Annotated in this window: 100 protein-coding genes, 1 tRNA gene and 1 riboswitch (2 of these 102 running past the window's edge); of the genes, 46 read left to right on the top strand and 55 right to left on the bottom strand. The window is 66.7% G+C overall.

The window, feature by feature from the left end:
- A protein-coding gene (gene gcvT / locus RIL96_RS01800; RefSeq protein WP_310547279.1) for a glycine cleavage system aminomethyltransferase GcvT crosses the window boundary here: on the top strand, window positions 1-732 show its 3' portion. It extends 393 nt beyond the left edge of the window; the window shows 732 of its 1,125 coding nt (coding positions 394-1,125); its start codon lies beyond the left edge, outside the window; it ends in the stop codon at window positions 730-732.
- Window positions 733-738: 6 nt separating this feature from the next.
- Complete coding sequence (locus RIL96_RS01795; RefSeq protein ID WP_310547278.1) at window positions 739-2,142, top strand: L-serine ammonia-lyase; 1,404 nt, start codon at window positions 739-741, stop codon at window positions 2,140-2,142.
- Window positions 2,143-2,244: 102 nt separating this feature from the next.
- On the opposite strand, the gene RIL96_RS01790 is transcribed toward RIL96_RS01795, so the two are convergent.
- Window positions 2,245-3,477 (bottom strand): acyl-CoA dehydrogenase family protein, encoded by a 1,233-nt coding sequence (locus RIL96_RS01790; RefSeq protein WP_310547438.1) that lies wholly within the window; start codon window positions 3,475-3,477, stop codon window positions 2,245-2,247.
- 255 nt (window positions 3,478-3,732) lie between these two features.
- Between RIL96_RS01790 and RIL96_RS01785 the strand changes: the two genes are divergently transcribed.
- The 4 genes from RIL96_RS01785 to RIL96_RS01770 are packed head-to-tail and all read left to right on the top strand — an operon-like array spanning window position 3,733 to window position 7,677.
- Window positions 3,733-4,803 (top strand): iron-siderophore ABC transporter substrate-binding protein, encoded by a 1,071-nt coding sequence (locus tag RIL96_RS01785; protein ID WP_310547277.1) that lies wholly within the window; start codon window positions 3,733-3,735, stop codon window positions 4,801-4,803.
- On the top strand, window positions 4,800-5,786 hold the full coding sequence (locus RIL96_RS01780) for a FecCD family ABC transporter permease (RefSeq protein WP_310547276.1): 987 nt from the start codon (window positions 4,800-4,802) through the stop codon (window positions 5,784-5,786). The genes RIL96_RS01785 and RIL96_RS01780 overlap by 4 nt, the downstream gene beginning before the upstream one ends.
- A 5-nt stretch (window positions 5,787-5,791) precedes the next feature.
- Window positions 5,792-6,844, top strand: coding sequence for a FecCD family ABC transporter permease (locus RIL96_RS01775; RefSeq protein WP_310547275.1), 1,053 nt, complete (start codon window positions 5,792-5,794; stop codon window positions 6,842-6,844).
- Window positions 6,841-7,677, top strand: coding sequence for an ABC transporter ATP-binding protein (locus RIL96_RS01770; RefSeq protein ID WP_310547274.1), 837 nt, complete (start codon window positions 6,841-6,843; stop codon window positions 7,675-7,677). The genes RIL96_RS01775 and RIL96_RS01770 overlap by 4 nt, the downstream gene beginning before the upstream one ends.
- Window positions 7,678-7,682: 5 nt before the next feature.
- On the opposite strand, the gene thiD is transcribed toward RIL96_RS01770, so the two are convergent.
- From thiD to RIL96_RS01715, 11 genes are all read right to left on the bottom strand, one after another.
- Window positions 7,683-8,510, bottom strand: a complete 828-nt coding sequence (gene thiD, locus RIL96_RS01765) for a bifunctional hydroxymethylpyrimidine kinase/phosphomethylpyrimidine kinase (protein WP_310547273.1) — start codon at window positions 8,508-8,510, stop codon at window positions 7,683-7,685.
- A 30-nt stretch (window positions 8,511-8,540) separates the two neighbouring features.
- Complete coding sequence (locus RIL96_RS01760; protein WP_310547272.1) at window positions 8,541-9,113, bottom strand: hypothetical protein; 573 nt, start codon at window positions 9,111-9,113, stop codon at window positions 8,541-8,543.
- A gap of 71 nt (window positions 9,114-9,184) precedes the next feature.
- Window positions 9,185-9,724 (bottom strand): NUDIX hydrolase family protein, encoded by a 540-nt coding sequence (locus RIL96_RS01755; protein WP_310547271.1) that lies wholly within the window; start codon window positions 9,722-9,724, stop codon window positions 9,185-9,187.
- 11 nt (window positions 9,725-9,735) lie between these two features.
- Window positions 9,736-11,388 carry a TspO-related membrane protein gene (locus tag RIL96_RS01750; RefSeq protein WP_310547270.1) on the bottom strand — a complete coding sequence of 551 codons (1,653 nt, stop codon included), beginning with the start codon at window positions 11,386-11,388 and terminating at the stop codon, window positions 9,736-9,738.
- Entirely contained in the window at window positions 11,385-12,023 is a 639-nt protein-coding gene (locus RIL96_RS01745) for a DedA family protein (protein ID WP_310547269.1), read from the bottom strand. Before RIL96_RS01745 ends, RIL96_RS01750 begins: the two co-directional genes overlap by 4 nt.
- Window positions 12,020-13,096, bottom strand: coding sequence for a pseudouridine synthase (locus RIL96_RS01740; protein WP_310547268.1), 1,077 nt, complete (start codon window positions 13,094-13,096; stop codon window positions 12,020-12,022). The genes RIL96_RS01745 and RIL96_RS01740 overlap by 4 nt, the downstream gene beginning before the upstream one ends.
- Window positions 13,097-13,106: 10 nt before the next feature.
- Window positions 13,107-13,586 (bottom strand): VOC family protein, encoded by a 480-nt coding sequence (locus RIL96_RS01735; protein ID WP_310547267.1) that lies wholly within the window; start codon window positions 13,584-13,586, stop codon window positions 13,107-13,109.
- Between the two features lie 131 nt (window positions 13,587-13,717).
- Window positions 13,718-13,909: a hypothetical protein gene (locus tag RIL96_RS01730; protein ID WP_310547266.1), complete on the bottom strand. Its 192-nt coding sequence runs from the start codon at window positions 13,907-13,909 to the stop codon at window positions 13,718-13,720.
- A gap of 98 nt (window positions 13,910-14,007) precedes the next feature.
- Window positions 14,008-14,172, bottom strand: a complete 165-nt coding sequence (locus RIL96_RS01725) for a hypothetical protein (RefSeq protein ID WP_310547265.1) — start codon at window positions 14,170-14,172, stop codon at window positions 14,008-14,010.
- A 148-nt stretch (window positions 14,173-14,320) separates the two neighbouring features.
- Complete coding sequence (locus RIL96_RS01720) at window positions 14,321-19,051, bottom strand: Lhr family ATP-dependent helicase (protein ID WP_310547264.1); 4,731 nt, start codon at window positions 19,049-19,051, stop codon at window positions 14,321-14,323.
- 9 nt (window positions 19,052-19,060) lie between these two features.
- The gene (locus RIL96_RS01715; protein ID WP_310547263.1) at window positions 19,061-20,020 is read right to left on the bottom strand and encodes an MFS transporter; all 960 of its coding nucleotides are present in this window, start codon (window positions 20,018-20,020) and stop codon (window positions 19,061-19,063) included.
- 322 nt (window positions 20,021-20,342) lie between these two features.
- Here RIL96_RS01715 and RIL96_RS01710 point away from each other — a divergent pair, with 322 nt between their 5' ends.
- Complete coding sequence (locus RIL96_RS01710; RefSeq protein WP_310547262.1) at window positions 20,343-20,912, top strand: TetR/AcrR family transcriptional regulator; 570 nt, start codon at window positions 20,343-20,345, stop codon at window positions 20,910-20,912.
- A gap of 641 nt (window positions 20,913-21,553) precedes the next feature.
- On the opposite strand, the gene RIL96_RS01705 is transcribed toward RIL96_RS01710, so the two are convergent.
- Genes RIL96_RS01705 through RIL96_RS01695 form a run of 3 tightly spaced genes read right to left on the bottom strand, consistent with a single transcriptional unit; the run spans window position 21,554 to window position 23,379 of the window.
- Window positions 21,554-22,240 carry an NADPH-dependent F420 reductase gene (locus tag RIL96_RS01705; RefSeq protein ID WP_310547261.1) on the bottom strand — a complete coding sequence of 229 codons (687 nt, stop codon included), beginning with the start codon at window positions 22,238-22,240 and terminating at the stop codon, window positions 21,554-21,556.
- 1 nt (window position 22,241) lies between these two features.
- On the bottom strand, window positions 22,242-22,700 hold the full coding sequence (locus RIL96_RS01700; RefSeq protein ID WP_310547260.1) for a 23S rRNA (pseudouridine(1915)-N(3))-methyltransferase RlmH: 459 nt from the start codon (window positions 22,698-22,700) through the stop codon (window positions 22,242-22,244).
- Window positions 22,701-22,722: 22 nt separating this feature from the next.
- The gene (locus RIL96_RS01695; protein ID WP_310547259.1) at window positions 22,723-23,379 is read right to left on the bottom strand and encodes a GntR family transcriptional regulator; all 657 of its coding nucleotides are present in this window, start codon (window positions 23,377-23,379) and stop codon (window positions 22,723-22,725) included.
- A gap of 119 nt (window positions 23,380-23,498) precedes the next feature.
- Here RIL96_RS01695 and RIL96_RS01690 point away from each other — a divergent pair, with 119 nt between their 5' ends.
- Both RIL96_RS01690 and RIL96_RS01685 read left to right on the top strand, forming a co-directional pair.
- Complete coding sequence (locus RIL96_RS01690; RefSeq protein WP_310547258.1) at window positions 23,499-24,518, top strand: 1-aminocyclopropane-1-carboxylate deaminase; 1,020 nt, start codon at window positions 23,499-23,501, stop codon at window positions 24,516-24,518.
- A gap of 40 nt (window positions 24,519-24,558) precedes the next feature.
- Entirely contained in the window at window positions 24,559-26,970 is a 2,412-nt protein-coding gene (locus RIL96_RS01685) for a thiamine pyrophosphate-binding protein (RefSeq protein ID WP_310547257.1), read from the top strand.
- A 53-nt stretch (window positions 26,971-27,023) separates the two neighbouring features.
- Here the strand turns inward: RIL96_RS01685 and RIL96_RS01680 are convergent, their stop codons facing one another.
- Window positions 27,024-28,514, bottom strand: coding sequence for a helix-turn-helix domain-containing protein (locus RIL96_RS01680; RefSeq protein ID WP_310547256.1), 1,491 nt, complete (start codon window positions 28,512-28,514; stop codon window positions 27,024-27,026).
- A gap of 293 nt (window positions 28,515-28,807) precedes the next feature.
- Between RIL96_RS01680 and aceA the strand changes: the two genes are divergently transcribed.
- Window positions 28,808-30,106 (top strand): isocitrate lyase, encoded by a 1,299-nt coding sequence (gene aceA / locus RIL96_RS01675; RefSeq protein WP_310547255.1) that lies wholly within the window; start codon window positions 28,808-28,810, stop codon window positions 30,104-30,106.
- Window positions 30,107-30,229: 123 nt separating this feature from the next.
- Window positions 30,230-31,966 carry a malate synthase A gene (gene aceB / locus RIL96_RS01670; protein ID WP_310547254.1) on the top strand — a complete coding sequence of 579 codons (1,737 nt, stop codon included), beginning with the start codon at window positions 30,230-30,232 and terminating at the stop codon, window positions 31,964-31,966.
- Between the two features lie 86 nt (window positions 31,967-32,052).
- Here aceB and RIL96_RS01665 read toward each other — a convergent pair whose 3' ends face one another.
- A complete protein-coding gene (locus RIL96_RS01665; protein WP_310547253.1) occupies window positions 32,053-32,862 on the bottom strand; it encodes a DNA-formamidopyrimidine glycosylase family protein in 810 nt (269 codons plus the stop codon).
- A gap of 197 nt (window positions 32,863-33,059) precedes the next feature.
- Here RIL96_RS01665 and RIL96_RS01660 point away from each other — a divergent pair, with 197 nt between their 5' ends.
- Both RIL96_RS01660 and RIL96_RS01655 read left to right on the top strand, forming a co-directional pair.
- Window positions 33,060-33,917: a transporter substrate-binding domain-containing protein gene (locus tag RIL96_RS01660; RefSeq protein ID WP_310547252.1), complete on the top strand. Its 858-nt coding sequence runs from the start codon at window positions 33,060-33,062 to the stop codon at window positions 33,915-33,917.
- A 96-nt stretch (window positions 33,918-34,013) separates the two neighbouring features.
- Window positions 34,014-34,937 (top strand): carbon-nitrogen hydrolase family protein, encoded by a 924-nt coding sequence (locus RIL96_RS01655; protein ID WP_310547251.1) that lies wholly within the window; start codon window positions 34,014-34,016, stop codon window positions 34,935-34,937.
- Window positions 34,938-35,239: 302 nt separating this feature from the next.
- On the opposite strand, the gene RIL96_RS01650 is transcribed toward RIL96_RS01655, so the two are convergent.
- A tRNA-Ser gene (locus RIL96_RS01650) sits at window positions 35,240-35,328 on the bottom strand.
- A gap of 124 nt (window positions 35,329-35,452) precedes the next feature.
- Between RIL96_RS01650 and RIL96_RS01645 the strand changes: the two genes are divergently transcribed.
- On the top strand, window positions 35,453-37,441 hold the full coding sequence (locus RIL96_RS01645; RefSeq protein WP_310547250.1) for an FAD/NAD(P)-binding protein: 1,989 nt from the start codon (window positions 35,453-35,455) through the stop codon (window positions 37,439-37,441).
- Between the two features lie 52 nt (window positions 37,442-37,493).
- Here RIL96_RS01645 and RIL96_RS01640 read toward each other — a convergent pair whose 3' ends face one another.
- The 4 genes from RIL96_RS01640 to RIL96_RS01625 form a co-directional block, all read right to left on the bottom strand.
- Complete coding sequence (locus RIL96_RS01640; RefSeq protein WP_310547249.1) at window positions 37,494-39,464, bottom strand: acyltransferase family protein; 1,971 nt, start codon at window positions 39,462-39,464, stop codon at window positions 37,494-37,496.
- Window positions 39,465-39,676: 212 nt separating this feature from the next.
- Entirely contained in the window at window positions 39,677-40,294 is a 618-nt protein-coding gene (locus RIL96_RS01635) for a LysE family translocator (protein WP_310547248.1), read from the bottom strand.
- A gap of 46 nt (window positions 40,295-40,340) precedes the next feature.
- Window positions 40,341-41,159: a helix-turn-helix domain-containing protein gene (locus RIL96_RS01630; protein ID WP_310547247.1), complete on the bottom strand. Its 819-nt coding sequence runs from the start codon at window positions 41,157-41,159 to the stop codon at window positions 40,341-40,343.
- Window positions 41,156-42,586 (bottom strand): FAD-binding oxidoreductase, encoded by a 1,431-nt coding sequence (locus tag RIL96_RS01625; RefSeq protein WP_310547246.1) that lies wholly within the window; start codon window positions 42,584-42,586, stop codon window positions 41,156-41,158. The genes RIL96_RS01630 and RIL96_RS01625 overlap by 4 nt, the downstream gene beginning before the upstream one ends.
- 170 nt (window positions 42,587-42,756) lie before the next feature.
- Between RIL96_RS01625 and RIL96_RS01620 the strand changes: the two genes are divergently transcribed.
- The 4 genes from RIL96_RS01620 to RIL96_RS01605 all read left to right on the top strand — a co-directional run bounded on the left by RIL96_RS01620 (window position 42,757) and on the right by RIL96_RS01605 (window position 47,233).
- Entirely contained in the window at window positions 42,757-44,115 is a 1,359-nt protein-coding gene (locus RIL96_RS01620) for an MFS transporter (RefSeq protein ID WP_374761817.1), read from the top strand.
- A 104-nt stretch (window positions 44,116-44,219) separates the two neighbouring features.
- On the top strand, window positions 44,220-45,275 hold the full coding sequence (locus RIL96_RS01615) for an ABC transporter substrate-binding protein (RefSeq protein ID WP_310547245.1): 1,056 nt from the start codon (window positions 44,220-44,222) through the stop codon (window positions 45,273-45,275).
- Between the two features lie 120 nt (window positions 45,276-45,395).
- Window positions 45,396-46,439 carry an ABC transporter permease gene (locus RIL96_RS01610; protein WP_310547244.1) on the top strand — a complete coding sequence of 348 codons (1,044 nt, stop codon included), beginning with the start codon at window positions 45,396-45,398 and terminating at the stop codon, window positions 46,437-46,439.
- Window positions 46,440-46,441: 2 nt separating this feature from the next.
- Window positions 46,442-47,233: an ABC transporter ATP-binding protein gene (locus RIL96_RS01605; RefSeq protein WP_310547243.1), complete on the top strand. Its 792-nt coding sequence runs from the start codon at window positions 46,442-46,444 to the stop codon at window positions 47,231-47,233.
- Window positions 47,234-47,351: 118 nt separating this feature from the next.
- On the opposite strand, the gene RIL96_RS01600 is transcribed toward RIL96_RS01605, so the two are convergent.
- Window positions 47,352-48,722, bottom strand: a complete 1,371-nt coding sequence (locus tag RIL96_RS01600; protein WP_310547242.1) for a short-chain fatty acid transporter — start codon at window positions 48,720-48,722, stop codon at window positions 47,352-47,354.
- Window positions 48,723-48,920: 198 nt separating this feature from the next.
- Between RIL96_RS01600 and RIL96_RS01595 the strand changes: the two genes are divergently transcribed.
- The 3 genes from RIL96_RS01595 to RIL96_RS01585 are packed head-to-tail and all read left to right on the top strand — an operon-like array spanning window position 48,921 to window position 51,797.
- On the top strand, window positions 48,921-50,129 hold the full coding sequence (locus tag RIL96_RS01595) for a thiolase family protein (RefSeq protein ID WP_310547241.1): 1,209 nt from the start codon (window positions 48,921-48,923) through the stop codon (window positions 50,127-50,129).
- A 19-nt stretch (window positions 50,130-50,148) separates the two neighbouring features.
- Entirely contained in the window at window positions 50,149-50,946 is a 798-nt protein-coding gene (locus RIL96_RS01590; RefSeq protein WP_310547436.1) for an enoyl-CoA hydratase/isomerase family protein, read from the top strand.
- A complete protein-coding gene (locus tag RIL96_RS01585; protein WP_310547240.1) occupies window positions 50,943-51,797 on the top strand; it encodes a 3-hydroxyacyl-CoA dehydrogenase family protein in 855 nt (284 codons plus the stop codon). The genes RIL96_RS01590 and RIL96_RS01585 overlap by 4 nt, the downstream gene beginning before the upstream one ends.
- Before the next feature lie 100 nt (window positions 51,798-51,897).
- Here the strand turns inward: RIL96_RS01585 and RIL96_RS01580 are convergent, their stop codons facing one another.
- The 3 genes from RIL96_RS01580 to pdhA are packed head-to-tail and all read right to left on the bottom strand — an operon-like array spanning window position 51,898 to window position 55,553.
- Entirely contained in the window at window positions 51,898-53,301 is a 1,404-nt protein-coding gene (locus tag RIL96_RS01580) for a dihydrolipoamide acetyltransferase family protein (protein WP_310547239.1), read from the bottom strand.
- Window position 53,302: 1 nt separating this feature from the next.
- Window positions 53,303-54,376 (bottom strand): alpha-ketoacid dehydrogenase subunit beta, encoded by a 1,074-nt coding sequence (locus RIL96_RS01575; protein WP_374761816.1) that lies wholly within the window; start codon window positions 54,374-54,376, stop codon window positions 53,303-53,305.
- Window positions 54,348-55,553 (bottom strand): pyruvate dehydrogenase (acetyl-transferring) E1 component subunit alpha, encoded by a 1,206-nt coding sequence (pdhA, locus tag RIL96_RS01570; RefSeq protein WP_374761815.1) that lies wholly within the window; start codon window positions 55,551-55,553, stop codon window positions 54,348-54,350. The genes RIL96_RS01575 and pdhA overlap by 29 nt, the downstream gene beginning before the upstream one ends.
- Before the next feature lie 186 nt (window positions 55,554-55,739).
- Between pdhA and RIL96_RS01565 the strand changes: the two genes are divergently transcribed.
- Window positions 55,740-56,234 (top strand): Lrp/AsnC family transcriptional regulator, encoded by a 495-nt coding sequence (locus RIL96_RS01565; protein ID WP_310547237.1) that lies wholly within the window; start codon window positions 55,740-55,742, stop codon window positions 56,232-56,234.
- A gap of 50 nt (window positions 56,235-56,284) precedes the next feature.
- Window positions 56,285-56,761, top strand: coding sequence for a GNAT family N-acetyltransferase (locus RIL96_RS01560; protein WP_310547236.1), 477 nt, complete (start codon window positions 56,285-56,287; stop codon window positions 56,759-56,761).
- 289 nt (window positions 56,762-57,050) lie between these two features.
- On the opposite strand, the gene RIL96_RS01555 is transcribed toward RIL96_RS01560, so the two are convergent.
- Complete coding sequence (locus RIL96_RS01555) at window positions 57,051-57,653, bottom strand: TetR/AcrR family transcriptional regulator (protein WP_310547235.1); 603 nt, start codon at window positions 57,651-57,653, stop codon at window positions 57,051-57,053.
- A gap of 131 nt (window positions 57,654-57,784) precedes the next feature.
- Here RIL96_RS01555 and RIL96_RS01550 point away from each other — a divergent pair, with 131 nt between their 5' ends.
- The 6 genes from RIL96_RS01550 to RIL96_RS01525 all read left to right on the top strand — a co-directional run bounded on the left by RIL96_RS01550 (window position 57,785) and on the right by RIL96_RS01525 (window position 67,466).
- On the top strand, window positions 57,785-58,888 hold the full coding sequence (locus tag RIL96_RS01550; RefSeq protein ID WP_310547234.1) for a hypothetical protein: 1,104 nt from the start codon (window positions 57,785-57,787) through the stop codon (window positions 58,886-58,888).
- Window positions 58,889-58,900: 12 nt separating this feature from the next.
- Window positions 58,901-60,109, top strand: a complete 1,209-nt coding sequence (locus tag RIL96_RS01545) for an FAD-dependent oxidoreductase (protein ID WP_310547233.1) — start codon at window positions 58,901-58,903, stop codon at window positions 60,107-60,109.
- A gap of 705 nt (window positions 60,110-60,814) precedes the next feature.
- Window positions 60,815-63,634: a DEAD/DEAH box helicase gene (locus RIL96_RS01540; RefSeq protein WP_310547232.1), complete on the top strand. Its 2,820-nt coding sequence runs from the start codon at window positions 60,815-60,817 to the stop codon at window positions 63,632-63,634.
- 169 nt (window positions 63,635-63,803) lie between these two features.
- A complete protein-coding gene (gene paaZ, locus RIL96_RS01535) occupies window positions 63,804-65,909 on the top strand; it encodes a phenylacetic acid degradation bifunctional protein PaaZ (RefSeq protein WP_310547231.1) in 2,106 nt (701 codons plus the stop codon).
- 40 nt (window positions 65,910-65,949) lie between these two features.
- Window positions 65,950-66,750, top strand: a complete 801-nt coding sequence (locus RIL96_RS01530) for an SDR family oxidoreductase (RefSeq protein WP_310547230.1) — start codon at window positions 65,950-65,952, stop codon at window positions 66,748-66,750.
- The gene (locus tag RIL96_RS01525) at window positions 66,747-67,466 is read left to right on the top strand and encodes a class I SAM-dependent methyltransferase (RefSeq protein ID WP_310547434.1); all 720 of its coding nucleotides are present in this window, start codon (window positions 66,747-66,749) and stop codon (window positions 67,464-67,466) included. The genes RIL96_RS01530 and RIL96_RS01525 overlap by 4 nt, the downstream gene beginning before the upstream one ends.
- Window positions 67,467-67,492: 26 nt before the next feature.
- On the opposite strand, the gene RIL96_RS01520 is transcribed toward RIL96_RS01525, so the two are convergent.
- From RIL96_RS01520 to RIL96_RS01460, 13 genes are all read right to left on the bottom strand, one after another.
- Window positions 67,493-68,713 carry a DUF2510 domain-containing protein gene (locus RIL96_RS01520; RefSeq protein ID WP_310547229.1) on the bottom strand — a complete coding sequence of 407 codons (1,221 nt, stop codon included), beginning with the start codon at window positions 68,711-68,713 and terminating at the stop codon, window positions 67,493-67,495.
- A 174-nt stretch (window positions 68,714-68,887) separates the two neighbouring features.
- Window positions 68,888-69,643 (bottom strand): enoyl-CoA hydratase/isomerase family protein, encoded by a 756-nt coding sequence (locus RIL96_RS01515; protein ID WP_374761830.1) that lies wholly within the window; start codon window positions 69,641-69,643, stop codon window positions 68,888-68,890.
- A 112-nt stretch (window positions 69,644-69,755) separates the two neighbouring features.
- Window positions 69,756-70,934: a 1,2-phenylacetyl-CoA epoxidase subunit PaaE gene (paaE, locus tag RIL96_RS01510; protein ID WP_310547227.1), complete on the bottom strand. Its 1,179-nt coding sequence runs from the start codon at window positions 70,932-70,934 to the stop codon at window positions 69,756-69,758.
- Complete coding sequence (gene paaD / locus RIL96_RS01505) at window positions 70,934-71,437, bottom strand: 1,2-phenylacetyl-CoA epoxidase subunit PaaD (RefSeq protein ID WP_310547226.1); 504 nt, start codon at window positions 71,435-71,437, stop codon at window positions 70,934-70,936. Before paaD ends, paaE begins: the two co-directional genes overlap by 1 nt.
- A gap of 25 nt (window positions 71,438-71,462) precedes the next feature.
- On the bottom strand, window positions 71,463-72,302 hold the full coding sequence (gene paaC, locus RIL96_RS01500; protein WP_310547225.1) for a 1,2-phenylacetyl-CoA epoxidase subunit PaaC: 840 nt from the start codon (window positions 72,300-72,302) through the stop codon (window positions 71,463-71,465).
- Window positions 72,299-72,601: a 1,2-phenylacetyl-CoA epoxidase subunit PaaB gene (gene paaB, locus RIL96_RS01495; RefSeq protein WP_310547224.1), complete on the bottom strand. Its 303-nt coding sequence runs from the start codon at window positions 72,599-72,601 to the stop codon at window positions 72,299-72,301. The genes paaC and paaB overlap by 4 nt, the downstream gene beginning before the upstream one ends.
- Window positions 72,602-72,700: 99 nt before the next feature.
- Window positions 72,701-73,687 (bottom strand): 1,2-phenylacetyl-CoA epoxidase subunit PaaA, encoded by a 987-nt coding sequence (gene paaA / locus RIL96_RS01490; protein WP_310547223.1) that lies wholly within the window; start codon window positions 73,685-73,687, stop codon window positions 72,701-72,703.
- A gap of 95 nt (window positions 73,688-73,782) precedes the next feature.
- Entirely contained in the window at window positions 73,783-74,385 is a 603-nt protein-coding gene (locus RIL96_RS01485) for a TetR/AcrR family transcriptional regulator (RefSeq protein ID WP_310547222.1), read from the bottom strand.
- Window positions 74,386-74,415: 30 nt separating this feature from the next.
- Window positions 74,416-75,738 carry a phenylacetate--CoA ligase family protein gene (locus RIL96_RS01480; protein WP_310547221.1) on the bottom strand — a complete coding sequence of 441 codons (1,323 nt, stop codon included), beginning with the start codon at window positions 75,736-75,738 and terminating at the stop codon, window positions 74,416-74,418.
- 17 nt (window positions 75,739-75,755) lie between these two features.
- Complete coding sequence (gene paaI, locus RIL96_RS01475; RefSeq protein WP_310547220.1) at window positions 75,756-76,235, bottom strand: hydroxyphenylacetyl-CoA thioesterase PaaI; 480 nt, start codon at window positions 76,233-76,235, stop codon at window positions 75,756-75,758.
- Window positions 76,236-76,414: 179 nt separating this feature from the next.
- Window positions 76,415-77,872, bottom strand: coding sequence for an MFS transporter (locus RIL96_RS01470; RefSeq protein ID WP_310547219.1), 1,458 nt, complete (start codon window positions 77,870-77,872; stop codon window positions 76,415-76,417).
- 218 nt (window positions 77,873-78,090) lie between these two features.
- Complete coding sequence (locus RIL96_RS01465; RefSeq protein ID WP_310547218.1) at window positions 78,091-79,002, bottom strand: NAD-dependent epimerase/dehydratase family protein; 912 nt, start codon at window positions 79,000-79,002, stop codon at window positions 78,091-78,093.
- A 111-nt stretch (window positions 79,003-79,113) separates the two neighbouring features.
- Window positions 79,114-80,319 carry an acyl-CoA dehydrogenase family protein gene (locus tag RIL96_RS01460; protein WP_310547217.1) on the bottom strand — a complete coding sequence of 402 codons (1,206 nt, stop codon included), beginning with the start codon at window positions 80,317-80,319 and terminating at the stop codon, window positions 79,114-79,116.
- A 223-nt stretch (window positions 80,320-80,542) separates the two neighbouring features.
- Here RIL96_RS01460 and RIL96_RS01455 point away from each other — a divergent pair, with 223 nt between their 5' ends.
- Both RIL96_RS01455 and RIL96_RS01450 read left to right on the top strand, forming a co-directional pair.
- Window positions 80,543-82,303: an AMP-binding protein gene (locus RIL96_RS01455; RefSeq protein WP_310547216.1), complete on the top strand. Its 1,761-nt coding sequence runs from the start codon at window positions 80,543-80,545 to the stop codon at window positions 82,301-82,303.
- Between the two features lie 42 nt (window positions 82,304-82,345).
- The gene (locus RIL96_RS01450; RefSeq protein ID WP_310547215.1) at window positions 82,346-82,861 is read left to right on the top strand and encodes a MarR family winged helix-turn-helix transcriptional regulator; all 516 of its coding nucleotides are present in this window, start codon (window positions 82,346-82,348) and stop codon (window positions 82,859-82,861) included.
- Window positions 82,862-82,958: 97 nt separating this feature from the next.
- Here RIL96_RS01450 and mmsB read toward each other — a convergent pair whose 3' ends face one another.
- On the bottom strand, window positions 82,959-83,906 hold the full coding sequence (gene mmsB, locus RIL96_RS01445; RefSeq protein WP_310547214.1) for a 3-hydroxyisobutyrate dehydrogenase: 948 nt from the start codon (window positions 83,904-83,906) through the stop codon (window positions 82,959-82,961).
- A 28-nt stretch (window positions 83,907-83,934) separates the two neighbouring features.
- Window positions 83,935-85,431 carry a CoA-acylating methylmalonate-semialdehyde dehydrogenase gene (locus RIL96_RS01440; RefSeq protein ID WP_310547213.1) on the bottom strand — a complete coding sequence of 499 codons (1,497 nt, stop codon included), beginning with the start codon at window positions 85,429-85,431 and terminating at the stop codon, window positions 83,935-83,937.
- A 106-nt stretch (window positions 85,432-85,537) separates the two neighbouring features.
- Between RIL96_RS01440 and RIL96_RS01435 the strand changes: the two genes are divergently transcribed.
- The 3 genes from RIL96_RS01435 to metX all read left to right on the top strand — a co-directional run bounded on the left by RIL96_RS01435 (window position 85,538) and on the right by metX (window position 89,650).
- Window positions 85,538-86,722 carry an acetyl-CoA C-acetyltransferase gene (locus tag RIL96_RS01435; RefSeq protein WP_310547212.1) on the top strand — a complete coding sequence of 395 codons (1,185 nt, stop codon included), beginning with the start codon at window positions 85,538-85,540 and terminating at the stop codon, window positions 86,720-86,722.
- Between the two features lie 143 nt (window positions 86,723-86,865).
- Window positions 86,866-86,998, top strand: a riboswitch (SAM riboswitch).
- Between the two features lie 124 nt (window positions 86,999-87,122).
- A complete protein-coding gene (locus tag RIL96_RS01430) occupies window positions 87,123-88,457 on the top strand; it encodes an O-acetylhomoserine aminocarboxypropyltransferase/cysteine synthase family protein (RefSeq protein WP_310547211.1) in 1,335 nt (444 codons plus the stop codon).
- Between the two features lie 62 nt (window positions 88,458-88,519).
- A complete protein-coding gene (gene metX, locus RIL96_RS01425) occupies window positions 88,520-89,650 on the top strand; it encodes a homoserine O-acetyltransferase MetX (protein WP_310547210.1) in 1,131 nt (376 codons plus the stop codon).
- A 47-nt stretch (window positions 89,651-89,697) separates the two neighbouring features.
- Here metX and RIL96_RS01420 read toward each other — a convergent pair whose 3' ends face one another.
- The 5 genes from RIL96_RS01420 to RIL96_RS01400 all read right to left on the bottom strand — a co-directional run bounded on the left by RIL96_RS01420 (window position 89,698) and on the right by RIL96_RS01400 (window position 94,919).
- Complete coding sequence (locus RIL96_RS01420; RefSeq protein ID WP_310547209.1) at window positions 89,698-90,462, bottom strand: hypothetical protein; 765 nt, start codon at window positions 90,460-90,462, stop codon at window positions 89,698-89,700.
- Between the two features lie 112 nt (window positions 90,463-90,574).
- A complete protein-coding gene (locus RIL96_RS01415) occupies window positions 90,575-91,327 on the bottom strand; it encodes a hypothetical protein (RefSeq protein ID WP_310547208.1) in 753 nt (250 codons plus the stop codon).
- Entirely contained in the window at window positions 91,327-93,027 is a 1,701-nt protein-coding gene (locus RIL96_RS01410; RefSeq protein ID WP_310547207.1) for a hypothetical protein, read from the bottom strand. Before RIL96_RS01410 ends, RIL96_RS01415 begins: the two co-directional genes overlap by 1 nt.
- A 215-nt stretch (window positions 93,028-93,242) precedes the next feature.
- Window positions 93,243-94,007, bottom strand: coding sequence for a cytochrome b5-like heme/steroid binding domain-containing protein (locus RIL96_RS01405; protein WP_310547206.1), 765 nt, complete (start codon window positions 94,005-94,007; stop codon window positions 93,243-93,245).
- 48 nt (window positions 94,008-94,055) lie between these two features.
- Complete coding sequence (locus tag RIL96_RS01400) at window positions 94,056-94,919, bottom strand: SGNH/GDSL hydrolase family protein (RefSeq protein WP_310547205.1); 864 nt, start codon at window positions 94,917-94,919, stop codon at window positions 94,056-94,058.
- Window positions 94,920-95,004: 85 nt separating this feature from the next.
- On the opposite strand from RIL96_RS01400, the gene RIL96_RS01395 reads away from it, so the two are divergent.
- Window positions 95,005-95,721: an alpha/beta hydrolase gene (locus RIL96_RS01395; protein ID WP_310547204.1), complete on the top strand. Its 717-nt coding sequence runs from the start codon at window positions 95,005-95,007 to the stop codon at window positions 95,719-95,721.
- 13 nt (window positions 95,722-95,734) lie between these two features.
- Here RIL96_RS01395 and RIL96_RS01390 read toward each other — a convergent pair whose 3' ends face one another.
- Window positions 95,735-95,980, bottom strand: a complete 246-nt coding sequence (locus tag RIL96_RS01390) for an RNA-binding S4 domain-containing protein (protein ID WP_310547203.1) — start codon at window positions 95,978-95,980, stop codon at window positions 95,735-95,737.
- Window positions 95,981-96,048: 68 nt separating this feature from the next.
- Between RIL96_RS01390 and RIL96_RS01385 the strand changes: the two genes are divergently transcribed.
- From RIL96_RS01385 to RIL96_RS01355, 7 genes are all read left to right on the top strand, one after another.
- The gene (locus RIL96_RS01385; RefSeq protein WP_310547202.1) at window positions 96,049-97,044 is read left to right on the top strand and encodes a DMT family transporter; all 996 of its coding nucleotides are present in this window, start codon (window positions 96,049-96,051) and stop codon (window positions 97,042-97,044) included.
- A 121-nt stretch (window positions 97,045-97,165) separates the two neighbouring features.
- Window positions 97,166-98,545, top strand: a complete 1,380-nt coding sequence (locus tag RIL96_RS01380; protein ID WP_310547201.1) for a glycine--tRNA ligase — start codon at window positions 97,166-97,168, stop codon at window positions 98,543-98,545.
- Window positions 98,546-98,663: 118 nt separating this feature from the next.
- Entirely contained in the window at window positions 98,664-99,626 is a 963-nt protein-coding gene (locus RIL96_RS01375; protein ID WP_310547200.1) for a GNAT family N-acetyltransferase, read from the top strand.
- Window positions 99,627-99,684: 58 nt separating this feature from the next.
- Entirely contained in the window at window positions 99,685-100,830 is a 1,146-nt protein-coding gene (gene dusB, locus RIL96_RS01370; protein WP_310547433.1) for a tRNA dihydrouridine synthase DusB, read from the top strand.
- 112 nt (window positions 100,831-100,942) lie between these two features.
- Complete coding sequence (locus RIL96_RS01365; RefSeq protein WP_374761829.1) at window positions 100,943-102,265, top strand: deoxyguanosinetriphosphate triphosphohydrolase; 1,323 nt, start codon at window positions 100,943-100,945, stop codon at window positions 102,263-102,265.
- A 207-nt stretch (window positions 102,266-102,472) separates the two neighbouring features.
- Window positions 102,473-102,712 carry a type II toxin-antitoxin system Phd/YefM family antitoxin gene (locus RIL96_RS01360; RefSeq protein ID WP_310547199.1) on the top strand — a complete coding sequence of 80 codons (240 nt, stop codon included), beginning with the start codon at window positions 102,473-102,475 and terminating at the stop codon, window positions 102,710-102,712.
- Window positions 102,713-102,715: 3 nt separating this feature from the next.
- On the top strand, window positions 102,716-103,102 hold the full coding sequence (locus RIL96_RS01355; RefSeq protein WP_310547198.1) for a type II toxin-antitoxin system VapC family toxin: 387 nt from the start codon (window positions 102,716-102,718) through the stop codon (window positions 103,100-103,102).
- 25 nt (window positions 103,103-103,127) lie between these two features.
- On the opposite strand, the gene RIL96_RS01350 is transcribed toward RIL96_RS01355, so the two are convergent.
- Window positions 103,128-103,634 (bottom strand): aminoacyl-tRNA deacylase, encoded by a 507-nt coding sequence (locus RIL96_RS01350; protein ID WP_310547197.1) that lies wholly within the window; start codon window positions 103,632-103,634, stop codon window positions 103,128-103,130.
- Window positions 103,635-103,731: 97 nt separating this feature from the next.
- On the opposite strand from RIL96_RS01350, the gene dnaG reads away from it, so the two are divergent.
- Window positions 103,732-105,606 carry a DNA primase gene (dnaG, locus tag RIL96_RS01345; RefSeq protein ID WP_310547196.1) on the top strand — a complete coding sequence of 625 codons (1,875 nt, stop codon included), beginning with the start codon at window positions 103,732-103,734 and terminating at the stop codon, window positions 105,604-105,606.
- A gap of 69 nt (window positions 105,607-105,675) precedes the next feature.
- Here dnaG and RIL96_RS01340 read toward each other — a convergent pair whose 3' ends face one another.
- A complete protein-coding gene (locus RIL96_RS01340; RefSeq protein ID WP_310547195.1) occupies window positions 105,676-106,338 on the bottom strand; it encodes a GNAT family N-acetyltransferase in 663 nt (220 codons plus the stop codon).
- 114 nt (window positions 106,339-106,452) lie between these two features.
- On the opposite strand from RIL96_RS01340, the gene RIL96_RS01335 reads away from it, so the two are divergent.
- Genes RIL96_RS01335 through RIL96_RS01325 form a run of 3 tightly spaced genes read left to right on the top strand, consistent with a single transcriptional unit; the run spans window position 106,453 to window position 110,492 of the window.
- The gene (locus RIL96_RS01335; protein WP_310547194.1) at window positions 106,453-108,636 is read left to right on the top strand and encodes a prolyl oligopeptidase family serine peptidase; all 2,184 of its coding nucleotides are present in this window, start codon (window positions 106,453-106,455) and stop codon (window positions 108,634-108,636) included.
- A gap of 15 nt (window positions 108,637-108,651) precedes the next feature.
- Entirely contained in the window at window positions 108,652-109,626 is a 975-nt protein-coding gene (locus RIL96_RS01330; protein WP_310547193.1) for an ATP-binding cassette domain-containing protein, read from the top strand.
- Entirely contained in the window at window positions 109,623-110,492 is an 870-nt protein-coding gene (locus RIL96_RS01325) for an ABC transporter permease (RefSeq protein WP_310547192.1), read from the top strand. Before RIL96_RS01330 ends, RIL96_RS01325 begins: the two co-directional genes overlap by 4 nt.
- A gap of 394 nt (window positions 110,493-110,886) precedes the next feature.
- Here the strand turns inward: RIL96_RS01325 and RIL96_RS01320 are convergent, their stop codons facing one another.
- The 5 genes from RIL96_RS01320 to RIL96_RS01300 form a co-directional block, all read right to left on the bottom strand.
- On the bottom strand, window positions 110,887-111,207 hold the full coding sequence (locus RIL96_RS01320) for a hypothetical protein (RefSeq protein ID WP_310547191.1): 321 nt from the start codon (window positions 111,205-111,207) through the stop codon (window positions 110,887-110,889).
- On the bottom strand, window positions 111,204-111,533 hold the full coding sequence (locus tag RIL96_RS01315; protein WP_310547190.1) for a hypothetical protein: 330 nt from the start codon (window positions 111,531-111,533) through the stop codon (window positions 111,204-111,206). The genes RIL96_RS01320 and RIL96_RS01315 overlap by 4 nt, the downstream gene beginning before the upstream one ends.
- Complete coding sequence (locus tag RIL96_RS01310) at window positions 111,533-112,384, bottom strand: phage major capsid protein (RefSeq protein WP_310547189.1); 852 nt, start codon at window positions 112,382-112,384, stop codon at window positions 111,533-111,535. Before RIL96_RS01310 ends, RIL96_RS01315 begins: the two co-directional genes overlap by 1 nt.
- A gap of 131 nt (window positions 112,385-112,515) precedes the next feature.
- On the bottom strand, window positions 112,516-112,698 hold the full coding sequence (locus RIL96_RS01305; RefSeq protein ID WP_310547188.1) for a hypothetical protein: 183 nt from the start codon (window positions 112,696-112,698) through the stop codon (window positions 112,516-112,518).
- Window positions 112,695-113,030, bottom strand: the 3' portion of a protein-coding gene (locus RIL96_RS01300; protein WP_310547187.1) for a hypothetical protein. Its footprint extends 204 nt past the window's final position; the window shows 336 of its 540 coding nt (coding positions 205-540); its start codon lies beyond the right edge, outside the window; it ends in the stop codon at window positions 112,695-112,697. The genes RIL96_RS01305 and RIL96_RS01300 overlap by 4 nt, the downstream gene beginning before the upstream one ends.

Below are 113,030 nucleotides of genomic sequence, written 5' to 3'. Positions count from 1 at the left end.
GCCGGTTTCGACGTCGAGATCTGGGACGAGACCGAGGGCATCGCGCTCATCGCCGTGCAGGGACCGAACTCCCAGGCGATCATCTCCTCTCTGGTGCGCCAGGATGAGGTCACCATCGTGGAGAACACTCCCTACTACGCCGCGGACACTGTCACCATCGGCGGTGACCAGGTGCTGCTGGCCCGCACCGGATACACCGGGGAGGACGGTTTCGAGCTCTACCTCCCGGAGGACCGGGCCGGAGCCCTATGGAGGGCGCTGCTGGCCGGCGGCGAGGACCACGGGCTGACCCCCTGCGGGCTGGCCTGCCGCGACTCGCTGCGCCTGGAGGCCGGTATGCCGCTCTACGGCAACGAGCTCACCGAAAACACCACCCCGTTCGAAGCCGGCATCCCCATCGTCGCGCTGTCCAAGGAGGAGGACTTCGTGGGCCGGGCAGCGCTCGAACAGGCCAAGGCCGAGGGGCTGGGCAAGACGTCCGGGCGCCGACTGGTCGGGCTGAAGGGTCTGGGCCGACGTGCCGGACGCGCCGGGTATCCGGTGGTGCACGAGGGCGCCAACGTCGGGGTGGTGACCTCCGGGCAGCCGAGCCCGACTCTGGGATACCCCATTGCGATGGCCTCTGTGGATGTGGCCTACACCGAGCCGGGCACGGTCCTGGACATCGACGTCCGCGGCAAGCCGCAGCCGGTGGAAGTCGTCAAACTGCCCTTCTACCGCAGGGAGACGTGATCCCTCATGGCGATCAGCATCTTCGACCTCTTCAGCGTGGGCATCGGGCCCTCCTCCTCCCACACTGTGGGTCCGATGCGCGCGGCTCGGCGGTTCGTCGCCGAGCGGCTCGCCGAGGTCGAGTTCGACGGCCTGCGCGTGGACCTCTACGGCTCGCTCTCGGCCACCGGGCAGGGCCACGGGACCTTCGAGGCAGTGCTGCTGGGGCTCGAAGGCTGGGACCCGGAGACGGTGAAGCCCGAGGACGTCGACGGGCGCACTGAGGCGATGCGTCAGAGCGGGATCGTGCAGGTCGGTGCCCAGCTGGGCCGCCACACAGACGTCGCGCTGCGGGTGGAGGATTTCGTGCAGCGGCCGCTGACATTCCTACCCCAGCACTCCAACGGGATGACGCTGACCGCGCGGCACGGGGAGCAGGAGGTCGCCTCGGAGACCTACTTCTCAGTGGGCGGCGGCTTCGTCGTCACCGAGGCAGAGGCTGAGGCGGAGTCGCTGGGTGCGGTGGTGGAGACCACCGCTGATGCAGTGCCCTACCCGTTCACGACTTCGGAGGAGCTGTTCAAGCACTGCCAGCGCACGGGGCTGCCGGTCTCGGAGATCATGCTCGCCAATGAGCTGACCAACCGGACCGAGGAGCAGGTGCGGACCGGTGTGCAGCACATCTGGGACGTGATGGAGGAGTGCAAGAACTCCGCGCTCACCAGGACCGGTCAGCTGCCCGGCGGGCTGAAGGTCAACCGCCGGGCGCCGGGCTGGCACGAGCGGCTGTGGGAGCAGGATCCCGAGCGCAGCCACGCCTATTGGCAGGAGTGGGTGAACCTGGTGGCCCTGGCCGTCAACGAGGAGAACGCCTCCGGGGGACGAGTGGTGACTGCCCCGACCAATGGTGCCGCAGGGATCATCCCCGCCGTCGGGTTCTATGCCACCCACTACGGGCCGGGGGCGACGTTCTGCAGCCCGGAGGACAAGGAGCGCAACGTCTTCCGCTACCTGATGACGGCGGCCGCCGTCGGTGTGCTCTATAAGGAGCAGGCCTCGATCTCCGGAGCCGAGGTCGGCTGCCAGGGTGAGGTCGGTTCAGCCGCCTCGATGGCGGCCGGGGGACTGTGTGAGGTGCTCGGCGGGACACCGCAGCAGGTGGAGAACGCCGCGGAGATCGCCATGGAGCACAACCTAGGCCTGACCTGCGATCCGATCGCCGGGCTGGTGCAGGTGCCGTGCATCGAGCGCAACGCCATCGCTGCGACGAAGGCGATCAACGCTGCACGTATGGCGCTGATGGGTGACGGCGAGCACCGGGTCTCGCTGGATGAGGTCATCGTGACCATGCGGGAGACGGGGAAGGATATGTCCTCGAAGTATAAGGAGACCGCCCAGGGTGGGCTGGCGGTGAACGTCGTGGAGTGCTGACTCACCTTTCTTGAACGTGATCGAGTCCCCGATTCCCGACGCATCTCGGGCCGTTTTCGGCCCGACACGCTGCGGGAATCGGGGACTCGATGCAGGTGAGGATCAGGCGAAGGCGGAGAACCCGGTGAGGTCGCGGCCGACGATGAGACTCTGCACCGATTCGGTGCCCTCATAGGTGTGGATCGCCTCGATGTCGGCCATATGGCGGATGACCTTATTCTCCAGCAGAATGCCGTTGCCACCGAGCATGTCCCGGCCCACCTGGGCGATCGCGCGGGCCTTGCGCGTGTTGTGGTACTTCGTCAACGAGGCCTGCGGACCGGTGAGGCGGCCCTCGGCGTCGAGCTCAGTGGCGCGACGGGCGTGCAGCTGCATCGAGGTCAGCTCAGAGACCATCCATGTCAGCCGCTCCTGCACCTGCTGGAACTGGCCCAGCCGCTTGGAGAACTGCTCGCGCTGACGGGCGTAGTTCAGCGCAGTCTCAGTGATCGCCGCCGCGTGGCCCACGGCAGACCAGGCCACTCCCAGCCGGGTGGCGAAGAGCACCTCTGAGGCCGAGGCGAAGGAGACGGAGCCGGGCAACACCGCCGAGGCCGGGACCTCGACGTCGTCGTAGGAGATCAGGGCCTGATCGATGGCGCGCAGCGAGGCCTTGCCCCGGATCACCTCGGCCGAGTAGCCCTTCGTGGCCTGATCGATCATGAAGCAGCGCACCTTGCCGTCGAACTCGCCTCCGGAGACGCGCGCCCAGGTGAAGGTCAGCCCGCCCGAGGCGCCGTTGCCGATCCACTTCTTCGCCCCGTTGATGACGTAGTGGCCGTGGTCCTCGTCGCCGATCAGAGTGGCTGTGGTCTCCAAGGAGACAGAGTCCGAGCCGTGGGTCGGCTCGGTCAGGGCGAAGGCGCCGAAGGTGCGCCCGGTGGCCAGATCCGCGAGATGCTCAGCCTTCTGCTCCTCGGAGCCGAAATAGGCCAAGGTCCGCATGGCCAGGCCGCCCTGAACGCCGAGCATCGTGCCGACGGAGCCGTCGAGGCGGGAGAGCTCCATGTTCACCATCGCCGCCGCCAGCGGGGAGAGAGTGGTGACCGCCTCATCCACCCCGTCGACGTCGACGCCGTCGGTGAGCAGCCCGCGGCGCCCGAGCTCGCCGATCAGGTCGGTCGGGTACTCGCCGCGCTCCCAGTGCCCGGCCATCCGATCATCGAGACCGGAGGTGAACTCCCGGGTCTTCTTCCGCCACTCCAGTGCGTCCGCGGGGAGATCTGCCAGGACGTCGTAGTAGTCGAGGTCCAGCGGGGTGGTGATGTCGTAGACGGGGTCGATGTCCTCGAGCATGGTTCCTCCATTCAGACGGGGCGGCGTGCGGGCGCGACGGATGGCCGTGATACCGGTCATATTACTCACCAGTCACCTGGGAGGGAAGCCGGGCGGTGCGATGGACTGACGACTGCGGCGCCAGGAGTACAGAATTACTTCCCGTCATAGTGACGCAATAAAGCAAGGTTGACCTAATATGTTCCGAGTGGGCGATGTTCTGGACGCAGGCGCCAGGACCGTCCGACGTCGACCGCCTGCTTCGGAAGGGACTCCATGGACCACCAGCACAGTTTCCAGCCCCGTCGCTGCCTCGCCGCGCTCTCCGGGACCGCCGCCTTCGTCCTGGCGCTCAGTGCCTGCGGAGGCGGAGGCGGAGGCGACTCTGATCCGGAGAGCGGTGAGGGCTCCGAATTCGAGGCCGTCGAGATCGAGCACGCCCTGGGCACTGCCAGCATCGAGGACCAGCCGGAGAGGATCGTCACCCTCGGCCAGGGTTCGGCCGAAACCGCCATCGCCTTGGGGCACACTCCGGTCGGTGTCGAGGAATACGCCTGGGGCGCTGACGAGACCGGATACCTGCCCTGGATCCACGAGGCCGTGGAGGAGACCGACGACGAGCTGCCCGAACAGTTCACCGGCGGCACCGAGCTCGATGTCGAGGCGATCCTCGAGCTCGAGCCGGACCTCATCCTGGCTCCCTGGTCCGGCATCACCCAGGAACAGTACGACACCCTCGCCGATATCGCTCCCACTGTGGCCTACCCCGAGCAGCCGTGGACCATCACCTGGGAGGAACAGATCGAGACGGTCGCCACCGCCCTCGGTGAAGCCGACCAGGCCCCCGAGCTCATCGAGGAGATCGAGCAGGAGTTCGCCGACGCCCGCCGCGAAGAGTGGTCTGAGTACTCCTTCTCCTTCATCTACAACGACGGCCCCGGCACTCTCGGAGTGTTCTTCCCCGACGAGCAGCGGGTCGCCATGGTCCGGGAACTCGGACTCACCGTTGATCCCGTGGTCGAGGAGATGGACGAGTACGAGGTCGAGGGAACCGACTCTGCGATGATCGGCCTGGAGAACGCCGACATGCTTGAGGACTCCGACATCATCTTCACCTTCTACGCTGATGAGGACAACCGTGAGGAGATCGAGGCCCAGGAGCTCTACGCCTCCATCCCCGCGGTGGAGGCCGGCGCCGTCGTCGCCCCCACGGACCAGTCTCTGGTCACCGGCTCCTCCATCATCAACCCGCTCACCGTGCCTTGGGTGGTGGAACGCTACGAGCCGATGATCGAGGAAGCCATCGCCCAGGCGGAGGGTGAGGACTCCGCCGACGACTCCGAGTGAGACCCTGGGCCGTCCCTCTGCTCAGCCTGCTCCTGCTGGCCGCGGCGGCCGCGGCATCGATCGCCTTCGGTGCGCGGGAGAACGAGCTGGCCGCCGTGGTCGAGGTGCTGCGCGGCGGCGGAGATGCCCATCTGCAGGAGGTCATTGCGGCACGCTGGCCGCGCACTGTACTCGGAGCGACGGTCGGTGCCGCGCTCGCGGTCTCCGGAGTCATCATCCAGGGGCTCACCCGCAACCCGCTGGGTGAGCCGGGCCTGCTCGGGGTAACTGCCGGAGCCTCCGCCGCCGTGGTCACCGCGACCGCGTTCCTCGGCATCTCTGCAGGGGTGGGCACGGCCACTGTATGGATCGCGCTGCCCGGAGCACTGCTCGTCGTCGTGGTGGTCTATGTGCTGGGCCGCCCGTCGGGAAGTCCATCGGTGGTGCCGCTGGTGCTCGCCGGAGCGGTGGCCTCGGCGGTGCTCGGCGCCTACATCCAGGCGATGGTCCTCACCCGGCCCGAGGTCTTCGACTCCTACCGGCACTGGGTCGTCGGCTCTCTGGCCGGGGCGAGGTTCGAGACCCTGTGGGCGGTGCTGCCGGCCGTGCTGCTCGGCCTGCTCTTGGCGGGTGTTTTGGCGCCGGGACTGAACACTCTGGCCCTCGGTGACGACGTCGCCCTCTCGCTGGGCGCGCCGGTGACCGCGATCCGTGCCGGAGGCATCCTGGCGGCGACGTTGCTTGCCGCCGCGGCCACAGCAGCTGTGGGGCCGATCGTCTTTGTCGGGCTGGCGGTGCCGCATCTGGTCCGTGCCATGGTCGGCGGCGACCATCGGCACCAGATCCCGACGGCGGTGCTGCTCGGTGCGGCCCTGCTGCTGGGCTCGGATGTGGTCGCGCGAGTCATCGCCCGCCCGGAGGAGCTCATGGTCGGAGTGGTCACCGCGTTCATCGGGGCGCCGTTCCTGCTGGTCGCCGTGCGACGTGGGAGGGCGGGAGCATGAGGCAGATGACAGTCCGCAGAGGCCACGACGGCGAGAGGATGCTCACCCTCGGCAGCCGCCTCGCCGTGCCCTGGACTGAACGCACGGCGGTACTTGCCGCAGGGGCCGTCGTCCTCATCCTCGTCCTGGCGGTGCTCACCCTGGCGTGGGGCCCGCTGGGTGTCGGAGCCTCCGAAGCGGCCGCGCTGATCACCGGGGAGGCTGAGGCCAGCACGCTCTTCGTCCTGGAACGCCTGCGCGGGCCGCGAGTGCTGGTGGCGGTCGGCGTGGGCCTCGCCTTCGGCATCTCCGGGGCGCTGTTCCAGACGGTGACGCGGAACCCGCTGGGCAGCCCCGACGTCATCGGCCTCGGAGCCGGGGCAGGTGCCGGTGTGGCGACGGCGACCCTGTTCTGGCCCGGCCTGGTGCCCGCGCCGCTGGGTGCACTGGCAGGGGCCGCAGCAGCGGTCGGACTGGTGTGGTTCTCCACCGGGCTGGGGTTCGCCTCCCCGGCGCGGGTCATCATCACCGGGATCGGCGTGGCCGCGATGGCGACGGCGCTGACCCAGTACGTCGTAGCCGTGGCGCTGCGGGATTCGGCCTCGCAACTGGCCGCCTACCTCGTCGGCTCCCTGGGCACACGCAGCATGGAGCACGTCGCCGTGATCTTCGCAGCACTAGCGGTGCTGGTACCGGCCGCGGCTGCGCTGAGCCACAGACTCACGCCGATGGATATGGGGGACCAGCTGGCCGACTCGCTGGGCGTCTCAGCAGTGGGCACCCGCACGCGTGCGATCCTGCTCGGCGTGGTCCTGGCCGCAGCTGCGGTCTCCGTGGCGGGCCCCATCGCCTTCGTTGCGCTCTCAGCTCCGCACATCGCACGCCGGGCGGCCCGCACGCCGGGACCGCATCTGGTGCTCTCGGCGCTGGTCGGAGCGGTGATCATGCTCGCGGCGGATTTCCTCGTCCAGCATGTGCCGCTGTTCGAGGGGCTTCCGGTGGGTGTCATCACCGCCGGTGTCGGAGGGGTGTATCTGGGTTATCTGTTGGTCAGCACATGGAGGAGGGCCTCGGGATGAGGAGCGGAGCGCACACAGGGCAGAACGGCGCGGCCAATGGAGGGGCGGGGCCGGGGCCGTCGTCGTTGAGGGCCTCTGGGATCACGGTGGGATACGGGGCGGCACCGGTGCTGGAAGGTCTGGACTTCGAGGTGCCCGCCGGACGCTTCACCGCCGTCGTCGGCCCCAACGGCTGCGGAAAATCCACTCTGGTCAGGACCTTGGCGCGGACGCTGCGCCCGGGCTCGGGACAGGTGCGCCTGGACGGGGTGCCGCTGGCCCGGCACCGCTCGAAGGAGATCGCACGCCGGGTCGCACTGCTGCCTCAGGACCCGGTGGTGCCTGACGGCGTGAGTGTCCGCGGGCTGGTCGCCCGGGGGCGGCACCCCTACCACTCGGTGCTGCGTCAGCGGGTGCCCGGAGACGAGGAGATGATCGCCGCGGCGATGGAGGCCACCGGTGTGGCCGAACTGGCGGCGGAGCCGGTCGCAGGGCTCTCCGGAGGGCAGCGACAACGGGCCTGGATCGCGATGATCCTGGCCCAGGACACCGAGTTCGTGCTGCTCGACGAACCGACCTCTTTCCTTGACCTGGCCCACCAGATCGAGGTGCTGAAGATCTGCGGCAGAATGCGGGAGCAGGGCCGCAGCGTCGTCGCTGTGCTCCATGACCTCAACCAGGCGGCACGTTATGCCGACACGCTGGTGGTCATGCACCGGGGGCGGATCGTCGCCGCCGGGCCGCCGCAGGAGGTGCTGACCACGGTGCTGGTCGAGCAGGTGTTCGGGCTGCGCAGCCAGATCGTCCCGGACCCGCAGGCAGGCACGCCGATGGTGGTCCCGCTGGCCCGGTGAGCGGATCAGCTGCGGCGCAGACCGCCCTGCCACAGCGCGTCGAAGGGAGTGCCGCCCTCCACACGCTGGCGGATGCCAGCGGTCACGAACTCCTTGGCGCGCCGGGCAGCCTCCAGAGGGGCAGCACCCTTGCTGAGCTCGGCGGCCACCGCAGCGGCCAGCGAACAGCCGGCACCGGAGACGGCATGGTCCCCGATCTTCGGCGCCGAGAGGATCTCCGTGGACTCTGAGTCCACGAAGACGTCCACGGCGTCGTCGCCCTCCAGCCGCACACCACCCTTGGCGAGCACGGCAGCGCCGGAATGCCGGTGGATCTCCTCGGCCGCGGCCTGCAGATCCTCCACCGAGCGCACGGACATGCCGGAGAGCTGCTCGGTCTCGAAATGGTTCGGCGTGACGAACGTGGCCAGCGGCAGCAGCTGAGCTTTCAGCGCATTATCAGTGTTCAGCGCGTGGCCGGGCTCCTGGCCCTTGCAGATCAGCACGGGGTCCAGCACCACCTGGCGGGTCTGGCGGAGCCTCAACGCGGAGGCCACAGTCTCGATCGTCTCGGGGGAGCCCATCATCCCCAGCTTGATCGTGTCGAGCTGCTGCGCAGAGTAGTCAGCGAAGATCGCCTCGATCTGATCCGCGATGACCTGCTGTTCGACGGGCACGAACCGGTGGTTCCAGTCGTCCTTCGGGTCGAAGGAGACGATGCAGGTCAGCGCCACGATGCCGAAGGTGCCCAGTTCCTGGAACGTCTTCAGATCTGCCTGGGCTCCGGCGCCGCCGGTGGCCTCAGAACCGGCGATGGTCAGCGTCATCGCCGGGGATGCTGTCGTCTCGTTCATAGCGTCTCCTTCTGTGTCATGGAGCCTGTGTCATGGAGTCTGTGTCATGGAGTTCACAGAGTCCTCTGCGGCCTCGGTGCCCTCGGTGCCTGCCGTGTCCTCAGCATCCTCCGGGTATTCCTGCGTCTGCTCAGCATTCGGATCCTCGATCCGCACCAGCGGCTGGGCCACCCAGCGCCCCAGCCCGAGCAGCACTCCGGCAGGGAACCCGATCAGCGGGATGAGCATCGGCATGAGCCCGCCCACACCGGCGATGAGCACCACCGGTCCGTAGAGCAGCCCGACGAGCACATAACCCAGCACATGGATCACCGGGGAGAGGTGGTGGCGGTAGAGCCAGGTGACCAGCAGAGTGCCGGGAATGCCGATGACGACGGCGGCCCCGCCGATCAGCGGGATCAGCGGAGTGAGGAAACCGTCGGAATCGAGCCCGGGGACGAAGCTCAGCGCCAGCAGCACAGCCCCGGTCATCGCCGTGGGCACCAACCAGGAGACCGCCCAGGCGGTGAGTCCCATCCGGATGCGCGGCCTCGGCGCGGCCTCAGCTCGGCTGCGGTGCGGCCGGACGCGGCGGGCGGACTTCTCGGGAGCGGGTGTGGTCATCGGGCTTCTTTCGAGGACGCGTACGGTGCAGATGTGCCCGTCAGGCAGAGAACCATTCTATCCAGCAGTACTCAGCCGACGTGGCCAAGATGCGCCAGCGCCTGGCGGACGAGCTTGTCCCGCCCACCGACGAACTCCTCCTGGATATGGGGGCTCAGCGCCTGATCCGGCGTCATCCAGGACAGCTCCAGGGCATCCTGCCGTGGCTCGCATTCACCGGTCACCGGCACGACGAAGGCCAACGAGACCGCATGCTGACGGTCATCCACCAGGCCGGTCTCCGAAGGGTACGGGAAGTACTCGGCCACTGTGAACGGCACCGGTGAGGCCGGAAGCTGAGGCAGCGCCAGCGAACCGAGGTCCTTCTCGATATGACGCAGCAGCGCCGCGCGGATGGTCTCCCGGTAGAGCACCCGCCCGGAGACCACACTGCGGCTGAACTGGCCGGCGTCGTCGGCGGTGTAGAGCAGACCGATCTCGGTGACGTAGCCCAAAGCATCCAGGCGCACCGGCACGGCTTCGACGTAGACCATCGGCAGCCGCCGACGCGCCTCGTAGAGGTCTGCCTCATTGAGCCACCCCGGGTTGGGATCGGGGGTACGGACGCTCATGCGCTCCTCCTTCAGATGATGTCGTCGACGGGGCGGCCCATCGCCGCGCGCCGTTCGGCATAGTTGATGCGATGCCTGCGGGACTGGGTCGCCAGGATGATGATGAAGGCGCCCATCGCCGCGACGATCGCCACCGTCACCGACTGCAGATCCGAGAGCAGACGGGGGAACACCAGCCAGAACATCCCCCATCCCAGGCCCAGGGCGATGGTGATGCGGCCGCGCTCGGTCATCGAGTACAGGGCACCTAGCCAGATACACACGGCCAGCCCCGCCAGCGCCCAGACAGTGTCCGGCACCCCGGGGATATGGATGTTGTGCGCGGTCAGCCAGGCTGAGAGCGACCCCATGGCGTGGACCATCGCGAAGCCGGTGAACAGCCCCACCGGGCCATCGGTGAGCCGCCGCTCTGCCGAGTTCCGTGCGGTGCGCAGCGTGAACTGGCGGATGCAGTCGATGAGCGCCAGTGCAGCGGCCAATGCGGCGAGAGCGGCGAGGGTCAGGTTGTCTGCGCGGACGGCGAGGACCCAAACGAGCATCAGGATGGAGGCCAGAGCGACCAGCCAGCCCGTCCGACGCTGCCGGGGAGTCGAGATCTGCGAGGTGGACCACTGGTGGACAGCGTGGCCCAGCAGGGTCACCACCACTAACGGCCAGAACCAGTAGAACCAGTGCGAGGGGGTCAGCAGCGCCTGCTGGCCCGAGTACCAACCGTCGACGAGGTCGGTGAACCCGTCACCGATGAACATCGCGGAATCCCACATCACCAGCACCGAAGCCGCCGCCGCGACGACGCCCAGGGTCACCACCGCTTGACGCACCATATCGGTGGCACGCGGCCGGGGCTCCGGGTCCCGGGAGGGCAGGTTGTACGGGGGGATATAGGTGTAGGCGCCGTCGTCGTCGACACCGCTGTCCGCGCGCTCCTGGGCTTCACGCCGCTCCTGCTCGGCCACCGCCTCGATGGCGGCGGCCTTCTCCAGGATCACCGCACGACGCCGCTCCTCGCTGGCGGAACGCCCGGAGCTCTCGGTCTCCTCGGCCACCGCCTCGTCGGGCTGGGCGGAGGGAGGTTTGGGCAGGCTGATCCGGCTGTTGCGCGTGGTCGTCGCCGAGATCACCGGGATGGACTGGGTGGCCTCCGGGTCATTGAGGCCGGGGATGATCGACTCCCGGCGGGTCGGGTCGGTGTCGGCGCGGGTGGCCTCCTCGACGACGTCATCGGCCCAGAACCCGCGGGGACCGGTGCTCGCGTCGGTGTCCCAGGCAGCGTCCTGACTGGGATAGTCCTCGTCCTCGGCCGGCGAGTAGAGGCCATCGCCGCCATTGACGGAGTCCGGGCCGTACTGCTCGTCGGCGTCGTCCTCGGCGCCGCGGTAGCCCTCCACATGCGGGACCTGGACCTCATCGGGGTCCGGGCGGCGGAAGGCCTGGCGCAGTCGTGTGCTGGCGGCGCTGAGGCGCTCGCCGAGCCCGTCGAAGAAGTCCTCGTCTGCGGCGTCGTCCTGGCTCTGAGGCTCCAGGCTGGGCGTGGCGTGGCTGCGGCGGACCTGCTCGTCAGGGACCACCGTCATCCGCGGCTCATCCTGCGGTGACTCATCCTGCGGCGGCTCGGCCGGGGAGTCAGCCGTGAGGTCAGCAGCCTCGGAGGACCGGTCGGTCATGATGCGATTCCCCCTCCGGCAGCTCGGCTCTGCTCACGATGCTGAGACCCGATCAGCCGGCGACGACCCAGCACGGCGGCGATCAGGAACCCCACTATCGTACCTGCCACAAGGCCGATGAGTGTGCTAGTCCACGGGGAGAGGCCGGTGGCGGCGCCGGTGCCCCACCCCAGCCCGATCAACCAGCCCGACCACACTGCCGCCCCGAAGACGGTCTGCGTGCTCAGCCCGACCCATCCCATATGGGTCATTCCGGCCGCCGCCATCGAAGCGGTGCGTCCGCCGGGGATCCACCGGATGAGGAACAGCCCCCACCAGGTGGTGCGCGGGCCGATCCGCACCGTGATGCGCAGCATACGCCGATGCAGCCCGCGACCCCACCGCCACCGGTGCATCACGCGCAGCACCGGACGCCGGAACATCAGGTAGACCATGATGTCGCCGATCAGGCAGCCGAGGAACGTCACGGCGCAGACCAGCCAGAGGTCGATGGAGCCGTGGGCGGCCAGGCTTCCGGACCCGATGACCAGAATCTCAGAGGGGGTGATGGGGATCGGACCGGTGATGAGCACCGCGAGGAACTGGATGCTCAGGAACCACGGGCCCCAGTCGGCGAACAGCTCCTGAGCCGTCATGCGGGGTCTCCCGAGACGGGTGCCTCGGACAGCGCGCGCCGGGAGGTGAAGGATCGCTGCTGGCCGGTGAGCGGGTCGGTGAAGCTCAGGTGGCGGGCCAGCAGCTGCAGCGGCGCGTCGAAGTCGTCCGGGGCATCGTCCAGCAGGTCCGGGTAGAAGCGGTCATGGAGGATTCCCAGCCCCAGCAGGGCCATATGGATGCGCAGCTGGTGGGTCTTGCCCGTGTGCGGGGTCAACCGGAACAGTCCGACGTCGTGAGGTGCGCGGCTGCCGGAGGGTGCTGCTCCCTGGGCCAAGAGCTCGATCCGGGAGGAGGAGTTCGCTCCGGGGACCGGCTCGGTACGACGTCGGCCGCGGCGCCGACCGCGCCGGTCCTGGGGGCGGCGGCCGGAATCGGCGACGTCGTAGTCGACCCGTTCGGAGACGACGACCCCCTTGGTCTTGGAGATTCGGCTGCGCACCGTCAGCGGAAACCGCGCGGCACGCTCGGCCGAAGTGAGGGGATCGGAGCCGTGTCCGGTGGTGAAATCTGTGGTGAAGGCAGAGACGCATTCGTAGGTCTTATGCACCTGCCGATCCTCGAAGCACAGCTGATAGGTCCCGCGCGTCTCGGGACGCTTGGAGAACAGGACCACCCCGGCGGTGCCGCGGTCCAGCCGGTGGATCGGGATGAGGTCCGGCAGCTCGAGCCGACGTCGCAACCGCACCAGCAGGGACTGCTGCACATAGCGCCCGGCCGGCGTGGTGGGCAGGAAATGCGGCTTGTCCGCCACCACCAGGTGCTCGTCTTCGAACAGCACCTCTTCAGTGACCGGCAGTGGGGTCTCATCGGTCACGGACCGGTAGTACCAGAGGAAGTCCACGGCACCGAGCGGGGTCTCAGTGGTCAGCGGCGTGGCCTCGGCATCGACGACCTCACCGTCTTCGAACCGCTGGGTGATGCCCCCGTGGTCGATGTGCCCGAAGGTCTCCAGTACGTACTCGTGGACGGTGCGCCAGGGGCCGTCCGTGGGCACGCGCAGCCGTGTCGGATTGACCCCGTCGCGCACGGGAAGCGGCGGACGGGCAGACATGGGGGAGAGATCAGCCCCAGACCGGTGGACGGGCCTGAGCGGATTCCTCCTGCCCGGAGGACAGCGGAAGGTTCACCTGCCAGGAGACGCCGAAGGGGTCCTGGATCCAGGCGAACCGGCGGGAGAAGCCGTAGTCGTCGGGCTCCATGAGGAAGGAGCTTCCTGCGGCGGTGAAGGCCTCGACGATGTCCTCGAATTCGGGTGAGGTGTCCACGACCACGGCGAAGGAGATCGCCGGGGTGAAGCCGAAGTCATGGCGGATCAGGCTGTCCTGGATCATCATCGCCTGGCCGCCGATCCGCAGCTGCGCGGTGGCCACCAGCCTGTCACCGGCCCGGCCGGGGGTGACCGGCTCGCCGCCCTCTGCGACGGCGCCTTCGGCGTGGTGCTCGAGCTCGAGGAGCTCGGCGTCGGGGAAGGCGCGCAGGTAGAGGTCGACGGCCTCCTGGGCTCGACCCTGGAACATCAGGAACGGAAGCGAGAGCGTCATGGAATCCAGCCTAGTTGGTGTGGGGTATGCAGCGGGGTACGCATGGGTCTTCTGAGGCGGCGAGGTGGTGCCGCGGTGGTGGCCTCTTATCGATGGTGATGCCTCACGTGCTGTTCATACCGCTGGTGCGCCTAGCCTCGGCGAGTGCCGCGCCAACTCCCATACGCCAACCCGACGCCTGCACCCAGCGGAATCCCGAACGCGAGGGCCACACTGATGTGCGGCTCGAGGAGGAAGAACAGCAGGAGCCCGACGACCACGCCCATGGCCACCCCGACGGCGATCCAGGTGTACTCGATCTCGTTCTGAGTGTCTTTGCTCATCGTCATCCTGTTCTGCAGCAGGGCCCCAGCTGACATGGGGGAGCGGCTGAGATCAGCGTATCGCCCGCGTGCGCTGCGGTCATCAGGGAGGTCTCGTCTCAGCAGCCGTCGCTGGTGTGGAAAGCGCGGATGCTCTCCAGTGTCCCGGCCAGACTGTCAGTGGGGCAGTTCGAGGTGATGAGATGTAGGTAGAGGAAGACTGCGACCAGGACCAACGCGGCGGCGGCTGTCCAGCCGAGTGAGGATCGTGCCTGCTGAGCCATGGAGAGGAGTCTACTTCGTCCTCCCCACCCCATCAGTTCACTACCGCAGCCAGCTCACCACCGACACCTTCATCCGTTCCGCGCAGTCCGATGTCGAGGCGGTGGCCCACTGAGACTGACGGCTGCCTGTTATTCCGGGCCCTCAGCGTCATCCTGAGAAGCGGAGTCCTGAGGGGGAGGTGTGGAAACCGGCTGCGCGCAGGGCATCGCCAAAGGGATGCTTCAGGGCGGAGATCCCGCTGATCTTCTCCACCGCGAGCCTGCCGGTATGGGCCTGCCGCAAGGTGTCCACCAGCGGCTGGGCCACCTCGGTGAGCACCTCCTCGTCCTCGGTGTAGACCAGCATGGTCCTGCCACCGCGTTCCATATAGACGATGAGCTCTCCGCCGCGCAGCACCACCACGGCTCCGGCCTTGCGCCCGGGACGGTGGCTGACGCCCTCGAGCTCCGGCCAGTCCAGTGCTGCGCCGTAGGCGTTCGCCGGGTCAGTCGCGGCCAATACGACGACGTCGGCACCGCGGCCATCCTCCAACGCCTCGGAGACCTGCCGGATCCGGTCGATGGTGGCGGAGAGCGCGAACTGGGCGGCACCGAGACGCTCCACCACATACCCGCGGCGCACCCGTCCGGCCTGCTCTGCGGCTGAGAGCACCCGGTAGACCGCTGCGAAACCTCCCGCCTGCTGCTCAGCGGCGACGGAGCCTCGGGTCAGCACCCCGTACCGGTCCAGCAGAATCTCCGCACGGGCGTAGCTACGCGCAGCCTGGGCAGCCGAGGGTTCCTGCGGATCCGGTGGGGGATCGGGTGTGATCCTCGCCCAGCGAGCCCCCGGCGCGGCCTGCTCCCCGCGGCGCTCCTGCACGGCCCGGCGCAGCGCCGTTCTGCGTGCTGCATGGCGGCTGCGGGCAGGACGGCTCCGCGTGCGGTGCGCGGTGGCACCACCGGCGAGCCGATGACGCACGGGAGCGAACGAATCAGGGTGGACCTGCCCTGCCCAGAACAGCTCCCACAGGGAGTCCTCCACCTCGCTGCGGGAGGCCTCGAGCCGGGCCTGCAGGGCCTCGGCGAACCACGCGCCGCCACCGTCGAGCACCTCACACAGCGCCTGTTGGCGGGCATCCGGGACGAAGCGCTCAGCCTGCGGGTCCTGCGCCGGAAGCAGCCCGGCTTCAGCATCCTCGCGCGGATGGAAAGACACCCACCCATCATGGCCGGAGAGCGCTCCGCGCCCGGCGACCACGACCTCCCCGGAGGTGATCAGCTCATCCAGCAGTGCCGGGCGATAGTCCCTCACCCGGGCAGGAAGGATCAGGCTCTCCCAGGCACTGGCCGGGGCGGCGACACCGGAGAGCTGAGTCAGCGCCTCCACCAGGCCTTCCCGGCCGTCAGTGTGGGTGTGCGGGGACGCCGACTGCCACACCGGCAGGAAGGCCGCGAAGGCGGCAGGGGAGACCGGTTCCACATCGGCACGCAGGGCGGCCAGCGAGCGACGACGGATCCGCCGCAGCATCTCGACCTCACACCACTCCTCGACCTGCGCACCCGAGGCGCTCCGCTGCTCAGCACGCTCCGGACGGAACAGGCCCGCGACCACCCGGGACTCGCCGGCCAACCGGTGCAACACCTCCTCGACGACGGCGGTGCTCAGCCCCAGCGCCTCCGCCGCCTCAGCGGTCAGGAACGGACCGTGGGTGCGGGCATAGCGGGAGAGCAGATCCCCCAGCGGGTCCTCCACGGGCTCGAGGAACACCTGGGGGATCCCCGGAGGCATCGGGGTGCCCAGACCATCACGCAACCGGGCGGCGTCCTCGATCGCCGCGTACCGGGTGTCCGCACCGGCCCCGATCCGGAAGGCCCGCTGCGCGGTGACCAGAGCCTCAGCGTGCCGCTGGGCCTGCCACGCGGACAGGACGGAGTCCTCAGATTTTGGGGCTGGGCCGCTGGGCTCAGGACGCTCGTCCTCGCGGCGCTCGGCCTCCTCCTCGGGACGCAGCCTGCGCGCCAGCTCCGCCGCCGAGAGCGGTCCCAGCAGCCGGAGCAGATCAGCCACCGACTCAGGACCGTTGACCTCGTCACCGCGCAACCGCCGAGCCGGCAGCAGACGTTGAGCATACGCTTCGGCCTCAGCGATGATCTCGGCGTCGAGCACATCGCGCAGCTCCACCCGCCCCAGCAGCTCACCGAGCATCTGTGGATCCACGGACAGGGCGGCCGCCCTCCGCTCAGCCAGCGGAGAGTCGCCCTCATACAGGTACTGGGCGATATAGCCGAAGAGCACCGATTGGGCGAAGGGGGAGGGGGTGTGGGTGGTGGACTCCACCATCCGGACCTCGCGGCCGGCGATCCGGCGCATCAGGTCCAGCAGGGCGGGCATGTCATAGACGTCCTGGAGGACCTCGCGCATCGCCTCCATGATCATCGGGAAGTCCGGGTACCCGGCGGCGACCTCGAGCAGCTGAGAGGACCGCTGCCGCTGCTGCCACAGTGGTGTGCGCTGTCCCGGATGCGTCCGCGGCAGCAGCAGCGCCCGCGCCGCGGCCTCCCGGAACCGTCCCGCGAACAGCGGTGAGGAGCTCACCTGGGCGGTGACCAGCTCTTCCAGCTCATCGGCCTCGAAGCGGAACAGCTCTGCTCCCGGGGGCTCCTCATCCATCATCGGCACGCGCAGGACGATGCCGTCATCGGAAGCCATCGCTGAACCGTCCAGCCCGTAGCGTTCGTGGAGGCGTTCGCCGACCGCCAGCGCCCAGGGCGAGTGGACCTGCAGTCCATAGGGGGAATGGAGGATGATGCGCCAGTCACCGAGTTCATCACGGGTGCGCTCGACGACGAGTGTCGTATCCGAGGGCAGCGCGCCCACGGCCTCGGACTGCTCGCGGAGATATCGACGCAGATTCTCCCGGGCCCACTGGTCCAACCCGATCCCGTCCAGACGGCTGCTCTGAGGAGACTCGCCTTCGGCCAGTACCTGCCGCTGGAACTCGCCGAGCGCGCGTCCCAGTTCAGCCGGACGCCCCAACCCGTCACCCCGCCAGAACGGCATGGCTGCGGGCTGGTCGAAGGCCGGGGTGACCAGGACACGGTCGAAGGTGATCTCCTCGATCCGCCAGCTGGTGGCTCCGAGGGCGAACACATCACCGACCCGCGACTCGTAGACCATCTCCTCATCCAGCTCGCCCACACGGCGCCCACCGGTGCGCGCCGAACCGGACTCCTCACCGCCGGCGAGGTAGACCCCGAACAGCCCGCGGTCAGGGATCGTGCCGCCCGAGGTGACCGCCAGGCGCTGCGCGCCCGGACGCCCGGTCAGTGTCCCTGCCTCGCGGTCCCAGACGATGCGCGGACGCAGCTCGGCGAAGCGGTCGGAGGGGTAACGGCCGGCGAGCAGGTCCAACACGGCCTCGAAGGCCGAGCGCGGCAGGGAGGAGAAGGGGGCGCTGCGCCGGACCGTCTCGAACCAATCCTCGACGTCGAGAGGTTCCAGCGCCGCGGCGGCCACTGTCTGCTGCGCCAGGACATCCAGCGGATTACGGGGCACGTGCAGCGCCTCGATCCGACCGTCCAGCATCCGCTCCACGACGACGGCGGTGGAGACCAGATCGCCGCGATGTTTGGGGAAGAACCACCCGACGGAGACCTCACCGACCTGGTGGCCCGCCCGGCCCACACGCTGCAGACCGGCCGAGACGGCAGGGGGCGATTCGACCTGGACGACGAGGTCCACCGCACCCATGTCGATACCCAGCTCCAACGACGAGGTGGCGACCACACAGCGCAGCCGTCCGGCCTTGAGATCCTCCTCGATGACCTCGCGCTGCTCCTTCGACACCGAGCCGTGGTGGGAACGGGCCAGCAGGGCGGAGGCCTCGTCGTCCTGACTGACGGCCTGGCCGTCGTCTTGACCGCCACCGGTGACTGCTTGCCGTTCCGCCCAGATCTCGTTGAGCCGCCCGGTGAGCCGTTCGGCCAGTCGGCGGGAGTTCACGAAGACGATGGTCGAGCGCCGCTGGGCGACCAGGTCCACGATCCGATGCTCGACATGCGGCCAGATCGAGGGCTGCATCGGGGCGGCGTCGTCGGTTCCACCTTCGTCGAGACCTTCGGGACGTCCCAGATCCGGCACCGGTACCGAGACGGTGATATCCCACTGCTTCTGCGCCGGCGGCGCGACGACCTCAGCCGGAGCGCGCCCGCTAAGGAAGCGGGCGACCTCGTCGCGCGGCTCCACCGTGGCGGAGAGGCCGATCCTCTGGGCGGGGGCCTCCAAGAGCGCATCGAGACGTTCCAGGGACAGCGCCAGATGGGCGCCGCGTTTGGTGCCTGCCAGGGCGTGGACCTCGTCGACGATCACAGTGGAGATCCCGGTCAGTGTGCTGCGCGCCTGGGAGGTCAGCATCAGATACAGCGATTCCGGGGTGGTGATCAGCACGTTCGGCGGGTTGCGCACCAGATCCCGGCGCGCCTTGGCCGTGGTGTCCCCGGAACGGACCCCGACGCTGATCTCGCTCGGCTCCTGCCCCAGGCGCCGAGCAGTATGGCCGATCCCGACCAGCGGGCTGCGCAGGTTGCGCTCGATGTCCACGCCGAGCGCCTTCAGCGGAGAGATGTAGAGGACGGCGGTGCCTTCAGCGGGGGCGGCGAATAGTCGGTCCAGCGACCACAGGAACGCTGAGAGCGTCTTCCCGGAACCCGTCGGCGCTACGACCAGGGCATTCTTCCTCTCGGAGACCGCCCGCCATGCACCGGCCTGAGCCGCCGTCGGGGCGCCGAATGCCGCACGGAACCACTCACGTGTGGGCTCGGTGAAGAGCTCCAGGACGTCGTCGGCAGCCTCAGGCTCGACGTGTGCCCCGGTGGGGTGATCCTGCGCATCGGTCATGGGACAACTCTAGGCATCCACCTCTGACACGGTGCCTCGTGCTCCGCGGACGAGGCTTCCGATCAGTGCGATGACGGCGCTGACGAGGAAGGCTTCGGACATCGAGCTGAGGTCTGCGACCGCACCGAGGATCGGGGTGGCCGTTGCCTGTCCCAGCGCGATGGCCAGGAACGCGATGCCGACACCGGTCGATGGTCGGTCGATGTACAGCCGTGTGCCCCACACCAGCAGTAAGCCCGTGAGCCCGACGTAAAGGGCTCCGAAGACGGCTGAGGCACTCACCGCCACCAGAGGGTTCTGCGGCCAGAGGGCCCACACTGCCGTAGTGGCTGAGAAGACGAGCATCAGCGAGGACCACGCGGTGAGCAGCGACAGGCGACGGATCAGGTCACCGCTGACGGCACCGAAGAGACCGCTTGCACCCAGAAAGATCCAGGCCACGGTCGTCAGTGTGCGGCCGTGTCCACCCTCGTCTTGGAGGAAGTCCTGTCCGAAGGTCCATCCGGCCGCGCTCGCCGCGCCCATCAGCACGGCCGCTGCGATGAGGGCGAGTGACCCCCTGGGGACGAGCTCCGACGGCCTGGGACGCCTCCGGTGGCCGGACTCCGGGGCGTCGTGGCCGGAGCGGGCCGGAATGGTGTGCCACACCCAGAAGGCGACGGCGGCCGACGTCAGGGCGAAGGCGAACCATCCCATCCGCCAGTGGTCCTGGGTCAGCAGGGCGACCGGGCCGGAGACCATGACCCCGATGCCGGTACCGGCATTGACCACCGTCTGGGCGCGATCGCGTCGCAGAGGGTTGATGTGCAGCGCCACGACGTGGGCCAGCGGGGGAGACGCCACCCCGGTGCTGGAACCGGCGACGGCGACGCCGAGCCCCAGAGCCGCTGCTGAGGGTGCGGTTGCGATCAGCGTGCAGCCGAGCATGGCCAGGGCTCCTGCTGCGACGGCGACGGCGCGGGCCCCCAACCGTGGAGTCAGCGCTGCGGAGGCTACGATCCCCCCCCCCCCCGCAGTAGGCCGCGTAGCTGGACGCCGCGATGACTCCGGCGGTGCCGGCGCTCAGGGCGAACTCCTCCCGCATGCCGGGAAGGAATAGTTCGTAGGCGAAGCGCGCCAGGCCGTAACAGACCGCGATCAGGCAGGCGCCGGAGACCGTGAGGTGCAGTGCTCCCCGAGTGGGCAGAGTTCCCGCTTGACGCATGCTGACCTCCCGCCGAAAAGTTTACCGATCGGTGAACCGCCTCAACGCTAGCTATACTGATCGGTGAAGTCAACGATGGAGAGAGCCATGCTTCGGACGCAGACCACGAGGCCCACCCCGGGTGCCGTCAAGACTCTTGATGCCGCCGAGCGGCTCTTCAGCGTCCGTGGGATCCACGCCGTGGGTGTGGAGGTGATCGCGACCGAGGCCGGCGTGACCAAGCGGACGCTCTATGACCGGTTCGGGTCAAAAGATGCGCTGGTCGAGGCGTATCTGCGGCGCCGGCATGAGCAGTGGTGGGCGCAGCTGCAGCAGAGGCTCGCATGTGCCGCGGCCCCAGCCGTCCTTGCAGTCTTCGACGCCTACCTCGCCGCGTCAGACCACCCCGGGCACGGGTGCCCCTTTCTCAACGCCGCCGGTGAGCTCCCGGACGGACATCCCGGCCTGCAGGTGGTGATGGACCACAAACGACAGGTCCGTGAGGAGGTCGGTCGACTGGTCGAGGTTGACCTCGCGGACGCGGCGCCCGCCGAACTCGGTGAACACCTCTTCCTGCTCCTCGAGGGCGGCATCGCACACCGGGGGATCGACACCGGCGTCGACCACCTCCGCGCCGCCCGGGCGCTAGCGGAGCAGCTGATGGCTGCGGCCCAGTGAGCGGCCGCCGGTGTTGTCATGTCCGAGAGGTCTGTGTGATCTGGATCTGGAGTGTGAGGCCGTCCTGCCCTTAATCTCGAAGTCATGCCCCCGAGTGCAGCTCCGAACGTTCTCCGCTCGGTGGACTGTTCAGAAAACAACACCGTCCGAGGCGTCGGATGTCGCAGCGGTGAATTGACTCTGGGGTAGGGTCCCGGCATGGACGAGATGGTTTGGATCTTTTGGGTCGTTGGACTCGCCTTCATCGTGGGAGGCGTCCTCATGTACCGACACCGCCGTTTCCTCGGCAGTGGGATGCGAAAGTTCACCCCCGTCCTGCGGGGTGGGCCGGAGGGGCCCCTCGCTGACGGTTCACTCTTGATCATTCCAGCAGTGTTCGCCCCGCCGATGGGTGTTTTCTTTCTCTTCTACGCTGCTTCTGAGACTTTTGGCTGGGGCTAGTTCTGATCGCCACATGAGGTGGAGCCTTGCGAGCGTCGAGGATCGTTCGTGGGAGCCGCGCGTGACCTCTACCGACTGACGCGTGACCTCTACCGACTGACGCGTGACCTCTACCGACTGAACAGGCAGCCGCAGGAACCCGACGAGTCGGATATGATCTCGACGGTCTCTCTCAGTTCCGCAGAGGTTCGGTGGTCGGTTCACCTGAGCCGTCGCAGCAGATCCTCGCGCCGCAGCCGCCGGTCGAAAAGAGGGCCGTCGGGCTCCATGATCCGGGATGCGCCGAGCGGGCCCATCGACACCGGATCGAAGCCCATCCGGTCCAGCATCGCCATCACCATCCCGCGGTCAGCATCGACGTCACCGGCGGCTCCCGCGGCCCGCCGCTGATCCCGCGGCAGCTCAGGGCGGATATCGTCGAAATCCGCGTGGGCGATGTGGTTCAGGGCTTTGACGGTACGCGCTCCGGGGAACCGCGCGGCGATCGCCGTCGAGGTCGGCTGATCGGTGTCCACAGCCCGCTGGAGCCAGTCGGGCAGGATCTCGTGGTGCCAGGCGTTCGTGGCATCGACCATCACGCAGCCGTCGGCCCAATCGGCCTCCACCTCGTCGAGGTCCTCCTGCGGCACCGCGAGGATCACCACAGCCCGTTCCTGCTCACGCGCACGGGCCGCGACATCGTCAGCGTCTACTGCCTGAGCCCCGGGGGCGTAGATCCTCAGGTGATGGCGCAGCGCCTTCGGCGGCCGGGTGCCGGCGATATCCACTTCGTAGCCGGCTCTGAGCAGTGCACGCGCGAAGGCCGTCCCAGCCCGCCCTGCCCCGAGGATCCCGACGACGCCGGGGCAGTTGGGTGAGTCGGGGGAGTCGACTGCGAGATCAGACATCTCAGACATGGTGGTACGGCCTCCCGGCGGAGATCTCCTGGGCGCGGTAGACCTGCTCGGCGAGGATCATGCGCACCAGCTGATGCGGAAACACCAGTTTCGAGAGCGACCACACCAGATCGGCCCGACCACGCAGCCGCTCATCGACCCCGTAGGCTCCGCCGATGACCACCGCCACAGTGGCGCCGAGGTCGAAACGCCCCTGCAGATGCCGGGTCAGCTCCGGGGAGCTGAGGTTCCTTCCGCGTTCATCGAGCAGGATGACATGCTCCTGTGCCCTGATCATGTCCAGTATCCGCGCAGACTCCTCAGCCCGTGCAGCCTCCTGGTCCCGCGAGGAGTGGGGGAGCAGCTTCCACTCCAGGTCATAGGGTTTGCGCAGCCGATCGGTGTACCGCTCGATGCCGTCGACGGCCCACTTCTCGTGTTTCTTCCCCACCGCCAGGACCCGGATGCTCATACTCCGAGCCTAGTCGCCGCAGTCATTCTGACGCGGCCGGCAGCTCCAGCCCGCCGAAGTTCTCCCGGGTCAGCGCCGCGGCGCGCTCGCCGTCGCCGGCTCTCAGGGCCGCCAGGATCTGTTCATGCTGTTCAGGCGAACGCGCACCGGCCCAGGTGCCGAAGTGGAAGTACTCTCCGCGCCGCAGGTACGGTGTCACCGTCTCCAGCTGGGTGGCGATCAGCGGATTCCCGCTCGCGGTCACCGGCACACTGTGAAAAGCATCGTCAGCGGTGATCGCCGCCATCGGATCCCCGGCGTTCAGGGCGTCCTGGAGTTGTGTGTTCGCCCACGCCATCTGATCCAGCTGCTCGTCCGTCAGGGCGACGACCGCCCGCCGGGCCGCCAGAGCATAGAGTTCCGCGGCGATCTCCCGGCAGTGGGTGAAGGTCTCCGGGTCGATCGGGGCGACCTTGGTGGTCCGCCCCGGATCCGCCTCCACCAGCCCGGCCTGAGCCAGCCGCAGCAGGGCCTCACGCACCGGGGTCCGGGAGACGCCGAGCCATTCGCCCAGCTCGCCATCACGCAGCTGTTCGCCCGGTGCGAGGTCCCCGACGACGACGGCGTCGCGGATCGAGTCGTAGACCTCATCGCGGAGCAGGCGCCGCGCGTGGATTCCACGCACCGGAGGGAACGGCATCTCGGAGGACTCCTGGGCTGAAGGGGTATCGCATCGGTGTGACCTATGCCATGATAAGTCATACGTCATGCAATATATTGCATACGGAATCGTCGTCCGCTCCCCACTGGAGGTGCCCCATGGCCACCCGCGATCTGCCCCGCTACCCCCTGACGTTCGGCCCCAGCCCCATCCACGAGCTGCCGCGTCTCGCCGCGCACCTGGGCGGCCCGCGCATCTTCGCCAAGCGCGAGGACGTCAACTCCGGGCTCGCCTTCGGCGGGAACAAGACCCGCAAGATGGATTACATCGTCCCAGACATCCTCGAATCCGGCGCAGACACGCTGGTCTCCATCGGCGGCTACCAGTCCAACCACACCCGCCAGGTCGCCGCCGTGGCCGCGCACCTCGGGCTGAAGGCTCGGCTGGTGCAGGAGCGCTGGGTGGACTGGGACGACCCGGTGAACGACAAGGTCGGCAACATCGAACTCTCCCGCATTATGGGTGCCGACGTCCGGCTCGACGACGCCGGCTTCGACATCGGCATCCGCGACTCCTGGCAGCAGGCCCTGGCCGAGGTCGAAGAAGCCGGAGGCAAGCCGTACCCGATCCCCGCCGGCGCCTCCGAGCACCGGCTGGGCGGCGTCGGATTCGCCAACTGGGCTCACGAGGTCGTCGCCCAGGAGGCCGAGACCGGGGAGTTCTTCGACACGATCATCGTCTGCGTGGTCACCGGCTCCACCCAGGCCGGGATGATCGCCGGCTTCGCCGAGATCGAAGACGCCGGGGGCCGGACGCGGCGCGTCATCGGCATCGACGCCTCCGCCACCCTGGAGAAGACGGTGGACCAGGTCACCCGCATCGCCAACACCACTGCCGAGCAGATCGGACTCGGGCGCCAGATCCGCGACGACGAGGTCATCATCCGCTCGGGCTGGGAGGGCCCCGCCTACGGCATCCCGGATGACTCCACGATCGAGGCCATCCGCACCACCGGTGAGCTCGAGGGAGTCATCCTCGACCCCGTGTACGAAGGCAAGTCCATGGCCGGACTGTACGGGCTGATCCGCAACGGTGAGCTGACCGAGGAGAACACTGTGCTGTACGCGCACCTGGGCGGCCAGCTCGCCCTGAACGCCTACAGCTCAATCTTCGAGTGAGCCCGCACGCACCCGCTGAAGACCCTCTGAGGAGCCTGAGATGACGCGAGACGTCGAGGAGCACGCCCAGTTCGAGACCTCCGCCCAGGTGGACCCGCCCAGCGCCAATGAGCGCCCGCTGCGGGCCACCGCCGACGCCGAAGTGCTCGACGAGGTCGCCCAGCGGGTGCTGTGGCTGGCCACCAGCATCATCGATGCCGCCAACCGCGGCCGTGAGAATCCCGACGGCATCAAGGTCGGCGGACACCAGTCCTCCTCAGCTTCGATGGTCGGGATCATGACGGCCCTCTATCTGACGGAGCTGACCGGCCGGGACCGGGTCTCGGTGAAGCCGCACGCCTCGCCGGTGCTGCACGCGCTGAACTACCTGCTCGGTGATCTCGAGGAGAAGTGGCTGACCACGCTGCGCGCTCGCGGTGGGCTGCAGCCCTACCCCTCGCGGACGAAGGACCCGGATACGGTGGACTTCTCCACCGGCTCCGTCGGGATCGGGGCCACCGCACCGCTGTGGGCCGCGCTGTCCCACCGGCATCTGGCAGACCGCTTCCCGGCGACCACCCCGGAGGCCGGGCGATTCATCTCCTTACTCGGTGATGCCGAGCTCGACGAGGGCGCGGTCTGGGAGGCGATCATCGATCCGGAGGTCCGCGGCCTGGGCAACGTGCTCTGGGTGGTGGACCTGAACCGCCAGTCGCTGGACCGGGTCATCCCGGATGTTCAGATCCGCCGGCTGCAGGGCATGTTCGGTGCCGCTGATTGGCAGGTGCTCACCGTCAAATGGGGGCGCCGTCTGCGGGAGCTCTTCGCCCGTGACGGCGGCGAGCTCCTCGAGCGGCGCATGGACCAGATGCCCAATGGGGAGTACCAGCGTCTGCTGCGCTCTCACCCGGGTGAAGTGCGTGAGCGCATCCTCGCAGGCGTCGGCGAGGACGCCGAGGCTCTGGCCCAGCTGCTGGCTCCGCTCAGCGACGCGGACCTCGCCGAAGCCGTCCGGGACTTGGGAGGTCATGATCTGGGCCGACTCACCGAGACCTTCGGTGAGGTGTCGAAGGACCGTCCCACGGTGATCTTCGCCTATACGATCAAAGGCCGCGGACTGGCCACAGAGGGGCATCCGGGCAACCACGCGGCCCAGCTGACCGAGGACCAGATGCAGGATCTTGCTGAGGCGTCGGGGATGACGCTGGATGACCCGTGGCATCGGTTCGCTCCTGACTCTGCGGCCGGTCAGCTGGTGGCCGCCGCCGCGCAGCGGCTGCACCGTGAACCGGTCACCGATCAGCCCGTCCCGCAGGTTCCCGCGGAACTGGGCTGGTCTCCGAAGGCGGTGACCTCCACACAGACCCAGCTGGGGCGGCTGCTCTCCGATATGGTCCGGGCCGCCCCACAGGTGGCCGCTCACGTGGCCACGGTCAGCCCGGATGTGGCGACGTCGACGAACCTCGGCGGGTGGATCAACAAATCCGGTGTGTGGTCCATCGCCGGGCGCCACGACTGGTTCGCCGATGACCGTGAACGCATGCTCCGCTGGCAGGAGGGCCGCCGCGGCCGTCACATCGAGCTGGGCATCGCTGAGGTTAACCTGGTCAGCCTGGCCGGTGAGCTCGGCTCACTCGGCCAACGCTGGGGACGTCCGCTGATCCCGATCGGCGTGCTCTACGATCCCTTCATCAACCGGGCGCTGGAGCCGTGGACGTTCAGCCTCTACGCGGGTGGACGGTCCATCATCGTCGGTACCCCTTCAGGGGTGACGCTGGCGCCGGAGGGTGGTGCGCACCAGTCCTTCAACACCCCGTCGGCGACTCTGGAGGTGCCCGGGCTGACCAGTTGGGAGCCGGCTTTCGCCCAGGATCTGGAATGGACGATGCTCGAGGCGATGCGGCGGCTTCACCTGCCTGAGTCCGACGGCGGCGAGGCGGCCTACTTCCGACTCTCCACCCGGCCGATCGAGCAGTCGCTGGCCGGTGTGCCGGATGACCCGCTGCTGCGCGAGCGCCGACGTCGGCAGGTCGTCGCCGGTGGGTACCGGATGAGTGAGCAGCCCGCGGCACAGGATGAGGTGACCCTCGTGGGTGCCGGTGCGATCATGCCCGAAGTCCTGCGTGCCGCCGAGCGCCTGCGTGAGATGGGCGTTAGCGCCGGTGTGGTGTGTCTGACCAGCCCGAGCCGGGTGTTCCGCTCGCTGCAGGACCGTGGACGGGTCGCGGAGTCGCGGCGTTCGGCCATCGTCGATGAACTGTTCCCCGCCCAGGCCCCGGCTCCGCTGGTCACCGTGCTCGACGGGCATCCGCATACTCTGGCGTTCCTCGCCGGGGCCCGCGGAGACCGCACCCGGAACCTCGGTGTCACCGAGTTCGGGCAGGCCTCGTCGATGACCCAGGCCCACCGGATCCACGGCATCGACGTCGAATCCGTGGTGTCCGCGGCCCTTGATCTCACCGGTCGCGGCTGAGGTGCGGGGCTGAAACAGGGCGCCGGTAGAGGTAGGCAGAGCGTCAGGTTTGCTCAGTCCCGCTCGGCCTGACGCTGCAGGAACTCGAAGACCTCCACCTCATTGACCCCGGGGAAGGCGCCCGAGGGCATCGCCGCCAGCAGGTGGGCATTGGCGCGTGCTGCGGGCCAGGCGTTGCCGCCCCAGGCGGACTCCAGCTCGGGGGAGGGCAGCCGGCAGCAGGTGGGGTCCGGGCAGCGGGAGACCGAGCGTGAGGTGGTGTCCTTGCCGCGGAACCAGCGGGCGTCGTCGAAGGGCACCCCGATCGAGAGCGAATACAGCCCTGAGGAATGTCCCTCCACCACGGCCGTGCACCAGAACGTGCCGGAGGGGGTGTCGGTGTACTGGTTGAACGCCCGGAAATGGTCGCTGATGCCGAAGACTTCCCGGGAGGTCCAGTACCGGCAGACCTGCTGGCCCTCGATCGCGCCGATGTGGTCGGACGGGAACGTCACCTCGTCGTTCTCGTAGGCCTTGTGGATGATCCCGGACTCGTGGACCTTCTGGAAGTGGCAGTGGATCCCCAGATGCTCGGTGGCCAGATTCGTGAACCGGTGGGCCGCTGACTCATAGGAGACCCCGAAGATGTCGCGGAGATCTTCGATGGCCAGGTCCCGGCGGTCCTTGGCGGCGCGCAGAAACCGCACCGTCTCCTTCTGCGGCATCAGCAGGGCGGCAGCGAAGTAGTTGGTGTAGACCCGCTGGCGGAGGAAGTCGGAGTAGTCCTCCGGTTCACCTTGGTTCAGCACATAGGCGCCGATGGCCTGCAGCAGCACCGAACGGGGTTCGTGTCCCGGCGTCCCGGCGCGGGAGAGGTAGAAGCGCCGGTTCTTCAGGTCCGTCACAGAGCGAGTCGAATGCGGCAGCCCGGAGACCAGGTGCACGGTGAATCCCAGATGCTCGGCGATATCAGCCACGGCGTGGTGGCTCAGCGGACCGTCGGAATGGCCGACGGCGGCCAGCAGCTGCTGGGCCTGCTGCTCCAGCTCCGGATAGTGGTTGCCCCGGGCCTTCATCTCCTCGCGCAGCTCCACATTGGCCCGCCGTGCCTCTTCCGGCGTGGCGGCCTGCTCCTCCATCCGCCGCCGCAGCTCCTGCTGGAGCCCGTCGATCACCTCGAGCACATCCGTCGGGGTCCGCGGGGTGATCTTCACGCTCGGCAGGCCCAGGGAGGCGTAGTGCGGGGTGCGCTGGGCCTTCTCCACGGCGATCTCCAGGGCGGCGCGGCGGGTCGGTGCCTCTGAGGAAAGCAGGGCATCGACGCTGGTGCGCAGGGCGGTGGCCAACTCGGCCAGCAGGGACAGCTTCGGCTCGCGTCGGCCGTTCTCCACCAAGGAGAGGTGCGAACCGGTGGTCCCGACCTTCTCGGCCAGGGCGTCCAACGTCAGGTGCCGTTCAGCGCGCAGGTGACGCAGGCGCCGCCCGAGGACGACGGCGTCCCACTGCTCGGCGGTGTCATCAGCGCTGCGGTGGTTCGTCCCTGGTGCGGCGGAAGGGTGTGCCATGGCAGGACTATGGCACGGTCTCTACGTGGATGTCCACGCGGAACTGTCAAGAAGCGAGCTTTATTCACCCATCACGAGGATTTATCGAGGTTCTAGTGGCAAGGAACGCAAAAAATGCACCTCTGATGTCCCTGTCATCTCCCGCGGAACTTTTCTTCGTTCACCCCTCGTGGCACCGGTGGCGGACCGAGAGAGTAGTCATCACAAGCCCCACAGCGGGGCAGCTGAGACGACGATCCAGCTCAATGAGAAGACGTCACAGATGATGACGACGATGACGAAGGAGTCAGATCATGGGACAGCAGCAGACACCCGCTTCCGCCGAGCAGATCCGCCACGACTGGGACACCAGCCCCCGGTGGCAGGGCGTCGAGCGCACCTACACCGCCGAAGAAGTGGTCAAGCTGCGCGGACGAGTGCAGGAGGAGCACACGCTGGCCCGCCGCGGCTCCGAGAAGCTGTGGGAGCAGCTGACCTCCGAGCACAGCAGCGGCCAGTACACCAACGCCCTCGGCGCGCTGACCGGTAACCAGGCGGTGCAGCAGGTCAAGGCCGGGCTGCGCGCCATCTACCTCTCCGGCTGGCAGGTCGCCGCTGACGCGAACCTCTCCGGCCACACCTACCCGGACCAGTCCCTGTACCCGGCCAACTCAGTGCCGCAGGTGGTCCGCCGGATCAACAACGCCCTGCTGCGGGCCGATCAGATCGAATGCGCCGAAGGCGTGCAGTCCGTGGAGGACTGGCTGGTGCCGATCGTCGCCGACGCCGAAGCCGGATTCGGCGGCCCGCTGAACGCCTACGAGCTGATGAAGTCGATGATCACCTCCGGTGCCGCCGGTGTGCACTGGGAGGACCAGCTGGCCTCTGAGAAGAAGTGCGGCCACCTCGGCGGCAAGGTGCTCATCCCCACCGGACAGCATGTGCGCACCCTCAACGCCGCCCGCCTGGCCGCCGACGTCGCCGATGTTCCCTCGGTGATCGTCGCCCGCACCGACGCTGAGGCCGCGACGCTGATCACCTCCGACGTCGATGAACGGGACCGTGAGTTCCTCACCGGCGAACGCACCGCAGAGGGCTTCTACAAGGTGCGCAACGGCATCGGGCCCTGCATCGCCCGCGCCAAGGCCTACGCCCCCTACTCGGACCTGATCTGGATGGAGACCGGCACCCCGGACCTCGAGCTCGCCCGGCGCTTCGCCGAAGCGGTCAAGGCCGAATACCCGGACCAGATGCTGGCCTACAACTGCTCGCCGTCGTTCAACTGGAAGAAGAACCTCGACGACGAGACCATCGCGAAGTTCCAGCGGGAGCTCGGGGCGATGGGCTACACCTTCCAGTTCATCACCCTGGCCGGCTTCCACGCCCTGAACCACTCCATGTTCGACCTGGCACGCGGCTACAAGGAACGCCAGATGTCGGCCTACGTGGAGCTGCAGGAGCGGGAGTTCGCCGACGAGGCCAACGGCTACACCGCCACCAAGCACCAGCGTGAGGTCGGCACCGGCTACTTCGACGCGATCTCCACCGCGCTGAACCCCGACGGGTCCACGCTCGCGCTGGCCGGATCCACCGAAGCCGGACAGTTCCACTGATCATCGTGGCGGGTCCGCCCCACAAGGAGCGGGCCCGCCGCCCACCCCCTTGAACCACCTGAATCTTCCGGTCCGGCGGTGAGCCGCCGGGCCGGAAGCACAGCCTCTGAGTAGGAGCACATCATGTATTCAGCCGACACCGAAGTCACCGTCAACGGCATCACGCTGCGCGGACACCAGGTCCGCGGCCAGCGTAAGGTGCTCACCATCGAGGCACTGGAGTTCCTCGCCCACCTGCACCGCACCTTCGAGCCGCGCCGTCGTGAGCTGCTCGCCGACCGGGAAGAGGTCAAAGCGCGCATCTCCGAAGGGTGGACCCCGGACTTTCCGGAGGAGACCCGGGCGATCCGTGAGGACGACACCTGGAAGGTCGCACCGCTGGCGCCGGGCCTGAACTACCGGCAGGTGGAGATCACCGGTCCGGTGGACCGCAAGATGACCGTCAACGCGCTGAACTCCGGGGCGTTGGGGTGGATGGCCGACTTCGAGGACTCCTCGACCCCCGCCTGGGAGAACGTGGTCTGCGGGCAGATCAACATGCGTGACGCGATCCGTCGCCAGATCGACTTCCGGACCGAGGCCGGTAAGCGCTACCGCCTGGACCCGGAGCCTGAGGAGCGGATCCCCACCATCAACGTCCGGCCCCGCGGGCTGCACCTGATGGAAGATCATCTGCTCATCGACGGTGAGCCGATCGCCGGGGCGCTGATGGACTTCGGGCTCTACTTCTTCCACAACGCCCAGGAGCTCATCGCCCGCGGACGCGGTCCCTACTTCTACCTGCCCAAACTGGAGCACTACCGGGAGGCCCGGTGGTGGAACGAGGTGTTCTGCGCCGCGCAGGACTACCTCGGCCTGGAGCGGGGCACCATCCGGGCGACCGTGCTGATCGAGACGATCACCGCGGCGTTCCAGATGGAGGAGATCCTCTACGAGCTGCGCGAGCACGCCGCCGGTCTCAACGCCGGGCGTTGGGACTACATCTTCTCGATCATCAAGATGTTCCGCGACCGCGGTGCGCAGTACGTGCTGCCCGACCGAGTGCAGGTCACGATGACCGCGCCGATGATGCGGGCCTACACGGAGCAGCTGGTCCGGGCCTGCCACCGGCGTGGAGCCTCGGCGATCGGTGGAATGGCGGCTCAGATCCCGAACCGTCGGGACCCGCAGGCCAATACCGCGGCACTGGAGAAGGTCCACGCCGATAAGCTGCGCGAGGCCACTGACGGCTTCGACGGCTCCTGGGTCGCCCACCCGGATCTGGTGCCGATCGCCCGGGAGGCCTTCGACGAGGTCCTCGGCGGGTGTCCGCATCAGATCCGCACACGGACCCGCCAGGACGTCGTCCCTGATGCGGAAGGTCTGCTCAACGTCGGTGCGACGGAGGGTGAGATCACCGAGGCCGGCATCCGGACCAACATCGACGTCGGTATCCGGTATATGGATTCCTGGCTGCGCGGTTCGGGTGCCGCGGCGATCCACGGGCTCATGGAGGATGCGGCCACGGCGGAGATCTCACGCTCGCAGATCTGGCAGTGGATCGATGCCGGAGCCCAGGCGCGGATGAGCGACGACGGCACGATGCGCCGGGTGACGCGCCGCTGGGTGGAGGAGCTCGTCGACGACGTCTTCTCTCAGCTGCCCCGCAGCGCCGGTGACCGGTTCGATGAGGCCCGTGAGCTCTTCGTCGCCTCAGCCCTGGCCAAGGAGTTCCCGGCGTTCTTGACCGTCCCGGCCTATGAGCAGTGCCTTTCGGCGGTCTCGCAGGCGCCTTCCCAGCAGGAGGCTCCGGAGCAGGTCGGTGGTCGTCGGCCTCAGGGTTCCTCGGCAGGGTCCCGGGGCGGTGAGATGGCCGCCTGAGGTACCCGGTTCGTCATCGAGTCCCCGATTTCCGGGGCGTGTCGAGGCCACAATGGCCTCAGAAGCATCGGAAATCGGGGACTCGATCATGTCTGGGGTTGGCAGTGCGGGCAGAAGAAGATGATGCGGTCGGTGCGGCCCCGGCGTCGGTCCTGCTCTTCGCCGAGTTCTGCGCGATGGATGCGCCCGCGGCAGCGCAGGCATAGCTGGCCGTCCCGGCCGTAGACCCAGCTGCGCACCGCCGCCGTCGCGCTGCCGGTGGTGACCCTCCGTGAGCGGAGCCGGTTGACCTGCAGGAGCCGGTGCGCGGTGTCCACGATGCCCGGCAGATCCACCACCTCTGCGACTGGGGTAGCCGGGTGGACTCCGTGGAGGAAGCAGATCTCATTGCGATAGACATTGCCGATCCCCGCGAGATACCGCTGATCCAGAACGGCAAGCCCGATGGGGCGTTCCGGCCGTGATCGCAGGCGACGCACCGCTTCTTGAGGATCCCAGTCCGCACCGAGGAGATCGGGTCCGAGATGACTTTGTTGCTGTGACAGCTCCATCGCGGGGAAGACGACGAGTTCCCCCAGCGCAAAGCCCACGGCCTGATGCTCGGCAGTGGAGAGGATGCAGCGTGCCGTGTGACCCGGGCGCCGCCATCGTGGTGTGCCATCAGCCAGAGGGTAGAGGTGCCAGACCCCGTCCATCTTCAGGTGGGAGCGGATGATCATCCCGCCGGTATGGATGAGCAGGTATTTCCCGTGGGCGGTGACATCGTCGATCCTGTGTCCGGTCAGGTCCACCGTGGCGTAGTCCGGGACGCGCAGATCGCAGCTTTTCAGCCTGTGCCCTGTCAGCGCGCGATGAAGCTGAGCAGCCTGACGGAAGACGGTATCGCCTTCGGGCATAGAGGCTCCTGCGCGGTATCCGGTGGCTCATGGCGGGCGGGTATGCGTGGTCATCATGTCACCGCAGGCTGCACCGAATCCAGAGAGGTCTCATGGCCGGAGGATTGACAGCACTGCGATCGATGACGAAACTGACATTCATTTGGGTGTGGTGTATCCCACATCCTGACTTATCCGCCATCGAGAAGGGGCGCCACATGATCCGCCGCCACGTCACTGTGCTCACCGGAACTGCGCTCGCCGGGCTGTTGGTCAGTGGCTGCGGAGGGGCAGGTTCCCATGACAGCGAGAGCGCGGAGGGTGGTGCCGAGGGCGCAGAAACCGGTGGTGACTCGCGCCTGGATGCGGTCCTGGAGGAGGGTGTGCTCGATGTCTGCACCACAGGCGACTACCCGCCCTTCACCGAATACGACGAAGAGGCCGATGAGTACGAGGGGATCGACATCGACATGGTGCGCGGCCTAGCGGAGGAGATGGGTGTGGAGATCGAATGGGTCCGCACCAGCTGGGACGACCTCATGGATGACTACCTCGCCGACTGCGACATCGCCGTCGGCGGGATCTCCATCAACGCTGACCGGGCGCAGCAGGTGTTCTTCAGCAGGCCGCTGATGGCCGACGGGAAGACCCCGATCACCCGGTGCGAGAATGTCGACGACTATCGCACGATCGACCAGATCAACGATCCCGAGGTCACCTCGATCATGCCCAGCGGCGGGACCAACCAGATCTTCGCCGAGGAGCACTACCCGGAGGGGAACCTGGTCACCCACGACAACCTGACCATCTTCGATGAGCTGGCCGAGGGCAACGCCGACGTCATGACCACGGACAGATCAGAGGTGCTCTGGGTGGCCAACGAGTACGAGGAACTCTGCGCGGTCAACCCGGACGAACCCTTCGACTACTTTGAGAAGGCGTACATGCTGCCCCGCGGTGACACGGTGTTCGCACACTACGTCGACCAGTGGTTGACCATGTCACTGCATGATGGGACCTATCACGAGGCGACGTCCGAGTGGTTCGGCGATGATGTCGAGATCGAGGTGCCCTGAGCGCAGAAGAGCTCCAGGCGCCGAGCACTTCCCTGAAAGCGGCTCATCGAGTGTGATGGGGTGAGCCCCATGTTCCGCCCAGAGAAAGAAGCTGTCATGAGTACAGTCGCCGTCGTCCAGACCTACCCCGTCATCGGTGATACTCCCGCCACTGTGGTCAAGGCGGAGAAGCTCATCCGTGAGGCCGGGGCCCACGGGGCCGAGGTCGCCGTGTTCCCGGAAGCCTTCATCGGCGGCTACCCCAAGGGGAGCAGGTTCGACACTGTGGTCGGCACGCGGACCCCGCTGGGGCGCGAGGAATACCGTGAATACGCTAACGGGGCGATCACCCTCGGCGGTCCCGAACTGGAGACGCTGGCGGCAGCCGCGGCAGAAGCTGGGGTTTTCGTGGTGCTCGGGATCATCGAACGATTCGGCGACACGTTGTACTGCACGGCGGTGCTCATCGACCCGCAGGCGGGCGTTGTCGGCAATCACCGGAAGCTCATGCCCACCGCCAGTGAGCGGCTGATCTGGGGCTTCGGCGACGGCTCCACGCTCGATACTGCCGAATCCTCCGCCGGTCGGGTCGGCACGGCGATCTGCTGGGAGAACTACATGCCGATGCTGCGCCAGGCGATGTACGCCCAGGGTGTCGACCTGTACTGCACGCCGACAGTTGACGACCGCGCCGTATGGCAGTCCACGATGACGCATATCGCGTTGGAGGGGCGTACCTTCGTCCTCTCAGCCTGCCAGGCGCTGCCGAAGTCGGCCTACCCGGAGGGCACTGAGTTCCCGCCGCAGGTCGGCAACGCGGAGTGGGTGATCCGCGGTGGCAGCGTCATCATCGACCCGCTGGGTACAGTGCTGGCGGGGCCGGTCTACGAGGAGGAGACGATCCTCTACGCCGAAGTCTCGCAGGAGGCGCGTACCCGTGGGCATTTCGACCTTGACGTCACTGGTCACTACGGACGGCCCGATGTCTTTGAGCTTCATGTCAACACCCGGCCGCAGGCGGGGACTGTGTTCGACGGGTGAGGGGAGTTTGAGGGGCGCGGGAGTGCTGCAGGGGCCCTGCGCCCCTGTGCTTCGATGGTCCGGGGAATCGAGGTTGCTTTTGCAGTCACGGATCAGGGGATTTCCGGGCTCAGCGGGGCCGGCCGTGACTGAAAAGGGAACGTGGATTTCTCATACCCGGGTCACGGCTGGTGCCGTGCAGCGCTGAGACGCCCAGCTCATACACGCGCCCATTGCCATAGCCTCTGATCCACATGGGGGAGCTCATGACAACAAGAGACCCCCGCCAACCTGTTTTCCCAGGTCAGACGGGGGTCTGAATGCGGAGGCGGGGGGATTTGAACCCCCGGTCCGGTGTTAGCCGGACCCTTCATTAGCAGTGAAGTCCATTCGGCCGCTCTGGCACGCCTCCCCGCATCATCGGGTCTACACCCAGCAGATGCGACTCATAAGCCTAGCGCGAGGTCGTCGTCCAGATCAAAGTCCACCCCTGGGGCCATCGGTCCTGTCCTCGCCCTTTCAGTAGGCTGAGCCGTATGCAGAGTCCTCAGGAGCATGTGATCGCCGTCGTCGGCGCCGGACCCCGCGGCACCTCATTCCTGGAGCGTCTGCTGTCCCACCTCGAACGCATCACCGCGGATGCGGCCCGTACCCGCCCGCTTCGCCTCATCATCATCGACCCCGCCCCTCACGGGCCCGGTCGGGTGTGGGACCCGGAACAGTCGCCGCTGTTCCTGATGAACACCCCTGCCTCCTTCCCGACGGCGGCACCCACTGCGGCGACCTGTGCCCAGCTTCCTGCCTCCTCGGCCGCCATGAGTTATGCCGAGTGGCGCCGTTCCGCTCCGGGCCGCCGCAGCGCCGCTGACGCCGAGACCGCCCCCGGGCAGAATCTCGGGGGAGAGGGGGATGATAACGACTACCCGGCCCGCGCTGACTACGGCCGTTACCTCGCGGCGCTGCACCAGGGCGTCGTCGAGGAGCTGGATGCGTTGGAGGGTGTCACAGTGGATTCCCGGCGCGCTTCGGCCACCGGTCTGCGGCCGCGCCGCGGTACCTATGAGATCACCCTGGACGACGGCACCTGGCTTTCGGCCCATGCCGCCGTGCTCAGCCTGGGTCATGTCCCCGCCCGGCTCAACGAGTCTGCTGCGCGCATCGCCGTGGTCGCCGAAGAACTGGGCCTGCATTATGTCCCGCCAAGCGTGCCCACTGATGTCGATCTCGACGTGATCCCCGCCGGAGAGCCTGTGCTGATCCGCGGGATGGGGCTGAACTTCTTCGATCTGATGATCGGGTTTACCGCCGGACGCGGGGGAGTCTTCACCCATGACCCCGGGGCACCGGCAGGCCGACGGATGACGTACACCCCCTCCGGCCGGGAGCCGCATCTGATCGCTGGTGCCCGCCGCGGCACCCCGTACCGGGCGAAGTCGGTGGCGCGAGGGTTCGTGCCCGACGGCGTCGAGTTGGTGCACTTCACCGATGAGGCGGTCGCCGACGTCGTCGCCCGGCATGAGACGGTGGAGTTCGCCGCGCATCTGTGGCCGCTGCTGCAGCGCGACGTCCTGCGCACCTACTACCGCACTCTCGCGCGGGTCTCGCCGGAGCTGTTCCAGACTGATGCGGAGGATTTCCTCGTCGAGTTCGATGCTCTGCTGCGCACCTCTCGCGGCGGGGAGCAGGTCCTCAACGCTCAGGGGCGGCGGATGCTCAGCCACCACGCCCCCGATGCGTTATGGTTCGATGTCCGTGCGATGGCTCGGCCCTTCGCGGACACGATCTTCGATTCTTCCGCCCAGTATCAGCAGCAGCTGCAGGCCTATCTTGAGGACGACGCCCATTCCTCCGTGGCGGGTGCGGCCAGCCCGGTGAAGATGGCCGTGGGCGCGTTGCACGCCGGTCGGCTGAAGCTGAAATCCCTGATCAGCGAGCATGTGATCTCGGATGCGAGCTTGGTCAGCGACGTCGAGGGGTGGTTCGAGGCGCTCGTCGAGGGCCTGGCCAGCGGGCCGCCGGTCCAGCGGATCGAGGAGCTCGCGGCGCTGAGCAGAGCCGGCGTCGTCGAGTTCCTCGGACCTGACCCGAACTTTGAGATCGCACGGGAATCCGGGACATTCACCGCTGAATCCCCCTGGGTGGACGCTGATCCGGTGCATGCGCGCTGGTTGCTGGAAGCGATGATGCCGGCGAACCGGGTCCAGCTCTCGGACTCGCCATTGGTGGCCGGGCTGCTCAGTGACGGCTACGCGCGGCCGCGCGAGATCCTGGACGCGGTGGGCGCGCCTCGGGCGGGGAAGGGGTTCGACGTCACTGAGCAGCCGTACCGGCTCATCGATGCCCGCGGTGAGGTCTTGGACGGTGTCTACGTGTTGGGGCTCCAGCTCTCCTCCGTGCAGTGGGGTACGGCGATCGCCGCCGAATCCGGGGGAGCCGTGGAGGACACGGCCCGCACTCTGGCTGATGCAGACGCCGCCGCCTCCCGCATCCTCACCCAGGCACGTTTGTCCGAACTCAGTGCGTAATCCGGAGGCTATTGGGACAGGATCTCTGAAGGAATTCGGATAAGCGTGCGTATCAGGGGGAGAGGGCGGTGCGGAGAGTTTCGACGTAGAGCTCCGCGCCGGTCGGCCCCGGGTGGATGCCGTCGCCGGCCAGGAGCTCGGGCTGTTGGCTGATCGCCGCATCCCAGTCCACTAGGTGGACATTCTCGTGATCTGCAGCCGTCTCGGCCAGCAGCGCGTTATTCCCAGAGACCCAGTTCACCGACGGCCCGTGCGCATTGACCAGGTACACCTCGCGCTGCTCACCGGCCACGGAGATCAGCTGTTCCAGCTCCTCCTCGGTGACCGGTCCATTGGTCGCCAAGGACACGACGACGACGTCGCGCAGCGACCCCTCCTGCTCGAGCTGTGTGGCGATATCCACCCCGTCACCGATGAACCGTGAGGTCGCCGCGTGGATATCGATGCCTGCCAACTCCTCCAACAGGGCGGGTGAGGCCGCCACGCCGACGGAATCGCCGATGTAGGTGATCGCCTCGCCGGAGATGTCGCCGTCGTCTGTCGGGGTCGCCTCGTCATCGGGTGCGGGGCCGTCTGAGTCATCAGAGGAGTCCTCCTCAGCATCCTCCGGTTCTCGGGAGGCGTCGGCCTCCCCGGTATCCTCAGCCTCCGGCTCCCCAGACGACTCCGGAGTCGGCTCCGCGTCGGCCTCTTCCAGGGCCTCCTCACCTGCAGAAACGTAGTCCTCCGCGGCCGTCTGCTGCGGGGCCACCGCCACGGCGCTGCCGGTGGCCAAAGCACCGAGCAGCACCGCCGCGCTCGCGGCCCGGGCGTAATGCGCCTGCGAGGTCCCGGCGCGTCCGAGCAGACGCCGCCACAGCATCTCCGTGCAGGCCCCGAACCCGTACCGACGGATCGGCTCCTCGACGTATCGGTGGGACAGTGCCGCCGCCACCACGGAGAGCACCAGCACCAGTCCGGCACGCAGCAGCGGATTCATCAGCGGCGCGGCGTGGACGAAGAGCACGTACACCGGCCAATGCCACAGGTAGATCCCGTAGGAGCGCCGTCCGATCCACACCACCGGTGAGAGTTCCAGCAGGCGCACGAACGGACTGCGCGAACCGCGACGGGCATCATCGATCACCGCGATGAGCGCCACGAGGGTCAGCAGGCTCGCCGCCGCCAGACCCCAGGGGTGAAGCCACAGCGGATGCTCACCTGCCGCAGAGAGCGCCAAGGCCACCAGTGCCGCCGCAGCCAGTGGTCCCATGACGTGGCGGCTGAATCGGCGGGCGCTACGCCGCTGCAGCGCATTGCCGTGTTGTGGACCTTGCAGCACCCAGGGCCTTGCCAGAGCCAGTGCCGCCCCGGCCATCAGGCCGAAGGCGTGCGTATCCGTGCCGTAGTACACCCGTGAGGCGGAGGAACCGGTCAGGATCAGCACCAGCATGGCGATCACCGACGCCGCGGCCAGGCCCAGGGTGACCCAGCGGGTGCGGCGGACGCCGGGCAGCAGGGTCAGCATCACTGCGACCATCACCGGCCACAGCAGGTAGAACTGCTCTTCCACCGCCAGCGACCACAGGTGCGTGAACAGCTCCGGACTGCTCTGGGTGAAGTACTCGTTGCCCGCGGCGATGTTCGTCCAGTTCGAGGTGAAGCTCAGCGCGCCGAAGACCTGCCGGTCCATCCCGGCCAGTGCGTCTCCACCGACGGCCAGCGCCGCCGGCACGGTGACCAGCACCAGCAGCAGGATCGCCGGCAGAAGCCGTCGGATCCGGCGCACCCAGAATCGGGGCAGACTCAGGTATCCGTTGTTCTGGCCCTCCTTCAGCAGCAGGGAGGTGATGAGGAAGCCGGAGATGACGAAGAACACGTCCACACCGATCATCCCGGTGGGCATCCATGCGGGCAGCAGGTGATAGATCAGGACCAATGCGACGGCCAGGGCGCGCAGTCCGTCGAGTCCGGGAAGCACGTATCCGCGTGTGATGTGCGTCGGCCTGCCGCCGAACCGCTCCGTACGCCCCGTCTGCTGCACCGGCGGTCTCACTTCCCCTGGTCTGCTTGCCGTCCCCGGTGGATCAGTGTATAGAGCCGTACGCCCCGGAATCGTCCAGATCGACCGGTGTCCCCAGACTGTGATCATCCTGTTGCCTGGCAGTGTGCGAGCACGCGCCGGAGAACTGGAACCGGGTCCTCAGCGACGTTGTGCCTCCGGTGCCGCACGGGCCACTCTCCGGATAGGTGCTGCTACCCGAGATGGTCCATGACCAGGGAGCCGATCATGCCGCCGCCGAAGAGGACCAGGAAGGCGCCCGCGATCCCGGTGAGCCACGGCAGCAGGCGCCCCATGCGCGTCAGCGCACGGCGGGAACCCAGGACGACGGCGACGAACACATCCCAGACCAGCACGATCGAGAACATCCACGCCCCATAGAGCGCGAGCGTCACTGGGGCGGCGGTTCCGACCGCGGCGGCCAGACTGATGTAGAACAGCGCGTTCTTGGGGTTCAGCAGGCCTGAGGCGATGCCCAGGCTGAAGTTCCTCCACCAGGTCCTCCGCCGGGTGCCCGGTACGTGGCCGAGGTCGATGCGTGCTCGTGATCTCAGGAAGGCGAGGCCGACGAAGATCAGGAACCCGCCGCCGGCGAGCTGGATCGCATCCAGCAGCAGCGGGTGCGAGATGAGCGAGATCCCGCAGAACGCAGCGGTGATGAAGATCCCGTTCGCGGTGGCGATGCCCAGGCAGGCGCCGGTGGCGTTGCGCCATCCGCTGGTCATCGCCGTGCGGGCGATGAGGAAGAAGTCGACCCCGGGGATCAGCAGGGCCAGGAAGTGCGCGGCGGCGACGGCGAGGAACTGCTCCATCTCTCCCCTCGGTGCATGACGATCAACCTGTCAAGCATCGAAGGGCCTATGCGCTGCGGTCTTGTACGTTCTTGCAGCTAGCGCGGTAGGAGCCGGGTGAGGTGGCGACGTGGGCGCTGAAGACGCGGTGGAAATGGCTCTGATCGGTGAAGCCCAGTGCGTACGCGCTCTCAGCGATCGGCTGTCCCTGCCGCAGCATCTCCCGCGCTCTGAGCACCCGAGCATTCTGCCGCCAGGCCAACGGCGGGAGTCCGGTGGCACGTCGCATCGCCCGGACGAGCTGGTAGGTGGTCATCCCGACGGCGGCAGCCAACTCGCCCAGGCGCGGGTTTGATTCGTCGGTGCGTAAGCGGTGCATCACCGGTGCGAGACGAGCGAGCAGCTCAGGGTCGGCCTCACCGCTGATGGCGTGTGCCGGGGCGGCAGCCCCGAGCGAGGCGAATAACTCGGTGAACCGGGCCTCCAGGCGTTCACGGGGCTCATCGGCGCAGATCGCGTCGTTGACCGCGTTGACCTGGGTGTACAGCTCCGGGCTCCGCAGCACCCGGATGGTCTCGAACAGGCGGCTTGAGCCGCGTCCTGGTGCCAGCGACTCCGCCCAGGCCTGATCCATGTGGATCATCTGGTACCGCCATAGGCCCCGATCAGGGTTGCAGGCGTGCACCTGGTCGGCAGGGATGACGATGACGTCGCCCGGTGCCAGGCGTACCCCACCCTCGAGCGGGCCGGTCACCACCGAGGTTCCCGCGTCGATCGCACCGATGGAGAAGGAGTCGTGGGCATGGGGCCGGTAGCAGACGTTCTCCCGGCATGACCGTCGTGCTTCCAGATGCGGAAGTGTTGAGCTTCGCCGGAACTCCGTCACAGGATTCCCCGGTGGGGGTTCAGCAGGTGCTGCGGGTCGAATGCCTCTTTGATGCGGCGCTGCAGTGCGATGAGTCCGCTGCTCTGCTCCCAGTCCATCCAGCGCAGCTTGTATCCTCCGACCCCATGCTCACCTGAGATCGTCCCGCCCAGCTCCAGGGCCACCCGCACGGAATCATCCAGGGCGGCATCCAGGCGTGCCGTGACCTCTTGCAGTTCCTCGTCTCCGGAGGTCCGCACTGAGAACGTGGGGTGGAGGTTCCCGTCACCGGCATGGGCGACTACCTTCAGCTCCACGCGGTGGGCCCTGGCCACCTGGTGCATCTTCTCGATGCAGGTCACCAGCTGCGACCGGGGGACCGCGATGTCCTCGCCCACGCGGATCTCATCGACCAGTCCGTCACCGCGGGCGTGGCGGCGCAGCTCCACCAGTTCATCGGCTTCCGCGGAGCCGGGTTCCGTGACTTCAGCTCCCAGGTCGCGCAGGGCTTCACGGACCAGCTCGGCCTCGACCTCAGCACCGTGTCCGTCGGTCTGGACCAGCAGCAGCGCCTCGCCGCGTCGGGCGAGATCTGAGCCGTGGGCCTCGTCCAGGGCGCGCATCGTGGCGGCGTCGAGCAGTTCGGTGATGGCCGGCTGCACTCCCACCCGGGACATCTCGACGACGCCGGAGGCCGCCGTCGAGAGCTGCGGGAAGAACGCGCCGATGGTCTCGACCTTCTGACTGCGGTGGCGCAGCCGGACCGTGGCACCGACGACGATGCCCAGCGTGCCCTCCGAGCCGACCATCAGGGAGGTCAGGTCATATCCGACGACGTGCTTGAATGTGGCGGAGCGGGTGTGCAGCAGTGAGCCGTCGGCCAGGACCACGTCTAAGGACAGCACTGAATCGCGGGTGACCCCGTATTTGGCGCACCGCAGACCCCCGGCGTTGGTGGCGATGTTCCCGCCGATTGTGCTGATCCGCCAGCTGGCCGGGTCCGGAGCGTACATCAGGTGATGTTCGGCCGCGGCGGCGTCGAGATCGGCGACGATCACCCCGGGCTCCACAGTGGCCGTGGAGTCTTCCGCGCTGACTCGCAGGATCCGATTCATCTGCGTGGTCTCCAGCACCAGGCAGCCAGCGACGGCGTTGGCTCCACCGGCCAGTCCGGTGCCCGCCCCGCGGGTGACCACAGCTCGGCCGTGTGCGGCGGCGATGCGCACGGCGTGCTGGACCTGCTCCACGGACTGCGGACGCACGACGACGGCTGGTTGTTCCGGGGTGAGGTGCTCACTCGGTCCGAGATCCACAGAGCGGCTTCGTAGGTCTTCCGGGTCTGTGCTCAGTGCCGATGCGGGAAGGGCCTCACGCAGCTGCTGGAGGAAGGCGGCCTCGGATTCGGCGCTGGGTTGGGCGCTGGAATGGGCCTCGGAAGGGGTGTGCATGCCTTGATCGTAGGCCCCGATGCGGTGCGGAGAGCAAGTGGACCGAGATGAACGCTCACTATTTACCAACCAATCGGTCAGGAATGGTGCTAGAGTGCCCGTATCAGTGATTCGCGTCACATCACCGATGGCATCTGCCACTCGCATTCACATTTCGGAAGGGGGCCCTGTTGAGTCAGCAGGCCTATGTCAGCAGCGAAGGTCACGAGATGACCCGCGAGGAGAAGAAGGTCCTCGCCGGCACGCTGGTCGGTACCACGATCGAATGGTACGACTTCTTCATCTACGCCCAGGCTGCGGGGTTCGTCCTCGCGGTGCTCTACTTCGAGCCGCTGGGCGCTGAGAACCCCGCGCTCGCCCAGATCGTCGCCTGGTCCTCAGTCGGCATCTCCTTCCTCTTCCGGCCGCTGGGCGCCATCATCTCCGGCTATCTGGGGGACAAATTCGGCCGCAAACTGGTCCTCTTCGTCACCCTGACCGGCATGGGTCTGGCCACTGTGCTGATCGGTATGCTGCCCACCTACGCCGCCTGGGGTGCGGCCGCACCGATCCTGCTGATCGTGCTGCGCATCCTGCAGGGGCTCTCCGCCGGTGGTGAATGGGGCGGTGCCGCGCTGCTCTCGGTGGAGCATGCGCCGCGGCATAAGCGCGGTCTCTTCGGCGCCTACCCGCAGATCGGCGTGCCGCTGGGCATGCTGCTGGCCACCGGGTTCATGTTCGGCCTCAACGCGGTGACCACTGAGGAGCAGTTCCTCGCCTGGGGCTGGCGCGTGCCGTTCCTGTTCTCCTTCGTGCTGATCATCGTCGGTGTGCTCATCCGCCTGAAAGTGGACGAGTCCCCGGTCTTCGAGGAGATGAAGGAGCGCAAGAAGGAGTCCTCGGCGCCGCTGTCCGAACTGGTCACCACCCACAAGAAGTACACCTTCCTGGCCGCGCTGATCTTCGCGGCAAACAACGCTGCGGGCTACCTGGTCATCGCCTTCTTCGCCGCCTACGGGGTCAACACTCTGGGTATGGACCGCGGGGCGACGCTGATCGCCTCGGTCATCGGCGGCGTCGGCTGGTTCATCTTCACCCTCTTCGGCGGCTGGGTCTCCGACCGCTGGGGCCGGGTGCGGACCTTCCAGATCGGCTACGCGATCATCATCATCTGGGCCGTGCCCATGTGGTTCCTGCTCGACACCGCCTCGCTGCCGCTGTTCGCCCTGGCCATCTTCATCCTCACCATCGGCCTCGGCCCCTCCTACGGGCCGCAGTCGGCGCTCTATGCGGAGATGTTCCCGGTCTCCATCCGTTTCTCCGGGGTGTCCATCGGCTACGCGCTCGGTTCCATCATCGGTGGCGCCTTCGCGCCGATGATCTCCCAGGCCATCCTGGACAACACCGGCAAGTCCTGGCTGATCGGTGTCTACATCGCCGGGCTCGGCATCATCTCGTTCATCGGCGTCTCCCTGGTGCCCAAGGACCTGCAGGGAGTGGACCTCAACGACGATTCCGAGCGCAACCTCACGGCAGCGGTGGGTCGCTGAGGGTTCCTCGTGAACCTCAGGCAGGATGAACCAGACGCCATGACATCAGGCACCGGACACATCACCTCAGCACCGTCATCATCAGCACCGTTCAAGGAGGAACCATGCCTCAGCGACACCACCTCATGAAGGTCACAGCACTCACGGGTGCTGCGGCCCTGGCGCTCACCGCCTGCGGAAACGGCGACGGCGGGGGAGACGGCGACGGCGAGAGCTACAGCATCGGCGTCACCCAGATCGTCTCCCATCCTTCGCTGGATGCCGCTCGCGACGGCTTCAAATCGGCCTTCGAGGAGGCCGACGTCGAGGTCGACTGGGACGAGCAGAACGCCCAGGGGGAGCAGGCCACCGCCACCAACATCGCCGGCACCTTCGCCAACGACGATAAGGACCTCGTGTTGGCCGTCGCCACCCCGACGGCCCAGGCCGCCGCGCAGGCGATCACCGACACCCCGATCGTCTTCACCGCGGTCACCGATCCGGAGGAAGCCGGTCTGGTCGACTCCTGGGAGGAGCCCGGCGGAAACGTCACCGGCACCTCGGATATGAACCCGGTGCAGGAGCAGCTGGAACTGCTGCAGGAGCTCGACCCCGACGCCGAGACCGTCGGCATCGTCTACTCCTCCGGTGAGGCCAACTCCCAGGTGCAGGTGGACATGGCCAAAGAGGCCGCTGAGGAGCTGGGCCTGGAGATCGAAGAGGCCACCGTCACCAACTCCTCCGAGGTCCAGCAGGGCCTGCAGTCCCTGGACTCCGATGCCATCTACGTCCCCACCGACAACGTGGTGGTCTCCGCGTTGGAGACCGTGATCCAGTACGGCGAGGACAACGAGCTGCCGATCCTCTCCGCTGAGGGCGACTCCGTCACCCGCGGGGCGGTGGCCACCTACGGCATCAACTATGAGGCACTGGGCAAGCAGGCCGGAGAGATGGCGCTGCGCATTCTCCAGGATGACGAGGATCCGGCCTCCATGGCGGTGGAGGAGCAGACTGAGCTGGAGCTCTACGTCAACCCGGAGGCCGCCGAGGCCCAGGGCATCGACCTCTCCGAGGACCTGCTCGATCGCGCCGACGTCGTCGTCGGTGAAGACGTCGACGCGCAGGACCCGGCTGAAGCCGGTGAAGAGGAAGAGGACGAAGAAGAGGGCGAGGACTCCTGATCGTCACCGGCCCGGCGTAGGTCCCCCGCTGACTTCTCGGCGGGGGGCCTGCGCCGTGACCTGAAGATTTCAGTAGGATTCCCCCGCATGACTCTTCCGCACCACCTTTGACGAGGACAGATGATCACAGCAGTCGAACTCGGCCTGATCTACGCGATCGTGGCACTGGGCGTCTACCTGACGTTCCGTGTGCTCAATTTCCCCGACCTGACGGTCGACGGCTCCTTCACCACCGGTGCGGGCACTGCCGGTGTGCTGATCGTCCAGGGGGTGAACCCGTTCCTCGCCACTGCGGCCGCGTTCATCGCCGGTGCGCTGGCGGGGCTGATCACCGGCCTGCTGCACACCAAGGGCAACATCAACGGTCTGCTGGCCGGAATCCTGACCATGATCGGGCTGTATTCGATCAACCTGCGCATCATGGGCGCCTCGAATGTGCCGCTGCTGGGCGAGGACACGCTGTTCACCATGATGTACGGCTACGTCGATCGCGGCGTGGCCTCCATCGTGGTGCTGATCGTCCTCGCGCTGCTCTTCAAACTGGCTCTGGACTGGTACCTGCACACCGACACCGGAATGGCGCTGCAGGCCACCGGTGACAACGAGCTGATGATCCGGTCCTTCGCGGTCTCCACCGACCGGCAGAAGATCTACGGGCTGATGATCTCCAACGGGCTGGTCGCCGTCGCCGGGGCGCTGGTTGCCCAATATCAGGGATTCGTGGATATCCAGATGGGTATCGGTCTGATCCTCGTCGGCCTGGCCTCGGTGATCGTGGGTCAGGCGATCTTCGGCTCACGGCTGGTCATCCAGGCGACGTTCGCCGTGGTGCTCGGTGCGGTGCTCTACCGCCTGGCCATCCAGTTCGCGCTCAACGCCGGGCTGAATCCCAATGACATGAAGCTGCTCTCAGCCCTGTTGGTCATCGCCGCGCTGCTGCTGCCGCAGTGGTCAGGCTTCCGGAAGATCGCCACATGGCGGCGCGGTCTCGGTGCCGGGGGAGGTTCGGCGATGCTGACCTCAGAGGGCGCCGACGCCGCCGAGGCACAGAGCGTCCCCGCGGAAGAGGCCGTCGAGGAACCCGCAGGCGCGGTGAGAACTGAGGGGTCCGGCGGCTCCGCCGCCCCTGGGCAGGACCGCAGCACCGGAGAGAAGGAGTCCTGAGCATGCTGACCATCGACCAGGTTTCGAAGACCTTCTTCCCCGGCACCGTCAATGAGCGCAAGGCGCTGGTGAACGTCTCCCTGGAGATGCACGAGGGCGACTTCGTCACCGTCATCGGTTCCAACGGTGCCGGAAAGTCCACCATTCTGAACACGATCGCCGGGCGTATTCCGCAGGATCACGGTCAGGTGCTGCTCGACGGCCGGGAGATCTCCGGGCAGAAGGAGCACCAGCGGGCCGCCCGCATCGGCCGGGTCTTCCAGGATCCGATGGCTGGGACCGCGCCGAACCTCACGATTGAGGAGAACCTGGCCCTGGCTGATCGCCGCGGCGCATTCCGCGGGCTGGCCCGAGCGGTCACCGGGGCCAAGCGTGAACGGTTCGCTGAGGAGCTGAAGGTGCTCGAGCTGGGGTTGGAGGACCGGTTGAAGACGAAGGTCGGCCTGCTCTCCGGCGGTCAGCGGCAGGCGTTGAGCCTGCTGATGGCGACCTTCTCCGGCCCGAAGGTGCTGCTGCTCGATGAGCACACCGCCGCGCTGGACCCCCAGCGGGCTGAATTGGTGACCCGGCTGACCCGGCAGGTGGTCGAGGCCCAGGGGCTGACCACGCTGATGGTCACCCACAATATGAACCAGGCGTTGGAGGTCGGCAACCGGCTGATCATGATGCATGAGGGGCAGATCATCCTGGACGCCTCCGAGGAGGAGAAACGGGGTATGACCCCGGATGACCTGCTCCAGCGCTTCGCCACGCTCAAGGGTGCCGCCCTGGATGATAAGACCATGCTGCAGTAAGCCGTCGTCGGGCTGGTCCCTCACGCGCCCATCGAGTCCCCGATTCCTGCGGCGTGTCGGGCCGTTTTCGACGCAACACGCCGCAGGAATCGGGGACTCGATCACGTGTGGGGAGTGCTCAGCCGGAGACGATGAGCATCGTCGCCGCGAACACCAGGCCCGAGGCGATCAGCGCGATAGTCGTGTAACTGAGGATGTCGCGCATCTTCAGCCCCGCGATCGCCAGCAGCGGCAGCGCCCAGAAGGGCTGGATCATATTCGTCCACTGGTCTCCGTAGGCCACCGCCATGATCGCGACTGACGGGTCCGTGCCGAGTGCTTCGGCGGCGTCGAGGAGGATCGGTGCTTGGATGGCGATCTGGCCTCCGCCGGAGGGGACGAAGAAGTTCACCAGTCCGGCGGAGAGGAAGGCCCAGAGCCCGAAGGTCTCGGGGGTGGAGATGGCGACGAAAGCCTCGGAGAACACCTCGATCAGCCCGGTGCCGGCCATCATGCCCAGGATTCCGGCGTAGAGGGGGAACTGCAGCAGGATCTCCCCGACGTTGGAGGCGGCGTTCTTCGTCAGCACGATCAGCTCGAACGGGCTGCGCACCAGCAGCATGATCAGCGCGAGGAATGACCAGTTCACGATGTCCAGGGTCAGCGAGCCGCCGCCGGCGAAGTGGATCACCAGATACCCGGTGAAGAGCAGCCCCATGATCAGGGTGGGGATGCGGGAGGCATCGGCGCGGTCTGCCGGAGTGACGATCTCGGTGTCGGTCTCGACGTCGGCTTCGGTGATGTCGACGTCGAGCGTGCGCACCTGAGCGGGGTCCCGGGGCGCGACCAGTGCGAGGGACAGCCCGACGACGAGGATGGTCACCACGATGGCGATCAGATTCCAGCTGGAGAAGATCGTCTCCGAGATCGGCAGCGGCTCGCCCAACTGCTCGGCGACGAAGGAGTCCTCCGTGGCTGCGGTCAGCGGGCCGGAGGCTGAGTACCCCATATGCCAGACCACGAATCCCGCGAAGCCGGAGGCCACCAGCATGGGGAAATGTACGGGGATCTCGCGGCGTCGGCTCTGCTCGGCCACCTCACGCGCTAGCAGCCCGCCGACCACCAGCCCCAGTCCCCAGGTGATCAGCGAGGCCAGTGCGGCGACCAGGAAGACGAAGAGGTAGGCCTGCATCGGGGTGCGCGGCACCCGTGCGAGTCGGCGCAGCAGTGCGCGCACCGGACGGGTGGAGGCGAGGATGTGGCCGAGGAAGAGGATCAGCGCCATCTGAGTGATGAAGTCCAGCAGTCCGGAGAGGCCGAGGCCCCATTCCTCGACGACGGTCAGCGGTCCGGAGTCGGTGAGCGTTAGTGCCAGCACGGCGACGATGAGCGTCAGTGCGATAGCGAAGAGCAGGGCGGAGGGGATGAAGCGCTCGACGACGGCGTTAATCGGGCGCATCACGGGTTCCAGCAGGGCGCCGCGCCCGCGGGAGCGTGGGGAGGGGTTCATGGGTCTGGAGTCTCCTGATCGTGTGCGATGACGTCACCACTGTAGTGTGGGATGTGTCACGTGCGGTCCCATGTCTGGTGTCCCGCGTGGCTGCCACGCTCGTGATTGACCTCACAAGGCCACCGTGGAACAGTGTGAGGTGAACGATCGGTCAGTAATTCTGGCCTTCTGTCTTCCGAGCCTCACAGAGGAGCCGCCGTGCCTGCCCCATCGCCCGCCTTCCTCGTCTCCGGCACCCGGACCCCGGTCGGGCGCTACGGAGGTGCACTCTCCTCCGTCCGCCCCGATGACCTGGCGGCCCTGGTCGTCCGCCGCGTCGTCGAGGATTCCGGGATCGACCCGGCCGACGTCGATGAGGTGATCCTCGGCAATGCCAATGGCGCCGGTGAGGAGAACCGCAACGTTGCCCGGATGGCCTGGCTGCTCGCCGGGTTCCCCGATTCCGTGCCCGGCATCACGGTCAACCGGCTCTGTGCTTCTGGGCTTTCTGCGGTGGCCCAGGCCTCGCACATGATCGCTGCCGGTGCGGCCGACCTCGTCGTCGCCGGGGGTGTGGAGTCCATGTCCCGGGCGCCGTGGGTCATGGCCAAACCGACTACACCCTTCGCCAAGCCGGGGGAGGTCTTCGACACCTCCATCGGCTGGCGGTTCGTGAACTCGGAGTTCCTGCGCATCGATAAGCGCACGTACTCCATGCCGGAGACTGCGGAGGAAGTGGCGCGGATTGACGCGATCACCCGGCAGGACGCCGACGCCTTCGCCGCCGAATCTCAGCGCCGGGCGGTCGCCGCTGTGGAGGCCGGTCGTCTGGCCCGCGAGATCACCCCGGTGGAGGTGACGGGCCGCAAGGGAGCGGTGACCGTCGTCGAGACCGATGAGGGGCCACGCCCGGACACCACCGCTGAGGTGCTGGCGAAGCTGCGCCCTGTGGTCGCCGGGGGCGAGGTCGTCACCGCCGGCAACGCCTCCTCCCTCAACGACGGCGCCTCCGCGGTGATCGTCGCCTCTGAGCGTGCCGTCGAGAAGTATGGACTCGCTCCCCGGGCGCGAGTGGTCGGTTCGGCCAACGCCGGAGTGGCGCCTGAGGTCATGGGGATCGGCCCGGTTCCCGCGACTCAGAAGGTGCTGGAACGGACCGGCTGGAGCGTCGGCGACCTCGGCGCGGTGGAGCTCAACGAGGCCTTCGCGAGCCAGTCGCTGGCCTGTATCCGCCGTCTGGGGCTGGACCAGGCCATAGTCAACGCCGACGGCGGCGCCATCGCCCTGGGCCACCCGCTGGGATCCTCCGGATCGCGGATTCTGCTCACTCTGGTCCGCCGCATGGAGGACGAGGGCGTCACACGCGGCCTGGCGACTATGTGCGTCGGCGTCGGGCAGGGCTCGGCGATGGTAGTGGAGAAGGTCTGAACCCATGGATGACGCCGTGATGACCGGGCTGGACCCGGCCGAGTTCACCACTCTGCGGCTGCGCGAGTCCGGGGACCGCATGCACGCCGTGCTGGACCGTCCCGAGGTCCGCAACGCCATCGACGCGGCGATGATCGCCGAGCTGCACACGCTGTGCGCCGCGCTGGAGACCACACCGAAGATCCTCATCCTCTCCGGCACCGAAGTGCCCGGACGCGACGGCACGACGAAGGGACTCTTCGCCTCTGGGGCCGACATCGGACAGCTGAAGGAGCGCCGCCGTGACGATGCGCTGCGCGGCATCAATTCCACCCTCTTCGACCGCCTGGCCCAGCTGCCGATGCCGGTGATCGCCGCCCTCGACGGCTTCGCCCTCGGCGGTGGCGCTGAGCTGGCGTGGGCGGCAGACTTCCGGCTCGGATCTGACACGCTGAAGCTCGGGCAGCCGGAGACCGGCCTGGGAATCATCCCCGCCGCCGGTGCTCTGTGGCGGTTGCGGGAGCTCGCCGGTGAGGCGATCGCCAAGGAGATGCTCTTCGCCGGGCGCATCCTCGACGCCGAGGAGGCGCTCGCTCATGGACTGATCAGCTCAGTGCACCCCTCTGAGGAACTGCCGGCTGCGGCCGAGGCGCTGGCCGACCGGATCGCGAGGCAGGACCCGCTGGCGGTGCGCATCACCAAGCAGGTGTTCGCGATGCCGCGGGACGCCCACCCGCACGTCGACAACCTCGCCCAGGCGATCCTCTTCGAATCCGAGGAGAAATTTGCCCGCATGCAGGCCTTCCTGGATCGGAAGAAGAAAGGGACCACCTCATGAGCACCGCGATCCCCACCCGTGTCGGAGTCCTCGGCGGAGGCCGGATGGGCGCCGGCATCGCCCATGCGTTCCTCATCTCGGGGGCGAGCGTGACCGTGGTCGAACGCGATCCGCAGACGGCCCAGGCTGCCCGTGAGCGCATCGAGTCGGATCTGGCGAAGTCCTTGGAACGGGGCAAGATCGACGGGAACCTCGACGTCTGGGCCCAGCACCTGTCGGTGAGCCTGGACTACGCCGACTTCGGCGCCTGCGAGCTCGTCATCGAAGCCGTGCCCGAGGACAGGGACCTCAAGGCTGCCGCTCTGAGTGAGGTGGAATCCCATGTGGGGGCTGGGGCGTGGCTGGCCTCGAACACGTCCTCTCTGTCCATCACGGATTTGGCAGCATCCCTGCGCCGGCCGGAACGGTTCTGCGGTCTGCACTTCTTCAATCCGGTGCCGGCGTCGAAGCTGGTGGAGGTCGTCCTCGGTGGGGCCACGGGTGAGGAGCTGGCGAAGCTGTCCCGCGGCTGGGTCGAGGGGCTGAACAAGACCGCCGTCGTCGTCCACGACGCCCCTGGCTTCGCCTCCTCCCGGCTCGGTGTGGCGATCGGACTCGAGGCCATCCGCATGGTGGAGGAGGGTGTGGCCTCGGCTGAGGACATCGACAACGCCATGGTGCTGGGCTACCGGTACCCGATGGGTCCGCTCGCGCTGACTGACGTGGTGGGGCTGGACGTGCGCCTGGGGATCGCTGAGCATTTGCGCCGCGAGCTGGGGGAGCGGTTCGCCCCACCGCAGCTGCTGCGCGATAAGGTCGCCCGCGGCGAGCTGGGGCGCAAGTCCGGCAAGGGTTTCTTCGATTACTCCTGATTCCCTCCACACACATCGAGTCCCCTGCTTCAGCAGCATGTCGGGCCGGAAACGGCCACAACAGCACCTGAAACAGGGGACTCGATGGTCAGGGGGTGGGTCACATATCGGCCAGGGCTCCGGCGGGATGCTGCAGGCAGGTGGCCACGAAGTTCAGGAACCCGCCGGCGGTGCCGCCGTCGCACACCCGGTGATCGAAGGCCAGGGTCAGCGTGGTGATCTGACGGACCGTCAGCTCGCCGTCCACCGCCCACGGCCGCTCCAGGATCCGGCCCATGCCCAGAATCGCCACCTCCGGGTGATTGATGATCGGGGTCGCCCCGTCCGAGCCGAAGACTCCGTAGTTGTTCACGGTGAACGTCCCGCCGGTGAGCTCCTTGCCCGAGAGCGTGCCGTCACGTGCCTGGCCGACGATCCGGCCGATCTCAGTGTGCAGTCCGCGCGCGGAGAGGCGCTCGGCGTGACGGATCACCGGGACGACGAGGCCCTTCTCGGTCTGGGCGGCGAAGCCCAAGTTCACCCCGTCGAAGCGGACGATCTCCTGCTCACCGGACTTGTCGGTGTCGATCCGTGTGGCCAACTCCGGGTACTTCGCCAGCCCGGCGAGTACGAAGCGGCCGACGAAGGCGAGGATCGACGGCGCGCCCTCCGCAGAGGTCGCCTTGAGCTTCGCGCGCAGCTGCATGAGCTCGGTGACGTCGACGTCCTGCCAGACTGTCGCCTCCGGGATCTCCCGGCGGGACTGGCTGAGCTTGGTCGCCACTGCACGGCGCATGCCGGTCACCGGGGTCCGCTCGACGATCTCCAGGCCGCCCGGTGCCGGGGCCCCGGCACCGGACTGCGGAGCCGGGGCCGACTCGGAGGAGTCGCGTGCCGCGGGAGCCTCTGCGGGATCTCCGGCGTCGGCGGCGGCGAGCACATCGGCACGTACGATCAGACCGTCCGGCCCTGAGCCCCTCAGCGAGGACAGCGCGAGGCCGTGCTGTCGGGCGAGCTTACGCACCAGCGGGGAGGAGACGCGGAGCGCCTTCTCGGGCACCGCAGCGGCAGGCTCGGACGCCGGTTCCGATACCGCGGACCCCTTGCCGTCGCCTTTGCGACGGCGACGCCGACCTCCCGCTGAGGACGAGGTGCCGTAGCCGATGAGCACATTGCCCGAGCCTTCGTCGTCAGTGTCCCCGGCCTCATCGGCGGCGGCCGGATCTGTTCCGGCACGCTCTTCCTCGCGGTAGGGCTGCGCGCCCGCGCCGTCGGGCACGTCAGCGCCGTCACCGGTGTCAACGGTGATCAGCGGCTCGTCGACGATGAGCGTGTCACCCACTGCGCCGTGCAGAGTCTTCACCACCCCGGCGTACGGGGAGGGCACCTCGACGGCGGACTTGGCGGTCTCGACCTCGGCGATGGGCTGGTCGATGACGATCTCCTCGCCCTCGGACACCAGCCAGCTCAGCAGTGTGGCCTCGGTGAGTCCTTCGCCCAGATCGGGCAGATCGAAGGTGGTCATCTCAGTCCTCCCACTGGAGCTCGTCGAGGGCGTCGAGGATGCGGTCCACATTCGGCAGGTGAGGCTCCTCGAGTTTGGGGGCGGGGTAGGGGATGTCGAATCCGGTCACGCGCAGCACCGGGGAGGCCAGGGAATGGAAGCACTGCTCCTGGATCCGGGCGACGATCTCACTGGCCACGGAGACGAATCCCTGGGCCTCGGCGACGACGACAGCGCGTCCGGTCTTCTCCACAGTGGCCCGCAGGGCGTCGTCATCGAAGGGCACGATGCTGCGCAGGTCCAGGACTTCGGCGGAGATGCCGTCCTCCTCTGCGGCGTCGGCGGCCTTCAGCGCCGCGGAGACCGAGGGGCCGTAGCTGATCAGTGAGACGTCGGTGCCTTCACGGACAACCGCGGCTCGGCCCTGAGCACCCACGGTGCGCGGTTCGCCGTCGTATTGGGCGTGGTCGTACTGGGCGCGCAGGTCCTCGAGGCTGACCTCGTCCTTGGACCAGTAGAGCTTCTTCGGCTCGAAGAACACGACCGGGTCCGGGGAGTCGATGGCCTCGCGCAGCATCAGGTAGGCGTCCGAGACGGTTGCCGGGGTGAAGACCTTCAGCCCGGCGGTGTGGGCGTAGTAGGCCTCGGAGGAGTCGCAGTGGTGCTCGACGCCGCCGACGCCCCCGCCGTAGGGGATCCGGATGACCAGCGGCAGCCGCACGTTTCCGCGGGTGCGGTTGGCGTATTTGGCGATGTGGCTGAAGATCTGCTCCAGCGCCGGGTAGGCGAAGGCGTCGAACTGCATCTCGATCACCGGCCGCATCCCGTTGAGCGCCATGCCCACGGCCATGCCGGCGATCCCGGACTCGGCCAACGGGGTGTCGAAGCAGCGGGAGGTGCCGAAGCGTGCGGTCAGCCCGTCGGTGATGCGGAAGACGCCGCCGAGGGTGCCGACGTCCTCACCGAAGACGCAGACCCCGTCCTCGGCCTCCATGGAGTCAGCAAGGGCTGTGTTCAGTGCAGCGGCGAAGGTGGTCTTCGCAGGAGCCTGGGTGGTTGCGGTCATGTCAGCGCTCCTCGTTGCGAGCCAGCTCATCGGCCAGCTGCTCGCGCTGGGCGCGCAGCTGGGCGGTAGGCTCGGAGTAGACGTGGTCGAAGATCTCGAGCGGATCCATCGACGGCTCAGTGGTCATGGTGGTGCGCAGAGCGGCGGCGACCTCCTCGGCGCGTTGGCTGATACGGGTCTCATCCTCAGCTTTCAGCGTCCCCTTGGCGGAGAGGAACCGCTGCATCCGCAGCAGGGGATCCTTCTCCTTCCACTGCTCCACCTCATCGGAGTCCCGGTAGCGGGAGTCGTCGTCGGCGTTGGTGTGGGCCTGCATGCGGTAGGTCATCGCTTCGACCAGCAGCGGCATCGAGTGTTCGCGGGCGAGGTGGACCGCGCGCCGCAGGGCGGCCAGCACGGCGACGAGGTCGTTGCCGTCGACCCGCTCACCGGCCAGGCCGTAGCCGATGGCTTTGTGGGCCAGGGTCGGTGCGGCGGACTGGCTGGACAGCGGCACGGAGATGGCGAAGCCGTTGTTCTGGATGAGGAAGACGACGGGAACCTCGAAGACGGCGGCGAAGTTCAGTGCTTCGTGGAAGTCACCCTCACTGGTGGCGCCGTCGCCGCACATGGCGATGACCACGGTGTCCTCGCCGCGCAGCTTGGCCGCGTGGGCGACGCCGACGGCGTGGAGCAGCTGGGTGGTCAGCGGGGTGGACTGCGGGGCGACGTGATGGGCGTGCGGGTCGTAACCGCAGTGCCAGTCGCCGCGGAAGGAGACCATGACGTCCTCTGGGGCGACGCCGCGGGAGATCACCGCGACAGTGTCCCGGTAGGTGGGGAACATCCAGTCGCCGTCTTCCAGGGCCAGGGCCGCGCCGACCTGGCAGGCTTCCTGCCCGTGGGAGGAGGGGTAGACGGCGAGGCGGCCCTGGCGGACCAGTGCATAGTTCTGGTCGTTGATGCGGCGTCCGATCACCAGTGCTTCGTAGGCGCACAGGAGGATGTCGTCGTCTGGGATCGGGTATTCGTGGCCGGGACTGGTGCCCTGTTCGCTTTCGGGGACGAGCTCGCCGCTGGGGGCGAGCAGGCGGATCTGTTCCCCGGCGGGGAGCATGTACTGTTCGGGGCTGATGCCGAACTTGCGGCTGGCCTCCATGATCTGCGCGGCGGGATCGGAGGAGGGGCCATCGAAGGAGTCCTGCAGAGGGGTGCTCTGTGCAGACATGGGTCACCTTCTTCTGCGTCGGATGCGGTGGAGGGCTTCTCCTTCAGAGTGTGACCGGGTTCATAGTGAAGCCGCCAGATCTGCGGTGGTGGTTCAGGACATTCCGGACGGTCTGTGGATTGAGCAGGGTGTGGAGTGGACGGTATCTCCTCTGAGGGGAGATTCAGAGTGGTATCGTCTGGTGCTATGCAGGTCTCACCGGACGGTCCGAAAGCTTCTTCGGTGGTGCTCGACGCTGCTGATCACCGCATCTTGGAGGCTCTGAGCCGCGATGCCCGGCAGTCGGTGACGGCGTTGGCGCAGTCCCTCCACCTCTCCCGTGCCGCCACCTATGAGCGCATCTCACGACTGCGTGCCGCCGGTGTGCTGCAGGGCTTCACTGCGGTGATCGATAGGCGGCGAGCGGGGCAGGCGACGGCGGCCTATGTGTTCCTCACGCTGAAGCAGGATGACTGGGAGGTACTGCGCAGCGGGTTGGCCGATGAGCCGGCTGTTCAACATCTGGCCCTGGTCGGAGGGCAGTATGACGCGGTGCTGCTGGTGCGCACGTCCTCAGTGGAGGAACTGCGCCGGGTGATCTTCGAGCGGATCCAGTCTCTGGGCTGCGTGGAGTCCACGCAGACGGCACTGATCTTCGACGACCACGCCGAGCACCGCTACGCGGTTCCGGGGAAGCCCTGAAGGGCTCAGCGCTTGAGCGAGACTCCCCGGCGTGGAACTAGAATTTGATTATGGTCTTACGAGCCGCGCAATCAACTGATGCCGTGCAGATGGCAGACGTGCAGAACGCCATCTACCGCGCCGGACTCCGTCCAAGCCCCGTCGATGCTGAGCTAGTGAGAGAGCGATACCTCGACTCCGCCCACCGGATCGCCTGCACAGTCGTCGAGCAGAACGGACGAATCGTCGGCTTCCAATCCCTGATTCGAGCGTGGCCGGGCAACCCCTATGGAGTGACGGAGGGCTGGGGGGTCATCGGCACCCATATCCGTCCTGATGCGGGACGACGTGGTCTGGGGCGTCGCCTGTTCAGCGTGAGTCTGACAGCGGCACAGTACGCGGGCCTCAGGCACATCGATGCGACCATCGGAGCGGACAACGCCCCTGCGTTGGCATATTACTCTGCGATGGGATTTGCTCCTTACCGAGAAGGGTCCGACTCCATCCCGCATCGCCTCGAGGTACCGCCGAGCACCGGAGTCTCCTGAGCGTCATTGGTGCCGTGCTGTGGCGGGCGCAGGCTGATCCGTATGGACGACAACCGCTTCGCGATGGGCATCTGCTTCAGGATGATGGGCCGCGGTTCGAAGGATGAGTCCTGATTCTGGCAGGACTGAGTCAGTGTGCGCTCACGCGAGGCTGATCAGCGGAAGTGCGACGGCGAGGATACCCAAGCCGGTCACCTGTGCAAGGACGAGTCTCTCGCGCAATACCAGCATTGCGAGCAGCACGGGCAGCGCGGGTCATCGGGTGAGGGTTGCTGAGTCGATCGGGGAATCAGCGGGTGAGGACTGTGAACAGGTCGCCGGTGTCATTGACGAAGTCGCAAGTGTTATGGCTGTCGATGAGGGGGGTCTGGAGGATGTGCGCGTAGATCAGGCTGATCATCAGCCGTGCCCGGCGGGGTGCCTGGGCGCGGGCCTGTCGGGGGTCAAGTCCGCCGCCGGTGGAAAGCCAGAGCACTACGTACTCGCGGAAGAACTCGAACGCTTCAGCATAGACTTCGTTCGCAGCGTTGTGAACGACGGGATTGGTGACGGCCTCCGCCCAGACTTGCACGATGAAGCCGGTCGGCACGTTCGTTTGCGCGATCCGTTCGGTGATCAAGGTGATGAGGAGCTCGGGTCTGGGGAGTGGGTCTGAGTTCAAGATCTCTTCGAGCCGACTGAACACGCTGCTGACGGTGGTGCGGGCTACGTGGGCGATGATCTCGTCCTTGCTCGAGAAGTGGGTGTAGATCGCCCCGGATGACAGCCCTGAGGCGTCGATGATATTGGCCATCGAGGTCGAGTGAATGCCACGAGCGGCGAACTGCTCCACAGCAGCCTGGGAGATTTGATCGCGTCGCGCCTGCCGCTGTGCCTCGCTGATCTTCGGCACCTACACCCTCCCTGCTGATAGAGAACGAACCTTCCGGATCGTATCAAGTCCGCACTCCCTGGCTTGACGACTGTATCAACGGTGTCGCTAATATAAAAAGGGATTATTCGGTTTTATTGGAGGTGCAGGGCATGAGCGCTAACGAGTCCACGACTGGGGAAGGGAGCCATGGGGGTCGGGTGTGGGGCATAGTCTCGGTGGCGGCAGTGGCTTTGACGTTGCTGGCGCTGGCGTTCGTGTGGCCATCAGCCGAAGGTGAGGCTGATGGCATCTCGGTGGCGGTGACCGGACAGCCGGAGGCCGTCGAGGGATTCGTCGAGGCTGCGGAGGGCGGACTGGACGAGGTGGTGGACATCGTCGCAGTCGATGATCGCGCTGCGGCGGTGGCCGGGATCGAACAGCGGGACTTCATCGGTGCACTCGTGCTCGGAGAAGAGCCGGAGGTGTTGACTGCGTCCGCGAATGGGCAGGTGCCAGCGGCGTTCATGACCGAGATGGCCTCGCAAGTGCAGATCAACGCTAGCGAACAGATGTACGCGGGCGTGACCGGGCAGATGCAGGAAGCTCTCGCCAGCGGTGAGGGCGACCCTGCCACAATGCTCAACCAGCTCCCCGAGAGCCTGCCTGCAGTGCAGGTCACCGACGTCGTGCCGTACTCGGAGGGAGACCCGAACGGAGTCGGACTCACCACCGCCGGCATCCCACTGACCGTGGGCACGCTGCTGGCGAGCATCCTGATCGCGTTCACTGTCGCCGGGCGTTGGCAGCGGATCAGCGCCGTCCTCGGCTTGGGGGTCGGCGGCGGACTCATTCTCACGCTGGTGCTGGGCACCTGGCTCCAGGTCTACCCCGGAACGTTCGGACTGGTCTGGGCCGCACTGTCGCTGTCGCTCACCGCAACGAGCGCCCTGTTCGTCGGACTGCACGGCCTGCTCGGGCGGACGGGACTCGGGATCGCAGCGGCCGTGACGCTGTTCGCGGCGATGCCGTGGGCCGCGTTCGCCGTGCCCTACCAGTTCCTCCCCGCCGGACTCGGGCACATCGGCCAGTTGCTCATCCCCGGCGCGACAACCACGCTCACACGCACCGTCAGCTACTTCCCCGACGCCACCGCCAACACGTCCTGGTGGGCGCTGGCGATCTGGGCAGCCGCCGGACTAATCCTGGCGCTTCTTGCCCGCCAAAAGCACCCCAGCGAAACGGCCGCGTCACCGGCCACGACCGTACGTCATTGACAAGGAGCATGTATGGATTCGAGCAAGAGTGAAGAGACCGTCGATTGCGTCGTCGTAGGCGGCGGCCCTGCAGGAATGATGACGGGTCTGTTGCTGGCCCGGCAAGGAGTACGCGTACGGGTATTGGAGAAGCATCCCGATTTCCTCCGAGACTTCCGGGGTGACACGATCCATCCCTCCACGATGAAAGTCATGGACGAACTCGACATCATCGACCGATTCCTCAGCATCCCGCACCGCCGCATGAAGACCGTGGCTGTGTCCGCCCCGGATGGTGAGTCTGTTTTCGCGGACTTCTCCCTCTTGCCAGAGCCTTACAACTATGTGGTGTTCATGCCCCAGTGGGATTTCCTTGACTTCCTCGCCGAAGAAGCCCATGCGTACCCATCGTTCGAGTTGATCCGCGAAGCCCAAGTGACCGAACTGCTCATCAAGGGCAATCTGGCATACGGCGTTCGTTACGCCACCCCACAGGGCGAACAGACGTTGACTGCCCGGCTTGTCATCGGGGCGGACGGTCGCCACTCCACGGTGCGCACACGCGCATGGCTTGCCCCCACTGAGAGTGATGCTCCCATGGATGTGCTCTGGTTCCGGATCAGCAGGGAAGACGATGACGAGGTACCCTTCGTCAGCGTCGGATCCGGATTCACTATCGTAGCCGTAGACAGGGGATCATATTGGCAAGTCGCTTATTGCATCCCCAAGGGCGAATACGACCACCTGCGGGCTTATCCCACTAGTGTGGTCTCCGACCGGATGCATCAGATTCTCCCCAGTCTCGCGGAGCGCTTCACCCAGGAGATTGACTCCTGGGATGACCTGAAGCTCCTCAGCGTCTCGGTCAACCACTTGGCGCGTTGGCACCGCCCCGGCTTGCTTTGTATCGGCGATGCCGCACATGCCATGTCGCCCGCTGGCGGCGTCGGCATCAACCTGGCGGTTCAGGATGCAGTGGCAGCATCTCGCATGCTTGGGCCAGGCCTCGCAGCAGGAAAAACTCCGACGGAAGCGTTGCTGAGGCAAGTGCAGAAACGGCGAGAGCGACCAGCGAGGATCATCCAGGCCGGACAGGTGAAGATCCTTGCCGGCCTGTATCCGAAACACCTCGACGATACGTATACGACGCCCACGGTAGCGAAGATCGTCCGCCAGTCGCGTTGTTTACAGAAGACCGCCGCTCGTGTCATTGGTCTCGGTCTTCGCCCCGAGCACGTATAGGGCCTTGAGCTACCACTCCGACAATCAACGAGGGATGGCCTTGTGCAGGGAATCCTCCCCATTGCGATGACCACACTCGCACGCACCGTCCGATGCTTCCGGGACACCAGCACCACCGCATCGGGATGGTCTCTGGCGATCGGGACTGGTACCGGATTTGCCCTGGCGCTAATAACTCGTAAGAAGCGCTCCAGCGAAGAAATCACATCCCCACGATAAACCGAACATCCGGCACGGTATCGTCGCACTTCGTTTGTCTTCAATACGTGACCGTCAGACGGGTGCGGATATGCCGAGAAGTAGATCTCTTATGTGCAAGGTGCTCGACGTGGCCAGAGTCCTTGGACGCAGTTGACCGATTTGGGCTCGTTTGTGGTGGAACTGCAATACCTCTCCGAACGCTGGGAGGGGTGCGAATGTGAGCCTGTGCTCACCGGACGATGCTGTGTGAACTACATGACCGGTTGCAGCTGCATTGACCAGCCGAAGGCGAAGATCCGGGCTCTGCGGAGTGGACTCGCTAGGGCCACTACGTCACACGGAGCTGGGTCGTCTGACGCTAATTCTCCTTCAGTCTCACCCATGACTCTTATGGAAAGGCGGATCTGAAGGCTAGCGTGGAATCACCCTGAGCGGCACGTGCTGTGGAAGAACGCTTGCCTTTGACTATCCAGGGGGATTCGTCGAGATCGGGAGGATGCGGCCATGATCGATCCGCGGAATGTGCTCGTACTCATCAGAGGCAACCCGCATTCACCCTGGCGTGATGAGACCCGTAGCATCGAGTCCTTCGAAGACGGACCGTCGCGGATCGCTATCACCTTCGCAACCAAGTACCAGGCGAAGCCATCTAAGACCTACTACTTTGGGCGCTCACGCGTCGCCGTCTGTACGCCGGGAAGAGCGGTGCCGATTCCTCCGCAGCATCTGCTGTATGTAGGGGGTGCACCCCGTCAGGAAGCCGGGCTGGAAGTTGTCCAGTTCAACGGCCCTGAGGGGGCATTGTGCAAGGTCTTCTGGACTGACAGGGCGGGTGTCGAAAGATCTGATCTGTGCGGGGCGGAGGAGGTTGAGATCGTTCCCGACGCGACGGCTTGCTCTCCGCGATCAGCGGCAGTGCTGCAGTACTTTCGCGAGATCGTTGAAGCGAAAGATGCTGACGAGGATCCGATCGTCAGTGCCTACCGGACACTCGACTTCGTGCATCCTGAGAGCGCACTCGCCCGGTATATGGCGGCCTCGCCGTTAGAACCGCACGAGGCACCTGCGGTGCGAGTCGTTCCCTTCCGTAGCAACCTCAGTCAGCAGAAGGCCATCGACCAGGCACTGACGTACAGCACCTCGATCATCGAAGGGCCGCCGGGAACGGGCAAGACTGAGACCATCCTGAATCTGATCGCCAATATCGTAGTCGGTGACCTCGGTAGTGTCGCTGTGGTCTCGCTGAGCAATACTGCGGTCGACAACGTCAGGGAGAAGCTCCACGAGTACGGGTTCGGTCACATCGTTGCTCAGCTTGGCAATAAGAATAAGCGGGAAGCGTTCTTCGCCGAGCAGGCAGCGCACCACGAAGCAGCGGCTGAGTTTGTGCAGCAGGCTCCCGCCGCGCCGGCACCCGCATACATTGCTGAATTGGGCAGGCGTGTGCAGAGGCTGCAAGCTGCGGAGCGTGAGCGCGCGGAGACCCGTGCCCTCCTCGCGGAATATGAACTGGAACAGGAGCATTTCGAGCGACATCGCGACCATGAGGCGTCGATCGACGTGGACCGTCTGCCGTCACTGCGCCGCCCCACCTCCCGCATCCTCGAGTTCCTGGCGGAAACAGCGATTGAAAGTGAGCTCGATCGTAGACCTGGACTGCTGACCAAGATCCGCAAGCTCTTCAAGTACGGCCGCATGCCAGATATCGATCCCGACGATGTCGAGGTCGTGCTCGCGTTCCAGTCCTCCTACTATCAGCGGCGCATCGCAGAGCTGCGGCTGAGGGTCGCCGAACTCGACCAAGAGCTCGCCGGTACCCATTTCGATGATCTGGTGGAGGAGCGGCAGCAGCGATCGCTTGAAGCATTCGCCGCCTCGGTGGCGTCGAGGATCGCAGGAGACAATCGACCTGTTTACACCCCAGATACCTTGGCGAACCCGAAGTCGTTCCGCGCCTTCGTCAGGGATTACCCCGTTGTGCTGAGCACCTGCCATTCAATTCGCAGGAACATCCCCGCAGGTTATCTCTTTGACTACCTGATCATCGACGAGGCCTCACAGGTTGATCTGCTCAACGCGAGCCTGGCCATGTCGGTGTGCCGCAACCTCGTCATTGTGGGTGACCGCAACCAGCTTGCGCAGATCAGCAAGGTGCCCGAAGGCACCGGGCCTGCACCGGCGCCAGAGTATGACTATGGTGAGCAGAGCCTTCTCTCCTCGGTTCGGCTGCTCTACGGCGATGATGCGCCGAGCACGTTGCTGCGCGAGCACTACCGGTGCCATCCGACGATCATCGGCTTTTGCAACCGGGCTTTCTATGATGGCGAGCTGATTCCCTACACAAGCGCTGACGGGCGGGTGGCGCCGGCCATGCGTGTTCAGCCGACGGTCCGCGGCAATCACATGCGGCAACACCGGGGCGGCGGCAAATCGAATCAACGTGAACTCGACGTCGTGCTTCAGGAGGTGTTGCCGGTAGCGCCATCGGGTGTTGGACCGGATGACATCGCGTTCGCTGCTCCCTATCGTCAGCAGATCACCAAGGCGAAGACGCAGCTGAGCGACCAGATCGACACTGTTGACACGGTGCACCGGTTGCAGGGCAGGCAGAAGCCGATGGTGGTGCTGACCACGGTGCTCTCCGAAACATGGCAGGGGGAACGGGGCCTCCGCTTCGTGGATGATCCGAGACTCATCAACGTTGCGGTTTCTCGTGCCATCGATACGTTTGTGCTCGTCACCAACTTCGAGCGATTGCCGAAGAGCCAGTACGTGCGGGACCTCATCGGCTACATCGAGTACCAGTATCCGGATGAGATCATCGAGCCGAGCAATGTTGTCTCGGTGTTCGATCTGCTCTACCGGGATTATGAGGAACGGCTGGCACCGTTGGCTGCCAGGCTCGACAGCACGGCTCAGTACCGTTCGGAGGAGAGCATCAGGGTGTTGCTCGGCGACATTCTCGATAAGCCGCAGTACGGTCATCTTCGCGCGAAATCGCAGATCTTCCTCAAGAATCTCGTACCGCCCGATACGGTGCTCACCGATGAGCAGGCTGCGTTTGTCCGGCGTACCTCCTCGGTGGATTTTGTCGTATATAACGTTGTGACGAAGCTGCCGTTGCTGGTGATCGAAGTGGATGGCTTCGCCTGGCACGAGAACAACCCGGCTCAGCTGCGGCGTGATGCCCTGAAGGACTCGATTTTGGAGCACATCAGGCTGCCTCTGCTACGACTGCGCACTACTGAGAGCGGTGAGGAGGCGCGGATACGGGATGCACTCGCGACGGCTGAATCTGTGTATGCCGGAAAGTTGCGTGACTGAGTGCCGTCGGCATTGGAGCGTCACTCTCAGGTATTTCTGGGGCAGTACAGAGACTGAGCAGTGCAGAGACTGAGCGTTGGTGCACGACAGTAGCCCCTGTGAGGTGGCACACGCTAGGATGGACGCTAAACCGACCGATCGGTCGGTAATCCCGTGCCGAGAGGACACCATGCCCGCGTCCGAGACCCTAGTGCCCACCGAGATCCTCCCCAGCCTCATCCGCGATGCCTGGTGGCGGCCGGAGAACCCCGAGCGAGTCACCGAGGTCCTCGACGCCTCCACCGGTGAACTGGTCACCCGGATCTCCACCGACGGGATCGACGTCGCCGGTGCCGTCGAGCACGCCCGCACCTACGGCCAGCAGAGCCTGGGAGAGATGACCATCCATCAGCGCGCACTGCGCCTGAAGGAGATCGCCCAGCACCTCGACGCCCATAAGGAGGAGCTCTACGAGCTCTCCGATAAGACCGGGGCCACCCGCAAGGACCACCTGATCGACGTCGACGGCGGCATCGGCACCCTCCGCGTGTTCTCCTCCAAAGGCCGCAAGGAGCTGCCCAACGCCAACGTCATCGTCGACGGTGAGGTCGAACAGCTCTCCCGCGACGGTTCCTTCCTCGGCGAGCACATCTACACCCGGCTCACCGGCGTCGCCGTGCAGATCAACGCGTTCAACTTCCCCGTCTGGGGGATGCTCGAGAAGTTCGCCCCGAGCTTCATCGCCGGCGTGCCGAGCCTCGTCAAACCGGCGACCCAGACCGCCTACGTCGCCCAGGCCTGTGTGCGGCTCATGCTCGACTCCGGTCTGCTGCCTGAAGGCTCGCTGCAGCTGATCGCCGGTTCCGCCCGTGACCTGCTCGACCACCTGGACCACCGGGATCACCTCGCCTTCACCGGTTCGGCAACCACCGCCCAACTGCTGCGTTCCCACCCGCAGGTGCAGAACGAGGGCGTTCGCTTCACCGCGGAGACCGATTCGCTCAACGCCGCGATCTTGGGCCCCGACGCCGCTCCCGGCACCGAAGAGTTCGACGCCTTCATCCGCTCTGTCACCCTGGAGATGACCGCCAAAGCCGGCCAGAAGTGCACTGCGGTGCGCCGGACTATCGTGCCCAGCGAGCACGTCGACGCCGTCGTCGCCGCGCTGGGGGAGCGGCTGGAGTCCCGCGCAGTGCTCGGTGATCCCCGGGACGAGGGCACGACTATGGGCGCGTTAGCTTCCAAGGACCAACAGGCCGAGGTGGCCAAGGCAGTGCGCATCCTCGTCGACTCCGGCGGCACCGTGCGCGTTGGTGGAGAGGCAAGCGGCACGGGGTCCGCCGATGCGAAGGCCGGGGCCTTCTACCCGGCCACTGTGCTCTCCTTCGCCGACGCCCGCACCCCCGAGGTCCATTCGGTGGAGGCTTTCGGCCCGGTGACCTCGGTGCTGGGATATGCCGACGTCGACGACGCCGTGGAGCTCGCGGCCCTGGGCGGTGGCTCCTTGGTGGCCACGGTCTGCACCCATGATCCGCAGATCGCTGTCGACTTCGCCCGCGGCATCGGCTCCCACCACGGACGTGTGCTGTTCTTGGACCGCGACGACGCCAAGACCTCCACCGGGCACGGCTCCCCGCTGCCGCACCTGGTCCACGGCGGCCCGGGCCGCGCCGGCGGCGGAGAGGAGCTCGGCGGAGTGCGCGCGGTCAAGCACTACATGCAGCGCACCGCCGTGCAGGGCTCCCCGGACCTGCTCACCGGGGTGACCGGCATCTGGCACCGCGGGGCGCAGGCGAACACCGCCACCCCGGTCACTGTGGCTGAGGGCACCGCCGTCCACCCGTTTCGGAAGTCGCTGGCCGAGCTGCGCATCGGTGACCAGTTCGCCTCCGACCTCCGTCTGGTCACTCTGGAGGACATCCTTGCCTTCGCCGAGTCCACCGGGGACACCTTCTACGCGCACACGGACGAGGAAGCCGCCATGGCCAACCCGTTCTTCCCGAGGCGGGTCGCCCACGGCTACCTGCTGGTCTCCTGGGCTGCCGGGCTCTTCGTAGAGCCCGCACCCGGACCGGTGCTGGCCAACACCGGGCTGGACAACCTCTCCTTCCAGGTGCCGGTGACCTATGACGACTCCATCCGAGTCACGCTGACCGCCAAGCAGATTACTGCGCGGGAGACCGACGACTACGGCGAAGTCCGATGGGACACTGTGCTGCACAACCAGCGTGACGAGGTCGTCGCGACCTACGACGTGCTCACCCGTGTGGCCAAGGCCTGGCCGCCGCAGGGCTGACTTTCCGGTGCGGGATCACGGCTGCGGCTAGGGTCGAGACATGGAACATGACCGACCTGCCCGGGGTGGAGCCCGGCCCGCCGTCGTCGTCACAGGTGTCAGCCGACGTCAGGGCATCGGCTATGCCGTGGCCCGGCGCCTGGCGGCCGCCGGGGCCGATGTGTTCTGCCATCACTACGCGCCGCACGATGCCGAACAGCCCTGGGGCGCGGATCAGGTGGAAACTGTACTGGACGAAATCCGTGAGGCAGCAGCCCCGCATGCTCGGATCATGGGTCTCCATGCGGACCTGGCGGAGACCGGCGAACCTGCTCGGGTGATCTCCGCAGCCTGGGAAGAATGTGGTCGGCTCGATGGGCTGGTGTGCAACCAGGCGCTCTCCGGCTCCGACGGGCCACTGGGTGCCCTCACCGAGGAGGACCTCGATAAGCACTGGCGGGTCGACGCCCGCGCCTCGATCCTCCTCGCCCAAGCATTCGCAGAGCACTGCGTCGACGGCGCCTCAGTGGTGTTCATGACCTCTGGCCAGGGGCAGGGGCCGATGCCCGGAGAGGTGGCCTACGCCGCGGCGAAGGCAGCGATCGCTGGTGTCACTCTGACTCTTGCTGATCAGCTCGCCGACCGCGGGATCCGCGTGAACACGGTCAACCCCGGGCCCGTGGACACTGGCTACCTGGACGAGGGGATGTGGCAGGCAGTGCGTGCCAAGTTCCCCTTCGGGCGTTTCGGCCAGCCTGACGACGCCGCACGGCTGATCGGCTGGCTGCTCAGCGACGAGGCCCGATGGATCACCGGGCAGGTCATCAACTCTGAAGGAGGCTTCGCCCGGTGGCGGACATGACCCTAGGCCACAGTTTCGACGACTTCGTCCCGGCACCGAACCAGGCGGATCATCGTAGCCTCTACGAGGTGGAGAACCGGGCGATCGACCCGCACGGAACTCTCTGGCGTGCCCTGGAGGAAGCGGCTCCATGGCACGGACGCACCCTCTTGGACCTGGGCTGCGGCACAGGTTATTGGCTGCCGCATTACCGTGACGCAGCCGAAGTCATCGGCGTCGAGCCCGACGCTCGGCTGCTCGATTCCGCGCGAGCGCGTTCGGGTGGCGCCCGGGTGCTCTACGGCTCGGCTGAGCGCCTGCCCCTCGACGATGACAGCATCGACGTCGTCCACGCCCGTTTCGCCTACTTCTTCCCGCATGAGAACTTCGACCCGAGCCCCGGGCTGACAGAGGTCGCCCGTGTGCTGCGGCCCGGCGGTCGGCTCGTCGTCATCGACAATGACACTGAGAACGGTGAGTTCGCCGAGCTGCTGCGGGCCAGTGACTGGGCCGAGAACCAGGGACAGACGCCGTACCCCACCCGGTGGTGGGCTGAGCGCGGCGCGAGCACCACCCCGCTGATGAGCGCCTGGAGCTTCGAGGACGCCGCAGACTGTGAGGCGGTGCTGAGAATCGAGTTCCCCTCCGACGTCGTCGATGCCTGGTGGTGGGAGAACGGACCCACCACGGAGCTGAGCTACGGGTATCTGCTCCACCTCTGGGAACCCCCAGTGTGAGCGTCCGGCTCAGGACCTCGTGAACGTCAGCCCTCCACGTCGACGGTCACTGTCCCCTCGAAAGCCCGATCCCTGTATCCGGTCACCACAATGATCGCCGTACCGGATTCGGAAGCCTCGGCCTCCAGATACGGGTCAAAGCTGTTATCTGTGTCCGGGCCGGCGGAGCCGCGGTCGTCGTTCTGCTCCGAAGAACCATCCGGCAGATACACGCTCAGATAGCCGTCCTCGCCACTGTCAGCTCCCCGGACGTCTACGGACAGCGTCTCGCCTTCGGAGAGATCCACAGTCCCGACCCAGTGCTCGTCGTCACTGAAGGAGACATCGAAGTCACCGGAGTCCAGCTCAGACTCATCAGCGGCGATCGGATCTGACAAGACGTCGACGTCGATGCGGCCGCCGGCGTAGCCGGAGACGATGACCTCATGATCGCCCGGCTCCAAGAAGGCGACGATGCCCGCATCGCGGGTATTCGAGGAATCCACGCCGCCGTCGTCGACCGAATCGATCTCGCGGCCGTCAGGGTCGCGAAGCTCCAGCATCGGGTCATTGCCCGAGGAACTGCTCGTCTGGATGTGGTACAGCCCGGCTTCGTCCACCGGTAGCGTCACAGTGGCGCGCTCGCTGTAATCCAGGTTCAAGGAGACTGAACCCTCCGGTTCCAGAGTCTCCTCATTCTCATCAGTGTCAGGACTCTCGGTGGTGTCCTCGGTGGCATCCTCGGTCGGCTCATCCGTCGACTCGTCGGTGGAGTCCTCCGTCGCGTCTTCTGTGGCCTCCTCAGTGGGTGAGCTGTCGCCGTCGTCACCGTCTTCATCATCGTCCGAACCCAGGAGGAGGAAGAACGCGATCAGCGCTCCGACGATGAGCACGCCCAGGATCGCAATGATGCCGATGATGAGCCCCGCGCTCAGGCCGCCCTCACGCGAGGAGTCCTCTCCTGAAGGCGAGGGCGAGTAGGCGCCGGAAGGCGCTGAGGAGTACATGCCCGAAGACTCCCCGGCGTAGCTGCCCGAGGAATCCGTCGAATAGTAACCCGCCGCAGGGGACTGCGCGGCGGCTTGCTCGGCAGACTGCTCCGAAGATGACCCCGAAGACGACCCCGAAGATGACTCCGCCGGCCGCTCAGGAGACGAACCCTGCTCCGGGACGGCAGTGGTGTGCGCGGTCCATGTGCTGCCGTCCCACCAGCGCAGCTGCCCCGGAACCTGCGGATCGTGATACCACCCTGCCGGAGGCGTCGTCATGGGATGGTCCCCCTTGTTCTGTGTCCTGGATCCCCGTCAGACTTCACGGCCGTTGCCGCGTCATGCTTATGAGGGTAGCGCTTTTGCCCACGGCCCTGAGGAAATGGCACCGGCGAGTCCCAGCCTCCGGATCGGCTGCGGCTCCGGCGGCAGCGGCGACGAGCAGCAGCCCAGTCAGTGTCCGCGGAACTGCGGGGTCCGCTTGGCCTGGAAGGCGGCGAAACCTTCGGCGTAGTCCGATGACGCGCACAGCCGCCCCTGAGCGCGGTTCTCCTCGTCGAGGGATTCCCAGAGTCCGATGCGCTCATCGCGCAGTCGCCGCACCAGCTCCTTCGATTCGCGGAAGGCCAGAGTGGCTCCGGCGGCGGCAGCTGCGGCTTTGGCTCGGGTGAAGTCGACCAGCTCCTCGGCGGGCATCGCACGGGAGAATAGGCCGCTGCGGACTGCGTCTGCCCCGCTGAGGAGATCTGCGGTGTAGATCAGGTCCAAGGTCCGGTGGGCACCGAGGCGTTCGACGAAGAGCGCGTGCCCGCCGGAGTCGAGAGTGGCGCCGAGATTCGCGAAAGGGGAGCCGATCTTCGCGTCCTCGGCCACGTAGACCACGTCGGTGGCGATCGCCAGTCCCAGGCCGACGCCGAGGCACGGCCCCTGGACCGCGGCGAACGTCGGTGCGGGGAAGGCGGCCATGCGGCGCAGCATGGGGGTGACCTTCTCCTGCAGGTAGGCCAGGGCGTCATCAGTGGCGGGATCCACGGCGGAGATGTCTCGCCCGGCGCAGAATCCCTTACCCTCGCCGCGCAGCATCAGAGCACGTGCGCCGGCGGCCTCGGCCTCACGGTAAGCGACGTCGAGCTCAGCCAATGCCGCCTCATCCAGCGCGTTCAGCTTCTCCGGCGCATCCAGCACGACCTCGGCGAGGCCGCCGTCCATCGTCCACTCCACCACCGCATTCTCCTCTCAACCACGTTTATCCGAACTCAGTGCGTAATCCGTGCCTTATAGCGTCCGGATAACGCACCTGATCCGGACAAACGTGTGTGGGTTAGGAGTCGAAGTCGACGGTCAGCTTCGTCGACGTCGGCCGGGTCTGGCAGGTCAGCACGTAGCCGGCCTCGACCTCGTCGGGTTCCAGCGCGTAGTTCTCCTCCATCTGGAAATCTCCGGTGACGACCTTGGCCCGGCAGGTGCCGCACACCCCGCCCGCACAGGCGAAGGGGACGTCCGGACGGCTCCGCAGGGCGGCGTTGAGCACTGTCTCCTGTGCCGACTTCGGCGACTCCACCTGGCCGGTGAGGCCATCGAGGGTGAACTCGATCTCGAAGTTGTCGCCCTTCGGATCCGCCTTGACCTCACGGCCCTGCTGACCAGCGGGACGGTCCGGGCGACCAGTGCTGAACAGCTCGAAGCGGACCTTCTCCTCCGGCACACCCCGGGCGGAGAGCCCGTCGCGGACCAGCTGGACCAGCTCGAACGGACCGCAGAGGAACCACTCGTCGGTGCCTTCGACGCGCAGCACCTTGTCCAGCAGGTCATCGAGCTTCTCATGATCGATACGCCCGGTCAGCATCGGGTTGATGCGCTGCTCCCGGGAGAGCACGTGGTGGACGGCGAACCGTGACGGGTACCGGTCCTTCAGGTCACCGATCTCCTCGGCGAACATCACGTCCCCGGCCGAACGGTTGCCGTAGACCAGGTCGAAGGAAGTGTCCTCATCCGCGGCCAGCACCGACTTCGCGATCGCCATGATCGGAGTGATCCCGGACCCCGCGGCGAATGCCACCATATGGACATGCCCGGGCTCGGCGGCGGCCTCCGCGGCCACCTCCTCGGGACGGTTCAGCGTACGCAGCGCGGTCTTGGAGACGAAGGTCCCGGCCGGGTTCATCACCTCCAGAGTGTCCCCGGCGGTGAGCTCATCATTGGCCCAGGTGGAGAACAGCCCACCGAAATCACGTTTGATCGCCACCCGGATCTCCCCGGGCACCGGGGTGGTGCAGATCGAATACGACCGCCGGACCTCCTGCCCCTCGATCTCCGCCCGAAGCGCCACATACTGGCCCGGCGCGTAGTCGAAGTCGTCCTGCAGCTCCTCCGGGATCGCGAAGGTGACCTCCACGGAGTCCTGGGTCAGCCGCCGCACCTCAGAGACGGTGAGGGTGTTGAACGTCGCCCGACGGCGGGCCGGGGCGGAGGTCTGCGCATCTGCGGCGTCAGTGGTCATCAGTGCACCTTGAAGTGGTCGAAGGGTTCCAGGCAGCTGTTGCAGCGGTAGAGGGCCTTGCATGCGGTGGAGCCGAAATGCGCCATCTCCCGGGTGTCGGGGGAGTCGCAGCGCGGGCACTTCACGCTCAAGCCCAACCGGACCGGGCCGGCGGCCGCACGGCCGGTGGGAGGGGCGATGCCGTACTCGCGCAGCTTCTCCTTCCCCTCCTCAGTCATCCAGTCCGTGGTCCACGCCGGATGCAGCACCAGATCCACACGGACCCTCGGCCAGCCCGCCTGCCGCAGGGCGGCGCGGACGTCGTCGGTAATGGTGTCCATCGCCGGGCACCCGGAGTAGGTCGGTGTGATCACCACGACGGCGGTCCCGTCCTCCTCCACAGCGGTCTCACGCAGGATTCCCAGGTCAGCGATGGAGAGCACAGGGATCTCCGGGTCCGGGACGGTGGCAGCGATCTCCCAGAGACGTGCGGCCGGATCCGTCTCCGATGCGTGGTCAGTCATCGCGGGTGTGTTGCTCATCGGGTGGTCACCAGGTCGCTCCGGGATGCTGACGGGCTAGCACCTGCATCTCGGCGAGGATGAAGCCGCGCTGCTCCGAGTAGCGTCCGCTGCGGTCACCGCCGTAGGCCGGCGGCGCCTCCGCTACGGTGAGGCCGGCATCGGTGATGACCTCAGTGATCCTGTCCAGGGTCGGCTCACGGAGGCTCGAGGGGGCCACTGCCACGCCCTCGAGTCGACCCACCGGCTCGACGTCGGCGAAGAGCTCCTCGACCAACGGCCAGAGTTGATCGATCCCGGCCTGCATCCGCCGGGCCGACTCCTCGGTGCCCATGCCTAGCCTCAGCACCCACTGGGCGGCATGATCCTGGTGGTAGGCGACTTCACGCAGTGCCTTATCCGCGATGGCGGCCAGTGTGGCGTCGGAGGAGTTCACCAGGCGGCTGTAGAGCTCATGGGCATAGAAGCTGAAGATCAGCTGCCGTGCGATGGTCTTGCCGAAGTCCCCATTCTCCTGCTCGACGAGACGGCAGGACCGGAACTCCTCTTCATCACGGAAGTAGGCGAGGTCGTCTTCAGTCTTCCCCCAGGCGCTGGCCGCGTAGGTGAGCAGGAAGCGGGCATGACCCAGCAGATCCAGCGCGATATTGGCCAGCGCGATGTCCTCTTCCAGCTCCGGAGCCCGGGAGATCCAGGCGCCGAGGCGCTGGGCCAGCATCAGGGAGTCATCCCCGAGGATCAGCGCATAGCGGGCGACATCCTCGGTGGCTTGGGCGCCGGAGCCGGCGATGCTCTCGGCGATATCTTCAGGGGTGATCGCCTCGCCCTGGGACTGCTTGGTGGCGGAATCGTGGGAGGCGAAGCTCATAGATGCTTCACCCCTTCCGAGGTCGTGTAGTACGTGGCGTGGCGGTAGCTCTTGCCCTGAGCGGACTCGAAGAACCCGCCCTTGGAGTCCGGATCGGAGGCGGTGACTGCCTCCGCCGGGACCACCCACACCGAGGTGCCCTCATTGCGACGGGTGTAGAGGTCACGCGCGTTGCGTACTGCCATCGTGGCATCGGGGGCGTGAAGCGAGCCGGCGTGGACGTGGGAGAGCCCGCGGGAGGATCGGATGAAGACTTCCCACAGCGGCCAGGCGCTGGAGGACGAATGTGCAGAGGTCATGGGTGAACTGTCTCTCTTGGGTGAACTGTCTCTCTTGGGTGACAGTGTGAGTCAGATGGGTGAGTCAGATGGGGTGCGATGCGTGGAGTCAGATAGGGCTCAGGCGCCGAGGAGCCCTGCCTGCGGGGCGGTCTGACGCTGGGCGTAGGCAGCCGCAGCCTCTCGCACCCAGGCGCCTTCGTCGCGGGCGCGCCGGTAGTGGTCCATGCGCTGGCGGTTGCACGGTCCGCCGCCTTTGAGCACGGTGAAGAATTCGTCCCAGTCCAGCTCACCGAAGTCGTAGTGGCCGCGCTCCTCGTTCCACCTCAGCTCCGGGTCCGGCAGGGTGAGCCCGAGCGCTTCGGCCTGCGGAACGATCATGTCGACGAAGCGCTGACGCAGCTCGTCGTTGGAGAAGCGCTTGATGTTCCAGCTCATGGACTGCTGGGAGTTCGGAGAATCAGCGTCAGGCGGGCCGAACATCTGCAGGGCGGGCCCGTAGAAGCGGTCCACGGCCTCCTGGGCCATCTGCTTCTGGGCCTCAGTGCCGTGGGCGAGGGTGTGCAGGATCTCCCAGCCCTGACGTTGGTGGAAGGACTCCTCCTTGCAGATGCGGACCATCGCCCGGCCATAGGGGCCGTAGGAGGCGCGGCACAGCGGGACCTGATTGCAGATGGCGGCGCCGTCGACGAGCCAGCCGATGGCGCCGATGTCGGCCCAGGTGCGGGCCGGGTAGTTGAAGATCGAGGAGTATTTCGCCTTACCCGTGTAGAGCTGCTGATACATCTCATCGCGCGGGGTGCCCAGCGTCTCCGCCGCGGAGTAGAGGTAGAGCCCATGGCCCGCCTCGTCCTGGACCTTGGCCATGAGGATGGCTTTACGCTTCAGGCTCGGAGCGCGGGTGATCCAGTTGCCTTCGGGCTGCATGCCGATGATCTCGGAGTGCGCGTGCTGAGAGACCTGCCGAACGAGGGTCTTGCGGTACTGCTCCGGCATCCAGTCCCGTGGCTCCACGCGGGAGTCCTCAGCGATGAGCTGCTCGAAGCGGGCTTCCCCGGCCGCGGCGTCCTCACGTGCTTCCTGCAGAGAGCTGACATCGGCTGACATAGTGCGTCCTCGATCCGTCGCAGAATTACTGACCGTTCGTTCAGTATATGCCTGCGCCTCTGTGACAGTCAACACACCGGGCGAGTCCTGCGAGCTCAGCGCCGCAGACCGTCCAGCAGCAGCGACACCATCGAATCCCGCAGTCCAGCGACTGATTCCACCCGATCCGGGCGGTACCAGTCGACGATCGAGTTCACCATGCCCATCGTCAGCCGCGAGACCGTCCGCGCATCGATGTCCTCGCGCAGATCGCCGTCATGCTGGGCTCGCCGCACCAGCTCCGCCAGGCGCAGGGTGATCTCGCGCCTGCGCTGCAGCGCGCGGACCTCCAGCTCCGAATTGCCGCGCAGCCGCAGCAGCAGCGTGACGTAGGGCAGCGACCGAGTCAGCACGTCGACGGACTCACCCAGGATGCGTTCGAACTCATCGACAGCCCGCAGCCCCGCCGCGCCAGCGTCCTCGACCACACGCTCCAGCTCCGTCAGCGAATGGGTCAGCGCGATGTCCAGGATCTCCTCCTTGGAGGAGACATGGTGATAGATGGCCGACTTCGAGATCCCCAGCTCGCGGGCCAACGCACCCATCGAGGTGCCCTCGTATCCGTGCCGGTTGAAGGCTTCGACACAGATGCGGATCAGCTCGTCGCGATCGTAGCCGGGCCGCCCGCGGCGTGCTGCAGGAACCTGCTGTTCAGTCATCTCCGCCCTCACTGGGCCGCACCGGGCCCGTCATCGGGGTCGCTCGTCGTAGATCCTCCTCAGCTTCCCAGAGGAACGGGCCAATGAGCCGGGTTCTTCGACGACGACACGGCAGGATGACCCGATCCGGACCTTGATCTGCTCGGCCAGACTCCGCCCGGCGGACTCACCGTCATCGGCGGAGACCTCCGCGCGGCGCTCGATGTGCACCGTCATCTCGTCCATCCGGTCCGGACGGGTCAGCCGCAGCTGGAAATGCGGAGACAACGGCTCGAGGCCCAGCGCGATCTCCTCGATCTGCGACGGGAAGAGATTGACCCCGCGCAGGATGATCATGTCATCGCTGCGACCGGTGATCCGGCCCATCCGGCGGTGCCCGGGGCGGTCGGTGCCCGGCAGCAGCTGGGTGAGGTCATGGGTGCGGTAGCGGATGATCGGCAGCGCCTGCTTGGTCAGCGTGGTGAAGACCAGCTCGCCGTGCTGACCAGTGGGCAGCACCTCCTCGGTGAACGGATCGATGATCTCGGGACGGAAATGGTCCTCCCAGATCGTCGAGGCGTCCTGCCGCTCGAAGGACTCCCCGGCCACGCCCGGCCCCATCACCTCGGAGAGGCCGTAGATGTCACAGGCCTTCAACGCGAAGGTCTTCTCGATCTCCCGGCGCATCTCATCGGTCCACGGCTCGGCACCCAGGACCGCCACCTCCAGTGAGGTCTCACGAGGATCCAGCCCGGCCTCACGGAATCCATCGGCCAGCGCCAGCAAGTAGGTGGGGGTGCAGAGGATCGCCCGCGGCCGGAAGTCGTCGATGAGCTGCACCTGCTTGCTCGTCTGCCCTCCGGACATCGGGATGACGGTGGCCTGCAGCTTCTCGATCCCAGCGTGGGCGCCCAGACCGCCGGTGAACAGGCCGTAGCCGTAGGCGTTGTGCACCAGATCCCCAGGGCGGATGCCGGAGAATCGCAGGCACCGGGCCACGAGCGTCGCCCAGTTCTCCAGATCCTGATCGGTGTAGCCCACCACTGTGGGCCGTCCGGTGGTCCCCGAGGAGGCGTGGATGCGCCGGACCTGCTTGCGCGGCACTGCGAAGGCCTTGAACGGGTAGGCCCGGCGCAGAAACCCCTTGTCCGTGAAGGGGAACTTCGCGAGGTCTTCTAAGCTCTGCAGATCCTCGGGGGTCACGTGATGGGCGTCATAGAGCTCACGGTAGGCCTCGACGTTTTCGTAGGCGTGCCGAACGGTGGCCTGCAACCGGCCCAGTTGCAGCTCCTCGATCTCAGCGCGGCTCATCAGCTCTTCCGGATCGGGCCGGGAGGGATCTGTTTGCGAAGCAGCGGGAGGCTCAGTACTCATGGGGCGGTTTCTCTCCATCAGATCGCAGGGGAGGAGGGGGCGGGGATCGTGCGGTAGCGCCCGCGGAACAGCGCGACGGTCTCACCGGTGCTGCCATCTTCACTCTGCCGGGAGACGACGACGTCGCAGACTCCGCTGCGGCCGCTTCCGCTGACGGCGCGGGCCTCGGCGATGAGCACATCGCCGACTGCGGCGGGCTTCAGGAAGTTGATGTCCACTCCGGAGGCCACGGTGATGGTGCCGTCATCGCCGGTCGGGGCGTTGCATGACATCGCGAAGGCCGTGTCGGCCAGGGAGAACACCATGCCGCCGTGGGCGATGGCGAAGCCGTTGGTCATTTCCCGGCGTACGGTCATGGTGATCCGTGCATGCCCGGGGTCAGCCTGCAGGACGTCGATGCCGAGCCACTGGGAGGCGTGGTCCTGGTGGAGCATCACGTGGGTGGGGGCCTCGCCGGAGGCAGGTGCAGGCGTGGCGGCGGGTGGGTGTGCGGGCATCGGCTCTCCTGGGAATAACAGACCGTTCGGTCGGTAACTAACTCAAGCACCGAGGGTCTGTGATGTCAACCACATAGCGAGGGTTGCGTGCCAGGGTGCGCACCACGACGACGGCGGGCCGCCCTGCCCGAAAAAGGGGAGGTGCGGCCCGCCGTCGTCGGTGGGTGTAGGGGAGGGGTTCAGCGCTCCGCTTTTTCGCTGATCTCCTCAGTCACCGACCGCGCCGTCGCCTCGCTGTGAGCTTGGACCTTCTCCTTGCCCAGCAGGTCTTGCTCCCGCAGGAAGAGCGTCCCGACGAAGGAGACTGCCGCGGTGAAGATGAAGAACAGGCCCGGGGAGGCGACGTCGCCGGTGCTCTGAATCAGCCAGGAGGCAATGAACGGGGCCGATCCGCCGAACACGGCGACCGGGATGTTGTACCCCAGGGCGATCCCCGTGGAGCGGACGTGGGTCGGCAGCAGCTCGCTCATCGTCGCGTACGGCACGCCGCAGTACAACCCGAAGCCGACTGCCAGCGCGATCAGCGAAGGCAGCAGGCCCAGCGGTGTCTCGGCATTCGGAGCTGACCAGAAGAACCAGCCCGCTGCGGCGGCGAGGAAGACGCTGGTGACCAGCAGGTAGTTGCGCCGACGTCCCAGCCGGTCAGTGATCCGGCCGCCGACCGGCATCAGCACCATGCCGATGACGCCGGCGAGGAGTACGTAGGTGAAGGTCCCGCCCCAGGAGAGCCCGAGGATGGTGTTCAGGTGCGTGGTCAGGTAGGTCATGACCAGGTAGAAGCTCGAGGCCAGCAGTGTGATGACCGCGGCGACGAGCAGCAGCTGGCGCGGGTAGCGCAGGGCATCACGCAGCGGTGCCTTGGAGAGGCGGTTCTCCTTCTGCAGCGTCTTGAACTCCGGTGAGTCCTCCAGGCGCATGCGGATGAAGATGGCCACCGCGCCGAGGGGTCCGGCGATGATGAAGGGGATGCGCCAGCCCCACTCGGTCATGGTCTCCGTGCCCAGGATCCAGCTGAGGCCGTTGCCCACCACGGCCCCGGTGAGCAGGCCCAGCGCGGCGGTGACCATGAGCAGGCTGGTTGCCGTGCCGCGGGTGTACTTCGTCGAGTACTCGGAGATGAAGGCGGTGATGGTGGAGATCTCCCCGCCGGCGGAGAAGCCCTGGACCAGGCGCAGGAACACCAGCAGTATCGGTGCGACCACCCCGATGGTGTGTGCAGTGGGAAGCAGGCCGATGAGCATGGTGGCGCTGCACATCATGGTCAGCACGATCAGCAGGGTGTTGCGTCGGCCGATCTTATCGGCGAGGGGCCCGAAGAACAGGCCGCCGAGCGGGCGGATGAAGAAGCTCAGCGCGAAGACGGCGAAGGCGCTGAGGATGCCGACCAGCGGGTCATCGGAGATGAAGAAGTTCGCCCCGACGTAGACGGCGAGGAAGCCGTAGATGCCGTAGTCGTACCACTCGATGAGGTGGCCGACGGTGGCGCCGACGAAGGCTTTGCGCCGGGCTTGGGAAGTGGCTTCGGGAGTGGTGGGCCCACCGGCGGTGCCGCCGGTAGGCGCAGATGCGGAATGCGGGTGTGTCGAGCCGGTGTGTGGTGTGGTGGGCGGCTCGGCGAGTGGTTCGGTGCTGGTCATGCGGTCCCCTCTGAGCATGAAGGTCGCTCCTCAATTAGTCGGACGACCAACTGTTTATGTGATGTGGATCATAGTAGCGAGGGTTCGCGAAGGAGTCCAGAGGATGTGTCTCAGGTGGGACAGGCTGTTTCGGGCTTGTCAGGGCTTGTCAGGGCTGTGCTGGGCAGAGCAGGACTTGGCAGGGCTGGGCAGGGCAGGTGAGGTGAGACGGTGCCGGGTCAGGTGCCGTCAACTGCGGCCAGTTCCAGTGAATACCCCGAGCGGAAGTCCGGATGCTGCAGCCGGTGGCCATGATCTGCCAGCAGCGAGTGCAGTCGTGAGCCGTCCATCCGGCGCCCGTGGGCCTGTGCCTCATCGAGTTCAGGCCAGGGCAGCGGTCGGTCCAGCTGCTCGGCCAGCCAGTTATGCACCGCACCGATCGCCACAGGACAGTGGTCGACGCCGATCACTGCTGCCGGCGGCTCCGGTTCGTTGAGGAGGCATTCTGCGGCGAGGGCGGCATCATCGGCGTGGATGCGATTCGAGATCCGCAGCGGATCCCCCAGGCGTTCCCGGGAGGCGGGGCTGGCGTCGAAGCCCTCGACGTTGTTCAGCAGGCGTCGGCGTCCCGGGCCGTAGATCCCGGCGAGCCGCAGGGTCGAGGCGGTGATCCCCTCGGTGCGGGCGCGGAGCACCAGTTCCTCCACCTGGGCCAGGACCTCAGCGGTCGGTGTGTTGGGGGTGAGGGGAGCATCTTCGTCGACCCGCCCCTCGGCGTCGCCGTGGACGGCGGTGGAGCCGATGACGAGCAGCCGCGGGCGGGGCCCGGGCAGCGCGGCGATGTGTTCGAGCACCGCGGACAGTCCGTCGTGGAGCACGGCACGGTATCGGGCTGCGGTGCGCTCGCCGGCGGTGGGGGTAAACACCACCAGGGAGGTATCGGTGGGCAGCTGCGGCAGCTGGGCGGGGTCCAGGAGGTCGGCGGACACTCCTTGGATTTCGTCTCGGACTTCGTCGGGGAGCCGGTCAGGGGAGCGGCGCCACCCCTCGACGTCGAACCCTCGCTGGTGCAGGCGCCGACCGATGCGGGTCCCCAGGTCCCCGCAGCCGACGATGACGGCGCGGCCGCCGGTGCTCATCGTGTGCTCCATGGACTGCACCCTACCCGCCCCCACGATCGAGAATCCCTGGGTTTGTGAGTAATCCCGTGGAACATACGGCGGGATACCTCACAAAGCCAGGGATTCTCGATAGGGGTGGGGTCAGACGAAGGCGGAGACGCCGGTCAGGCCGCGGGCGACGATCAGCTGGTTGATGCCGTAGGTGCCCTCATAGGTGTAGATCGCCTCGAGGTCGTTCATCATCTTCGCCATCTCAAAATCACTGACGATCCCGTTGCCGCCCATCGCATCGCGTCCCAGCGCGGCGGACTCGCGTCCCAGGCGAGTCGTCGTCGCCTTGGCCATCGCGGCGTGGAGCATCTCGAGGCGCCCTTCCTCCTGCAGCCGGTTGACCTCGGTCATCATGCCGATGCTTGCCGCAAGATTCCCGGCGATATGCGCGATGGCCTGCTGGATCAGCTGCAGCTTCGCCAGCGGGCGGCCGAACTGCTGCCGGCTCAGGGCATAGCGGCGCAGGATCTCCAGCAGCCCCTGCTGGGCGCCGACCGCCTGCCAGCCGACCCACGCGCGGGAGGCGCGCAGCAGCTCATTCGCCGCCTCGAAGCTGGTGGCCCCGGGCAGCAGGGCATCTTCGGGCAGGCGGACGTCATCGAAGACGATGTCGGCGTTCTGCATGATCCGCAGGCCGATCTTATTGCTGATCTTGGTGGCCCGGTACCCCGGAGTGTCCGTGGGTACGAGGAAGCACTTGATGGCGTCATCGGCGGTATCCCGGGCCCAGACCAGTGCGACGTCGGCCAGCGTGCCCGCCCCGATCCATCGTTTGGTCCCGCGGATGACCCATTCGCCGTTGTCCAAAGTGGCAGAGGTCTCCAGTCCGCCGGCGATGTCCGAACCATGTTCCGGCTCAGTCAGGCAGAAGGCGCCCAACGACTCCAGCCGTTTCATCGCCGGCAGCCACCGCTGCCGCTGCGCCTCAGAGCCGAGGTGCTCGATCGTGCCGACGTTGAGCTCATTGTGGATCCCCACCAGCGCGGAGAGGGAGAGATCGTGACGTGCGATCGCCGCGTGTGTCAGCCCCTGGAACAGGGTGGACGAGCCGTCGGTGAAGATCTGCCCGAGTCCCAGCGCGCCGAGGCCGGGCAGCAGCTCGGGGACGAACTCCTCGCGGTTCCACGGCTCGATGGCCTGCTGGCGCACATGAGTCTCCAGGTGAGCCTCGATGGTCTCCAGGCGGCTGCGTTCCTCGGCGCTGAGCCGGGAGCGCAGATCGAAGAGGTCGACGTGGGGCAGTCCGTCCGCGGAGGCGGCGTCGGGGCCGCCTGCGGGCGAGGTGGGGTGGGTCATCGGGACTCCTTTGTCGCGAGTTTGTCACGGGTCTGAGCAGTCCGCAGGGTGTCCGGGATCTGTCCGGAGACGTCATGGAGCTGCTGGGCCGGGTCGGCGGCGCGGGGCCGTGAGGCTCGCCGTCGGACGCTGTGTCTTTACCGACTATAGGATATCCAAGTAAATTAGGCGTGTCTCACATCACACGTCGAGAGTTCGTCGTCTCGCACCAGGAGGTTCCCGCATGTCGGTGACACAGCAGTTCATGCAGGCCCGTGACCATCTCGTCTCGCTTCAGCAGGACTGGGAGCGGGCCCGCGAGGAGTTCGTCTGGCCACGCTTCGAAGAGTTCAACTTCGGTGTGGACTGGTTCGACGCCGTCGCGGCGCGGAAAGAGCGGGCCGATCAGGATGCGCTGGTCATCCTGGAGGAGGACGGCTCCGAGTTGCGGCGCACCTTCGCCGAGCTCTCCGCCACCTCGAACCAGGTGGCCAACTGGCTGCGCGAACAGGGGGTCCGCCGCGGTGACCGGCTCATCCTCATGCTCAACAACCAGGTGGAGCTGTGGGAGATCATGCTCGCCTGCATCAAGCTCGGCGCGGTCATGGTGCCTACCACCACGCAGATGGGCCCCTCTGACCTGCGGGATCGTGTGGAGCGCGCCGAGGCCCGCTGGGCGGTGGCCGGGGGAGAGGACCTGCAGAAGTTCGCCGACGTCGACGGCGACTACACCCTCATCCACGTCCCCGGGGTCTACGCCGACGACGCCGGACGCCGCACCCCAGTACTGCCCGGACGCACAGTGCTCAGCCTCCCGGAAGCCTACGAGGCTGGTACTGAATTCACTCCCGAAGGTCCCACCGGGGCTGATGACACGCTGCTGCTGTACTTCACCTCCGGTACCACCTCGAAGCCGAAACTGGTGGAGCACACTCACACCTCCTATCCCGTGGGTCACCTCTCCACGATGTACTGGATCGGTCTGGAGCCCGGCGACGTACACCTCAACGTGGCCTCGCCGGGATGGGCCAAGCACGCCTGGTCGAATTTCTTCGCACCGTGGATCGCCGAGGCGACAATCTTCGTCTACAACTTCCGCAAATTCGACGCCGGCAAGCTGATGGCCGCGATGGACCACGTCGGGGTCACCAGCTTCTGCGCGCCGCCGACCGTGTGGCGGATGCTGATCAAGGCCGATCTCACCCAGCTGAAGACCCCACCGCAGAAGACGATCTCCGCCGGAGAGCCCCTGAACTCCGAAGTCATCGACCAGGTCAGCCGTGCCTGGGGCTGCACGATCCGTGACGGCTTCGGCCAGACCGAATCTACGCTGCAGGTGGCCAACACTCCGGGGCGTCGGCTGAAGATCGGGGCGATGGGGCTGCCGCTGCCCGGCTACGACGTCGTGCTGATCGACCCGCTCACCGGCCAGGAGTCCCAGGAGGGTGAGATCTGTCTGCGCCTGGACCCACGGCCGGTGGGGCTGATGAAGGGTTATTTCGGGGCGCCCGAGAAGAACGACGAAGTGTTCCGCGACGGTTTCTACCACACCGGGGACATCGCCTCACGGGATGAGCAGGGCATCTTCACCTACGTGGGCCGTGCTGACGACGTCTTCAAATCCAGCGACTACAAGATCTCACCCTTCGAGCTGGAGTCTGTGCTGGTCCAGCACCCGGCGGTGGTGGAGGCGGCACTTGTCCCCGCTCCCGATGAGATGCGTCTGGCGATCCCGAAGGCCTATGTGACGCTGACGGCCGGTTATGAGCCCTCGGCTGAGACGGCGACGGAGATTCTGCAGTTCTGCCTGGACCGGTTGGCTCCGTATAAGCGCATCCGGCGGATCGAGTTCACCGAGCTGCCCAAGACGATCTCGGGGAAGATTCGCCGGGTGGAGCTGCGCCAGCATGAGAGCCGTCGTGCTGATGCCGCCCCGGACGCAGCTGAGGCGGCTCCTGCCCTGGGGCGGGAGTTCCGTGAGGAGGAGCTTCCGCTGCGCCGGTGAGGTGCGGCGGAAGTCGGTGAGGGGCAGTCGTAGACTGTGACGATGCCGAACAGACCCACGGAGCTGAGCAGAGATCCCATCGCCGAGGCGCGGCGGAATTGGGAGCGTCACGGATGGGGGGAGGTGGCCGCCCCGATGGCGGCGGTCACCTCGGTGATGCGTGTGCAGCAGATCCTGCTCGCCCGGGCGCAGCAGGTGCTCAAACCGTTCCGGCTGACCTTCGCCCGCTACGAGATGATCGCGCTGCTGAGCTTCTCGCGGGAGAAGCAGATGCTGATGAGCAAGGCCAGCGCGCTACTGCAGGTGCATCCGACCTCGGTGACGAATACCGTGGACCGGTTGGAGGCCGCCGGGCTGGTGGAGCGCCGCCCGCATGCCTCAGACCGGCGGGCGGTGCTGTTGATCCTCACCGATGAGGGGCGTCGTATTGCGGAAGAGTCGACGTGTGCGCTGAACGAGCAGCTCTTCGCCGAGACCGGGTTCGAGGCCGAGGACGTCGCCGTCGTCAACGACATCTTCACCCGCTTCCGTGCTCGCTCCGGGGACTTCATCACTTAGCCCAGAACGAACCCAGAGCACAAAAATCCGAACTGTGTGGGGAATCCTGGCCTTATAGAGACCGGATTCCCCACACAGTTCGGATTTTTGTGGCTGGTCAGGGGTGGGAGGACTCGCGGATGGTGTTGATGATCCCGGAGAAGTCTTGACCCGCGCCCTCGCCCTCGGCGAAGCGGCGGTAGATCTCTCCGGCCATTCGGCCCAGCTGGGCGTCCACACCGGTCTCATCCAGCGCGTTGGACGCCAGCGTCAGGTCCTTCGCCATCAGCGCCCCGGCGAACCCGGGGGTGAAGTCCCGGTTGGCCGGACTGGTCGGCACCGGGCCGGGGACGGGGCAGTTGGTGGTCAGCGCCCAGCACTGCCCGGTGGCTCCGGAGACGACGTCGAACATGGCCTCATCCGAGAGTCCCAGCTTCTCCGCCAGGACGAAGGCCTCGGAGACGGCGATCATCGAGACGCCGAGGATCATGTTGTTGCAGATCTTCGCGGCCTGGCCCAGCCCGGCGTCGCCGCAGTGGACCACCCGGCGTCCCATGATGTCCAGCAACGGGTGCAGCTCGGCGAAGACCTCTTCGGTGGCCCCCACCATGAAGGCGAGGGTGCCCGCCTCCGCGCCGACCACCCCGCCGGAGACCGGGGCATCGGCCGCACGAAAGCCTGCCTCCCGGGCCAGGTTCGCCGCCTTGACGGCTTCGGAGGTGTTGATGGTGGAGCAGTCGAGGAAGATCGCGTTTGGCTGCGCGGCAGAGAGTAGGCCTGGCCGCTGGTCAGTGCCCGCGTAGGCCTCCTTCACATGCTTGCCGCTGGGCAGCATGGTCAGCACGACCTCAGCCTGCGCGACGGCGTCCCGGGGGTCCTCGACGACCGCCACTCCCTTGCCGCGGGCGGCGTCAATCGCGGCGGGCACCACGTCGAAGCCGTGGACCTCGACGCCGGCGGCGACGAGGTTGGCCGCCATCGGCCCGCCCATATTGCCCAGGCCGATGAATGCCACACGGGGGAGCCTGGTGGTCTCCCCGGTCACCGGGGAGGAGGTCTCAGTCATGATCGTCTCCGTTATCTGTTGCTGATGATCAGCTTCCTTCGGGCATGACGAAGCTGGCGCCGTCCTTGATTCCCGAAGGCCACCGGGTGGTGACGGTCTTGGTCTTGGTGTAGAACTTCAAGCCGTCGGTGCCGTGCTGGTTGAGGTCGCCGAAGCCGGAGGCCTTCCACCCGCCGAAGGTGTAGTAGGCGATCGGCACCGGGATGGGCACATTGACGCCGACCATGCCGACCTCCACGCGCTGGGTGAAGTCGCGGGCGGCGTCGCCGTCGCGGGTGAAGATGGAGACCCCGTTGCCGAACTCGTGCTCGGTGGGCAGGCGCAGCGCCTCCTCGTAGTCAGCGGCGCGCACCACGCAGAGCACGGGTCCGAAGATCTCCTCGGTGTAGATGCGCATATCAGTGGTGACGCGGTCGAAGAGCGTCGCGCCGACCCAGAAGCCATCCGGGTGTCCTTCGACGCTGGCGCCGCGGCCATCCACTCGCAGTTCCGCACCCTCGTCGACGCCGATGCCGATGTAGTCCTCGATGCGGGCCTTGGCGTCGGCGCCGACGACCGGGCCGAAGTCGGATTTCTCATCCAGCGAGGGGCCCAGCGTCAGCTTCGCCATGCGCTCTTCGAGCAGGGCGATGAGCCGGTCGGCGGTCTCCTCACCCACGGGCACGGCCACGGAGATGGCCATGCAGCGTTCACCGGCGGAGCCGTAGGCGGCGCCGATCAGGGCGTCGGCGGCCTGCTCCAGGTCGGCATCGGGCATGATCACCATGTGGTTCTTGGCGCCGCCGAAGCACTGGGCGCGCTTTCCATGGGTGGCGGCCGCGGTGTAGATGGCCTGGGCGATCGGTGTGGAGCCGACGAAGCCGACCGCTTTGATCCGCTCGTCGGCGATGAGCGTGTCCACTGCCGTCTTGTCGCCGTGGATGACGTTGAGCACGCCGGCGGGCATCCCGGCCTCGACGGCGAGCTCGGCCAGGCGCACCGGCACGGAGGGGTCACGCTCAGAAGGCTTCAGCACGAAGGTGTTGCCCGCAGCCAGGGCGACGCCGGCCTTCCACAGGGGGATCATCGCCGGAAAGTTGAACGGGGTGATGCCGGTGACCACGCCCAGGGGCTGACGCAGGGAGTGGACGTCGACCCCGCGGGCCACCTCGGAGGAGAACTCGCCCTTGAGCAGGTGGGGAGCGCCGGCGGCGAATTCGACGACTTCGACGCCGCGCTGGATGTCACCCTTGGCGTCGGGGAAGGTCTTGCCGTGCTCGTTGGAGAGCGTTTCGGCGAGCTCATCCATGTGGGTGTAGATCAGATCCACCCACTTGAGCAGGATGCGCCCGCGGCGCTGGGGGTTCATCGAGGACCAGCCGTCGAAGGCGGCCTGGCTGGAGGCGATGGCGGCGTCGACCTCGGCTTCATCGGCCAGCGGCACAGTGGCCTGTGGCGCGCCCTGGACCGGGTTGAAGACCTCTTTCGTGCGGCCCGAGGTTCCCTCGGTGCGCTGTCCGTCGATGAAGTGCGTCACCTGGTGCATAGAAGCTTCTCCTCCGCCTCGAGGCTGGAATAGTGTGTGAGCTGAGTCTCGTTGGTAATCTAGCGAGAGATTATTGGACGTGCAACTATTTCTGGAGGTCCCGCCCATGTCATCCACCGTCATCGTCTCCGGCGCCCGTACTCCCATCGGCAAGCTGCTCGGTGGTCTCTCCACTCTGCGGGCCGCTGACCTCGGCGCAGTGGCGATCAGCGGCGCTTTGGACCGCGCGGCAGTCTCCGGCAATGATGTCGACTACGTCATCATGGGGCAGGTCATCCAGGCCGGCACGGGGCAGAATGCCGCGCGCACGGCGTCGTTGGCGGCAGGGATTCCGGCCTCGGTGCCGGCGATCACCATCAATAAGGTCTGCCTCTCCGGACTCAATGCGGTGGCGACGGCCGATCAGATGATCCGGGCGGGGGAGTGCGAGATCGTCGTCGCCGGGGGGATGGAGTCGATGTCTCAGGCGCCGCATCTGCTACCGAAGTCACGGACCGGGATCACCTATGGTGACGCCACCCTGGTGGATTCCATGGCTTATGACGCGCTCTGGGACCAAGCCACGGATCAGTCCATGGGCGCGCTGACCGAATCCTGCAACAGTGGTGAACGGGCCTATACCCGTGAGCAGCAGGATGAGTTCGCGGCGGCCTCGCACCGCCGTGCCGCTGATGCGGCCCAGGCGGGCCGCTTCGACGAGGAGATCGTCGAGGTGCAGGTGCCCCAGCGTAAGGGTGAGCCGGTGCGGATCAGTGCTGACGAGGGTGTGCGGGGTGACACGACGGCGGAGTCCTTGGGACGGCTGCGTCCGGCCTTCGCCAAGGACGGTACGATCACGGCCGGTTCAGCCTCACAGATCTCCGACGGCGCCTGTGCGATGGTCGTGATGTCCAAGGAGAAGGCCGAGCAGCTCGGCGTGGAGTGGTTGGCAGAGATCGGTGCTCACGGGATGGTCGCCGGTCCCGATTCCTCCTTGCAGCTGCAGCCGGCCCGTGCCATTGCTCGCGCTTGTGAGAAGGAGGGTGTTGAGCCGGGTGCTTTGGATCTGATCGAGATCAACGAGGCGTTCGCCGCCGTCGGGTTGGCCTCTGCCGAGGAGCTGGGCGTCGAGGCCGAAAAGGTCAACGCGGACGGCGGCGCGATCGCCCTGGGGCACCCGGTCGGTATGTCCGGTGCGCGCATCCTGCTGCATCTGGCGCTGGAGCTCAAGCGCCGTGGCGGGGGCACTGGTGCGGCGGCTCTCTGCGGTGGAGGCGGCCAGGGCGACGCCCTCATCGTCCGCGTCCCCTGATACCCCCGCACCGCACGTTTATCCGAATCGCTTGCGTAATCCGGCCTCTATAAGGCACGGATTCTGCAGAGAGTTCGGATAAACGTGCAGTGGGGTGTGCCCGGGTTGCCCTGAGGGGGTTTCCCGGGCACACTGATTCCTAAGGTCAAGAGTGCCAGCGCGAAACCCCGGTTTGCTGGCCGGCAACCCTCCAGTTCGCGGTGGGGTGCCCCGGGTGACGACCTGGCCTGACCGGTCTGCGGACATTCCGCAGTACCGGTGAGGCAAGCGCGGGCCTCCACGTCAGTGCGGCCCCACGCCAGTCCATGAGATGCCACGTCCATGGGGCAGGGCCGGAGGGCTCCGCGTCGTCGGAGGTCGGGTCCTTACCCCCAGGGACCGGACCGAACGGAGACGCCACATGACTGAGAGCACGGCACAGTCTGCCCATCGCTTTGAGACCCTCCAGATCCACGCTGGTGTTGAGCCGGATCCGCACACCGGCGCCCGTGCTCTGCCTATCCAGCAGAGCACGTCCTTCGTCTTCCCCAGCACCGAGTCCGCGGCCCGGCGCTTCGGCCTGGAGGAGCTCGGTCCCATCTACTCCCGGCTGACCAACCCGACGGTGGAGGCCGTGGAGAACAAGATCGCCGCCCTCGAAGGGGGCGTGGGAGCCCTAGCGGTGGGTTCCGGGCAGGCGGCCACCACGCTGGCGCTGCTGAACATCGCTGAGGCCGGCGCCCATGTGGTGGCCTCCCCGCAGCTCTACGGCGGCACGCAGAACCTGTTCAAGCACACGCTGCCCAAGCTCGGCGTGGAGGTCAGTTTCGTCGAGGACCCCGATGACGTCGAATCCTGGCGCGCGGCCGCCAAAGAGAACACGGCGGCGTTCTTCGGAGAGGCGGTGGCCAACCCTCGCGGTGACGTCCTCGACATCGAAGCCGTGGCTTCTGCCGCGCATGAGCTGGGCGTGCCGCTGATCATCGACTCGACGCTGACCACTCCGTACCTGATCCGGCCGATCGAACACGGCGCCGACGTCGTCGTCCATTCGGCGACGAAGTTCCTGGGCGGTCACGGGACGGCCATCGCGGGGATCATCGTCGACTCCGGCCGGTTCGACTACACGCGTTACCCGGAGCGGTACCCCGGTTTCACCGAGCCCGATGAGAGTTATCACGGGTTGGTCTTCGGTCGTGATCTCGGTGCTGACGGGGCCTTCGGGGTGAACCTGTCCTACATCATGAAGGCGCGGGTCCAGCTGCTGCGTGACCTGGGGCCAGCACTGTCACCGCATAACGCCTTCGAGATCAACCTGGGGCTGGAGACGCTGAGCCTGCGCATGGAGCGCCACGTCGCCAACGCTCAGCGCGTGGCCGAACATCTCCAGGCCCACCCGGCGGTGAAGCGGGTGAACTATGCCGGTCTGGCATCCAGCCCCTGCCATGAACAGGCGCGCCGGTACCTGCCACGCGGCGTCGGCTCGGTGCTCGCCTTTGAGGTCCGCGGTGGCGCTGAGGCTGGACAGCGCCTGGTGGACGCGCTGCAGCTGCATTCCCTGGTGGCCAACGTCGGTGACGTCCGTTCTCTGGCGATCCACCCGGCCTCGACCACGCACAGCCAGCTCAGCGAGGAGGACCAGCGGGCCGCAGGAGTCTCACCGGGAATGGTGCGACTGTCCGTGGGGCTGGAGCATATCGATGACATCCTCGCGGATCTGGACCAGGCGCTCGCCGGTGCCTCGGCCGAGGACTGAGCCACTGAGCACAGCCACGCAGACCTGCCCGACGGACCTACCAGCAGAGGATTCCACAGACGATGAGCACACCGGTGCTGTCCACCACTTTGAACGACTTCGGCCACCGCCCTGCCGGAGCCCTGCAGGTGCTCGACGTCGGCGGTTACACGTTCGAGGCCGGTGGTGCGTTACCTCAGGTGGAGATCGCCTATGAGACCTGGGGGCGGCTCAATGCGGCTGGTGACAACGCGGTACTGGTGGCCCACGCGCTGACCGGTGACTCCCATGTGGCCGCCACTGAGGCGGACCCGAGCACCGGGTGGTGGGAGGAGCTGGTGGGCCCGGGAAGGCCCCTGGACACGGACCGCTGGTTCGTCATCGCTCCGGCCATGGTCGGCGGCTGCTACGGCTCCACCGGCCCGGCGTCCCCGGATCCCGACGGCCGTCCCTGGGGTTCGCGGTTTCCCTTCGTCACCATCCGTGACACCGTCTGTCTGGAGGAGCGTCTGCTCCGTGCTCTGGGTGTGACCCGACTGCACGCGGTGATCGGGGGTTCGATGGGTGGTGCCCGCTCCTTGGAATGGGCCGCGACGTTCCCGGACTGGGTGGACGGGGTGGGGGTCTTCGCCTGTGGCGCGGCTTCGACTGCTGAGCAGATCGCTTTCGGTCAGGCGCAGGTGCAGGCCATCGAGAACGATCCGGACTTCGCCGGGGGTGACTACTATGACGGGGCGGCACCGTTGCAGGGGCTTGCGCTTGCCCGTCGGATCGCGCATATCACCTACCGCTCGGAGTATGAGCTGGGGGTCCGCTTCGGCCGTGAGGCTCAGCCGGGTGAGGAGCCGTTGGGGTGGGCCCAGCGGCGGCGTGGACGCTACCAGGTGGAGTCCTATCTGGATCACCAGGCGAAGAAGCTGATTTCCCGGTTTGATCCGAACGCCTATCTCGTCGTCGCCGAGGCGCTGATCAGCCACGACGTCGGCCGCGGGCGCGGGGGAGTGGCGCAGGCGCTGGCCGGGGTTTCTGCGAAGCCCCTGCTGGTGGCTGTGGACTCAGATCGGCTTTATCTGCCGTCTCAGAGTGAGGAGCTGGCACGGTTGATCCCGGGCGAGAACACCGTGCACATGATCTCCTCGCCCATCGGTCATGACGGGTTCCTCACCAGCGCCCAGCAGCTGGGTACTGAGATCCGTGAGGTGCTGCGGCTCTGAGCTGAGCTGCGGTGAGCTGGTCTCTAGGGCGGCAGCAGATACCGGGGTCAGTCGCCCTCGGGCCCCTCTTCGAAGTGCTCTTTGAGGGCATCGGTGAGCTCGTGGATGGTGTCCTCATTCCGGGGATCCTCAGTGCCGCCGATCACCACCAGATGATTCTGCCCGTAGCTCTGCCCTGCGACGACGCTGAGGCCGGTCATCTGTGCCTCGTCACTGACCACGTAGATGCCGTCCATGTCTCCGTCGAGGTCGTCCAGCTCCCAATCCGAGGCTTCCTCGGTCTCATCGATGAGCTGCTCGGCGCAGGTCTCCCAGACATCAAGGAGCCCACCGGCGACGTCATAGTCCTCCGTGCTGGAGAACGCCACTGCACTGAACCAGGACTCGCCGTCTCCGCTCATCTCGTATTCGGCCTCGGCTTCGTAGGAGAGTTCGATGTCCTCGATATCGGAGGTCAGGTCCTCTGCGGCCTCCTGGCAGTCTTCGGAGTCACCGTCGCGCTCAGCCTCATCCACCATAGAGGCGATGAATCCGGCGCTCACCTGGTCGGTCAAGGGTTCTCCGCCGGCGTCGCGCCCGGTGGGACCGTCGATGAGGTTCCAGCCTTCAGGGACATCTCGGCCGGTGATCAGCGTGCTCTCCAGCTCCTCGGCATTCATCGGTCCGCTGGGCACACTGTCCCCGCAGCCGGTCAGTGTCAGGATCACGGCGGATGATGCGCCGATCAGCGTGGCGCGAGAGGTACGTCCTCTCCGGACCGGGCCGTGATCCACCACTTGCCGCGGAGCGGTTGTGTGCTGCTGACCTGCCATGGTGTCCCCTCATTCCCCTCTATGTCAGGTTCGTCATCTCTTCATCATCATGAGTCTCTGACTGCTGTGACCGGCGCTACATCAGTCACCTTATATGGCGGATGTCATCCTGTCAGTCGTCGCCCTGAGGGCCCTCCTCGAAGCGTTCCTTCAACGCGTCGAAGAGCTCCTCGAAGATCTCTTCATCCCGGGGGTCTGAGGAGAAGCCGCGAGCCAAGAGATGATTCTGCCCATAGCTCTCACCTCCTACAGCCCTGACCCCGCCGACGTCGGCTTCATCGCTGATCGCCGTGACGCCGTCGAAGTCCCCTCCGAGGTCATCGAGCTCCATGTCCTCGGCCCAGTCCCCGTCCTCGACCAGGTCCTCATAGCAGGTTTCCCAGAGAGTGACGGCCTCATCAGCGAGATCCACCTCTTCCGACGTCGAATAGGACAGCGCCACGGCAGTGCCCCTGTCCTGATCCGACGGCTCGTAGGACGCCGCGGCCATGCCGACCAGTTCGGCGTCGTCGAGTGCCTCGTCGAAGTCGTCCTGGGCGTCCTCGCAGACCTGCGAGTCGGCGATGCCGGCAGTGGCCTCACGGATATCGGTGAAGTAGTGGACCGCCAGGGCCATGCTGATGTCGTCACCGTAGACGTCCTCGCCGGTGGGCCCGTCAGTCAGATCCCACCCCTGGGGGATGTCTCGTCCGGTGAGGAGGGTCGACTCCAGCTGATCCTCATCCATCGGCCCGGAGGGGACGTCGTCTCCGCAGGCGGTCAGCGTCAGGGCCACTCCTGAGAGGGCACCGATCAAGGCGGTGTTCCGAGCGCTTTGAGATGCCGGAGTCTGCGTCGTCCTGACCGTATCAGTGGTTTCACGCATCAGCTGTCCTCGCCCTCCTCAGATTCGTCCTGCTCATCCTCCGGCTCGTCGCTGTCTTCCTCCTCCTCAGCGGAGTCCTCGGTCTCACCGTCATGGGGGAACTCCACCTCGTATCCATCGGTGGTGAACTCCACCGTCTGGCTTAGCGGGCTGCCCGAAGGCGAGAGTTCAGCGCTCAGGCTCGGCGTGATGGTGAAGGAGGTCGCGTCCGCCGGCACCTGGAGCATCATGAGGAACTCTTCGGAGGACCCTTCTCTGGTGATGACCTCGCTGTCGCTGCTGCTCGCGGTGTCTGCACCGTGATCCACCGAGACAGAAAACTCTGCCTCTTCGAGCGACCAGGTCCAGGAGTCTGCTTCGAGGGAAGAGTAGAAGTCCACAGCAAGCCACATGTTGCCTTCGTCGGCCCACCCCTGTTCCGCGCTGTAAGGCACGATCTGGGCCTCCATGAGATGCGTGTCGAATGAGATCTCCGCATCGAATTCGTCCTCGCCGTCGGTCAGGGCCACGTCCTGGTCTGCGAAGGAGTACTCATGTTGTAGGTCCTGCTGGGTCACGTCTCGGTAGTAGGTCGCTGCGACTCCCGCGTCGCCGCGTTCGCCGGCGGCCAGGTTGAACCCCTGGTCGTGACCATCTGCTGAGATCTGCAGGTGGTCCCCGTCGTCGGCCTGCGCCGAGACGAGGAAGGTGTAGTCCTCAGACTCCGGCTGGCCCCATCCGTCGCCGCCGTCAAGGGTGAACAGTTCGGCCTGCTGGCCGCCGGTGTTCAGCGTGACGCTTGGAGAGACGTCAGGGGAGCTCTCGGCGGGTTCGAACGTCGCGTCCACGAGGTAGAAGGTCTCGCCTTCTGCAGCGGCGTGCGGCAGCTCGCCGAAGGTCACGTCGGAGGTGCCGTCCTGATCTGTGCCGTAGGCCTCGGTGTCGTCAGTGTCCTCGGTGCCGTCAGTGTCGTCCTCGTCGAACTCACTCTCCGAGCCGTCCCCGCCGAGGTTCCGTTCCACGTCCCCCTCCAGGGGAAGCTCCTCGACGGTGGAGATCGAGGTGATCTCGAGGTCACCCGCCGTGGTGCGGATCAGGCCCTCGCTGACGTCGATGTCCTCGGAGGTCTCCAGGGAATCCAGGGCCTCATGGTCCACCACAGTGATGCCGGATTCCGCAGTGGGCATTTCCGGTGCGTCCAGATCATCGAGGCTCTCCGGTGCCGCATCGCCGGAGGCGTCGACGACGTCCCCGCTTGGACGGGCGGTGCCGATGTCCATATCGGCGAAACCTTCGGAGGCCAGTTGGGCATGGAACTCGTTGTCGGAGTTCTCCCGGATCTGCAGCTGACCGATATCCCACCCTTCGTCAACTTCGGCACCGGCCAGACGGTAACCGCCGCAGGCCAGTTCATCGGTGACCGCCTCGTCGCCGTCGAGCACAAAGAAGCAGCCCGCTTCATCGGCGATCTCGACGTTCTCCTCGGGTAACGTCTCGCGCCAATCCGAGGAGACGTCCTCGAGGAATTCTTCGGCGTTCTCGACGGTGTCGCCGTCCGACGTCTCGATGGAACCGACGACGTTCTCGCCCCCGCCTTCTTCACCACCATTTCCTCCGCAGCCGGCGAGCATCAATGCGGCGGTCATTCCCAGCGCGCCCACTTCAGGAGCCCGGTATCTCTTCCGTGCAGTCCGGAGGATATGATTATTCTCTTCGGCCATACTTTCACCCCTTCGTCGCATGCCCCAGAGACCCTTCGGTTTCGTCAGTGTACAAACTGACGGTCTCGGGTCGCATCAGAGAACGCATCACAAAGCTATTACGGCTGACCGTTCTTCACGACGTGTTCAGCGCAGCTGAGCCTGCTCTAGAAAAGGGGTGTGAGAGCAGAGTGATGCCGGACAGGTGCCGGTCATGGGGGAGCAGCCTCTCCGGCTCACTCCAGCGGACCGAGCTCGAAGTCTGCCAGCCGTTCTTCCGGCTGTGCGTCGCCGCCGTGCTGCTGCTCGAAGGCTTCCGTTCCATCAGTGCCGCAGAGCCCCTCGATGGCCTGCTCCCCGCCGGGGTGCTCGGCGACCCACTCGGTGAGGTCGTAGACGGTGTCGTCCACCACGGTCCAGCAGGAATCCGCTGAGTCGTGCTGGGCCACCTCGTCCATCGTCAGAGCGGCTGTTTCCTCCTCAGCGGAGGGTTCTTCCTGGGCCGCGGCGGACTCGGACCCGTCTGGTTCCTCAGATCCTCCGGCGCCGCCCCAGACCTCCTCGGCCCCGGAATGCCCGGCCAGGATAGTGAGCGTGGTGGCGGCCACTGCCAGCACCACGGTGGCGGCTCCGAGCACCGCGCCTGACGGCGAGCCTCCTGACCCCGCAGCGCCGTCAACCTCAGAGGGCGCCGCACGGCCTGCCCGCCATGTGGTCCACGCCCAGACAACGGCGACCGCGGTGAGCGCCGTGGCGGTCAGGAAGGTCGGCAGGCCCCAGCGGGCGTGAGCCTCCGGTTCTCCCACGGTGGCGGCCAGCTGCTCTCCGGACTGCATCGCCAGGAACGCCCCGGCTGCACCCATACCGATGAGCACCACTCCAACCAGCATCAGGTGCCGGCGCAGCGGTCTGATCGCGACGGCGAGGATGAGCATGATGCTTGAGAGAGGTATCAGTACCACCGGCAGATGCGCCGCCAGCGGATGGATGGGCAGGTCCATCGTGTGCTCCTTCCAGTGGGTTCATGCCGGCAGTCGGTTCGCGCCGGCTCAGGCGTCCTCCTCAGAGGTGCCCGGCGGCATGGCGCCACCGAAGAGCGGCTCAGCCTGCGGCCGTTTGGGATTCACTCCGTCGCCGGAGGAGCGTCCGCGCAGACGGCGGACCACCCACGGGAACAGGTGCTGACGGGCCCAGACGACATCGTCCACATACGCCTCTCGCCAGGTACGGTCCGGCAGCGGCCGCGGAGCGATCGGATCCAGATCATGTTCCACGTTGAGGGTATCGAGCACCATCCGCGCGATCGTGTGATGACCCAGCGGAGAGAAATGCAGCCGATCCTTATCCCACATCGCCGGGTTGGCCAGTTCGCGCAGTGACCACATATCGGCCACCAGCGCGTCATGACGCAGCGCCACAGTGCGCACGTTCTCGTTGAATATCGCGACTTTGGAGCGGATCGAACCCATGACGGCGCTGTCACGCACATCGGGGCCGTTGAACAGCACGATGGTCGCCCCCGTCGTCGCGAGGATCTGGATCATCGTGTCCAGAGTCGCGGCGACCTGATCCGGATCTCCGCCGGGCCGGATGACGTTGTTCCCTCCGGCGCAGACCGAGATCAGATCCGGCTTCAGCTCCAGGGCGGGAGCGACCTGGTCGTCGCGGATCTGCTCGATGAGCTTGCCGCGTACTGCCAGATTGGCGTAGGCGAAGTGCGGCCCACCCAGCGCCAGTTCCTCGGCCACACGGTCTGCCCAACCGCGGTGGTATCCGGAACGGTCGGGGTCGGGATCTCCGATACCCTCGGTGAAGGAGTCTCCGAGGGCGACGTACCTCGTCCACGGGTGCTTCACCCCTGGCTCACAGTCCGGGCGGCGGTCATCGCTGAGATCGTCGTCGAAGTCGCTCACGCGGTCATTGTGCCAGACCCGGCTACCGGTGCGTAGGATGACCGATGCCCCGATGTACCCGCCCCATCCCCGCCGAGGAGGCCTCATGACCGATGACGCGATGGACGCCCCGCGCACTGATCAGGCCCGGGCCGAGCGGCCCGCTGGCGAGCCCGCCGAGCAGCCCGTCGTCGTGTGGTCCCGGAATTCTGAGGAGCGGCAAGGCACTCCGCTGGTGGTCATGCTCCACGGCTTCGGCTCGCATGAGCGTGACCTCTTCTCCTTCGCGCACCTGCTCCCGGAGCGCTTCACCTATGCCGCTGTCCGCGCGCCGCTGGCTGAGGGCCCCGGATACACGTGGTTCCCCTTGGACCCGATGCGCCTGGCCTACCGGTCGGAGGACGCCCGCCGCGCCGTCGATGAGCTCTGGGCCTGGATCGATTCGGTCCGCGGTGACCACAGCTCGGTGACCCTGCTGGGCTTCTCGATGGGGATGGCCATGGCGACCTCGCTGCTGCGCTCTCGCCCCACGGAGTTCGCCGCGGTCATCGGTCTCTCCGGGTTCGCCGTCGACCCGGAGGGTGACCCCGAGACCACGGAGTATTTCGACGATGAGGGCCTCGCTGCGGCGCAGGTGCCGTTCTTCTGGGGCCGTGACCAGGAGGACCCGGTGATCCCGGCCGAGTACGTGGACTACACCCACTCCTGGGCCAACCGGGCGGTGAAGCTGACCAAGGTGCTCTACGCCGGGGCCGGGCACGGGATCGTGCCGCAGGAGATCACACACATGGGGGAGTTCCTGGAATTCAGCGTGCGGGGCTGAACGTCTCCGGCCCTCAACCGGAGGTGACGGTCAGCCGAACGGCGGGCAGTCCGAAGGGTTCGCCGTCGACGTCGACGATCTGCCCCACTGTCACCTGGCGGCCACGCCGGAGTTCCGGTTCACCGTTGACACGGACCGCTTCGGCCTCAATCAGGTCACGGGCGACGGCACCGTTCTCCGCCACACCGGAGAGCTTCAGCAGCTGACCCAGGCGGATGCTCTCGTCACGGATGGGGACCTCGATATGTTCCTGGCTCATGGGACCAGTGTCTCAGGGCTGAATAGTTGCTGCCGACGGCATCTCGGGAAGTCCCTAGAATAAGGCGAGTGCACGCTTCGAAAGGCTCTCCCAGCTATCCGCCCATCGTCTGGATCGGCTTCGTCGTCCTGATGATCGCCGCCGGCGGCGCCATCCCCCTGCAGGGGCGGGTCAACGCGGCCCTCGGTGCGGAGCTCGGTGACCCCTATCTCGCCGCGCTGCTCAGCTTCGGCGGGGGACTGGCGCTCATCGCGCTGATCGCCGTGGTGACCCGCCGCGGCCGGGCGACGATGCGCCGGGTTCCTGCCACGTTGCGCAGCGGCGCAGTGCGGCCCTGGTACCTGCTGGTGGGGCTCGGCGGGGCCTATTTCGTCCTCGCTCAGACGTTGACCATCGGGCTCATCGGTGTAGCCGTCTTCACCGTCTCCGTGGTGACCGGCCAGACGGTGGGCGGCCTGCTGTGGGATCGCATCGGCCTGGGGCCAGCTGGCCGTATCCGGCTGACCGCGCTGCGGGTGATCTCTGCGGTGCTGACGGTGCTGGCCGTCCTCTGGGCGGTGTCCCCGCAGCTGCAGGGCGCCCAGCGCGGATGGGAGCTGCTTCTGCTGGTGGTGGTCCCGTTCTCCGGTGGCTTCATCAATTCCGGGCAGCAGGCCATCAACGGCCGCCAGACCGCTGCCTACCGCAGTCCGATCCCGTCGACTCTGTTCAACTTCCTCTCTGGCACGGCAGCGCTGGCCGTGGTCTGGGTGGGAGTGCTGTTCGCCGGTGAAGTCAGCGCCCCGGAGTCTCTGCCGTCTCAGTGGTGGCTGTACTTGGGTGGACCGCTGGGTGTGGTCTTCATCGGTCTGGGGGCGCTTCTGGTCACACGGGTCGGAGTCCTCGTGGCCGCGATGGGCATGATCGCCGGGCAGTTGGTCGGCTCTCTGCTGCTCGACGTCGTGGCCCCTGCCCCCGGGTCCGTGGTGACCACTGCGACGGTGCTGGGCACGGCCCTGACCTTGGCCGCGGTGGCGCTGGCTTCCCTGCCGGACATGCTCAGGGCGCGGCGGTGGCGCCGGTGAGCAGCAGGACCGTCCTCTCTGACGGTAAACTTGCGCCAGTGACGATCCGGCGCGGGCCCCTCGGCCGGTCGGACGTCCGTCTGTCATGACCTCCGATGCGCCCCAGAGGTGGAGAACATCTATGTCCGTTGAGAACGCCCTCGACAAAGTCATCTCGCTGGCGAAGCGCCGCGGCTTCGTCTACCAGTCCGGTGACATCTACGGGGGCTCCCGCTCAGCCTGGGACTACGGGCCTCTGGGCACGGAGCTGAAGGAGAACATCAAGGACCAGTGGTGGAAGACCTTCGTGCGCGGACGCGGGGATATGGTCGGCCTGGATTCTGCGATCATTCTGCCCCAGCAGGTGTGGCACGCCTCGGGTCACGTCAAGACGTTCTCTGATCCGCTGGTGGAGTGCACCCAGTGTCACCGCCGCCACCGCCAGGATCACCTGGAGGAGGCGTTCGAGGACAAGAAGGGCCGGGCGGCGGAGTCGATGGCGGAGATCGTCTGCCCCGACTGCGGCACCCGCGGCCAGTGGACCGAGCCGCAGCAGTTCTCGGGACTGCTGAAGACCTACCTGGGTCCGGTGGACAACGAAGAGGGCTTGCACTACATGCGCCCGGAGACCGCTCAGGGTATCTTCGTGAACTTCAACAACGTGGTGACCTCTGCTCGGAAGAAGCCGCCGTTCGGCATCGGTCAGATCGGCAAGGCGTTCCGCAATGAGATCACCCCGGGGAACTTCATCTTCCGGACCCGTGAGTTCGAGCAGATGGAGATCGAATACTTCACCCACCCCGAGGACGCGCCGAGCTGGTTCGACCACTGGGTCGAGGCCTGCTGGGACTGGTTCGTCGGCCTCGGTCTGAACCCGGAGAACCTGCGCCGCTTCGACGTGCCCCAGGAGGAGCGGGCCCACTATTCGGCGGCCACGATCGACCTGGAGTATCGGTTCGGCTTCCAGGGCTCGGAGTGGGGCGAGCTGATGGGAGTTGCCAACCGCACCGACTATGACCTCGGCTCCCACACCGAGGCCTCGGGCCAGCGGCTGCAGTACTTCGACCAGGGCAGCGGAGAGCGGTACACCCCCTACGTCATCGAGCCGTCCTTCGGTCTCACCCGGGCGATGATGGCGTTCCTCATCGACGCCTACGCCGAGGATGAGGCCCCCAACACCAAGGGCGGCGTGGATGTCCGCACTGTGCTGAAGCTGCACCCCAAGCTCGCGCCGGTCAAGGCCGCAGTGCTGCCGCTGTCGAAGAAGCCTGAGCTCGCCGAGCCGGCGCAGCGACTGGCCGCTGAGCTGCGCCGCGAGTGGAATATCGACTACGACGACGCCGGTGCCATCGGCCGTCGCTACCGTCGGCAGGACGAGGTGGGCACCCCGTTCTGCCTCACCGTCGATTTCGACACCCTTGAGGACCAGGCTGTGACCATCCGCCACCGTGACGAGATGACCCAGGAGCGCGTCGCGCTGGACCAGGTGACCTCCTACCTGGCGCAGTACCTGGTCGGTTGAGAATTGCCCGCGCCCACGGTGCGGGACTAGACTCGCGAGGCTGAACGCATATCCGGTGTGCGGGAGGCGGTGCTGAGCTGCGCCGCCCCGCCCACGACCCGTGGACGAAGGACACGCGATGAGCTTCTCGCACGACGGCGCCACCCGCGCTGAAGAGGTCTCCTGCCTGACCCTGGAATCCGGGCTGACCGTACGCCCCTGGGAAGACGGAGACGATCTCGCGCTGCTGGAGGTCTGGGGAGACCCGGACAACGCCATGCACCACCAGGACCGCAGCCTGCTGCGCCCGTCCTCTGATAAGCCGTGGTCGCGGACCGTCGTCGCCGAGGACCACGGGGTGCCGGTGGCTGCCGCCACGCTGCTGCGTTCCTCCCTGCACCCGGACCGGCTCTCCTTCTACGCCGAAGTCGCCCCCGAGCACCGCCGGCGCGGTGTGGCCGTGGAGCTGCTGAACCTGCTGCAGTCCGAGGCGGAGAACTGCCAGGTCCAGAGCCTGAAGGCCCGTTGTGCCTCACGCACCGCTGCCCAGTGCTTCCTCAAGGACAACGGCTTCCACAAGATCCAGGCCTCCCGGCGGGTGGTGGTGCGCCCCGGCGCCCTGCCGATGCCTGACCTGGAAACGGACCAGCTGGACTTGGAGGACATTGCCACCGGCTCAGTGGAACTCAGCTCCCTGGTCACGGAGTTCTACAACACCATCCACACCTGGGACCGCTCGGAGATGACCGTGGGCAAGGCCCAGCAGCTGCTCCTCGCCCCGGAGACCGGCGCCTCGGGCGCCGTCGTCCTGCGCGACCGCGCCCCCGGTGCCAAGGACCGTATTCTGGCCTTCGCCGTGAGCTACACACCGGAACGCAGCGAGGACCCCGCCGATGTGCTGCTCGGCTGGAACCCGGCGTTGGAGGACGACGAGGCCGAAGCGGCCTCGCAGATCCTGCTGGCGCTGCTCTCCGCACGGTACCCGGTCACCGTCGAAGTCGATGACGCGATGGCACCGCTGAAGCGGGTGACCAGCCGACTCATCGACGAGGGCCAGGCGGACTCAGACTTTGAGGCGATGATCTACGCCCGTGACTTCTGAGACCGTACCCGCAGAGCACCTCCACACCACCACCGAGCCTCCTGCCACCGCTGAGCCCCTGCTGCCACCGCTGCAGCTGGGGTCTCTCACAGTGGACACCCCTGTGGTGCTCGCGCCGATGGCCGGGATCACCAACACGGCCTTCCGCAGGCTCTGCCGAGAGTACGGCGGCGGCCTCTACGTCAATGAGATGGTCACCGCCCGGGCCTTGGTGGAACGGCGCCCGGAGTCGCTGCGGATCATCCGCCATGAGCCCGACGAGCGGCCCCGCTCCGTCCAGCTGTATTCAGTGGACCCGGTGACCACCGGCCATGCCGTGCGCATGCTCGTCGAGGAGGACCGGGCCGACCACATCGATCTGAACTTCGGCTGCCCGGTCCCCAAGGTCACCCGCAAGGGCGGAGGTTCTGCTCTGCCCTGGAAGATCCGGCTCTTCGAATCCATCGTCGCCACCGCTGTGCGGGAGGCCGCACGTGGTGGGATCCCGGTGACGGTGAAGATGCGCAAGGGCATCGACGAGGACCACCTGACCTACCTGGAGGCCGGGCGGATCGCCCGCGACGTCGGCGTCGTCGCCGTGGCTCTGCACGGACGCACCGCCCGTCAGCACTACTCGGGAACTGCCGACTGGGAGGCGATCGCCCGCCTGCGCGAGGCGCTGCCGGATGTCCCGGTGCTGGGCAACGGGGATATCTGGTCCGCGGAGGATGCGGTGGAGATGGTCCGGCGCACCGGGGTGGACGGCGTCGTAGTCGGCCGGGGCTGCCAGGGCCGCCCGTGGCTGTTCGGTGACCTGCAGGCCGCTTTCGAGGGGTGCGATGACTGCTACCGCCCGGATCTGCCGATGGTCTCCGCCACGCTGCTGCGCCACGCGAAGATGCTCGTCCCCTACTTTGACGGTGACGAGCGCAAGGCGATGCAGGACATCCGCAAACATGTGGCCTGGTACTTCAAGGGTTATCCGGTGGGTTCGCAGCTACGGACCCAGCTGGTGACGGTGGAGTCGATGGCGCAGTTGGAGGATCTGCTTGCGGGGCTCGATCAGCGCATCGGCTACCCAGGCGCCGACGCCGAGGGGCCGAGGGGGCGGGCTGGTTCGCCGAAGAAGGTGCACCTGCCGGAGGACTGGCTGGCCTCTCAGGAACTCAATGCCGCCCAGCAGGAGATGATCCACGCGGCCGAAGTGGACATCTCCGGCGGCTGAGCGCTGCCCGGCCCGTCGTCGGCGCCTTCTGCCGGCATCGGGGGAGTCTGTTCCAGAACTTCGCTGTGAGGCACCTCGATAGACTGTGCCGGTGACGGATCAGGGGAGGACTGTGGGCACAGCGAACACCGAACGGGTCGAGGGCGACTACGCCGCCCTGAGACCCGGGTACACCGCGGCTGATGAACAGCGGTGGTTGCCCGAACACGGAAAGTCCGTCTACCGTTCCTCCTTCGAGCGCGACCGCGCCCGGCTGCTGCACTCCTCCGCCCTGCGACGCCTCGGCGCCAAGACCCAAGTGGTCTCACCCGATGCCGACGATTTCGCCCGCACTCGGCTGACCCACTCCCTGGAAGTCGCCCAGGTGGGCCGTGAGCTCGGACGGATGCTCGGCTGCGATCCCGACGTCGTCGACGCGGCCTGCCTCTCTCACGACCTGGGCCACCCGCCGTTCGGCCATAACGGGGAGGCTGTGTTGGCCGAATTGGCCACCGGCATCGGAGGGTTCGAGGGCAACGCCCAGACCCTGCGGCTGCTGACTCGGTTGGAGACCAAGCGCTTCCACCCGGATGGGCGCTCCGCCGGGCTCAATCTCACCCGGGCCTCGCTGGATGCAGCGTGCAAGTACCCGTGGACGGCCGAGGAGGCGCCGCTGCTCTCCGACGGCACCCGCAGCCGCAAGTTCGGGGTGTACCTGGACGATCTCGACGTCTTCGAATGGATGCGTGACGGCGTCACCGGGACACGGAAGTCCGTGGAGGCGCAGGTGATGGACGCCGCCGATGACATCGCCTATTCCGTCCACGATGTCGAAGACGGCATCTTCTCCGGGCTCTTCCAGCTGAAGTTCATCGACGACGTCATCCAGCGCCGCCGGGTCATCCAGGTGACTCGTGAGTGGTACTTGCCTGAGGCTGAGGACGATCGGATCAGCGCGGCCTTGGACCGGCTCGCCGCTACCGAGGGGTGGGTGCGGGAATCCGACGGCTCCCGCCGCTCTCTGGCGGCGCTGAAGAACATGACCAGTGAGCTCATCGGCCGTTTCTCAGGCGCCTGCTACAGGGCCACCCGTGAAGCCTACGGAGACCGGGCGCTGGTGCGTCACGAGGCGGACTTGGTGGTGCCCAAGGAGACCGACGAGGAGATCGCCGCGATGAAGGGGATCGCTGCGGCCTACATCATGACCTCGAAGCAGCAGCGGCCCATCTACCTGCGTCAGCGTGAGGTCCTCGAATCTCTGGTGGAGCTTCTCGTGGACACCGGCAGTCAGTACTTAGAACCGATGTTCCAGGGCGACTACCTGGCCGCCGTCGATGAGGCCGGGCGGCGCCGGGCGGTCATCGATCAGGTTGCCTCGCTGACCGACGGTGCAGCGCTGGAGTGGTACGCGACCCTGGTCCAGGGCAGACCGATGTACAACCCGCTGTTCGGGTGAGCGGGGGAGCAGGACGGTGAAGAGGCTCCCGGCCGGGCCCGGTGATGCCGCCGCTCGGTGTGGGTCGAGACGGCTGCGGACCCGGTGATGGCCTTCGGCTACTGAGCTTTCGTGCGGGTCTGTGATTGCTCGGCGCGGAGGCGGGACGACGTTCCTGTCCCTGTTCTGCCCCTGGCCTTCACCAGAATGCTTAGCTAAGCTTGGTCTATGAACGGTGTGCAAGTCAACATGCATGAGGCCAAGACGCAGCTCTCCGCGCTGGTTGAGCGTGTCTTGGCGGGTGAGGAAGTGACGATCGCACGTGCAGGGCGGCCTGTGGTAGACCTTGTCATCCACACCGAACCCGCGGTATTGATGGGTCTTGGGCGGCATGAGCTGCCGACCACGGCGGACATCTTCGACGGGCCGGACGACGAGATCGCGGCGATGTTCTACGGCGAGGACTGATCGATGCTCCTCGACACCAATGCCCTGCTGTGGGTTCATCGCGACGCTGACCAGTTGGGTCAGGTTTCCCGCAGGATGCTGACTGATGGGCGACGAGTGTGGTTCTCGGCGGTCTCCGTCGCCGAGATCACGATCAAACACATGTTGGGACGTCTGGCGCTGCCCGGTGAAGAGGACTTCCCGGAGATCTTCCGCAGTGCGGGCCTTCAGGAGCTCCCCCTGACCGCGGTGGAGGGGAGCATGATGATGCGGGACCCGGGGCTGGTGAGGCACGATCCCTTCGACAGAATGCTCCTTGCCCAGGCTCGGGCGCAGAAGCTCGAACTGCTGACCTCTGACGCAGTCCTGCTCGGCCTCGGTCACAGCTGGATCCTGGACGCGCGCCGGTAACTCCTGCTCAGCCTGCCGGACTGGGCTACCGGGACTTGGTGATGTCGTCGACGATGACGTCGTAGGCTGCGAACAGCTCCGCGGAATCGACGAATAAGCTCAGTCCGTCAGCACCGGCCCCCATGGCGATGCGCCCGGAGATCGACTCGTCGGCGTAGATCGGCCACCTCGTACCGTCGGTGGCCTCAGAGCCGAACGGGGTGATGGTCCCGGGGCGGTAGCCGGTTGCCTCCACGGCCTCCTCGGGAGCGGTCATGGAGACCTTCTTCATCCCGGCCAGCCGACGCAGCTTCGCCCAGTCCACCTGCCGGTCACCGGGGATGAGCGCTAAGAGGAAGCTGTGCTCCTTCGTCGTCTGCGTCAGCCGCGCTTTGGCCACCAGAGTCTTGACGATCCGGCGCGGCTCCACACCGATGTTCGCCGCCGCCTCCTCGAGGGTGTGGGCCTGCCCGCGGGCCACGAACTCGACGTCGACGCCGTGGGCTTCAGCGTCACGGCGCAGCCTCTCCACGGTGGAATCCTCTGTGGTCATGCTCCGTCCAACTCCCAGCGCCTGCCTCTGATTCCTCAGAGTTCCGCCCTGTGGAGAACGCGGGCGGCAGACTCTCCCACCTGGGTAGAGTTGTCCTGTGGCAGGACTGATCAGACGCGAGGACATCGATGCGGTACGCGAGCGTGCCGACCTGCGTGAGATCGTCGAACAGTATGTGACGCTGCGCGGAGCCGGCGTCGGCTCGTGGAAGGGTCTCTGCCCGTTCCACGACGAGCGGACCCCCAGCTTCCACATCCGCCCACATATCGGCACCTATCACTGCTTCGGCTGCGGGGAGTCCGGTGACGTCTTCGCCTTCCTCATGGGGATGGAGCACACCGGGTTCACCGAGACGGTGGAACAGCTGGCCGCCAAGCTCGGCGTCGAGCTGCACTACGAGGACGGCGGTTCCGGTCCCAGCAAGCAGGAGATCTCCCGCCGTCAGCGGCTGCTGGATGCGCATAAGATCGCTGATGAGTACTTCCAGCGCCAGCTCAGTTCTCCGGAGGCTCAGATCGGCCGGGAGTTCCTCACCGGAAGGGGCTTCGGCCGCCAGGAGGCCACGGACTTCGGCGTCGGATACGCGCCCAAAGGGTGGGACAACCTGCTGGGCCACCTGCGGACCAAAGGGTTCCGTGATGAGGAGCTCACACACACCGGGCTCTTCTCGGAAGGAAACCGTGGCATCTATGACCGCTTCCGGGGCCGGCTGATCTGGCCGATCCGGGACATCACCGGCGCGACCGTCGGCTTCGGCGGACGCCGTCTCTACGATGACGATAAGGGCCCGAAGTATCTGAACTCCCCGGAGACCCAGATCTATAAGAAGTCTCAGGTGCTCTACGGCATCGAGCACGCCAAACGGCAGATCGCGAAGAAGAAGCAGCTCGTCGTCGTCGAGGGGTACACCGATGTGATGGCCTGCCACGCCGCAGGCATCGACACTGCCGTGGCCACCTGCGGTACGGCCTTCGGTGAAGGGCACGTGAAGATCGCCCGCCGTCTGCTCTCCGATGACGGCGGTGGGGGAGAGGTCATCTTCACCTTCGACGGCGATGAAGCCGGCCAGTCAGCGGCTCTGAAGGCCTTCGACGAGGACCAGCAGTTCCTAGCCAGGACCTTCATCGCCATCGGCCCTGAGGGGATGGACCCCTGCGACGTGCGTCAGCACCGTGGTGATGAGGCGGTGCGTGAGCTCATCGAATCCCGCCGGCCGCTGTTCGAGTTCGCCATCCGTGCAGGGATGAAACGCTATGACCTCTCCACAGTCGAAGGCCGGGTGGGTGCTCTGCGTTATGCCGCACCCGTGGTCGCCGGGATCAAAGACCCTGGTCTGCGGCCCGCCTACACCCGGGAGCTGGCCGGATGGCTGGGCATGGATATGCGCGACGTGCAGGCAGCTGTGCAGTCGGCCGGTGGACGCGGCGGGCCACGCCGCCAGAGCGCCCCGCAGGGCCAGGACACCGCAGCAGCGGGTGGGCCGGTGACTCCTCGTTTCCAGCGCCCTGACACCAGGGACCCGGCGGTGGCCATGGAACGCCAGGCCTTGGAGGTCATTCTGCAGCACCCCACCCGTCTGACTGCTGAGCAGTGGGAGGAGATCTTCGCGGTGCGCTTCACCGCCCCGGCCCACGCTGCCGTTCACGCCGGCATCATCAGTGCCGCCGCATCCGCCACGGATCCACGGAACTGGGTCGCCACTGTCTCCGACGAAGTGCCGCAGCCGCTGCGTTCCCTGGTGGGGGAGCTGGCGGTGTCCCAGCTGCCGGCACGCACAGAGGACGACGTCGAGCGCTATTGCCAGTCGATCCTCAACCGGCTGGTGGAGCTGAAGATCACCCACCAGAAGGCCAGTCTGCTGGGACGGCTGCAGCGGATGGACCTGAGAGAGAACCCCGAGGAGTATCAGCGCCTGAACCGTGAGCTGATGGAGCTGGAACAGCGCCGCCGGGTGCTGCGCGGAGACGATTAGGCCTGATGTGAGCAGACCCGGCGGGCAACCCCAGCGGGCAGACCCAGGCGGGCAGCTGCTGGCCGTGGATCAGCGCGTCGGTTCTCGCCACATGCCGACCTGCGCCGGGCACCCCTCACCGACGTCGATCTGGGCGGTCTCCACGAAGCCGAATCGTTCGTAATAGGGGATCAGCGTGCGGACACACTCCAAGTAGGCGGGCAGCCCCTGGGCATCGGCACGGTCCAACCCGGCCTGGATGAGTGCGGAGCCGATACCGGCGCCGTGGGCGTGCGGTGCCACACCGACTCCGGCCAGGTACCAATGCGGTGTCTGCGGGTGGGCCGCGCGCATCGCCTTGTCCACCATCGAACCGCGCTGAGCGAAGCGCCGCAGCTGCGGTGGCGAGGCGGCGAAGAACATCCGTGGTGCATTCATCAGTTCGCGCCACCACGCCGGTCGCCACGTACCCGGGGGTGACCACGCGGCAGCACCGGAGATCACCGACGTCGGCTCTGCCTGAGATTCCGGTGACTGATCAGCGGGCTGGTGAGCAATGAGCACTGTTCCAGTGCTTCCCACATGGCGCAGAGAGGACCCGAAGAACACCGGCAGCAGCGAGGCACGAGCCTCATCGTCGGGGAGGATCCAACGGAACTCGGCATTGTCCTGGAAGGCTGCAGCCATGATGCGCGCGCATTCCGGGAGCTGGTCAGATTCGGCATGGAGGACCCGTACATCGTGGTTGCTCATGTCTTCACTGTAGGCCCGTACGGTGCCTCGGCGCACCGCCGGAGCTGGGAGGGTGTCGGGCCGGGAGACGGTCAGAGCAGATATCCAGTCAGTGGGGCACTCTAGGATGACAGGATGACCACTCACCTGCCCTCCGTGACCGATGATCCTCACCTCTGGCTCGAAGACGTCACTTCCGAGGAGGCCCTGGACTGGGTGCGCCGTCGCAATGCCCGGGCGGAGGCTGAACTCATCGACGAAGAGTTCGCCCCGTTGGAGGGCCAGCTGCGTGAGATCCTCGATGCCACCGACAGGATCCCCGGGGTCGTGGCCCGTGGTGAGCACCTCTACAACTTCTGGACTGATGCGGACCATCCGCAGGGACTCTGGCGCCGTACCACATGGGAGTCCTACCGCACGGAGGACCCTGACTGGGAGATTCTGCTGGACGTAGACGCCCTCTCAGCCCAGGACTCCGTGACCTGGGTCTGGCACGGCGCCTCAGTGCTGCGGCCGCAGGACCCCTCGGCCCCGTACCGTCATGCGCTGATCTCGCTCTCCCGGGGTGGCTCAGATGCTGATATCACCTATGAGTTCGACCTGCACACCGGGCAGTTCGTCCCGGAATCGGAGGGCGGTTTCGTCAAGCCGGAGGGCAAAGGCTCGCTGAGCTGGATCGATGCGGATACCGTCTACGCCGCCGTCGATGCCCCGGGAACCGGTGATGACGGCGAAGCTGTCACCAGCTCCGGGTATCCGCGCCTGGTGCGCCGGTGGTCTCGGGGGACGGCGTTGGAGGACGCCCCGCCCGTGGTCGCAGTGGGCTCCGATGACATGGTTGCCGGTGCCGGGCGGATCAGCACTCCGGGATATGAGCGTGACCTGGCCGTACGTGTGCTGAGCTTCTACGAGGCCGAGACCTACCTGATCACGCAGCCGGATGACGCCCAGCCCGGCGGCGCCTGGCCTGAGCTGACCCGAATCGATGTCCCCCTGGACTGCCGGACCGCCATCCACCGGGATCTGTTGGTGCTGATGCCGCGCAGCGATGCTCATCTCGGCGGAGTCGAGGTGCCCGGTGGCGGCGTCGCCGTCGTGGATCTCGAAGGATTCCTCATCGGAGAGGCCGCCGTGCAGGTGCTCTTCGCACCGACGGCGGCGACGTCCTTACAGGGTGTGATCACCACCCGCCGGGCCATCGTGCTGACTGTGATGGAGGATGTGGTCCAGCGTCCTGAGGTTCACTTCCGCCGTGATGGCGCCGAAGACAGTGGTGAAGACGGCGCTGGAGGCATGGACTGGGTGCGTCACGATGTTTTCACTGATCAGAAGGGCACGTTGAGCATCGCCGCGGTGGATTCCCGGGAATCGGACCAGGTCTGGCTGACTGTTCAGGACCAGCTCACCCCGGTGACGCTGCACCTGGGAGACCTTGCCCCGCTGATCGACGCGGACCCCGGCGGTGAAACTCTCGAGCCGATCAAACAGGCGCCGGCACGGTTCGATGCGACCGGGCTGAGTGTCACCCAACGGTTCGCTACCAGCGACGACGGAACCTCCGTGCCCTATTTCCTCATCGGACCCGCTGAGACTCTCACTGCCGATGAACCCACACCCCGCCCCACAGTCCTTTACGGCTACGGCGGGTTCGAGATCTCCCAGACCCCGAGCTATCTGGGTCTGGTGGGCAAGGCGTGGCTGGAACGCGGAGGAGTCTTCGTCGTGGCGAACATCCGCGGGGGAGGGGAGTACGGGCCCAGGTGGCATCAGGCAGCGCTGCGGGAGAAGCGGCATCGGGCCTATGAGGACTTCGCCGCCGTCGCGCGTGAACTGGTGGCCAGCGGGGTGACCACGGTGCCGCAGCTGGCCTGCCGTGGTGGTTCCAACGGCGGTCTGCTCACCGGGAACATGCTCACCCAGTACCCGGAGCTCTTCGGCGCAGTGGTCATCCAAGTGCCGCTGTTGGACATGAAACGCTACGCACACCTGTTGGCCGGTGCCTCCTGGCGGGCCGAGTATGGTGACCCGGAGACTGATGACTGGGAGTTCCTGCGTACCTTCTCCCCGTATCATCTGCTCTCTGCTGAGGCGGACTACCCTGCGGTGCTGCTGACCACCTCCACACGGGATGACCGCGTCCACCCGGGCCACGCCAGGAAGATGACCGCAGCTTTGGAGGAGCTGGGCGCTGACGTGCGGTACTGGGAGAATATGGAGGGCGGCCACGGTGGGGCCGCCACTCCGGCGCAGCAGGCTCGGCTGAGCACCTTCGTCCACCGATTCCTGGCCCAGCAGCTGGGCCTGACACCTGAGAACTGACAGGAGACCCCTGAGATGACAGCGTCCTCTGACGCACCAGCTGTGGAGACCCACGGTCTGGTCAAACGTTTCGGTGCCAACGTCGCCGTCGACGGCATCGACCTGACCATTCCTCGCGGTGGGATCTACGGTGTTCTGGGGCCCAACGGGGCGGGGAAGACCACGGCGATCCGGATGCTGGCGACTCTGCTGCGCCCAGATGGCGGGCAGGCGTACGTGCTGGGCCATGATGTGGCTACTGAGCCGGCGACCATCCGCGAGAAGATCTCCCTGACCGGCCAGTTTGCCTCTATGGATGAGGACCTGACCGGGATGGAGAACCTCATCCTCTTCGCCCGGCTGCAGGGATTTAGCGCTAAGGGCGCGCGCTCGCGAGGCCTGGAGCTGCTGGAGGCCTTCGGGCTGACTGACGCGGCCAAGCGCCAGGTCAAGAAGTATTCCGGTGGGATGCGCCGCCGTCTCGATATCGCCAGTTCCCTGCTGGTGACTCCGCAGCTGCTGTTCCTGGATGAGCCGACGACGGGGATCGACCCGCGCAGTCGTATCCAGGTCTGGGACATCATCCGCACTGTGGTCGATGCAGGGACCACAGTGCTGCTGACGACTCAGTATCTGGAGGAGGCCGATGAGCTGGCTGATCGGTTGGCGGTGATCGATCACGGCCGGGTGATCGCCGAGGGGACCCCCGCGCAGCTGAAGTCGCAGATCGGTGCTGGGGCGCTGAGCATTCGTGTGGCCGACGGCGAGGACCGCGAGCGTGCGGCGCAGATCGTGGCCGCTTCTCTGGGTGTAGAAGTGACGCGGGAAGCCGATCCGACCGCGCTCTCGGCCCGGCTTGAGGCAGATACTGCGGTGTCACGGGCATTGGCAGGGCTGGAAGAGGCAGGCATCGGTGTGGAGAGCTTCTCCCTGGGGCAGCCCAGCCTTGACGAGGTGTTCCTCGCACTGACCGGACGCCCACAGGAGACGACGGAGGAGAACCAGCGATGAGCACTGAGACGAGCGCCGCACCCGCTGCGCAGGATCAACCCGAACAGCCTGACACCCATCCGGAGCGGATCAGGATGGTGCTGGCCGGATCCGATGGGCGGGCTCGCCGCGCCGGTCCGTTCACCGCCTCGCTGACCTACGGGTGGCGGGCGCTGCTGAAGATCAAGCACGTCCCCGAGCAGCTCTTCGACGTGACGATCTTCCCGATCATGATGACGGTGATGTTCACCTATATCTTCGGTGGTGCGCTGGCCGGATCTGTGGATCAGTATGTGCAGTGGCTGATCCCCGGCATCTTCGTCCAGACGATGGTGATGGTCACCATGTATACGGGTCTGACGCTGAACCGGGACATCTCCAAGGGCATCTTCGACCGTTTCCGCTCACTGCCCACGTGGCGCCCTGCACAGCTGGTCGGGGCGCTGCTGGGGGACCAGGTGCGCTACGTCCTGGCGGGAATCATCATCCTCAGTGTGGGCTTCGTGATGGGTTTCCGACCTGACGGCGGTGTCCTCGGTGTGGTGGCTGCGTTCATCATGCTGCTGGTGTTCAGCTTCTCGCTGTCCTGGATCTGGACGATGATCTCACTGCTGGTGCGCACTGAACAGGCGGCGATGGGGGTCTCCATGTTCATCCTCATGCCGCTGATGTTCGCCTCGAACATCTTCGTGGATCCTGAGACGATGCCGGACTGGCTGCAGGCTGCGGTGGAGGTGAACCCGGTCTCGGTGGTGGTCACCACGGTCCGGGAGCTGATGGGCGGCACCTATGATCTCGGTTCCGTCGGGCTCGTGGCACTGTGCTGTGCGGTACTGATCGCCGTATTCGGCCCGATCTCGATGTTCATCTACAACCGGAAGAGCTAGCCCACCTATGGCGGTGTCGGACGTTGTCTGACTTCCGCGTAATTCCGGGCTTCTTGGTGCTAGCGACATACGACGCTGCGTGATATCCAGCGCCCTTCGCGTTGTAAATCCGTTGCAAATCAGAGTGACCCCCACGCCCGCGAGGTGATACCTGGGGTATCAGGTGAGAAGTCCATTCTAGGGTGACCCCGCGTGGGTCAGGTGATGCGCAGTACATCACCTGTTACTCGTGATCCGTCTGGTAACGCTTACCAGTTGCACAGAGTGAGACCCCCCGCGCTCGTTGTTCACGGGGGGTCTCGTCCGTCGGCCGATGAGAGTGGGGCAGAAGGAAACCCCAACCGACGGGTCCCGGGGGATACACCGGACCTGGCAGAACAGGTCCCCCGGGGGTCTATGCGCCGCGGTACACGGCGGTGAACTCTCTGTGGTGCGGTCGCCCCTGGGCGGTGTGGGTCTGGACCTTGCCCTCGATCTCCATCTCCGCGCCGTCCCAGACCACTCGGGAGGAGTTGGAGAACTCGGGTGCCGTGGCGGGGATGATAACCCGGTAGCGGCCCGTGAGGGCCAGGTGCAGCCGCTGGTCGGGGTCCTCGGAGCCGGCGGGGAAGACCTGGGCGGGGATGTCGGTGTCCTCGTAGGTGGTGATCGGCTGTCCCCACCTGTCATGCGCGGTGGTGGCCACCCGCACGGTGATGGTGTCTTTGAGGATCATGACGCCCGTTTCCGGTACCGGTTGAGCACCATCGTCTCGGCCAGGGACCAGCCTTTGAATCCGCCGGAGTAGCGGACCGCGCCGACGGAATAGTGGATCTGTTCTGGATTGGCGACCAGCCGTGCTGCGGCGGTGGTGATGACCGCGGCGATGTCCTCGGCCACACCATCGGCGGTGAACCCGTTGCCGCGGGTGTAGGCCCTCGCCATTGCGGTGACGATGGGGACGTGCTCCTGGGCCAGGGTGGACACGCCCGTGTGTTCCCCGCCCTGACCCAGGAAGTCAGCCACGTCCTGCCCGGTGGGCAGTGCGACGTAGGTGTTCATCACTCGCCGCCGGTGCCGCCGTCGCCGCCCATGATGACCACGGCCTCCGGGCGCAGTAGCCCCAGATCCCACCTCGTGGTGACTCGGATGGCCTGCTGGTCGAACTCGGCGTAGCGCTGGTCGAGGATCTTCACCGAGGGGGCGGTGTCGCGGACCACTGCCACGCTGGAGAAGTCCGCGAGGATCGCCGTGCCCGCGGGGATCTTGTTCGAAACGGTCACCGGGACCCCGAACAGCCGATAGGTGGCGTCGCGGGTCAGGTCCGACTCCAGCAGGTAGCGTCCGTTTCCATCCTTGGCCTTGCGAAGGGTGATGAAGTCGGTGCCGTTGACCAGCAGCCGGTTCGCGGTCACCTCAGCGGCGGAGAGCAGCGCCTGGGCGTCGAGGACCGCGTCGGGCTCGGAGGCGTCGAACGCCGCCGACTGTGTCCCATCCTGGTGCAGGATGCCGGTGATGCTGTCGTTGGTCCCGTCGCCGGCCAGCAGCTGGTCATCCAGCATCTGTGAGATGTCGTTGACCATCCGGGCTTTGAGCACCGCGTCGAGGCCGACGATGGACTGTCGGGCCAGCTCGTTGCTGTACCGGGTGATGGACTTGATCGACTTCCGGGACTCGGGCATCAGCCGGATCTCTCCGAACTCGGCGGAGAAGTCGTCGGGGATCTGCTCGGACTCACCGACCACCGCTGGGGTGCCCGATCCCACCAGGGTGGGGATGCGCAGCGGGCTGGCGGAGTCGAAGACCTTGGGGCCTGCGGCGAGCACCACCGACTGGGCTTCGAGGGGCTGCAAGAGCATGGAGGAAACCTGCTCCTGCAGGAGCTCTGGGGCGTCAGCGCGGTTCATTGCCATGAGAAAGCTCCTAACGGTTGAGGTTCGAGATACGTGGTCATCACGCACCTGCTGGTGTGACCTCGGCCCGCCAGGAGCCTAGAGAGGGCCGGCCTCCAGGACCGACCCCCTCAGTATACCCCACAGGGGTACTAGGTGTCGTGTGTGTCAGGGTGAGCCCTGGCGATGTGCGCGAAGGCCCGGGCGTAGCGGATCGCTGACTCGTGCGACAGCGGGGCCTCGAAGCCCTTGCGCGTCCGATGGTCCATCTCAGCGGCCATCAGCTTCTCCAGGGCCTGGTAGAGCGTGTCTGCGACGCGGTCCCGTGCGCTCATCCTCCCGCTCCCGCCCGCAGCAGGCCCGCCAGGTCCACAGATGACGGATCGTGCGGCTGTGCTCCCTGCCCGATGGACCCGTGGGGCCGCCGTGCTGCCAGGTGGGGTTTGCGGGCCAGCAGGTCGTCCAGGGCTTCTGTGAGCGCGTCCTGGTCCTCCAGGTGGTCGGGGTCGAACTCCAGGTCGGTGGGGTCCGCCAGGCGTCCTGTAGCCGCTGTCAGAGCCGTGTGGAGTCTGTGGGCGTAGTCGTCGGCCTGCTTGGCGCGCTGACGGTAGCGGGCGTTCTCGTCGCGCAGCTTCTTGACGTACCTCCTGGAAAACGCGTCGGGCTC

This window comes from Nesterenkonia aerolata, assembly GCF_031470965.1.
Classification (GTDB): Bacteria; Actinomycetota; Actinomycetes; order Actinomycetales; family Micrococcaceae; genus Nesterenkonia; species Nesterenkonia aerolata.
The sequence above is the reverse complement of the archived record's forward strand: the minus strand, read 5'-3'. Positions and strand labels throughout refer to the sequence as shown.

What these genes read in the sequence shown, in the direction of transcription:
- RIL96_RS01575 (WP_374761816.1), bottom strand. Translation starts at nt 54,376, where the DNA reads ATGAGCTGGCTCGCAACGAGGAGCGCTGACATGACCGCAACCACCCAG.
- RIL96_RS01545 (WP_310547233.1), top strand. Translation starts at nt 58,901, where the DNA reads ATGGATTCGAGCAAGAGTGAAGAGACCGTCGATTGCGTCGTCGTAGGC.
- paaE (WP_310547227.1), bottom strand. Translation starts at nt 70,934, where the DNA reads ATGACCACTGACGCCGCAGATGCGCAGACCTCCGCCCCGGCCCGCCGT.
- RIL96_RS01685 (WP_310547257.1), top strand. Translation starts at nt 24,559, where the DNA reads ATGACGCGAGACGTCGAGGAGCACGCCCAGTTCGAGACCTCCGCCCAG.
- RIL96_RS01580 (WP_310547239.1), bottom strand. Translation starts at nt 53,301, where the DNA reads ATGACCACCTTCGATCTGCCCGATCTGGGCGAAGGACTCACCGAGGCC.
- RIL96_RS01310 (WP_310547189.1), bottom strand. Translation starts at nt 112,384, where the DNA reads ATGGCAATGAACCGCGCTGACGCCCCAGAGCTCCTGCAGGAGCAGGTT.
- RIL96_RS01315 (WP_310547190.1), bottom strand. Translation starts at nt 111,533, where the DNA reads ATGAACACCTACGTCGCACTGCCCACCGGGCAGGACGTGGCTGACTTC.
- RIL96_RS01710 (WP_310547262.1), top strand. Translation starts at nt 20,343, where the DNA reads ATGCTTCGGACGCAGACCACGAGGCCCACCCCGGGTGCCGTCAAGACT.
- RIL96_RS01415 (WP_310547208.1), bottom strand. Translation starts at nt 91,327, where the DNA reads ATGCGTGAAACCACTGATACGGTCAGGACGACGCAGACTCCGGCATCT.
- RIL96_RS01405 (WP_310547206.1), bottom strand. Translation starts at nt 94,007, where the DNA reads ATGGACCTGCCCATCCATCCGCTGGCGGCGCATCTGCCGGTGGTACTG.
- RIL96_RS01735 (WP_310547267.1), bottom strand. Translation starts at nt 13,586, where the DNA reads ATGACGCTCTCGCTTCCGTTCCTGATGTTCCAGGGTCGAGCCCAGGAG.
- RIL96_RS01740 (WP_310547268.1), bottom strand. Translation starts at nt 13,096, where the DNA reads ATGTCTGCCCGTCCGCCGCTTCCCGTGCGCGACGGGGTCAATCCGACA.
- RIL96_RS01420 (WP_310547209.1), bottom strand. Translation starts at nt 90,462, where the DNA reads ATGGCAGGTCAGCAGCACACAACCGCTCCGCGGCAAGTGGTGGATCAC.
- metX (WP_310547210.1), top strand. Translation starts at nt 88,520, where the DNA reads ATGAGCACACCGGTGCTGTCCACCACTTTGAACGACTTCGGCCACCGC.
- RIL96_RS01460 (WP_310547217.1), bottom strand. Translation starts at nt 80,319, where the DNA reads ATGACCCACCCCACCTCGCCCGCAGGCGGCCCCGACGCCGCCTCCGCG.
- RIL96_RS01335 (WP_310547194.1), top strand. Translation starts at nt 106,453, where the DNA reads ATGACCACTCACCTGCCCTCCGTGACCGATGATCCTCACCTCTGGCTC.
- RIL96_RS01605 (WP_310547243.1), top strand. Translation starts at nt 46,442, where the DNA reads ATGCTGACCATCGACCAGGTTTCGAAGACCTTCTTCCCCGGCACCGTC.
- RIL96_RS01560 (WP_310547236.1), top strand. Translation starts at nt 56,285, where the DNA reads ATGGTCTTACGAGCCGCGCAATCAACTGATGCCGTGCAGATGGCAGAC.
- RIL96_RS01435 (WP_310547212.1), top strand. Translation starts at nt 85,538, where the DNA reads ATGTCATCCACCGTCATCGTCTCCGGCGCCCGTACTCCCATCGGCAAG.
- RIL96_RS01530 (WP_310547230.1), top strand. Translation starts at nt 65,950, where the DNA reads ATGGAACATGACCGACCTGCCCGGGGTGGAGCCCGGCCCGCCGTCGTC.
- RIL96_RS01410 (WP_310547207.1), bottom strand. Translation starts at nt 93,027, where the DNA reads ATGGCCGAAGAGAATAATCATATCCTCCGGACTGCACGGAAGAGATAC.
- RIL96_RS01590 (WP_310547436.1), top strand. Translation starts at nt 50,149, where the DNA reads ATGACCGGGCTGGACCCGGCCGAGTTCACCACTCTGCGGCTGCGCGAG.
- RIL96_RS01305 (WP_310547188.1), bottom strand. Translation starts at nt 112,698, where the DNA reads ATGAGCGCACGGGACCGCGTCGCAGACACGCTCTACCAGGCCCTGGAG.
- RIL96_RS01480 (WP_310547221.1), bottom strand. Translation starts at nt 75,738, where the DNA reads ATGAGTACTGAGCCTCCCGCTGCTTCGCAAACAGATCCCTCCCGGCCC.
- RIL96_RS01700 (WP_310547260.1), bottom strand. Translation starts at nt 22,700, where the DNA reads ATGAGCATCCGGGTCCTGGCGGTGGGGAAGAAACACGAGAAGTGGGCC.
- RIL96_RS01680 (WP_310547256.1), bottom strand. Translation starts at nt 28,514, where the DNA reads ATGGCACACCCTTCCGCCGCACCAGGGACGAACCACCGCAGCGCTGAT.
- RIL96_RS01730 (WP_310547266.1), bottom strand. Translation starts at nt 13,909, where the DNA reads ATGAGCAAAGACACTCAGAACGAGATCGAGTACACCTGGATCGCCGTC.
- RIL96_RS01720 (WP_310547264.1), bottom strand. Translation starts at nt 19,051, where the DNA reads ATGACCGATGCGCAGGATCACCCCACCGGGGCACACGTCGAGCCTGAG.
- RIL96_RS01625 (WP_310547246.1), bottom strand. Translation starts at nt 42,586, where the DNA reads ATGCACACCCCTTCCGAGGCCCATTCCAGCGCCCAACCCAGCGCCGAA.
- RIL96_RS01615 (WP_310547245.1), top strand. Translation starts at nt 44,220, where the DNA reads ATGCCTCAGCGACACCACCTCATGAAGGTCACAGCACTCACGGGTGCT.
- RIL96_RS01585 (WP_310547240.1), top strand. Translation starts at nt 50,943, where the DNA reads ATGAGCACCGCGATCCCCACCCGTGTCGGAGTCCTCGGCGGAGGCCGG.
- RIL96_RS01520 (WP_310547229.1), bottom strand. Translation starts at nt 68,713, where the DNA reads ATGACGACGCCTCCGGCAGGGTGGTATCACGATCCGCAGGTTCCGGGG.
- RIL96_RS01725 (WP_310547265.1), bottom strand. Translation starts at nt 14,172, where the DNA reads ATGGCTCAGCAGGCACGATCCTCACTCGGCTGGACAGCCGCCGCCGCG.
- RIL96_RS01360 (WP_310547199.1), top strand. Translation starts at nt 102,473, where the DNA reads ATGAACGGTGTGCAAGTCAACATGCATGAGGCCAAGACGCAGCTCTCC.
- paaA (WP_310547223.1), bottom strand. Translation starts at nt 73,687, where the DNA reads ATGTCAGCCGATGTCAGCTCTCTGCAGGAAGCACGTGAGGACGCCGCG.
- RIL96_RS01340 (WP_310547195.1), bottom strand. Translation starts at nt 106,338, where the DNA reads ATGAGCAACCACGATGTACGGGTCCTCCATGCCGAATCTGACCAGCTC.
- RIL96_RS01775 (WP_310547275.1), top strand. Translation starts at nt 5,792, where the DNA reads ATGACAGTCCGCAGAGGCCACGACGGCGAGAGGATGCTCACCCTCGGC.
- mmsB (WP_310547214.1), bottom strand. Translation starts at nt 83,906, where the DNA reads ATGACTGAGACCTCCTCCCCGGTGACCGGGGAGACCACCAGGCTCCCC.
- RIL96_RS01750 (WP_310547270.1), bottom strand. Translation starts at nt 11,388, where the DNA reads ATGACCGACCGGTCCTCCGAGGCTGCTGACCTCACGGCTGACTCCCCG.
- RIL96_RS01320 (WP_310547191.1), bottom strand. Translation starts at nt 111,207, where the DNA reads ATGATCCTCAAAGACACCATCACCGTGCGGGTGGCCACCACCGCGCAT.
- RIL96_RS01485 (WP_310547222.1), bottom strand. Translation starts at nt 74,385, where the DNA reads ATGACTGAACAGCAGGTTCCTGCAGCACGCCGCGGGCGGCCCGGCTAC.
- pdhA (WP_374761815.1), bottom strand. Translation starts at nt 55,553, where the DNA reads ATGTCTGCACAGAGCACCCCTCTGCAGGACTCCTTCGATGGCCCCTCC.
- RIL96_RS01355 (WP_310547198.1), top strand. Translation starts at nt 102,716, where the DNA reads ATGCTCCTCGACACCAATGCCCTGCTGTGGGTTCATCGCGACGCTGAC.
- RIL96_RS01795 (WP_310547278.1), top strand. Translation starts at nt 739, where the DNA reads ATGGCGATCAGCATCTTCGACCTCTTCAGCGTGGGCATCGGGCCCTCC.
- RIL96_RS01655 (WP_310547251.1), top strand. Translation starts at nt 34,014, where the DNA reads ATGAGTACAGTCGCCGTCGTCCAGACCTACCCCGTCATCGGTGATACT.
- RIL96_RS01790 (WP_310547438.1), bottom strand. Translation starts at nt 3,477, where the DNA reads ATGCTCGAGGACATCGACCCCGTCTACGACATCACCACCCCGCTGGAC.
- aceA (WP_310547255.1), top strand. Translation starts at nt 28,808, where the DNA reads ATGGGACAGCAGCAGACACCCGCTTCCGCCGAGCAGATCCGCCACGAC.
- thiD (WP_310547273.1), bottom strand. Translation starts at nt 8,510, where the DNA reads ATGAACGAGACGACAGCATCCCCGGCGATGACGCTGACCATCGCCGGT.
- RIL96_RS01395 (WP_310547204.1), top strand. Translation starts at nt 95,005, where the DNA reads ATGACCGATGACGCGATGGACGCCCCGCGCACTGATCAGGCCCGGGCC.
- RIL96_RS01380 (WP_310547201.1), top strand. Translation starts at nt 97,166, where the DNA reads ATGTCCGTTGAGAACGCCCTCGACAAAGTCATCTCGCTGGCGAAGCGC.
- RIL96_RS01540 (WP_310547232.1), top strand. Translation starts at nt 60,815, where the DNA reads ATGATCGATCCGCGGAATGTGCTCGTACTCATCAGAGGCAACCCGCAT.
- RIL96_RS01565 (WP_310547237.1), top strand. Translation starts at nt 55,740, where the DNA reads ATGCAGGTCTCACCGGACGGTCCGAAAGCTTCTTCGGTGGTGCTCGAC.
- paaD (WP_310547226.1), bottom strand. Translation starts at nt 71,437, where the DNA reads ATGACTGACCACGCATCGGAGACGGATCCGGCCGCACGTCTCTGGGAG.
- RIL96_RS01645 (WP_310547250.1), top strand. Translation starts at nt 35,453, where the DNA reads ATGCAGAGTCCTCAGGAGCATGTGATCGCCGTCGTCGGCGCCGGACCC.
- RIL96_RS01770 (WP_310547274.1), top strand. Translation starts at nt 6,841, where the DNA reads ATGAGGAGCGGAGCGCACACAGGGCAGAACGGCGCGGCCAATGGAGGG.
- RIL96_RS01465 (WP_310547218.1), bottom strand. Translation starts at nt 79,002, where the DNA reads ATGGAGCACACGATGAGCACCGGCGGCCGCGCCGTCATCGTCGGCTGC.
- RIL96_RS01440 (WP_310547213.1), bottom strand. Translation starts at nt 85,431, where the DNA reads ATGCACCAGGTGACGCACTTCATCGACGGACAGCGCACCGAGGGAACC.
- paaI (WP_310547220.1), bottom strand. Translation starts at nt 76,235, where the DNA reads ATGCCCGCACACCCACCCGCCGCCACGCCTGCACCTGCCTCCGGCGAG.
- RIL96_RS01330 (WP_310547193.1), top strand. Translation starts at nt 108,652, where the DNA reads ATGACAGCGTCCTCTGACGCACCAGCTGTGGAGACCCACGGTCTGGTC.
- RIL96_RS01610 (WP_310547244.1), top strand. Translation starts at nt 45,396, where the DNA reads ATGATCACAGCAGTCGAACTCGGCCTGATCTACGCGATCGTGGCACTG.
- paaB (WP_310547224.1), bottom strand. Translation starts at nt 72,601, where the DNA reads ATGACCTCTGCACATTCGTCCTCCAGCGCCTGGCCGCTGTGGGAAGTC.
- RIL96_RS01515 (WP_374761830.1), bottom strand. Translation starts at nt 69,643, where the DNA reads ATGGACGGCGGCCTCGCCGAGGTCGTGCTGGATGCGCCGGAGAAGCTG.
- RIL96_RS01785 (WP_310547277.1), top strand. Translation starts at nt 3,733, where the DNA reads ATGGACCACCAGCACAGTTTCCAGCCCCGTCGCTGCCTCGCCGCGCTC.
- RIL96_RS01430 (WP_310547211.1), top strand. Translation starts at nt 87,123, where the DNA reads ATGACTGAGAGCACGGCACAGTCTGCCCATCGCTTTGAGACCCTCCAG.
- RIL96_RS01705 (WP_310547261.1), bottom strand. Translation starts at nt 22,240, where the DNA reads ATGTCTGATCTCGCAGTCGACTCCCCCGACTCACCCAACTGCCCCGGC.
- RIL96_RS01325 (WP_310547192.1), top strand. Translation starts at nt 109,623, where the DNA reads ATGAGCACTGAGACGAGCGCCGCACCCGCTGCGCAGGATCAACCCGAA.
- RIL96_RS01665 (WP_310547253.1), bottom strand. Translation starts at nt 32,862, where the DNA reads ATGCCCGAAGGCGATACCGTCTTCCGTCAGGCTGCTCAGCTTCATCGC.
- RIL96_RS01550 (WP_310547234.1), top strand. Translation starts at nt 57,785, where the DNA reads ATGAGCGCTAACGAGTCCACGACTGGGGAAGGGAGCCATGGGGGTCGG.
- RIL96_RS01745 (WP_310547269.1), bottom strand. Translation starts at nt 12,023, where the DNA reads ATGACGGCTCAGGAGCTGTTCGCCGACTGGGGCCCGTGGTTCCTGAGC.
- RIL96_RS01455 (WP_310547216.1), top strand. Translation starts at nt 80,543, where the DNA reads ATGTCGGTGACACAGCAGTTCATGCAGGCCCGTGACCATCTCGTCTCG.
- aceB (WP_310547254.1), top strand. Translation starts at nt 30,230, where the DNA reads ATGTATTCAGCCGACACCGAAGTCACCGTCAACGGCATCACGCTGCGC.
- RIL96_RS01350 (WP_310547197.1), bottom strand. Translation starts at nt 103,634, where the DNA reads ATGACCACAGAGGATTCCACCGTGGAGAGGCTGCGCCGTGACGCTGAA.
- RIL96_RS01390 (WP_310547203.1), bottom strand. Translation starts at nt 95,980, where the DNA reads ATGAGCCAGGAACATATCGAGGTCCCCATCCGTGACGAGAGCATCCGC.
- RIL96_RS01760 (WP_310547272.1), bottom strand. Translation starts at nt 9,113, where the DNA reads ATGACCACACCCGCTCCCGAGAAGTCCGCCCGCCGCGTCCGGCCGCAC.
- RIL96_RS01525 (WP_310547434.1), top strand. Translation starts at nt 66,747, where the DNA reads ATGACCCTAGGCCACAGTTTCGACGACTTCGTCCCGGCACCGAACCAG.
- RIL96_RS01375 (WP_310547200.1), top strand. Translation starts at nt 98,664, where the DNA reads ATGAGCTTCTCGCACGACGGCGCCACCCGCGCTGAAGAGGTCTCCTGC.
- paaC (WP_310547225.1), bottom strand. Translation starts at nt 72,302, where the DNA reads ATGAGCTTCGCCTCCCACGATTCCGCCACCAAGCAGTCCCAGGGCGAG.
- RIL96_RS01600 (WP_310547242.1), bottom strand. Translation starts at nt 48,722, where the DNA reads ATGAACCCCTCCCCACGCTCCCGCGGGCGCGGCGCCCTGCTGGAACCC.
- RIL96_RS01450 (WP_310547215.1), top strand. Translation starts at nt 82,346, where the DNA reads ATGCCGAACAGACCCACGGAGCTGAGCAGAGATCCCATCGCCGAGGCG.
- RIL96_RS01695 (WP_310547259.1), bottom strand. Translation starts at nt 23,379, where the DNA reads ATGCCGTTCCCTCCGGTGCGTGGAATCCACGCGCGGCGCCTGCTCCGC.
- RIL96_RS01660 (WP_310547252.1), top strand. Translation starts at nt 33,060, where the DNA reads ATGATCCGCCGCCACGTCACTGTGCTCACCGGAACTGCGCTCGCCGGG.
- RIL96_RS01690 (WP_310547258.1), top strand. Translation starts at nt 23,499, where the DNA reads ATGGCCACCCGCGATCTGCCCCGCTACCCCCTGACGTTCGGCCCCAGC.
- RIL96_RS01635 (WP_310547248.1), bottom strand. Translation starts at nt 40,294, where the DNA reads ATGGAGCAGTTCCTCGCCGTCGCCGCCGCGCACTTCCTGGCCCTGCTG.
- paaZ (WP_310547231.1), top strand. Translation starts at nt 63,804, where the DNA reads ATGCCCGCGTCCGAGACCCTAGTGCCCACCGAGATCCTCCCCAGCCTC.
- RIL96_RS01470 (WP_310547219.1), bottom strand. Translation starts at nt 77,872, where the DNA reads ATGACCAGCACCGAACCACTCGCCGAGCCGCCCACCACACCACACACC.
- RIL96_RS01755 (WP_310547271.1), bottom strand. Translation starts at nt 9,724, where the DNA reads ATGAGCGTCCGTACCCCCGATCCCAACCCGGGGTGGCTCAATGAGGCA.